Source organism: Clostridioides sp. LIBA-7678 (assembly GCF_056716065.1).
Genome location: NZ_CP196989.1, coordinates 1 through 115,343, shown reverse-complemented (window position 1 = coordinate 115,343; position 115,343 = coordinate 1). Strand labels below are relative to the sequence as shown.

113 protein-coding genes (1 of these 113 running past the window's edge) are annotated in these 115,343 nt (G+C 25.3%); 91 read left to right on the top strand and 22 right to left on the bottom strand.

Translation table 11 applies throughout. From position 1 onward, the window contains the following. From ACTG46_RS21040 to ACTG46_RS20950, 19 genes are all read left to right on the top strand, one after another. Window positions 1–143: the final stretch of a VirB4 family type IV secretion system protein gene (locus ACTG46_RS21040; RefSeq protein WP_102822241.1), read on the top strand. Its footprint begins 2,473 nt before the window's first position; only the last 143 of its 2,616 coding nucleotides appear in the window; its start codon lies beyond the left edge, outside the window; it ends in the stop codon at window positions 141–143. Window positions 144–168: 25 nt separating this feature from the next. After that, window positions 169–2,163, top strand: coding sequence for a hypothetical protein (locus ACTG46_RS21035; RefSeq protein WP_102822240.1), 1,995 nt, complete (start codon window positions 169–171; stop codon window positions 2,161–2,163). 44 nt (window positions 2,164–2,207) lie between these two features. Next, window positions 2,208–4,007: a C40 family peptidase gene (locus tag ACTG46_RS21030; RefSeq protein ID WP_479924301.1), complete on the top strand. Its 1,800-nt coding sequence runs from the start codon at window positions 2,208–2,210 to the stop codon at window positions 4,005–4,007. Between the two features lie 226 nt (window positions 4,008–4,233). After that, window positions 4,234–5,211: an ATPase AAA gene (locus tag ACTG46_RS21025; protein ID WP_021382311.1), complete on the top strand. Its 978-nt coding sequence runs from the start codon at window positions 4,234–4,236 to the stop codon at window positions 5,209–5,211. Between the two features lie 39 nt (window positions 5,212–5,250). Next, window positions 5,251–6,021, top strand: a complete 771-nt coding sequence (locus ACTG46_RS21020) for a hypothetical protein (RefSeq protein ID WP_102822237.1) — start codon at window positions 5,251–5,253, stop codon at window positions 6,019–6,021. Between the two features lie 10 nt (window positions 6,022–6,031). Then, the gene (locus ACTG46_RS21015) at window positions 6,032–6,220 is read left to right on the top strand and encodes a hypothetical protein (RefSeq protein ID WP_479924300.1); all 189 of its coding nucleotides are present in this window, start codon (window positions 6,032–6,034) and stop codon (window positions 6,218–6,220) included. Window positions 6,221–6,655: 435 nt separating this feature from the next. Beyond that, window positions 6,656–6,859: a hypothetical protein gene (locus ACTG46_RS21010; protein ID WP_021382315.1), complete on the top strand. Its 204-nt coding sequence runs from the start codon at window positions 6,656–6,658 to the stop codon at window positions 6,857–6,859. A gap of 305 nt (window positions 6,860–7,164) precedes the next feature. Further along, on the top strand, window positions 7,165–7,560 hold the full coding sequence (locus tag ACTG46_RS21005) for a hypothetical protein (RefSeq protein WP_154106800.1): 396 nt from the start codon (window positions 7,165–7,167) through the stop codon (window positions 7,558–7,560). A gap of 16 nt (window positions 7,561–7,576) precedes the next feature. Then, the gene (locus ACTG46_RS21000) at window positions 7,577–7,774 is read left to right on the top strand and encodes a hypothetical protein (protein WP_021382317.1); all 198 of its coding nucleotides are present in this window, start codon (window positions 7,577–7,579) and stop codon (window positions 7,772–7,774) included. Window positions 7,775–7,896: 122 nt separating this feature from the next. Then, a complete protein-coding gene (locus ACTG46_RS20995) occupies window positions 7,897–8,163 on the top strand; it encodes a hypothetical protein (protein WP_021382318.1) in 267 nt (88 codons plus the stop codon). An 11-nt stretch (window positions 8,164–8,174) separates the two neighbouring features. Further along, window positions 8,175–8,732, top strand: coding sequence for a prepilin peptidase (locus ACTG46_RS20990; RefSeq protein WP_021382319.1), 558 nt, complete (start codon window positions 8,175–8,177; stop codon window positions 8,730–8,732). A gap of 10 nt (window positions 8,733–8,742) precedes the next feature. Further along, window positions 8,743–9,501 carry a Flp pilus assembly protein CpaB gene (gene cpaB / locus ACTG46_RS20985; RefSeq protein ID WP_021382320.1) on the top strand — a complete coding sequence of 253 codons (759 nt, stop codon included), beginning with the start codon at window positions 8,743–8,745 and terminating at the stop codon, window positions 9,499–9,501. A 10-nt stretch (window positions 9,502–9,511) separates the two neighbouring features. Next, entirely contained in the window at window positions 9,512–10,279 is a 768-nt protein-coding gene (locus ACTG46_RS20980; protein ID WP_102822233.1) for a CpaE/TadZ family protein, read from the top strand. Beyond that, window positions 10,279–11,661 (top strand): ATPase, T2SS/T4P/T4SS family, encoded by a 1,383-nt coding sequence (locus ACTG46_RS20975; protein WP_021382322.1) that lies wholly within the window; start codon window positions 10,279–10,281, stop codon window positions 11,659–11,661. Before ACTG46_RS20980 ends, ACTG46_RS20975 begins: the two co-directional genes overlap by 1 nt. Window positions 11,662–11,675: 14 nt before the next feature. Further along, window positions 11,676–12,617, top strand: coding sequence for a type II secretion system F family protein (locus ACTG46_RS20970; protein ID WP_102822232.1), 942 nt, complete (start codon window positions 11,676–11,678; stop codon window positions 12,615–12,617). Between the two features lie 13 nt (window positions 12,618–12,630). After that, window positions 12,631–13,494, top strand: coding sequence for a hypothetical protein (locus ACTG46_RS20965; RefSeq protein ID WP_021382324.1), 864 nt, complete (start codon window positions 12,631–12,633; stop codon window positions 13,492–13,494). 11 nt (window positions 13,495–13,505) lie between these two features. Continuing rightward, a complete protein-coding gene (locus tag ACTG46_RS20960; RefSeq protein ID WP_021382325.1) occupies window positions 13,506–13,949 on the top strand; it encodes a DUF4320 family protein in 444 nt (147 codons plus the stop codon). Then, a complete protein-coding gene (locus ACTG46_RS20955; protein WP_479924299.1) occupies window positions 13,940–14,488 on the top strand; it encodes a hypothetical protein in 549 nt (182 codons plus the stop codon). Before ACTG46_RS20960 ends, ACTG46_RS20955 begins: the two co-directional genes overlap by 10 nt. A gap of 155 nt (window positions 14,489–14,643) precedes the next feature. Continuing rightward, window positions 14,644–14,796 carry a type I toxin-antitoxin system toxin gene (locus ACTG46_RS20950; RefSeq protein ID WP_044211832.1) on the top strand — a complete coding sequence of 51 codons (153 nt, stop codon included), beginning with the start codon at window positions 14,644–14,646 and terminating at the stop codon, window positions 14,794–14,796. A 317-nt stretch (window positions 14,797–15,113) separates the two neighbouring features. Here ACTG46_RS20950 and ACTG46_RS20945 read toward each other — a convergent pair whose 3' ends face one another. Then, a complete protein-coding gene (locus ACTG46_RS20945) occupies window positions 15,114–15,323 on the bottom strand; it encodes a helix-turn-helix domain-containing protein (protein ID WP_021382327.1) in 210 nt (69 codons plus the stop codon). Between the two features lie 233 nt (window positions 15,324–15,556). Between ACTG46_RS20945 and ACTG46_RS20940 the strand changes: the two genes are divergently transcribed. From ACTG46_RS20940 to ACTG46_RS20930, 3 genes are all read left to right on the top strand, one after another. After that, window positions 15,557–16,162 (top strand): hypothetical protein, encoded by a 606-nt coding sequence (locus ACTG46_RS20940; RefSeq protein ID WP_479921716.1) that lies wholly within the window; start codon window positions 15,557–15,559, stop codon window positions 16,160–16,162. Window positions 16,163–16,185: 23 nt separating this feature from the next. Continuing rightward, window positions 16,186–17,235: a cell wall-binding repeat-containing protein gene (locus ACTG46_RS20935; protein WP_479924298.1), complete on the top strand. Its 1,050-nt coding sequence runs from the start codon at window positions 16,186–16,188 to the stop codon at window positions 17,233–17,235. A gap of 86 nt (window positions 17,236–17,321) precedes the next feature. Further along, window positions 17,322–19,100 (top strand): DUF8193 domain-containing protein, encoded by a 1,779-nt coding sequence (locus ACTG46_RS20930; RefSeq protein WP_479924297.1) that lies wholly within the window; start codon window positions 17,322–17,324, stop codon window positions 19,098–19,100. Between the two features lie 124 nt (window positions 19,101–19,224). Here ACTG46_RS20930 and ACTG46_RS20925 read toward each other — a convergent pair whose 3' ends face one another. After that, window positions 19,225–19,407 (bottom strand): hypothetical protein, encoded by a 183-nt coding sequence (locus tag ACTG46_RS20925; protein ID WP_021382331.1) that lies wholly within the window; start codon window positions 19,405–19,407, stop codon window positions 19,225–19,227. Window positions 19,408–19,789: 382 nt separating this feature from the next. Between ACTG46_RS20925 and ACTG46_RS20920 the strand changes: the two genes are divergently transcribed. From ACTG46_RS20920 to ACTG46_RS20835, 18 genes are all read left to right on the top strand, one after another. Then, a complete protein-coding gene (locus tag ACTG46_RS20920; protein ID WP_479924296.1) occupies window positions 19,790–21,109 on the top strand; it encodes a hypothetical protein in 1,320 nt (439 codons plus the stop codon). Between the two features lie 88 nt (window positions 21,110–21,197). Further along, complete coding sequence (locus ACTG46_RS20915) at window positions 21,198–21,854, top strand: anthrax toxin lethal factor-related metalloendopeptidase (protein WP_479924295.1); 657 nt, start codon at window positions 21,198–21,200, stop codon at window positions 21,852–21,854. 17 nt (window positions 21,855–21,871) lie between these two features. Continuing rightward, window positions 21,872–22,471, top strand: a complete 600-nt coding sequence (locus tag ACTG46_RS20910) for a hypothetical protein (protein ID WP_479924294.1) — start codon at window positions 21,872–21,874, stop codon at window positions 22,469–22,471. A gap of 87 nt (window positions 22,472–22,558) precedes the next feature. Further along, window positions 22,559–24,085, top strand: coding sequence for a hypothetical protein (locus ACTG46_RS20905; RefSeq protein WP_479921711.1), 1,527 nt, complete (start codon window positions 22,559–22,561; stop codon window positions 24,083–24,085). A gap of 13 nt (window positions 24,086–24,098) precedes the next feature. Continuing rightward, the gene (locus ACTG46_RS20900; RefSeq protein ID WP_102822229.1) at window positions 24,099–24,491 is read left to right on the top strand and encodes a hypothetical protein; all 393 of its coding nucleotides are present in this window, start codon (window positions 24,099–24,101) and stop codon (window positions 24,489–24,491) included. A gap of 19 nt (window positions 24,492–24,510) precedes the next feature. Beyond that, window positions 24,511–24,732 carry a hypothetical protein gene (locus ACTG46_RS20895; RefSeq protein ID WP_479924293.1) on the top strand — a complete coding sequence of 74 codons (222 nt, stop codon included), beginning with the start codon at window positions 24,511–24,513 and terminating at the stop codon, window positions 24,730–24,732. Between the two features lie 119 nt (window positions 24,733–24,851). Then, on the top strand, window positions 24,852–35,159 hold the full coding sequence (locus tag ACTG46_RS20890; protein ID WP_479924292.1) for an immunoglobulin-like domain-containing protein: 10,308 nt from the start codon (window positions 24,852–24,854) through the stop codon (window positions 35,157–35,159). Window positions 35,160–35,404: 245 nt separating this feature from the next. Next, window positions 35,405–35,740 carry a helix-turn-helix domain-containing protein gene (locus ACTG46_RS20885; protein WP_021383376.1) on the top strand — a complete coding sequence of 112 codons (336 nt, stop codon included), beginning with the start codon at window positions 35,405–35,407 and terminating at the stop codon, window positions 35,738–35,740. Window positions 35,741–35,855: 115 nt separating this feature from the next. Beyond that, the gene (locus ACTG46_RS20880; RefSeq protein ID WP_172693312.1) at window positions 35,856–36,242 is read left to right on the top strand and encodes a hypothetical protein; all 387 of its coding nucleotides are present in this window, start codon (window positions 35,856–35,858) and stop codon (window positions 36,240–36,242) included. A gap of 15 nt (window positions 36,243–36,257) precedes the next feature. Further along, window positions 36,258–36,695, top strand: a complete 438-nt coding sequence (locus tag ACTG46_RS20875; RefSeq protein WP_021383343.1) for a hypothetical protein — start codon at window positions 36,258–36,260, stop codon at window positions 36,693–36,695. Between the two features lie 10 nt (window positions 36,696–36,705). After that, complete coding sequence (locus tag ACTG46_RS20870) at window positions 36,706–37,167, top strand: YopX family protein (protein WP_228846503.1); 462 nt, start codon at window positions 36,706–36,708, stop codon at window positions 37,165–37,167. Continuing rightward, window positions 37,160–37,756 (top strand): RusA family crossover junction endodeoxyribonuclease, encoded by a 597-nt coding sequence (locus ACTG46_RS20865; protein WP_172693310.1) that lies wholly within the window; start codon window positions 37,160–37,162, stop codon window positions 37,754–37,756. Before ACTG46_RS20870 ends, ACTG46_RS20865 begins: the two co-directional genes overlap by 8 nt. 378 nt (window positions 37,757–38,134) lie before the next feature. Then, window positions 38,135–38,998, top strand: a complete 864-nt coding sequence (locus ACTG46_RS20860; RefSeq protein WP_131793141.1) for a hypothetical protein — start codon at window positions 38,135–38,137, stop codon at window positions 38,996–38,998. A gap of 139 nt (window positions 38,999–39,137) precedes the next feature. Continuing rightward, window positions 39,138–41,411, top strand: coding sequence for a VirD4-like conjugal transfer protein, CD1115 family (locus ACTG46_RS20855; protein WP_172693308.1), 2,274 nt, complete (start codon window positions 39,138–39,140; stop codon window positions 41,409–41,411). Window positions 41,412–41,431: 20 nt separating this feature from the next. After that, window positions 41,432–42,445 carry a S1 RNA-binding domain-containing protein gene (locus tag ACTG46_RS20850; RefSeq protein ID WP_102822225.1) on the top strand — a complete coding sequence of 338 codons (1,014 nt, stop codon included), beginning with the start codon at window positions 41,432–41,434 and terminating at the stop codon, window positions 42,443–42,445. 66 nt (window positions 42,446–42,511) lie between these two features. Further along, window positions 42,512–43,147, top strand: coding sequence for a hypothetical protein (locus ACTG46_RS20845; RefSeq protein ID WP_102822224.1), 636 nt, complete (start codon window positions 42,512–42,514; stop codon window positions 43,145–43,147). 55 nt (window positions 43,148–43,202) lie between these two features. Continuing rightward, a complete protein-coding gene (locus tag ACTG46_RS20840; RefSeq protein ID WP_479924291.1) occupies window positions 43,203–43,877 on the top strand; it encodes a CPBP family intramembrane glutamic endopeptidase in 675 nt (224 codons plus the stop codon). Window positions 43,878–44,098: 221 nt separating this feature from the next. Further along, complete coding sequence (locus ACTG46_RS20835) at window positions 44,099–44,476, top strand: BlaI/MecI/CopY family transcriptional regulator (protein ID WP_021383393.1); 378 nt, start codon at window positions 44,099–44,101, stop codon at window positions 44,474–44,476. Window positions 44,477–44,596: 120 nt separating this feature from the next. Here the strand turns inward: ACTG46_RS20835 and ACTG46_RS20830 are convergent, their stop codons facing one another. Further along, window positions 44,597–45,067, bottom strand: coding sequence for a helix-turn-helix domain-containing protein (locus tag ACTG46_RS20830; protein WP_479924290.1), 471 nt, complete (start codon window positions 45,065–45,067; stop codon window positions 44,597–44,599). Between the two features lie 307 nt (window positions 45,068–45,374). On the opposite strand from ACTG46_RS20830, the gene ACTG46_RS20825 reads away from it, so the two are divergent. The 5 genes from ACTG46_RS20825 to ACTG46_RS20805 all read left to right on the top strand — a co-directional run bounded on the left by ACTG46_RS20825 (window position 45,375) and on the right by ACTG46_RS20805 (window position 48,699). After that, window positions 45,375–45,578 carry a hypothetical protein gene (locus ACTG46_RS20825; RefSeq protein ID WP_172693305.1) on the top strand — a complete coding sequence of 68 codons (204 nt, stop codon included), beginning with the start codon at window positions 45,375–45,377 and terminating at the stop codon, window positions 45,576–45,578. A gap of 18 nt (window positions 45,579–45,596) precedes the next feature. Further along, window positions 45,597–45,899: a hypothetical protein gene (locus ACTG46_RS20820; RefSeq protein ID WP_172693304.1), complete on the top strand. Its 303-nt coding sequence runs from the start codon at window positions 45,597–45,599 to the stop codon at window positions 45,897–45,899. Window positions 45,900–45,920: 21 nt separating this feature from the next. Further along, window positions 45,921–47,180, top strand: a complete 1,260-nt coding sequence (locus ACTG46_RS20815; RefSeq protein ID WP_021383369.1) for a hypothetical protein — start codon at window positions 45,921–45,923, stop codon at window positions 47,178–47,180. A gap of 82 nt (window positions 47,181–47,262) precedes the next feature. Further along, entirely contained in the window at window positions 47,263–47,577 is a 315-nt protein-coding gene (locus ACTG46_RS20810) for a hypothetical protein (RefSeq protein WP_172693301.1), read from the top strand. Window positions 47,578–47,670: 93 nt separating this feature from the next. After that, entirely contained in the window at window positions 47,671–48,699 is a 1,029-nt protein-coding gene (locus ACTG46_RS20805) for a hypothetical protein (RefSeq protein WP_172693300.1), read from the top strand. Window positions 48,700–49,137: 438 nt separating this feature from the next. On the opposite strand, the gene ACTG46_RS20800 is transcribed toward ACTG46_RS20805, so the two are convergent. Continuing rightward, entirely contained in the window at window positions 49,138–49,347 is a 210-nt protein-coding gene (locus ACTG46_RS20800; protein WP_479918814.1) for a hypothetical protein, read from the bottom strand. A gap of 240 nt (window positions 49,348–49,587) precedes the next feature. Here ACTG46_RS20800 and ACTG46_RS20795 point away from each other — a divergent pair, with 240 nt between their 5' ends. Continuing rightward, window positions 49,588–49,809, top strand: a complete 222-nt coding sequence (locus ACTG46_RS20795; protein WP_021383424.1) for a hypothetical protein — start codon at window positions 49,588–49,590, stop codon at window positions 49,807–49,809. A 59-nt stretch (window positions 49,810–49,868) separates the two neighbouring features. Further along, window positions 49,869–50,090: a LexA family protein gene (locus tag ACTG46_RS20790; protein ID WP_021383390.1), complete on the top strand. Its 222-nt coding sequence runs from the start codon at window positions 49,869–49,871 to the stop codon at window positions 50,088–50,090. A gap of 173 nt (window positions 50,091–50,263) precedes the next feature. Here ACTG46_RS20790 and ACTG46_RS20785 read toward each other — a convergent pair whose 3' ends face one another. Together ACTG46_RS20785 and ACTG46_RS20780 are read right to left on the bottom strand one after the other, a co-directional pair. Further along, entirely contained in the window at window positions 50,264–50,611 is a 348-nt protein-coding gene (locus tag ACTG46_RS20785) for a hypothetical protein (RefSeq protein ID WP_102822218.1), read from the bottom strand. A gap of 47 nt (window positions 50,612–50,658) precedes the next feature. Continuing rightward, a complete protein-coding gene (locus tag ACTG46_RS20780) occupies window positions 50,659–51,111 on the bottom strand; it encodes a hypothetical protein (protein WP_021383436.1) in 453 nt (150 codons plus the stop codon). A 456-nt stretch (window positions 51,112–51,567) separates the two neighbouring features. Between ACTG46_RS20780 and ACTG46_RS20775 the strand changes: the two genes are divergently transcribed. After that, window positions 51,568–51,813 (top strand): helix-turn-helix transcriptional regulator, encoded by a 246-nt coding sequence (locus ACTG46_RS20775; protein WP_021383410.1) that lies wholly within the window; start codon window positions 51,568–51,570, stop codon window positions 51,811–51,813. Window positions 51,814–51,835: 22 nt separating this feature from the next. On the opposite strand, the gene ACTG46_RS20770 is transcribed toward ACTG46_RS20775, so the two are convergent. Next, entirely contained in the window at window positions 51,836–52,045 is a 210-nt protein-coding gene (locus ACTG46_RS20770) for a hypothetical protein (protein WP_021383397.1), read from the bottom strand. 111 nt (window positions 52,046–52,156) lie between these two features. On the opposite strand from ACTG46_RS20770, the gene ACTG46_RS20765 reads away from it, so the two are divergent. Continuing rightward, entirely contained in the window at window positions 52,157–52,402 is a 246-nt protein-coding gene (locus ACTG46_RS20765) for a helix-turn-helix transcriptional regulator (protein WP_021383412.1), read from the top strand. A gap of 154 nt (window positions 52,403–52,556) precedes the next feature. On the opposite strand, the gene ACTG46_RS20760 is transcribed toward ACTG46_RS20765, so the two are convergent. Together ACTG46_RS20760 and ACTG46_RS20755 are read right to left on the bottom strand one after the other, a co-directional pair. Next, window positions 52,557–53,684, bottom strand: coding sequence for a M56 family metallopeptidase (locus ACTG46_RS20760; RefSeq protein WP_102822216.1), 1,128 nt, complete (start codon window positions 53,682–53,684; stop codon window positions 52,557–52,559). Next, complete coding sequence (locus ACTG46_RS20755; RefSeq protein ID WP_479924289.1) at window positions 53,685–54,053, bottom strand: BlaI/MecI/CopY family transcriptional regulator; 369 nt, start codon at window positions 54,051–54,053, stop codon at window positions 53,685–53,687. It lies immediately after the preceding gene. 431 nt (window positions 54,054–54,484) lie between these two features. On the opposite strand from ACTG46_RS20755, the gene ACTG46_RS20750 reads away from it, so the two are divergent. Beyond that, window positions 54,485–55,600 (top strand): tyrosine-type recombinase/integrase, encoded by a 1,116-nt coding sequence (locus tag ACTG46_RS20750; protein ID WP_102822214.1) that lies wholly within the window; start codon window positions 54,485–54,487, stop codon window positions 55,598–55,600. A 299-nt stretch (window positions 55,601–55,899) separates the two neighbouring features. Here the strand turns inward: ACTG46_RS20750 and ACTG46_RS20745 are convergent, their stop codons facing one another. From ACTG46_RS20745 to ACTG46_RS20735, 3 genes are all read right to left on the bottom strand, one after another. Further along, entirely contained in the window at window positions 55,900–58,545 is a 2,646-nt protein-coding gene (locus tag ACTG46_RS20745) for a binary toxin-like calcium binding domain-containing protein (protein ID WP_479924288.1), read from the bottom strand. Between the two features lie 41 nt (window positions 58,546–58,586). Next, window positions 58,587–59,969: an ADP-ribosyltransferase gene (locus ACTG46_RS20740; RefSeq protein WP_102822212.1), complete on the bottom strand. Its 1,383-nt coding sequence runs from the start codon at window positions 59,967–59,969 to the stop codon at window positions 58,587–58,589. A gap of 259 nt (window positions 59,970–60,228) precedes the next feature. Further along, window positions 60,229–60,990 (bottom strand): response regulator transcription factor, encoded by a 762-nt coding sequence (locus ACTG46_RS20735; protein ID WP_054269367.1) that lies wholly within the window; start codon window positions 60,988–60,990, stop codon window positions 60,229–60,231. 308 nt (window positions 60,991–61,298) lie between these two features. Here ACTG46_RS20735 and ACTG46_RS20730 point away from each other — a divergent pair, with 308 nt between their 5' ends. From ACTG46_RS20730 to ACTG46_RS20710, 5 genes are all read left to right on the top strand, one after another. After that, window positions 61,299–61,853, top strand: coding sequence for an RNA polymerase sigma factor (locus tag ACTG46_RS20730; protein ID WP_102822211.1), 555 nt, complete (start codon window positions 61,299–61,301; stop codon window positions 61,851–61,853). Window positions 61,854–62,184: 331 nt separating this feature from the next. Next, window positions 62,185–69,288, top strand: coding sequence for a glycosylating toxin TcdB (tcdB, locus tag ACTG46_RS20725; RefSeq protein ID WP_479924287.1), 7,104 nt, complete (start codon window positions 62,185–62,187; stop codon window positions 69,286–69,288). Window positions 69,289–69,469: 181 nt separating this feature from the next. Then, window positions 69,470–69,892 (top strand): phage holin family protein, encoded by a 423-nt coding sequence (locus ACTG46_RS20720; RefSeq protein ID WP_330400438.1) that lies wholly within the window; start codon window positions 69,470–69,472, stop codon window positions 69,890–69,892. 3 nt (window positions 69,893–69,895) lie between these two features. Further along, the gene (locus ACTG46_RS20715) at window positions 69,896–70,654 is read left to right on the top strand and encodes a peptidoglycan recognition protein family protein (RefSeq protein WP_102822265.1); all 759 of its coding nucleotides are present in this window, start codon (window positions 69,896–69,898) and stop codon (window positions 70,652–70,654) included. A 111-nt stretch (window positions 70,655–70,765) separates the two neighbouring features. Continuing rightward, a complete protein-coding gene (locus ACTG46_RS20710; RefSeq protein WP_102822264.1) occupies window positions 70,766–71,287 on the top strand; it encodes a hypothetical protein in 522 nt (173 codons plus the stop codon). 284 nt (window positions 71,288–71,571) lie between these two features. Here ACTG46_RS20710 and ACTG46_RS20705 read toward each other — a convergent pair whose 3' ends face one another. Then, window positions 71,572–71,862 carry a hypothetical protein gene (locus ACTG46_RS20705; RefSeq protein ID WP_102822263.1) on the bottom strand — a complete coding sequence of 97 codons (291 nt, stop codon included), beginning with the start codon at window positions 71,860–71,862 and terminating at the stop codon, window positions 71,572–71,574. 1,221 nt (window positions 71,863–73,083) lie between these two features. Between ACTG46_RS20705 and ACTG46_RS20700 the strand changes: the two genes are divergently transcribed. From ACTG46_RS20700 to ACTG46_RS20685, 4 genes are all read left to right on the top strand, one after another. Beyond that, entirely contained in the window at window positions 73,084–74,169 is a 1,086-nt protein-coding gene (locus ACTG46_RS20700) for an Rpn family recombination-promoting nuclease/putative transposase (protein WP_479924286.1), read from the top strand. A 137-nt stretch (window positions 74,170–74,306) separates the two neighbouring features. Further along, complete coding sequence (locus ACTG46_RS20695; protein ID WP_158245590.1) at window positions 74,307–74,450, top strand: hypothetical protein; 144 nt, start codon at window positions 74,307–74,309, stop codon at window positions 74,448–74,450. Between the two features lie 179 nt (window positions 74,451–74,629). Further along, entirely contained in the window at window positions 74,630–77,020 is a 2,391-nt protein-coding gene (gene cas3, locus ACTG46_RS20690; protein ID WP_235684379.1) for a CRISPR-associated helicase Cas3', read from the top strand. A gap of 140 nt (window positions 77,021–77,160) precedes the next feature. Continuing rightward, the gene (locus ACTG46_RS20685; RefSeq protein ID WP_235684378.1) at window positions 77,161–77,373 is read left to right on the top strand and encodes a hypothetical protein; all 213 of its coding nucleotides are present in this window, start codon (window positions 77,161–77,163) and stop codon (window positions 77,371–77,373) included. A 178-nt stretch (window positions 77,374–77,551) separates the two neighbouring features. Here the strand turns inward: ACTG46_RS20685 and ACTG46_RS20680 are convergent, their stop codons facing one another. Then, the gene (locus ACTG46_RS20680; RefSeq protein ID WP_102822259.1) at window positions 77,552–78,130 is read right to left on the bottom strand and encodes a DUF1989 domain-containing protein; all 579 of its coding nucleotides are present in this window, start codon (window positions 78,128–78,130) and stop codon (window positions 77,552–77,554) included. 441 nt (window positions 78,131–78,571) lie between these two features. Here ACTG46_RS20680 and ACTG46_RS20675 point away from each other — a divergent pair, with 441 nt between their 5' ends. Next, window positions 78,572–79,372 (top strand): ATP synthase subunit B family protein, encoded by an 801-nt coding sequence (locus tag ACTG46_RS20675; protein WP_021383398.1) that lies wholly within the window; start codon window positions 78,572–78,574, stop codon window positions 79,370–79,372. 383 nt (window positions 79,373–79,755) lie between these two features. On the opposite strand, the gene ACTG46_RS20670 is transcribed toward ACTG46_RS20675, so the two are convergent. Further along, window positions 79,756–80,433 carry a hypothetical protein gene (locus ACTG46_RS20670; RefSeq protein WP_021383362.1) on the bottom strand — a complete coding sequence of 226 codons (678 nt, stop codon included), beginning with the start codon at window positions 80,431–80,433 and terminating at the stop codon, window positions 79,756–79,758. A gap of 303 nt (window positions 80,434–80,736) precedes the next feature. Here ACTG46_RS20670 and ACTG46_RS20665 point away from each other — a divergent pair, with 303 nt between their 5' ends. The 4 genes from ACTG46_RS20665 (at window position 80,737) to ACTG46_RS20650 (ending at window position 83,591) form a co-directional block, all read left to right on the top strand. After that, window positions 80,737–81,468 (top strand): LytR/AlgR family response regulator transcription factor, encoded by a 732-nt coding sequence (locus ACTG46_RS20665; protein WP_021383399.1) that lies wholly within the window; start codon window positions 80,737–80,739, stop codon window positions 81,466–81,468. Next, a complete protein-coding gene (locus ACTG46_RS20660; RefSeq protein WP_021383438.1) occupies window positions 81,465–82,775 on the top strand; it encodes a sensor histidine kinase in 1,311 nt (436 codons plus the stop codon). The genes ACTG46_RS20665 and ACTG46_RS20660 overlap by 4 nt, the downstream gene beginning before the upstream one ends. 86 nt (window positions 82,776–82,861) lie before the next feature. Further along, window positions 82,862–83,470, top strand: a complete 609-nt coding sequence (locus ACTG46_RS20655) for an accessory gene regulator ArgB-like protein (RefSeq protein WP_021383425.1) — start codon at window positions 82,862–82,864, stop codon at window positions 83,468–83,470. Continuing rightward, window positions 83,442–83,591 (top strand): cyclic lactone autoinducer peptide, encoded by a 150-nt coding sequence (locus ACTG46_RS20650; protein WP_021383344.1) that lies wholly within the window; start codon window positions 83,442–83,444, stop codon window positions 83,589–83,591. Before ACTG46_RS20655 ends, ACTG46_RS20650 begins: the two co-directional genes overlap by 29 nt. Window positions 83,592–83,625: 34 nt before the next feature. Here ACTG46_RS20650 and ACTG46_RS20645 read toward each other — a convergent pair whose 3' ends face one another. After that, window positions 83,626–84,213 carry a hypothetical protein gene (locus ACTG46_RS20645; protein WP_102822258.1) on the bottom strand — a complete coding sequence of 196 codons (588 nt, stop codon included), beginning with the start codon at window positions 84,211–84,213 and terminating at the stop codon, window positions 83,626–83,628. A 165-nt stretch (window positions 84,214–84,378) separates the two neighbouring features. Between ACTG46_RS20645 and ACTG46_RS20640 the strand changes: the two genes are divergently transcribed. The 7 genes from ACTG46_RS20640 to ACTG46_RS20610 all read left to right on the top strand — a co-directional run bounded on the left by ACTG46_RS20640 (window position 84,379) and on the right by ACTG46_RS20610 (window position 88,542). Next, window positions 84,379–84,726: a helix-turn-helix domain-containing protein gene (locus tag ACTG46_RS20640; protein WP_021383388.1), complete on the top strand. Its 348-nt coding sequence runs from the start codon at window positions 84,379–84,381 to the stop codon at window positions 84,724–84,726. A 237-nt stretch (window positions 84,727–84,963) separates the two neighbouring features. Next, a complete protein-coding gene (locus ACTG46_RS20635; protein WP_021383402.1) occupies window positions 84,964–85,311 on the top strand; it encodes a helix-turn-helix domain-containing protein in 348 nt (115 codons plus the stop codon). A 2-nt stretch (window positions 85,312–85,313) separates the two neighbouring features. After that, window positions 85,314–85,661 (top strand): helix-turn-helix domain-containing protein, encoded by a 348-nt coding sequence (locus tag ACTG46_RS20630; RefSeq protein ID WP_021383385.1) that lies wholly within the window; start codon window positions 85,314–85,316, stop codon window positions 85,659–85,661. Between the two features lie 177 nt (window positions 85,662–85,838). Continuing rightward, window positions 85,839–86,420, top strand: a complete 582-nt coding sequence (locus tag ACTG46_RS20625; RefSeq protein ID WP_021383407.1) for a hypothetical protein — start codon at window positions 85,839–85,841, stop codon at window positions 86,418–86,420. A 77-nt stretch (window positions 86,421–86,497) separates the two neighbouring features. Beyond that, window positions 86,498–86,836, top strand: coding sequence for a BlaI/MecI/CopY family transcriptional regulator (locus tag ACTG46_RS20620; protein ID WP_021383411.1), 339 nt, complete (start codon window positions 86,498–86,500; stop codon window positions 86,834–86,836). Between the two features lie 227 nt (window positions 86,837–87,063). Beyond that, the gene (locus ACTG46_RS20615; RefSeq protein WP_021383387.1) at window positions 87,064–87,930 is read left to right on the top strand and encodes a class I SAM-dependent methyltransferase; all 867 of its coding nucleotides are present in this window, start codon (window positions 87,064–87,066) and stop codon (window positions 87,928–87,930) included. A 33-nt stretch (window positions 87,931–87,963) separates the two neighbouring features. Next, a complete protein-coding gene (locus ACTG46_RS20610; protein WP_021383346.1) occupies window positions 87,964–88,542 on the top strand; it encodes a hypothetical protein in 579 nt (192 codons plus the stop codon). 96 nt (window positions 88,543–88,638) lie between these two features. Here ACTG46_RS20610 and ACTG46_RS20605 read toward each other — a convergent pair whose 3' ends face one another. Together ACTG46_RS20605 and ACTG46_RS20600 are read right to left on the bottom strand one after the other, a co-directional pair. Continuing rightward, window positions 88,639–89,091: a BlaI/MecI/CopY family transcriptional regulator gene (locus tag ACTG46_RS20605; protein WP_021383353.1), complete on the bottom strand. Its 453-nt coding sequence runs from the start codon at window positions 89,089–89,091 to the stop codon at window positions 88,639–88,641. Further along, entirely contained in the window at window positions 89,057–89,416 is a 360-nt protein-coding gene (locus tag ACTG46_RS20600) for a hypothetical protein (RefSeq protein ID WP_021383381.1), read from the bottom strand. Before ACTG46_RS20600 ends, ACTG46_RS20605 begins: the two co-directional genes overlap by 35 nt. Before the next feature lie 338 nt (window positions 89,417–89,754). Between ACTG46_RS20600 and ACTG46_RS20595 the strand changes: the two genes are divergently transcribed. The 12 genes from ACTG46_RS20595 to ACTG46_RS20540 all read left to right on the top strand — a co-directional run bounded on the left by ACTG46_RS20595 (window position 89,755) and on the right by ACTG46_RS20540 (window position 98,680). Beyond that, window positions 89,755–90,789: a YncE family protein gene (locus ACTG46_RS20595; RefSeq protein WP_021383355.1), complete on the top strand. Its 1,035-nt coding sequence runs from the start codon at window positions 89,755–89,757 to the stop codon at window positions 90,787–90,789. 48 nt (window positions 90,790–90,837) lie between these two features. Continuing rightward, a complete protein-coding gene (locus tag ACTG46_RS20590) occupies window positions 90,838–91,488 on the top strand; it encodes a YiiX/YebB-like N1pC/P60 family cysteine hydrolase (protein ID WP_021383440.1) in 651 nt (216 codons plus the stop codon). Window positions 91,489–91,729: 241 nt separating this feature from the next. Further along, window positions 91,730–92,263 carry a hypothetical protein gene (locus ACTG46_RS20585; RefSeq protein ID WP_021383391.1) on the top strand — a complete coding sequence of 178 codons (534 nt, stop codon included), beginning with the start codon at window positions 91,730–91,732 and terminating at the stop codon, window positions 92,261–92,263. Between the two features lie 340 nt (window positions 92,264–92,603). Further along, window positions 92,604–93,278: a hypothetical protein gene (locus ACTG46_RS20580; protein ID WP_021383394.1), complete on the top strand. Its 675-nt coding sequence runs from the start codon at window positions 92,604–92,606 to the stop codon at window positions 93,276–93,278. An 11-nt stretch (window positions 93,279–93,289) separates the two neighbouring features. Further along, the gene (locus ACTG46_RS20575) at window positions 93,290–93,577 is read left to right on the top strand and encodes a hypothetical protein (protein ID WP_021383382.1); all 288 of its coding nucleotides are present in this window, start codon (window positions 93,290–93,292) and stop codon (window positions 93,575–93,577) included. Beyond that, a complete protein-coding gene (locus tag ACTG46_RS20570; RefSeq protein ID WP_021383367.1) occupies window positions 93,577–94,362 on the top strand; it encodes a hypothetical protein in 786 nt (261 codons plus the stop codon). Before ACTG46_RS20575 ends, ACTG46_RS20570 begins: the two co-directional genes overlap by 1 nt. Continuing rightward, on the top strand, window positions 94,343–95,032 hold the full coding sequence (locus tag ACTG46_RS20565) for a prokaryotic E2 D family protein (RefSeq protein ID WP_021383400.1): 690 nt from the start codon (window positions 94,343–94,345) through the stop codon (window positions 95,030–95,032). The genes ACTG46_RS20570 and ACTG46_RS20565 overlap by 20 nt, the downstream gene beginning before the upstream one ends. A gap of 14 nt (window positions 95,033–95,046) precedes the next feature. After that, window positions 95,047–95,658 carry a hypothetical protein gene (locus ACTG46_RS20560; protein ID WP_021383417.1) on the top strand — a complete coding sequence of 204 codons (612 nt, stop codon included), beginning with the start codon at window positions 95,047–95,049 and terminating at the stop codon, window positions 95,656–95,658. Between the two features lie 23 nt (window positions 95,659–95,681). Beyond that, complete coding sequence (locus ACTG46_RS20555; protein ID WP_021383437.1) at window positions 95,682–96,053, top strand: hypothetical protein; 372 nt, start codon at window positions 95,682–95,684, stop codon at window positions 96,051–96,053. A gap of 4 nt (window positions 96,054–96,057) precedes the next feature. Further along, window positions 96,058–96,741, top strand: a complete 684-nt coding sequence (locus ACTG46_RS20550) for a ThiF family adenylyltransferase (RefSeq protein ID WP_021383416.1) — start codon at window positions 96,058–96,060, stop codon at window positions 96,739–96,741. 80 nt (window positions 96,742–96,821) lie between these two features. Next, window positions 96,822–97,619 carry a hypothetical protein gene (locus ACTG46_RS20545; RefSeq protein WP_021383349.1) on the top strand — a complete coding sequence of 266 codons (798 nt, stop codon included), beginning with the start codon at window positions 96,822–96,824 and terminating at the stop codon, window positions 97,617–97,619. A gap of 305 nt (window positions 97,620–97,924) precedes the next feature. Next, on the top strand, window positions 97,925–98,680 hold the full coding sequence (locus ACTG46_RS20540; protein ID WP_021383434.1) for a hypothetical protein: 756 nt from the start codon (window positions 97,925–97,927) through the stop codon (window positions 98,678–98,680). Window positions 98,681–98,726: 46 nt separating this feature from the next. Here the strand turns inward: ACTG46_RS20540 and ACTG46_RS20535 are convergent, their stop codons facing one another. Beyond that, on the bottom strand, window positions 98,727–99,968 hold the full coding sequence (locus ACTG46_RS20535) for a M56 family metallopeptidase (RefSeq protein WP_021383427.1): 1,242 nt from the start codon (window positions 99,966–99,968) through the stop codon (window positions 98,727–98,729). 12 nt (window positions 99,969–99,980) lie between these two features. Further along, a complete protein-coding gene (locus ACTG46_RS20530) occupies window positions 99,981–100,349 on the bottom strand; it encodes a BlaI/MecI/CopY family transcriptional regulator (protein ID WP_021383418.1) in 369 nt (122 codons plus the stop codon). A 380-nt stretch (window positions 100,350–100,729) separates the two neighbouring features. Here ACTG46_RS20530 and ACTG46_RS20525 point away from each other — a divergent pair, with 380 nt between their 5' ends. Next, window positions 100,730–101,692, top strand: coding sequence for a hypothetical protein (locus ACTG46_RS20525; protein WP_054269390.1), 963 nt, complete (start codon window positions 100,730–100,732; stop codon window positions 101,690–101,692). A gap of 27 nt (window positions 101,693–101,719) precedes the next feature. Then, a complete protein-coding gene (locus ACTG46_RS20520; protein WP_479924285.1) occupies window positions 101,720–107,074 on the top strand; it encodes a DUF960 family protein in 5,355 nt (1,784 codons plus the stop codon). A 36-nt stretch (window positions 107,075–107,110) separates the two neighbouring features. Here the strand turns inward: ACTG46_RS20520 and ACTG46_RS20515 are convergent, their stop codons facing one another. Further along, on the bottom strand, window positions 107,111–107,641 hold the full coding sequence (locus ACTG46_RS20515) for a helix-turn-helix domain-containing protein (RefSeq protein WP_021383392.1): 531 nt from the start codon (window positions 107,639–107,641) through the stop codon (window positions 107,111–107,113). 198 nt (window positions 107,642–107,839) lie between these two features. Here ACTG46_RS20515 and ACTG46_RS20510 point away from each other — a divergent pair, with 198 nt between their 5' ends. The 6 genes from ACTG46_RS20510 to ACTG46_RS20485 all read left to right on the top strand — a co-directional run bounded on the left by ACTG46_RS20510 (window position 107,840) and on the right by ACTG46_RS20485 (window position 112,869). Continuing rightward, entirely contained in the window at window positions 107,840–109,831 is a 1,992-nt protein-coding gene (locus ACTG46_RS20510; RefSeq protein WP_021383351.1) for an AAA family ATPase, read from the top strand. Window positions 109,832–109,927: 96 nt separating this feature from the next. Then, a complete protein-coding gene (locus ACTG46_RS20505) occupies window positions 109,928–110,476 on the top strand; it encodes an RNA polymerase sigma factor (RefSeq protein ID WP_021383439.1) in 549 nt (182 codons plus the stop codon). Next, window positions 110,469–111,173, top strand: a complete 705-nt coding sequence (locus tag ACTG46_RS20500; RefSeq protein WP_021383420.1) for a DUF4367 domain-containing protein — start codon at window positions 110,469–110,471, stop codon at window positions 111,171–111,173. Before ACTG46_RS20505 ends, ACTG46_RS20500 begins: the two co-directional genes overlap by 8 nt. A gap of 78 nt (window positions 111,174–111,251) precedes the next feature. Continuing rightward, window positions 111,252–111,671, top strand: a complete 420-nt coding sequence (locus tag ACTG46_RS20495) for a hypothetical protein (RefSeq protein ID WP_102822253.1) — start codon at window positions 111,252–111,254, stop codon at window positions 111,669–111,671. 87 nt (window positions 111,672–111,758) lie between these two features. Then, window positions 111,759–112,463, top strand: coding sequence for a geobacillin-26 family protein (locus ACTG46_RS20490; RefSeq protein WP_021383423.1), 705 nt, complete (start codon window positions 111,759–111,761; stop codon window positions 112,461–112,463). A gap of 19 nt (window positions 112,464–112,482) precedes the next feature. After that, window positions 112,483–112,869, top strand: coding sequence for a hypothetical protein (locus ACTG46_RS20485; protein ID WP_021383350.1), 387 nt, complete (start codon window positions 112,483–112,485; stop codon window positions 112,867–112,869). A gap of 1,289 nt (window positions 112,870–114,158) precedes the next feature. On the opposite strand, the gene ACTG46_RS20480 is transcribed toward ACTG46_RS20485, so the two are convergent. Beyond that, on the bottom strand, window positions 114,159–115,343 hold a 1,185-nt coding region (locus ACTG46_RS20480; RefSeq protein WP_021383359.1), incomplete at its 5' end, for a replication initiator protein A.

Sequence of the window (115,343 nt, the reverse complement as noted above, 5' to 3'; positions counted from 1 at the left end):
CCAAGTTTTTTGGACTTCCAGAACAAGCTCGGAAAAGAATACCTTCATTTTCAAAAGGGCAATGTATACTTGTTACAGAAGTTGGAAACATCTTAGCTCAGATTGATTTATTCAACTTTGAAAAAGAGTTTGCAGAGACTTAAAATATGAAAATGGAGGGTTATTAAAATGAGTGAACAAATTCAAGCTTTAGTTGATATACTGCAATATGCAGGAGTGATACTGATTACAATTAGTTTAGCTATACTCATATATAAGCTAATAATATATAAAAATGACTATGATAAAAGGACTATCTTAATGCAAGGAACAACAAAACTGGTATTAGGGGCTTTAATGCTAGGTCTTATGCTAAGTTTAGCAGGTTTCTTACAAGATATAATTGTAAATATGGGTACAACAGGAGGCTCTGAATTCAAATCATCAGAGCTTAATTTTATTAAAGATCTAGAAGATGAAGATAGTTTCCTTGCAAATGGAATAGCTTTCTTATTAGATTCTATAACTAAATTTATTTTTTCTGGTGATGGATTTATACAAGAAAAATTACTAGGGACAAAGACATTAGAAGAATTAATATTTGCAAAAGATTTAAATATATTTACAAAAGAACAATGGTCACATCTAGTTTTTGGATACGGAATAGTTCAAAAAGTAGCTTATGTCTTACTTATATTAATGGTATTCTTTACAGCTGTAAGAGTTATAAAAGGTTCAGTTGATGAAAGACAAGAGATAGACACAAAGGAAAGTTTACAAAGATGGGTTTTTGTTTGCCTAATAATAGCAGGAGGTCCAGTTTTAGTTAATGGGATAATAGTCTTTTCAAATTTTTTAACATCAATTTTAAATGAGTCTTTTAGCCATGTAACAATGTCTAATTCTATATTAGATGAACTTAAAACTGGAAATGTTTTAACTACAGCGATAATAAAAGTTTATTTCGCTTATTTAACATTGAGAGTAAATATTGTTTTTATGGTTAGAACATGGGTTTTAGGTATTATGTTTGTTTTTACACCTGTTGCTTCTGCCTTATGGGGAATTAACAAGAACATAAATGCATTTGAAATTTGGTTTGGAGAGATATTAAGTAATGCAATAACAGGACTATGTTACTCTATAGTATTTGTAGTATTTTCATTGTTTTTCTCAGCAACTTCATCACTACTATTTATTTTAATAGGTCTTACTTTAACTATAAAATTATCTGATGTCTTAAGAAATTCTGTACAGGGATATTTTGCTAAGTTATCTGGAATAGATGAATATGGAGAAGCTAGGCGATTTACAAAAGGGACTCTAGGAGCAATATCAGGTATGGTAACAGCATTCAAAGCTTCTACAGCAGGAACAGCAGGAACATTGGAAGCTTTAGAAGGTCTTATGGGACATGGTGATAAAGAAGGTAATTTTAATAAAATGGCAAAAATGGCTGATAGAGCAGTAGATGGTGGAATAGGAAATAAATTTAATAGAGGAAATGATCCTGCGGAAGAGCAAAATAGATATGATGCAGATATGGAATCAAGCTATGGTGATATAGGCTTAGATGATAATATAAACTCTCTTGATGATAATAATATAAAACCTTTAGATAATATGGAAAATGAAATACCGAAAGATGATGATTCATTAGAAAAAAATAGTGGTACTAGTGATGATGAGTATAACTTTGGAATGGATAAACTAGATAGCTCAAAAAATGGAGATGAATTGAAGAAGAATATAGAAACTATTCCAGAAAAAGAACCAGATATTGCGTTCAAAAACCCTAGTAACGCTGAAAGAGCTATTCAAGGTATGTTCTTCAATAACTTATCTAAGAAAGACAGTTATGGTAATAAAGATGATGGATTTATATTCTCTGCAATAAATGATAAAAGAAATATGGGGCAAGTAGAGTCAGCTAGAATTGATACAATAAATTCAATAGCTGGAAATATAATGGAGAAACCAGGTAATAATTTAGATATAATACAAGCAACTGGAAAAGCTGAACAAATTTTTGATACAGCTATGTTTAACAGCAGTGTAACTGAACCTGACAAAGAACATTTTTATGAAAATATTTCAAAAGGTGATATAGACAGTGCATCTAAATTTTTAGCAAGTAGCAAGAAGGACAATAGCCTAGATTCTTTACTTAAGGATAGTTTATAGAGTTAATATAGTTAACTTTTTTATTTAAGGGGAGGATGAAAGCTTTGTTTGAAAAGGGATTAGAGTTAGTAAAAGGTATTGCTAAAAATAAATTTAAAAAGCTAATGTTTAAAATAATGGTTCCTTATGGTGCTTTTGTTGTATTAATACTAATATTATTATCTGCAACATTTGAATTATTTACAGGTGATAAAATAACTCCTAATTTATCCTCTGAAGAAACTAAAGAAGTTCAAACTTATATAGATGAAAAAGTAGCACAATACACATCTAAAGACTATTATTTTTTAGATAGCCAACATTTATTAAGAGCTGAACACGTAGAGAAATATTTGCGATTTTTAGTAAGTAATAGTCAGGTATCTTCAAAAAGTAGTGTTGAACAATTAAAGAAAAAAGTTGATGAAATAGTAGACAAAACATTAAAACCTGATTTAAAATATTCAGAAGCTCAAATAATAACAAGACGTTTTTATAAGGAAAAAGTTGGTGAAGGTAATGATGAAAGATATGTAGAAAGGGTTGAGGAAACTGTTGATACAGTATATTTATTAGACTATGCAAATTCAATTTACAATACTAATAAATATACATATGAAATAAAAATAGAAACTACAACAATAGATTCTGATGAAAGAATAGAAATAACAAAGCCAGTTTTAGCTTCACAGGAAGCTGAAGGAGAACCATATGACCATTTTAGAGAAATATTAATTAAAGAAAATCATGTTGGGAAAAATGATGTTGATATGGTTATTGGTATGATTATAAATTCTGGTTCAGATAAAAAATGGAACTGGTTATTTGGAAATACACTTGCACCATATTATGGAGGAGGTCAATGGGGACAGCTTGTAGGGGTTCCAGAAGAATTAGCATCATTCTTTGATGAAGCATCTCAATTAACAGGTCTTCCAAATTGGATATTAGCTGGATTTGCAAAACAAGAGAGTAATTTTAACCCTAATTGTCAGTATGGAGGAGCATATGGAATAATGCAATTTCAAAAATATGATACTGATGGAAGTGATATATGGGCTGAACATATGAGAAAAGGCATGGGTGATTTATTTAAACAAGCAGGATATTCTTTTTCTAGTTCAGAGCAAATGTGGGGTATTTTTTTAAAAGATGCAAGAGCTCAGATAATTGCAGGTGCATTTGAGGCAAGGTTCTATTTTAACTATGCTTTATTTAGATTAGAAAGTATGACAGGAATAGCTTGTCCAAATAAAAAGAATTATAATACCAACGAATATGTCAATCAAATAAAGTGGGATAGTGATGAAAATGATCCTAAATTTAAAGACCTTTTGAGAAGAGCATTTGTATTATATAATGTTGGACAAGGAAGGGGTATGTCTGTAAATTTAGATAAAGCTCCTCATGACTATCCAAATAAAGTTTACCATTATGCTATAGAATTTAGAAATACAAGTATATCAGGTGGTTCTAGTTCAGAAAAGGTTAATAGGATTATTTCAATTATGAGAAAGCAACTTGGTAAACCGTATTTGTGGGCAGCGGAAGGACCTAATTCTTTTGACTGTAGTGGTCTTATGCTATATTGTTTCAATCAAGCAGGAGTTAAAGGATTGCCTAGAACTTCTAAAGCACAATGTGCAGCATCAACACCTATATCATTTGAACAACTACAACCAGGTGACTTTGTATTTGTACATGAAAAAGGCCAATCTTTAACAAATCCTTGGAATGTGCATCATGTTCAAATGTATATTGGAGGAGGAAAAGTTATAGAAGCTCCAGAATCAGGAAAAGATGTTAGAATAACAGACATGAGAAAAGGGCCTGTGAGTTATGGTAGATTTCCTGGTTTAAAATAAATTATTGTTTAAAAGGTATTCCAATTATGGGATACCTTTTTTTTATTATAAAAAACTGAGGTGATTAATTTATGTTTGTTGCTTTAACAATAGCTATAGCTTTTTTAGGAGTGCTTATTTATGCTTCTGTTTTAAGTACTGAAGTATCTTTGATTCTTGATGAATTGGAAGAAGGAGATATATAAGTAAAGTGAGTAAAATTAATTATAATTTTGGGGGGATTTTAATGAATTTAGCATATAAAATGAATAGTGAAATAAAAAATGAAAACAAAATATCTGGAAAAGATATTATTTATGAACAAATAAAATTAGGCAAAAAAATAATACTAGTAAATACAGAATCTGCGAAATTTAATGATATAAAAGATGTTAGAGTAGTACAAGTTGATAAGAATAAAGAAATAATAAATCCATTGCAAATTTATTCAACAATAAAAGATTTTGATATATTTTCATTTGGCACTCATTTAAAAAAGATACAAAGAATGTATTGTATTTTAGTAAGTGAATACACAGAAGAAGAATTAACTAGTTTAGATATATTACTAACTAACTTTTATGAATATTTTGGAATAGATATAAAAAAGTGTACAAAATATAAAGAAAATGAATACCCTATTTTATCTGATTTTCTAAATTATTTAAAATATATAGAAGGAACACATAGAATGATAAACTGTATGCAATCTCCAAATAAAGAAAAGGTATTTGAAGTATTTAAAGAGTTAAATAGTATTAAAGACATATTAAACATAAGAATAAATGTTATAGACACAATTATTTCGAAACTTAATAAAATAATAGATAATTATGGGTATTTACTAAATATACATTCTAATATAAATCATGTACACAATAATAAATTTATTGCTTTTAATAAATTAAATTTAGTTGATGATGAAAAAATATTAGGTGTTCTATTACTAAATATTCTTACTTTTATTAATGAAAATTATTTGTTTGGAGAAAAAAATGCTGAATACTTAATTGTCTTTGATAATTCAAATGAAATATTTTCTTTTATAAAAACAAGTATAGGAGATATAATAACATCTTATGTTGGAGAAATATTAAATACAGCTGATCCAAATTTCATAAGTTTTTTATTTATAAAGACTAAGATGTCAGCTTTTTTTAACTTTAAAAATAAATTTTCTCTTATTAGGACACAAAATATAGAAGATTTTTTAGAGCAAAGCTAAACAAGTATTATAAGTAAGCACTTGAAAGGGGATGTTATTTTGCTTGAACCAGAATATGGGAAATATACTTTGCTCAGTTTTATTATGGGCTGTGCTCTAATTTTTGTTACAAAATTTACATTTACTCCAGAAAAATTTAAAATAGTATATTCAATAATAGGAGCTTTACTGTTTTTTTATTCTTTAGCTTCAATTTTATTAGGATTATTACTGGTCAAAATAGATGAAAAAAAGATAAAAGCTATAGAACAAATAAAATGGAAAGTAAATATTGTATTGCACAAAAAAGGCTTAAAAATGACAGATGATATCTATATGTATAATATAAAATATGTGGGCTCAAACTATATATTTTTAAAATTAAATTACTTGCAGAAAGTTAAATTATTTTCAAATATAGATATAGAAAAAGAAGTAAATTATATATTAGAAAAAGTTGAATATCATTTTAAACACAATGTTGTAGAATTAGACTATAGAAGATTATGTGAATACTCACTTGAAGAAATTTACGAAAATAGTATTGAATTTTTTTGTGATGAAGAGGGAGCTTATGAGGCATTAATAAATATATATAATGAGACAATTTTATCATTGAAGGATTCTAAAAGCTTTGGAAACAGCACTATCTTAAATGAAAATGACTTACTTGATAAAGAGGATTTGATTACTTTTTTGATAGATAATAAAAATATAAAAATTATTATTTCTAAATTGTATTGTGCAGAAACTATGAATGCATTGTATTTTAAGATAATAGAAAAAATATTATCAGAAGAGTTTTCTAAAGTACGAAATATTTATTTATAAGGAGTCTAATATGAAAAATTGTATTATAGCAGTTGCTTCAATTATATTTGGTATTACCTTATATTTGATAGATTCAAAAACATTTCATGAAGCAGGAGATTTATTAGTTGTGGCTATATCTGAAATAGATATAAAAAGAATAGTAATGCCTTTTATGATCATTATTCTTTTACATATTCAAATAAAAAATTTAAATTAAAAATAAAGTAATAAAAACATAGATAAGGTATTTTTCAATACTGAAACCCAATAATAGAGATAGTGTTTAGCAAAGGCAACATCAATTACACTTGATTTGTTTTAGATTTATGTTTTTTCAATCTAAAATAAGTTTAATTATCAAGCATCCATTTGGGGTGTTTTTTAATTTTGATACATTTACATTTATATTGAAGGGAGAATAATTATGAACCTTAAAAAAAGAATTCTATAAATTTTGTATCTAAAGAAATGGATAGTATTATATATAAATCAAAGGGATATATTTCAGAGAATATTAAAGACATAAAGAAAGGTAGCTCCTATAAGTGGTTTAAGAAAGTTTTTATTTTTATATCAAACAGATAGCTGACTTATAGTTATATTATCATTTTATTAAAAAATAAAATGATAAATTATTGGAGGAATATAAATCATGAATGATGATGAAAAAACAGTTAAAGAAAATACATCTAAGAAGCATAGTATAATTGATTATATAAAAGTTGCTATTCTATTAATCTTTCTTATGATTTTACCAGTACTAACAGATCCTAAATCATTTGCTAACATTGTTGGGGTGCAAATTTTTGTGATATTAGTTTTAATAATAAATATAGTGATGAAGAATGATAGATAAAATATAAGTTATAAAAACACATATGCAAATATACATGAATATGAAAGTGAGACTATATATGACATCTAGTAATAGATGTCATATACAGGTTCATTTTTTGGTTTTTCATAACAAATTGAGGTGGCTTAAAGCCATCTCACCCCTATATTTTACACATTGAAAAAGTATCTATATTAAGAGCTTTTTTATTTGAATAAAAAAACTTAGCTAAATATTAATGAAGGAAGATAGAATACCTATCTTCCTTTTTACTTTATAGATAAGAATTTGTATATACAAGATATTAGTATGTAGGGGGGATCATGGTGGAAATAAAAAAAGACGAGTCTGATTATAAAACTATTAAAGAAAAAGTTGTTTGTGAACAAAAGAGTATATTTCAAATACTGAGTAGTATAGGTACAAGGATCAAGGAACGTATAGAATATTTTTGGATAGATTTTTTGGATTTTATTAAACCTGTTTTTTTTTCAGCATTGGCTGTGTTTCTATGTTTAGTACTTCTTTGCATAAATAAAATTATGGATAAACGAGCGACTTTTCTTAGGGATGATAGAGACATCATAAACAATATGGTAGTAAACTTAGCACATACTGCTTGTTCGTTTTTTGAGGGAATATTAGGGTTTTTATTATGTTTGGCAGCTGTACTTACATTTATAACATTAATTTTGTGTATAGTTAAGAAAATTTTAGATTGAAAAAGGTGAGATTTATATGAAAGAAAAAAAGAAAAATATTGATTTAAGTAAGGACAAAAAGAAGAGGTGTTTGTCAGAACGTCAGAGAGCAATTATTGGATGTATAATAATTTTATTTTTAATTTTACTAGGGCCTTTACTGGGTAGAAAAGCAATAGAATACATATCTCCCCTTATGCAAGAAAAAATAATAGAAATGATTGAAAAATCTTAAAGGTACTTAGCTAATTCATGATTTATATGAAATAAATTTCTTTACAACAAGTATATGTGTTAATAAAAGCATTTTCTAGAGATGCTTTTTTATATATATTTTAAAACTTAAGGAGGATATACATGGAGAATTTATTATTTCAAAAAGAAAAAAGAAAACAAAGAAATACTTTTTTAGAATCCTATATAGGACAAAAAATAATGTGTATAGAAAGACATCTAAGAGAAGTATTAAATAATGAATCTGGTATGGATGAAAATGTATCTAAGGCTATTTGGGTAGTTATTGCAGTATTTTTAGGTGGACTGATGTTAGCTTGGGCAACTGGAGCATTACAAGATGTTATTTTACCAAAAGCACAATCTACAATTGTAAATATGTTTGGATAGGATTTTATATTATGTCTTTCAATAATATTAGTTCTAATAGCATATTCAGTTATTTCTATGATTTAAAATTTCTGCCAACAGGTGAAAAAATTGTATTAAGCAAAGAACAAAAAATGATATTGCTTTTAATAGAATATTTATTAATCATAAGCCTATTTAAACATATTAATAATATAGCATTAATAATAAAAGGTTTTTTATATGCTCAAATATTAATCTATGCTAGTTATGTAGATTATAGAACAAAATTAATACCTAATAAAATACAGGTATTGATATTATTTGTATCCTTTATAAAAATGAATTTATATTTATCTATAATAAATTTATTTTTATTTGCGTTACCTCTTTATTTATCAGCAATATTGAAAAATGGAAGTATTGGAGGAGGGGATATAAAGCTTATGGGAAGTAGTGGATTTTTAATTGGGTTTAAAGGTATAGAAGTTTTAATTTTTATTCTAATTAGCTTAATCTTGGCATTTGCAATCAATCGTGATACATATAAAAATGGTATTGCTTTAGCACCTTACATTTCTGTAGGGTGTTTTTTATCATATTTATTATAGGAGGAAAAATATGAAATTAGCGACAAAAAGAATAATAATTGGTTGTTCTGCATTACTAATAGGTGTATACATTTGTTTTGTTTCTCCATATTTACAGAAAATGAAATCACAAACAACCTTTGTTAGAGCAACACAAGAAATAAAAAAAGGAGAAAAAATAAGCTCCACAAAAGTTAGGGAAATTAAAACAACAGATTCTGAGAGTTTACCTCAGACAAGTATTAAAACAAAAGATAGTGTTGTTGGGAAGTATGCAATAACAGATATTAACAAAGATGATAATGTGTTGACTACAAAGATTTCAAAAAATCGTGTGGCTGAAAATGAATATTTATATGGATTAGATGGTAAGAATCAAGCCATATCTTTTACAATAAAAAATTTTGCGGCTGGACTATCAGGAAAGCTAGAAACAGGAGATATTATATCAATTTTAGCTGCTGATTATGGAGAAGATAAAGAAACTCTAAAACCTGCTGAGTTGCAATATGTAAGAGTATTAGCTGTTACTAATGCAAAAGGTTCTGATAAGAATGATGAAAAAGTACAAAAAGGAAATGAAGAAGAAAATGAGCTTCCGACAACTATTACAGTGCAAGTAAATGATATCCAAGCTAAGTTACTAGCTACGCTAGAAGAAAATAGCAAAATGCATGTAACACTAGTGTATCGTGGTACAACTAATAATGCTGAAAAATTTATAAAAAAACAAGAAGAAACAATAAATTTATTGGCATCAAGAAACATGACTACACCAATAAAAGAATAGGGGAATAGAAATGAAAGGTAAAACAATTGCTATTTGGGGAAGCCCAAGTTCAGGTAAAACTACTTTTAGTATAAAGTTAGCAAAAAAACTAGCAGAGGAAAAGAGAGATGTAATTTTAGTTTTTTCTGATTTAATCTGTCCTTCAATAAATACTATTTTACCGAATGAAAAAATTAAAGACAAGTCATTAGGAAATGTGTTGTCAGCTCCAATTTTATCAGAAGAAGTAATTTTAACAAATTTAATAAATGGGAAAAACAAATATATAAATATATTGGGATACAAACAGAGAGAAAATGTATCAACCTATGCACAATATAATATAGAAAGGGTATTAGAACTGTTTAGAACATTGGAAAACATGGCTTATTATATTATTGTGGATTGTACAAGTTATTTTTTTACAGACTTATTGACATCTACAGTTCTAGAATACTCTGATACTATTTTTAGGCTTGTAGAACCTAGTTTAAAAGCTATATCTTATTTTGATTCTAATTTACAATTATTGATGTTACAGAAATTTAAAATAAATAAACATATAAATGTGCTATCAAATTTCAAGGAAGATGAATCAGTAAGGGAAGTAAAAGAAATATATAGAATAAAATACGAATTACCTTATCTTGAAGAAATAAGAGAGCAAACTCTATCTGGAGATTTATTTCAGGAACTTAGTAAGAAAAAGAGTCAATACAACAAAACTGTTGATGAATTAGCCAGTACCTTAAAAAATGAGGATGATATAAAAAAATGTAAATCATGGAGAAATAAATAATGGCTTTTGGTGATAGACAAATTCTTAAAAATTTCTTGAATGAAGATAAGGAAGAAAAAGAATTTTCAGATGTATTAAAGGAAACTCAAAGTTATATTTTAGATAAGTGCTTTTCAATTATGGCAGGAAAAAATATATTGGAGCAAAGAGAATCAGTAAGACCATTTGTTGAAAAATTTGTTACTGATTATTCTTATAAGGTAAAAGGATTATCTGAGAAAGAATTAATTGATAAACTACTATCTGGAATGTTAGGATTCGATTTTTTAGATAACTATCTTTATAGAAATGATGTTGAAGAAATAAATATAAATGAATGGGATTCAACTAGAATTACGTTCAAAGATGGGCATAAGGAATTTACAAAAGAATCATTTAATAATCCAAAACATGCAATAGATGTTATTAAAAGAATGTTACAAATGTCTCATATGGTATTTGACAATGCTCAACCTGGTGTAAGAGGACATTTATCAGAGAGAATAAGGATAACAGCTCTAGGGTACGGTTTAATTGATGAGAGTAAGGGTCTTGCTGTATCTATTCGTATTATAAACCCTCAGAAGCTAAAAATAGATGATTTTATAAAGTTTGGTACAGGAACAGCAGAAATATTTTATATCATGCAGAGACTCTTTAAATATGGAGCAAGTATGTGTATAGTAGGACCAACTAATTCTGGAAAAACAACTCTTCTAGATTCATTAGTCAAAGAATCTGTAGATAATGATGATAGAGTAATAACAATAGAAGAAGATGTTAGAGAGTTTGATATGGTCAAGAGAGATGAAAATGGTAAGGTAATAAATGAAGTAATACACCTAAGGACAAGACATAGTGATGACCCTAAGCAGGATATAGACCAAGAAAAATTATTAGAGTTTTCTCTTACAATGAACCCAGATTACTTGGTGATTTCTGAGATGAAAGGTAGAGAAGCATTTGAAGTACAAAAAGCCGCTAATACAGGTAATCCTTTTATTACATCTATACATGCAAACTCTTGTATTGATGTTTATTCAAGAATGTTAGATTTGTGTAAGACGAAGTCAAATATGGATGATGATACTCTAATGAAAAATGTAACTAAAGCTTTTCCTATTGCATGTTTTGTAAAACAATTGAAAGATAAATCAAGAAAAATAATGGAAATAACAGAGTGCATTGTTCATGAAGATGGAAAACGTGAGTTTAAAACATTATTTCATTTTGTTAGAACTGGTATAAAACTTGAAGGAAATAAGAAAGTAATCACAGGATATTTTGAAAAGGTAAATAATATTTCTGAGAATATTCAAAAACGTTTACTTGAAAATGGGATTACAGAAAAAGAATTAAATAAAATGTTAAATTATTATGAAGTATCTGATTTATGTAATTGAAAGGAGGTTTTTTAATGGGATTCTCAAATATATTTTTATTTTTAGTGATTATGGGAGGAATATTTACATTATTGAATATATCTCCTATTGAATTTTTAAGAGAAATAGTATCCATATTTGAAAGAAAGCAAAAATCACCTTCTATTAGTGATAAAGTAGAAATTCTAACAGGCAAAAAGAAAGAGAAGGGAATAAAGCGCTTAATAAAAGATACTAGTAATATCTTAGAACGGACTCAAAGTAAGGGAAAATTCTCAAATATATGTATCATTGCTATTGTATTAATGATAGTAGGGATATTTCTAGCACTTAGCATAGGCAATATATTTTTAATACCAATATTAGCATTTGGATTTGGGATGTTGCCATTTTTATATATAAAAATAACCGCTAATTCATATGAGAGGCAATTAAATGATGAGTTAGAAAGTGGTTTATCTATGATTACAAATTCTTATTTAAGAAATGAGGATATAATACTAGCTATAGAGGAGAATATTGACTGTTTTAATCCTCTTTTAGAAAATATATTTAGAAAATGTTTATATAAAATTAAACTATCTCCTGATATAAAAGAAGCATTAGAAGAATTAAGAGATAGTATTGATAATGACATATTTGTAGAATGGGTAAATAGAGTTATACAATGTCAAACTAATAGAACACTAAAGTCTCCACTTAGAGCAACTGTAAGTAAGTTTTCAAATGTAAAGATACTAAATGAAAAAGTAAATAGTAAATTAATGGGGCCAGCAAAAAGTTTTTTAACTATGACATTTATATTATATGGCTCAATTTTTATGTTGAAATTTTTAAATATAAATTGGTTTAAAAATTTAATGTACACATTACCAGGACAAATTTCTATTTGTATTACTGTTTCATTAACGTTTTTCTCCATTATACAAATTAGTAAACTGATAAAACCAATTGATTATAAATCAATAAATGAATAAGGGGGGTGATTAATTGATACTATTAATTTGTTTCTCTTTATTTGTATTTAGTATTTATATGATTTTAGCTGGAATACTAAATATGCCAGGAGCAAGATATTCAAAAACTGTATCATCAGTTATAAATTCAAACAAAAAAAAGAAAACATTAGATGATTTAACTACGAAAGTAGCAATGAGAGTATCAAAATTTGTAAAGATTAATGAGTATAAAAGAAAAAAACTATTATTGACCTTGAAATCAGCTAATATAAACTTAACTCCAGAAACTTATATTGCAAATGCTTTTGTAAGTTCTTGTGTTGTTCTTTCTCTTACAATTCCAACTTATATAATTTATCCAAAAGGATGTATTATTTGGATAGCTCTTTCTATTTATTCTATTTTTCAAGAGCTGAAAAGAGCAGATAGAATTGTTGCAGATAAAATAAAAAGAATTGATTATGAACTTGCAGAATTCGCATCAACATTAGCAATAGAATTAAGCGGAACTAGAGATCTTTTATATATAATTTCTGAGTATATAAAAACAGCAAATGAAACATTAGCTGAAGAACTTAAATTTACGTTAGCTGATATGAAATCTAGCTCTCAGAAAGAAGCTTTAATTAGATTTGAAAGTAGAGTTAATAGTTCAAATTTATCAGAAATAATAGTAGGGCTAGTGGGTGTATTAAATGGTAATGATGAGATTATGTATTTTCAAAAATTGGCTGCTAAGTTAAATGATTTAAAATTACAAAGAGTGGAAGCTATTGCGAGTAAAAGACCAGGTAAAATTGGAAAGTACACAATGCTTATGCTTGGTTGTCTAATAATGAATATGTTTGTTGCTTTAGGCATTGAAGTTTATAAATCCTTAAACAATTTCTTTTAAGGAGGATTGGGATGAAAAAAATATTAAAAAGCAAAAAAGATTTATATCAGCCTATAAGAAATGAAAAAGGAGCTATAGACGAATCTATTTGGATTATAATAATAATATTTATTGTAGCACTTTTAGTTGGACTTGTAATTAATGTGTTACCAGTTATCATTGCAAAGAGTCAATTAAACCACTATGCAAATGAGATTGTTAGAATTGCAGAAATAAGTGGGGAGGTTGGTCAGGATGTTGATAATGAAATAGAAAAATTAAATAAGAGTATAGTTGAGCCAGATAGAATTGAATGGTCAACAAAGTATATAAATGGAACAAACAAAGTCCAGCTCAATGAAGAAATAAAGGTGACTGTAAAAAAAACAATGGATTTAAGTTTCTTTGATTTCGCTTCTTTCCCAGTACCTTTGGTTTCAAATGCGACTGGAAGGAGTGAGGCATATTGGAAATAAAGAACATCTTAAAAAAAGAAGATGGTAATGCGACTTCTATAGTAATATGTATAATTGTTGTGGTTATTATGATATTCTTTTGTATTTGTGCTGAATATTTAAGATTAGCACTAATAACTAAAGGTGTTAGAGATGCTTTTGAAAAGTCTCTTATTGCTGTAGCTACAGAAAATTATGATGAAACATATCCCTGTCTGAGAGAAGGATATGGTGCTGCATATCAATTAAATAAAACTGATGAATGGAAAGAGAATGTTGATAGAGGAGAGGTTGAGAATAAACTGAAAGAAGCATTAAAATTAACTGAAGAAGAAGGACATTACATAAAATATAATGATTCAAATGTTGAGTATACACTTTCAGACTTAAAAGTAGAAGTAACAAATAGACAACTAGCTCCAAATAATAGCAGTAAAGTTAAAAAGTATGAAGTAAGAGGTTCAGTTATTTTAAAAATACCTCCTTCATTTGGATTTACAAGAGCAGAGACTACAAAGATAAATTTAGATTCTGTGTCAGGATATACTCCTTTATTTTAAGGTTAAATTATTTAAAAATATAAAATAATTTAGTAATTAGATATTTATGGTAAAGAGTGGTATAATATTTTTAGCAAGAAGAAAAATATATAATCTATTAGAGTGGAGTTCATACAAACAAAAGAAATAACCTCCGAAAGAAAGGAGGTGTAGGTATGAACGAATTTTTACTTAATATTTTCGCTGGTGTTATTGCCAGTTTAATATTTTGCTTGATTGGCAAAATATTTACAAAAGTAAAAGGCCACTCTGTGCGAAAGAGTGACCTGAGAGTTGAGTTTAAATTTATGTTTAAACTCAAAAAATAATCATTTTTAAAGAACTCCACTCTAAAGCAAAATAGATTGTAATTCTTCTTGCTTTTATTATATCACAAAAAGTCAAATTTGATACGATTTTATATCATATCTTTTTTATTTAATTCTAAAAACGAAAAAGTAGATAGTAATTATATTTCTAGTTAAATATATTTTTTTTATTAGATTTTATATAAATTTCAATAGTGTCATTGAAGCCATTATTTAATAAAAGACATACGAAAAAATGCACCTTTCTATTTAAGAAAGATGCTAAAACCATTATAATATGTATATTTGAATATAGTTTCTTAATTATTATTATAACATTAATCGACATCTTTTACATGTTCAATTATGTCTTCTATATTGCAATCAAATACATCACAAAGTTTATCTAACATATCAATATCAATTCTTTTAATCGTTTCATTGTAGAGAGCAGTAATTGTGCTAGGTCTAATACCAGTTTTTTCACTTAGTTCTATTCTAGACATTTTACATTTACCAAGCAATTCTGATATTTTTATTCTGATCATTTAAAATCCCCCCCAATAATTAATAATAAATTAATTATACTTATTCTAAAGAAAAATATCAATAGGAGTGAATTATTAACGCTAGGAGTTAAAAAATAACGCTAGGAGTGAATTATTAACGTTAGGAGTGAATTTTTATATTAGGAATTATTGACTTATGGTAAAAAATGGATTATCATCTAGATATAATAAGTAATCACTCCTATGAACTAAATCAAAAGGAGTGAAATAATATGAAATTTTTAAAGATAATAAAAAAAAATAAACTATCTATTTTAGTTGTAGCTTGTATCGTAATTGGATGTGCTGGAATTTTTAGTATAAGTACACTAGGCAAGAAGGTATCTAAGGTCTCACAATTAAGTTCTAATAAGATAGAAAATAATGAAAATTCTAATAATGATAACTTAGAAAATAGAAGTGTAAACGTTCCAACTATTGATTTAAGGGATAATGTAAATACTATACAAGAAGAAAAAGATAGAAAGGATTCTGAGAAAAAGAATAAAGTTCAGAATATAGATAATATAACTAACAATAATACAATTAAAAACAATAGACCTACCAAAGGAGAAGTTCAGAAAAAAAGTGAACCAAAACCAAAAATTTCAAATAATAACAAGTTAGTTAATCCAGAAGTTACTAAGGATTCTGAAGACAATAAACTAAACAAGCCTAATAAGCCTGAAGATAATTCAAATAATCAAGAAAAACCATTAGACAAAGATGATGGGTTGATTGATGTACCAGGATTTGGACCTAGTAAGCCAACAGAAAGTCAAGGCGATAATGGCTATGCATCAGAAGAAGATTGGAATCATGTATCTGGAAGTATGTAGTAATTATAAGAGGGGGAGTAATTATGAAATTTAGTAAGAAATTGTTAGCATTAGGAATATCAATTATGATATTTATGACTAATTCATCTAGTATATTTGCTTTGTCATCTATAAACAAAATACAGGGTAAAGATAAATATGAAACAGCAGCTCTTATTGCAGACAAACAAAGTTATACAACAGCAATTATTATAAATTCAGATGATACATTAGCAGATGGTTTATCTGCAAGTGGGTTGGCAGGTGTGGAAAATGCTCCAATATTATTAACTAAAAAAAATAGTATTCCAAGCTCAACGCTAGAAAGATTAAATAAAGTTAAAAAAATCTATATAGTTGGTGGGGAAAGTTCAGTAGGTAAAGAGATAGAAAGTATTCTTGAATCTAGAAATATAGAGATACATAGAATAAGTGGAGAAGATAGAATAAAAACAAGTTACAAAGTAGCTAAAGAGATAAATAGTAAAACTAAAGTAGAAAAAGTTATGATAACAAATGGATATAAAGGAGAACCAGATGCAATGAGTGTTTCTCAAGTTGCTGTTAAAGAAAAATCTCCTATAATATTAACTGATGGGAAAAATATACCTTTTGACATGAATGGTACAAAATGTTTTGCTATAGGAGGGCGTTCAAGTATAAGTGAAGAATTAAGGAAAGCTACTAAAGCTATAAGAATAGGCGGAATTGATAGATATGATACTAATGCAGAAGTTGTAACTTATTTCTATAATAGTACTAAAGAATTTTATGTAGCTAGTGGCACAGATTTAATATACTCACTTGTTGGTTCAACAATATCAAAAAATATTCCTATCATTTTAGTTGATAAGGGTAGTAAAAAAGAAATCTTGTATGATGCTAAGAAGATTACAGCAATTGGTAGTTTGGATGATAAAGTACTAAAAGAGGTTTTAAATGCAGTGAATGGAGAACAAGAAACAAATAAACCTGATTCAGATAAAGAAATAGTAGATGTTCCAGGATTTGGGCCACAAAACCCAACTGATAGTGAAGGGGAAGATGGGTATGCACCAAAAGAAGATTGGGAAACACCTTCAGGAAATATGTAAAATGTACAAATAATATAAATTAACAAGAAATGACCTAATTAATGGGTCATTTTTTATTTAAAAATATTATAGGGAGATGAATAAACATGAAAAGAAAATTTATGATTGTATTTATTTGTGTAAGTTTGATATTTATTTCTATAATAGTTTCTTTTGCTGATGGCGGTGGAAATATGGATGGAAGTGGTGGAGGAGGAACAGGTGGTGGAGGAACATCACAAAATAAATGGTCTTCAGGTGATGAAGGTGTAAGAGTAACAATAATTGATGTAGAAAATCAAAAAAGGGTTGGCAAAACGGTAGACTTGACTAATAGAACTCCAAAAGTAAAGTTTCATTTTGGGAAGAATAGTAAGATAGAATATAGAAATGGAAAACAATTAACTCTTTCTTCTGCAAAATATGAATATACAAATCCAAATCAAAAGTTGCCTGTTATTATTTCAAGTAATAAATATGGAAAAAGTGATATAAATAAAATAAAGAAATATTTTTGTAATAGTGGAGTACAAAAAATAATTGCTGAGAAAGCGGATATAGATTTTGAGGATATGACAAGTGGTGAATATAAATTGCTTCTAGAACCTATAGCATATTTTACATTTGGTGGAAATAAAATGGCTATGACAGCCACAGAGACTGCCCTTTATAATAAAAAACTTGGTGGTAATAAACTAAGAAATAAACTAGCAAGTATATCACATAAAAACTTACCTCTTTCTATGTTTTTAGAAAACGATGATTTAGGTTTCAAAGCTTGGAAAGGCATTTCAGATACAGATAAAGCAAAGGCAAAGGATGATGATACAATAATTAAAATGCTAGGTTTAGGTATAGTATACTTTAATAATGAGCCAAAAGAAGATGATGAAGTTGTAATTCCTCCAGTAAAACCACCTAATCCAGAAGAACCATCTAAACCAGATGAAGGTGGTCAAAGTGATTATGAGTATAGGACAGATACAGATGTTATAACTTCAATAAAGATAAAAGGATCTAATCGAACACCTAAAAATCCAGTTAAAGTGATTTTTAATATTAAGGGAAAAGACTATTCTATGAATAACATATATCTTCCCAAAAATGGGGGAGAGCAATATGCTTGGGTTAAATGGCATACTCCAAAAACTCCTGAGAAAATAACTATTAAAGTAAGTTCAAATGCTACTACAGATAAAGCAACCATAATTGCAAATGTAGTTGATTTAAAAGAAAAAGTTCCGCCAGATCCTAAAGCAAAAGACAGGAATGATAATTTTAAAACTCCAAATTTACCTAATCCATATGTAAAAACTAATGCTACCTATGGGGAATGGGATTGTTATTGGGTTCCACATTGGGTATATTATTCAGATGGTGATGGAGGCGGAGAATGGGTAGATGAAGGATGGTATGAATGGAAATGGCTAAGTTACAATGTTTCTTTAACAGCTAATATGCAAATTAAAGCTGATTCAAAAGTACCTACATCTAAATCTGATAGAAAAGAAATGAAATCAGGATATGGGTTTAATATAAATGTAGATTCAAAAATGAATTATGATGCTCCTGAAACAAGTTTTACTGGTGCTCAGAACGTAAATACTTTATATCCTGAATTTAAATATGAAACATATAACAGAGTTTTACAAAGGATTCAAAATGGTTTAAGTTCTAAATTTGAACTAAAAAATAATAAGTACTCTACATATAATCAAAAAGCTCATTTTACACCTATTTGGTATAAAGATGGAGCATACAATGTTTATGGGCAAGTGATGGATGTGTGGACACCTGTTGGTGAGTTAAGAACAAATGTTAATAATGCCATGACAATAAAAGGAAATCTATTTCAAGATTGGCATATAGGACCACTTAAAGATTAATTTTTAAAAAATAGAATTAAATATATTTAAAAAACAAAAAAGAGAACTTTATGTATTAGAGTTCTCTACTTTTGTCTATATATTATTTATATAATTAAAGCTATCTTTTTAAAATATTTATGTTTTATGCTAGTCCACAGTTACATAACAAAAGCATTACTCTGTGCAAGCAAAACTCTACCACTTGTTCACCATATTTTTTTATGAAACTTTCCATCTGAGTATCAATAAATAGATAGTATTCTTTTATACTTGCTATATATGCAGTCATTATATGAATACATTCATCTGCTTTATTTCCAAACACAGTATATCCCCCCAATAAATAAAAGTAATAATAATACCAGCCATTAAATTTAATTATTTAAATATGCTTATATGTTCCTATATAATATGAATTCACAATATTATGATACTTTGGATTAATAATTTTTACAAGTGGATATGTAAAACTGGATATTACAAATGTAAAACTGGTTATATAGTAAGCCGGAGGAAATTTCAATCAAATAAAAACAGATGCACAAAAATCTCATGGAAAAGTATTTGAGGTTGTAGATGGAGAAGTTGTTGTATGGGACTATATAAAAGAAATCCTTATGGAGTATAAGAGTTATTTTATCCAATCCAAATTATGATAATATAATATTAAGCAGATATTATATTTTAGTAAGAGAGGGATGAATTAATTGAAACTTCAGTTTGAAAGATGGTGTGAAGCAAATAATGTTAAAGGGGAGACTTTGAAGTTATTTAATGAAGGAGTTATATGTTATAAGATTGGAGCATATAGAGCTTCATTTATAATGACCTATCTAGGTTTTCAACATGAGTTAAGAAATAGAATTGTTACATCTCATAATAAGCCAGATAATACAAAAGATAGTTATTGGAAGCAAATAATAGAAAAAGTTCAAGATGATAATAGTTGGGATACAGAAGTATTTAATATAGTTAATAGAACAAAACCTGATAACATATTTTTAATAGATGATGATATTAGAAAAAAATATGATTACTGGAGAAGTATAAGAAATGATTGTGCTCATGCAAAGGGAGAAATTATAAGCAATCCTCATATAGAGTCATTTTGGCTATTTATAGAATCAAATTATAATAAGTTTGTTATTAATGGAGGAAAAGCAGGGATTTTAGATAAAATAAAGACTCATTATGATAGAAGGTATACTGCACCAGGTACAAATGTAGATTATATAGTTGATAGTATATTACCTTCAATTAAAATAGAAGAACTTCAAATCCTTTTATATGATATATATAATATGTTTAAAAAAGAATCTACATATGATGTGTTTTGTCCCCAAAATACTAGACATGATTTCTGGCAAGGTATTATCTATTCAGAAAATAATATTTTAAGAGAATCTATGATAGATTTTGTTAAGAAGGATAGGAGATTATTTGTTGATTTTATAAAATATTATCCTGAACAATTATCTATTTGTTTATCAGATAAGAACTTTGCTAGATTAATTTGGACAGGCTGGATAAGCGATATGCTTGAAAAAGTCTGGATAGACTTGGAGTATTTTTTAGAAACTGGAGACAAACATATTGGCTGGATATGTGTTAGAAAACTTCTTGAGGAAAAAATAATACCTGAAAAAGAAATTAATTATTTTTTATTGTTGGTTTGGTCATCAACTTATCGTTGTGCTGTACCTTATAATATGGTAGAGTTTATGAACAATTATGGTTATTTTAAAATAATCAGAGATACATTATTTAATAAAGATACATATAGAGTAGCCAATTTTATGAATAAAATAAATTTTCAATGGCCTGTTATGAAGTGTATCATAGTTAAATTAGGTATAAATGAGGAAGAATTATTATTATTAGATGAATTATACAAAAAAATACCATATGGGGAATTCCATGATGGGATAAGTGACTTACTAACTAATAAAAAAGAATTTAGAGAACAATACATAAAAATATTGAAAAAAAATAGTGTAGAGATACCTGGCGAATTAATCAATCATTAATACAAATTATTTAAAATGCTTATATAAGTAGGATAAACCTACTTATTTTTTTTGTCTATTTTAATTTATATAATATGGAGGTGAGATATTGATAAAAAGGATAAACAAGAAATTGATTGTAAGATTTATAACTTGTATTTTGATAATCAATATTTTTAGTGATAATGCACAAGCATATAGGGATCAAGATGTGTTACAAATAAAAATTGATGATGAAAGAGAATATGATTATAAGAGCATCATAGAATCGAATAAGAGTGACTGTGAAAAAGTTTCAAAGCTATATAAATACTTAGATTTAATACCTAGTAATATTATAGATGAGTTTATCTACAAAAGCTGTAAGATTGTGTTAACATCAGAATCATTAGAAGATAGATTTCTCAGCAAATATGTATTAGCAGGTGTTTTTTTTGATAATAAAATTTATCTAAGTAATAAATTCGACTGGTCTGAGCAATCAATAATACATGAGATGGGTCATTTTGTTGATTACAATATGAGTGGAGCGTATATTCCATATGCTAATGCAAGAGCAAGTGATGCAGAAGAATTTTTAAAAATATATGAAGAAGAAAAGAATGTCATGAAGTTAAACTCAGATAAGGATAAAGCCTACTATATAAATAGCTCTCAAGAGTATTTTGCACAAGCTTTTGAGGAATATATATTAAATCCTAATAGATTAAAGTTAAATAGCTTAGAAACGTATAAATATATGAATACTTGTACTAAGATTTTATAGTATTTGTGGAGGATAATATGATAACTAAAGATAAGGGAATGATGATTTCAGTTGAAGGTAATATTTGTTGTGGAAATAAGAAGCTTATTTTATCTATAATAAAAAATCTTCCAACTGATAAGCAAGTTTTATTTTTAACTAAAGATAATATAGAAGTATCAGGAGACAATATAGCCATTAATTATAAGTTTGATGGAGAATATAATGAGTTTCAACTTAAGATTAATGATGATACATTATCTTTTTATTCATTAGAGAATTTATTGAAAGCAATAATTAATGATAAAGAAGATGAAATTATATGTATAGATGCTACAGAATTTCAAGATAGTATTGATTATAAAAAATTAAAAATTTTAGCAGAAGAATATTCCATTTTAATGTTTGTAATTACTAGAAGAAGTGAACAAGAGTTATTAAAGTTAATACAACAAAAAGAAAAGGCAAGAGACATATACCTAAGTTTAATTTTATATATTGATGAGTATAGTTATTCCTCAAAGAAATTTCTATATACAAGGACTAGAAACACCTTTAAATGTGAACAAATTGAATTTGATAGTGATGAATGGATGTATGAAATAACAACTATTATAAAAGAAATAATAGGTTGGTAGAATACAAAGAAGTAAAAGGATATGTATGTTAAATGTAAATATCTTATATCAAAAGAGGATTAGACAACATCTAAGGAGGGAAAGTTTATGATAGGTTCTAAAGGAAAATTAGTTGCATTAGGTATAAGTGCGACAATTGCCACTAGTGCTTTATTAGTAACATGGAATGGTAGTGGAATAATAGAACAAGCTAAAACAAAGCTAACAGAAATGAAAGAAGGAGTATCTTTATTAAAAGAAGGAGAGAAAAACTTAGTAGCAAAAGCAAAAGAAATAAAAGGTCAGATAAGTACTTTAGAATCAGAAATAGCTAAGTTAGAAAATAATGGTAGGACAAGTTCTATGGCATATAGAAAGGCTACAAGTGAATTAGCGAAGGCAAAGGAAGAACTAAATAAAGCTAATAGTGATGCAAATAGGATACAAGAAGCTTTATCTAAATATACTCCAATTAAAGGACATATTGCAGGTTATGCTGAAGCTATGAATGATGATTATGTTCTACCAGAGTTTGGAAGCGAAAATTATGCAAGAAAATTAAAAGGAATAGATGATATAAATGCAGTAAAAGGAAGCTGTTTACTGAAAGATAACAACATGTTATTAGTATTAAATAAATTTAATAATAGTACAAAGGCTGGAAAGACTATATTTCAAAAGGTGAATCTTAATGGAACAGAGGTTTGGCATAAGGAATTAAATAATACTAGTGTAAGTAATATAAATCTATGCAAAGCAACAAAAGATGGTGGAGCTTTAATACTTGTTACTTCTCAAGATAAAAGCTTAACAAGTTCGCTAGGAAAATTAACAACAAATACAATACACATAATAAAATTAGATTCCCAAGGTGAAATAGAGTTCACAACACAATTTGATAGTGGAGATACAATGGCTGAGACAATTGAAAATGTTATAGAACTTAAAAATGGGAACTATCTATGTGTTGGTAGTATGTCAGCTGGTGCTTATTCAAGGGTTCTATGTATTGATAATACAGGGAATAAACAATGGGAATCTAAAATAAATGGTAATGGTGGGAATGTTAATATTGGAAATGCAATAGAAATGTCAAACGGAGATATAATTGTGGTAGGTTATGCAAATAAAACCTACGATAGTATAACTTCTAGTACAGCTTTCCCTTTTGCTACAAAGTATACAAAAGATGGGACAAAGTCATGGACAATTAAAATAAGTGATGATTACACTTATTATAATGGAAATAGTTCAAGACCAACATGTGTAGTTGAAGAAAAAGATGGGAAATGTGTAATTTATGCAGTAAAAACAATCAGTACAATAACGACAGATGGAACAATAGAAAGTACAATCCCAACTGAAGATTTAATAGGAAATAAGTATGACATTGCATTAAACAATGGTGATATATTAGTATCTAATTATTTTAGTAGCATAATGGTAATATCTTCAGATGGTACTTTAAAGAAAACCATAAAACCTCAAGATGATTTAAAAATAACAAATATGTCTTTATTAGCTGGGAATAAAGTGGCTTTTACTGGAATGACAGGCACTAATGATGATAGTTATACTGGATATATGGGAATATTTGATTTGGATGATGATAATTTCCCTGCATTAACAGATTAGGAGGAAAAGTATTATGAAAAATCTTAAAAAGCTAGCTGCATTAGGCATAGCAACAGCATCTGTTTCTGTAATCGCAATGACTTACACAGGTGGCGATACAGCCAATAATATTATAAATACATTACTAGGATTGGATAATGATGCAAAGCTATTATCAGAAGGGGAAACAAAGCTAATAGCAGAAGTAAATAGATTAAAAGAAGAAAGAGCTAAGTTAACTGAACAATATAATGAGCTAAAAGGAAATTCTGGTGGTGAAGATGATTCCACAGACATTACGGTTATAAATAATGAAATAAGTAAAGCTAATGATGACTTGGCATCGGTACAAGACATACTAGATGGAATAACAACAGGAGTTACACATGTTGATGGATATTCTGATGTGATAAATGATACAAAATAAAATAATGAGGATATTATGTATGATGGATAAATCTAATGTAAAAGAAATAGTAATAAAAATAGTGTTTCAAGATGAAAAAATGAAACATGAAAAATTGATACAAGAGTTACAAAACACTTATGAACTAAAAAAATTACAAAAAATAAAAGTAATTGATAAAAATAAAGACGACTTTGTAAGTCGTTTTTTTAATGGGGAAAAAAGTAAAGCAAAAGATTATAAGATTGATTGTTTTGTATAGTGATAGAAATCTATAGTATTAAATTTGGAAAATTCAATATTACTAAGTATTGATTAAAGATCCTATCAAGAATAAAGCAATTAAAATTAATTAACAAATATAAAGAAAGGGTGTTGTGTATGTACAACAAAAAAGTAATTTCAGTTTTATTATCTACTATAATTGCAAGTTCAACTAGTTTAGGCATTACACCTAGTATTAATGTTTTTGCTGATAATAAGAATTATGAAAATAATTTAGAAAATGAAAAATTTTTACTTGATATGGGTGAATATGAAAATGACGATGGAATTCTAAGTTTTCCTGATGCAAAGGGAGTTATAAAAGAACAAGCTAATCTATTTTTTAATTTTGATGGTGAAAGTAATGTGAAAATTAGTTATATAAAAAATGGAAATAAAATGGAAGGAATAACATATGAACCTTCTCTTAAAAGTCGAGTTATAAATATAAGAATAGAAAATCAACAAGAGTTAGAAGAAGTATTAAAATCATTAGAAATAAAATGTGATGGGAATGTAAATTTCTCAATAAAATTGACTAGTATTCCAAAAGGAACTATAAGCTCAAATGGTGATGGAGAAAAAGAAGCAATAGATGGGAATTTAGGAAGCCATTTTAAAGCTGATGGAACAGGTTGGTGGCAGTTATTATTTGATAAAGAAACAGAATTAGATAAAATAAATTTGACATTTGGAAGAAAAAATGGTGCAGAAATACAAGCACTTAAAGATGGAAATTGGACAAAGATAGGTGAAGCCAATGACTACGCTATAGACCTCTATTCTAGAGAGACTCAAACTATTAAAGTAGATAAAGGTATCTATAAAGGAGTAAAAGTAATCCCTAATTTATCTGACGATAATATGAGTAGACTTTGCGAGATTTCATTTGATGAAACTGAAGCACAGCATTTTAATTATACTGATTCTCCAAGTTTAAACTTAGGCGAGCCATCTATTAATGACTCTTTTGTTACTTTTCCAAGTGCAGTTGTAAATGGATTTGATAAATTGAGTCTAAAGCTTGAATATTCGACACCTATAGGAACTGAATATGAAGTTAATGGAAATAAGATAAATAGTGATGAAAAAGTGGTAATTACAGAGGCATATGATAGAAAAACAATAAATGAAATACTAAAAACATTGAAGTTAAATACAAAAAACCAAAAAGTTAAAATTGATGTAAGCCTTGTAGATATGGAACTAAAGAAAACTTTTCCTGATGGAACGGTTGCAACAGGAACTTATTATGGTGCAGGTTATCCAGCGAATGTGATTGATTGTAATGTAAACACGTATTGGAATGCTCCTAGTGAATCTGGAAATATCAATTTCAAATTTCCAAGTCAAACTAAAGTTGATACTATAAAATTAAAAGTATCTCCATCGACAACAATAAAAAATCAATACACTATAACTGGTAAGAAAGGAGGGTCATCAGAGGTAATTGGTCAAACAGTTGAAATAGTGAAAGGGAATGAGATGAATACAGTTGATATCCCTATTATAAAAAAAGGTGATTATGATGAAATTAATGTAAGTTCGTCTTGGATAGCTACTGGAGGATTAGGAAGTGCTTGGGCTACTATACATGAAGTTATATTAAACTCTAATTTAGAAGAAGAACTTGCTTCAGATTCTGTAACAGTAGATAAAATTGAAAGTATGTTAAATTTAGAGCTTGGAGAAAAGAAAGTAATAAATAATAAAATCACATTTCCTGATGCTAAGGGAAATACAGTCGGATTTGGTTCTAGTATAGTCTTTGAGCTCAATGATGTAGAAAATCAGGATACGTCTATAAAGTATCAATTAAATGGAGAGGAAATAATAAAAAAAGATAAGACTGTTAAAATAGAAATAAATTCTCAAAAGGAACTAGATGAGATATTAAAAAGCTTAGAAATTACTTTTGATGAACTTGAAGGATGTTCTTTAAAGATATTTTCAGTTTCTTCAGATGCAGATATGGAAAATTTATCTTGGCAGATTCCTAAAAATTTTGTAGCTTCAGGAATAGGTTATGGAAATAATCAACCTAGCAATGTTTTTAAAGGTAGTGTAGGATGGAACGCAGGAACTTATAATACATCAATGTATTTAAAAAATATAAATAATGTATATCTATCTGCAATAAGATATAATTCTAAAAACGCTTTAATTGTTAGGGGGAAAAATAATGGAACTTGGAAAGATATTGGCTCATTTGGGGCAAATCAATCAAATGCAAAATTCGATGTCGTTCCTAATAATTATGAAGAGCTAGAATTCTATTCATATGGAAGAGATTGGGCTCATATCTATGATTTAGAGTTTTTTATGTCTGATAAAAAAAAGGAATGTTTAAACATATCTATAGATAAAGCTAATTTTGAAATAGGTGATTTTAACAGCGATGGAAAAGGGAATATAACATTTCCAAGTGCAGCTGGCAAAATAAATACAAATACTAGTTTAAATATATCATTTAAAAATGGATATAATAGAAATTTAGTAACAACTTATAGTGTAGATGGCGAAGAAAAAAAAGAAAACAATGAAAATATAGTTATTAATATAGAAAATAATGAGCAACTAAAAGAAGTATTAAGTAGTCTTAAAATATCACATGATAACACATCTAATTTAGATATGTCTTTTTCTCTAAATTTCAACTCTGGGAAAAAGATTACAAAAGATATTAAAATTGAAATGGATGATAGCTTGGATATGGGTGAAATACAACATTCTAATGGAATAATAACATTCAAAAATGCTGCTGGAAAAATAAGAGATAAGGCAGATTTAAATTTTGTTTCAAAAACTGAGTTAGAAATAAGATATAGTATAAATGGCGAAGAGATAACTAAAAAGGGAAAAGATATAGTTATCGAAGGATTAACACAAGATACTTTAAATGAGCTTCTAAGAAGTTTTTCTATAAGTTATGATGAATATGAAGGTTGTGAATTTTCTATTAGCCTATTAGGTAAGACAGTTACAATAACAAAAAATTATAGCATACCACAAGTTCAAGGTAATTTAGAACTAGATTTAGGTGACTATGAGAATGATGGAAACGGAAATGTATTATTTCCAAATGCTAAAGGCTTACTATATAGAAAAGGTAACTTAAATATAAACTTTGAGAAGGGTTTTAGTAACGATATAGAAATAAAATATAAATTAAATGACATTGAATATACTAAAAAACAAAATAGCTTATCTATAGCACTTTCTAATCAAGAACAGTTGGATGAAGTATTAAAGACACTAAAAATTAAATGTGATAGCAGCTTAGAATATAATTTAAATATTACTTTAGCAGAAGAAAGATATATTCCTTTGGGAACTACATCAGATAAACCAGAAGCTTTAACAGGAGGCTGGTATTCTGGAAAAGGTGGAAATACTGCAATAATAACATTTAATTCACCATTAAAAATTAGTACTGTAAGTATATCAAAAACTTCTGGAGTAGATAATCGCTTTTATATTAAGGGGTTAAAAAATAACATATGGAAAGATATAGGTAATTTTACAATATTCTATCCAAATTACGATTATACTAAATTAAGAGAAATTGATGTACAAAGAGATAGTTATGATGCAATTTCTATATATTATGTCGTAAATAACGGATGGGGGAGTGCAAATGTTAGCAAACTTGGATTTTTAGATAAAGTCTCTACTAATATTAAAATTAAACCAGATATAAATTTAAAAGTTACTTTAGTAGATAATTTAGAAAAAGCAAAATTAAAATGGAATAGTGATTTAGAAGCATATGCATACAATATTTATGTTAAGAAAAAAGATGATAAGAGTTGGACCTTATCTAAAAGTGTGACATCAGATATTAATGAAATAGATGATTATAGTATAAAAGATTCAGTAGCCCCTTTAGTTCCAGAATATAAAATACAAGATGAATTGAAAAAAGGAATACAATTAAATTCAGACGATTTAGGAAGTGAATATTCATATTATATAAATGCAATTGACAGAAATGGAAATAAAATAGGAACATCAAATGTTGAAAATATAAATGTACAAAGTGATTTTAAAGAATTTGTTTATGAGGTAAGCAATAGTTCTACAATACCACTTGAATTAAAAAATAAAAGTAATGGTTTTATACAATTTAGAGATTTAGTAGATAAAAATTATTTATATGTAGCATCAGTTGATAATGCAGGAAATATTAGTGCTATAAAAACAATTCCAATTTTAGGTCTGTTTGTAGATGAACCTCCTGTTATAAATGTACCTGGAGATAGTTCTTTAAAAGCAAATAGTAAAATAGATGTAAATGAGGGAGTGTCTGCTACTGATGAAATAGATGGAGACTTAACAAGTAAAATTAATACTAAAATTATATCTCCTAAAGGGGAAGTTGTATCTGATATAGATACAAATATTCTAGGGAACTGGATTATAGAATATAAGGTAACTGATAGCAAGGGTCAAACTACAGAATATATCAGAAAAATAAATGTAATAAAGAATATAAACTTAAAACTTAATGTTGGAGAACTATTAACAACAAGTAAGTTTACACAATTTCCAAATGCTAAAATAGAATCTAAAGAGCAAAATGAAAAAGTAAATGGAATTAAGATGTATTTTAGCAATGAGTTTAATGATTCTATGAAAGTTCATTATACACTAAATGGAATTGAAAAAATAACAACTAATAGAAGTATAGTTATAGATGATGAATTAACCATTAAAGATGCTGAAAATTTAATTAAATCAGTAAAAATTGAACATGATAATAGTAAGAAATTTAACTTTAATATAGTTTTAAGTAGTAATGATGCTGAAAGTATAATTTATAATTATGAAAATAATCATTATTATAAATTTATTTATTCGAAGGGAATTAGCTTAGAAGATGCTAAAAAAGAAGCAAGTAAACAAGAGTTTTTAGGTAATAAAGGTTATTTAGTAAAAATAGATTCAGAAAGCGAAAAAGAAGTTTTAAGTATGTTAACAGAACAATCATTTTGGAATGAAGCATCAACAGATAATAAAGAAAGGAATGGTTTTGTAGTAGAATTTGGGATGGAAGATAAACTTCCTTCTCCAGATACAATAAATATTTTTGACTATGAAAGCATTATAAATATTGAACCTTTTAAGTCTAAACAAGATATAGTACTTAATACATTAGTAGATAAAAAAGAAAATAAAGTAATACTAGATTGGAACGATGTTAAAGATATAAGTTATTATAAAGTATTTCAAAAGAAAAATGATATAGGGGATTTTCAAGTAATTTCATCAGATAAAAATGAAAGTTATTTTGAAGATATTGAAGGAAAAGATATAAATGAACCAACAACTCCTATATATAAATTATACGATACAGGAATAAAACAGGGTTTAAAATTCGATTCTGAGGATGTTGCTTCTAAATTTGAATATTATGTGGAAGGTGTATCAGAATTTGGAGATGTAACGCATACTTCAAATAAAAAAATGGTTGAAATAAAATCTGGTCTTGAAGGTTTTAGCTATGAAGTTACTGATAACGCTACTCCATCATCAAATTTGGGGGATGTAATAAATAGTTCAGATGGATTTATTTCTGCAAAAGAATTAGCAAGTAAAAAATATATCCATATAATCTCTATAGATAAAGCAGGAAATAAGAGTCAGATAGTTACATTACCAATAACAGGATTATTTATAGACAACCCACCAGTTTTAAGAATTGGTGGAAACATATCAGTCTCACAAAATGAAGAGTATGATGTTATGAAAAATATCTCAGCAGAAGATGATTATGATGGAGATTTAACTAAAGATATAAAAGTGAGTATTAAAAATCCAAATGGTAAAATAACTGATAAATTTGATACAAATATCTTAGGAAAATGGACAATAGAATATAGTGTGAAAGATAGTAAAGAACAAGAGAGTAAGGCTATAAAATACATTACAGTAAAGGAAGATTTTGATTATTTAAATCTTGATTTAGGTGAAGCAAATAAGAAAAGATTCCTAGTTAATTTTCCTGATGCAAAAATTACAAATAATAGCAATGAATTAATAAATGGTATTAAACTTTATATAAATGAAGGATTTAATAATAGCATACTTATTAAATACAATGACAAAGGTGTAAAGAAATCTGTAAAAGGGCAACAGGTAATATTAAAAGATAAATATACTACAGAAGAAGCAGAAGAATTAATTAAATCAATTGAGATAGAACATGATAATAGTACAAGTTTTACATTTAATGTAAGATTACAAAATAATAATGTAGATGATATGGTATATAATCCTCAAAATGGTAATTATTATCAATTTGTAGAAGCGAAAAGAATAAGTTGGAAAAATGCTAAATTAGAAGCTGAAAAAATGGAATATAAGGGTCTAAAAGGACACTTAGCAACAATTAAATCAAAACATGAGTTAGACCTGTTTAACTCTTTAACAACGAAAACTACTTGGCTTGGAGCAACAGATGAGGAAAAAGAAGGTCAATGGAAGTGGGTTACAGGAGAGCTTGTTAAATTTACAAATTGGTGTTCTGGAGAACCGAATAATTTTGGAGGAACTGAACATTATATGGTGTCTATTAAAAATTCAAAAGGTTTATGGAATGACACAAACAACTCACCTGACCCATATTGGACAGACATAGAGGGGTTTGTTGTTGAATTTGAAAATGATAAAAATAATGATAGTAGCATTATATATAAATATGAAGATACTGCACATATACAAAAAATAGTATCAAATCAAGATATTGTTTTGAATTCTACAAATGATAATAAAAGTAATTGTGTTAATTTGAGTTGGAATAAATATAAAGATTCAGAATATTATAAAGTTTTTAGAAGAGAGTTGAATAGTAATTCAGATGAATTTAAAACTATCTCAGAGAGTACAAAAGAAAATTATCTTAAAGATGTAGATGGAAAAGATATAACACCTCCAGTATACGATTTTTCTTTAATATTTGATAAGGAAATGAGTTCGAGATTAGAATTTCATGCAGAAGAAGTTGGAACGACATATGAATATAAAATAGAAAGTTATGATAAAGACGATTATCAAACTGCATATTCAAATGTTTCTAAAGCTACAGTCACATCTAAGTTTAAAGGATATAGCTACATTGTTGATGAAAATCCAGATACAGAGCTTGATGATAATATTATAAATAATACAGATGGAAAATTTTCTTTTGAAAATATAACTTATAATACATATCTTCATATAAAAGCAATAGATGAGCAAGGTAATGCTACAAAAACAAAACATATTAAACTTGCTGATGAAACACATAATAATGAGCCACGAATAACTGTAAAAGGAAAAAATAGAGTTATTAAAATAGGAGAAGAATTTAATAAACTGGATGGTGTAAAAGCATATGACCTAGAAGATGGAGATTTAACAGATAAGTTAGTTGTTGAAGGAGAAGTCAATAATCAAATAAAAGGTGTATATGAAATTAAATACAGTGTTGAAGATAGTAAAGGCTTAAAATCAGAAGTAATTGTAAAAGTAAATGTTACAGGTGATATGAAGTTAAATATAGAAGAACCAAAAAAAGATGAATTGGTAATCAATTGGAATGAGGTAAAAAATGCTGTTAAGTATAAATTATATAGAACAAATATAAATGGGTATGATTTTGAAGAAAAAGGAGTTTTCAATGATACCACATTTATAGATAATTCAGCCAATGATGTAAGTTCCCCGATAATAACTTATTTAAATGAAGTAATTATCGGAGAAGAAACGAGTAAAATTGGTAGACTTACTATTTTAACTAAAAATATAATAAAATTAGCAGATAAAGGAATCAATAAAGATTCAGAACAAAATACTGAATTAAAATTATTAGCAAGAGATTTAGCATCAACATATAGATACTTCGTTGAAGCAATAGACATAAATGGTAATGTTATAAACTCTAGTGAAATTAAAAATGGTTCTGTTTCAGTTGGATTAGCAGGGTTCAATTATATAATAGACGATAAGGAAGATACAGAAGCAGCCAATTTTGTAAATGCAAAAAATGTGAGCGATATAGATATATCTAATAGTAAGTTCAAATTTCTACATGTGAGAGCTATTGACCTAAATGGAAATGTAAGCCAAACTGCACATCATTTAATAAGTAGCAAATATGATACTAATCATGTTCCCGTTATAAGGGGTGTGAACACTATAAGGGTTAAAGAAGGGGATAAATTTGACCCATTTAAAGGAATAAGTGCATATGACACAGAAGATGGAGATTTAACGTCTAAAATAGAAATTGAGGGAAAAGTAAATTCAGATGTAAATGGAAAATACCTATTAACATATAAAGTTGAAGATTCTCAAGGGAATAAAAGAGAAGTGAAAAGAAATATAATTGTATATGCTGATATGGAAATTAAAGTAACGCCAGACTTTGAAGAAAATAATTTAGTCATATCCTGGGAAGAGAACCCTTTAAAAGAAAAAGTATTTTATGAAGTTAGAAAATATGATTATGAAATTGGAAACTATAAAACTGTTGGATATACAGAAGATTTAAATTTTGTAGATAAAAATGCAAAAGATATTTATGGTCCAAAAGTAAATAATATACATGGTAGTGATATGGATACAGATGAATTAAAGGATAAAATTACACTTAATATAAATGCTAGAGATGTAGGAGCTTCTGAAAAGTATCAAGTTAGAACTAGATTAAAGGAAGATAACTTAATTCTTAGGGATATGACAAGTGAAGAAGGAAATGAATGGGGAGTTACAGGAAGTATAAGTGGAGTTGTTAAATCTTTTAAATGGAAATTAAGCAATAAAAGAGAAGATAATTTAAAAAGTGGTATGATAACCACATCTATATCTACTAATAAAATAGAATTTGAACATAAAGGATATAAATATATTCATGTTGTGCCAATTGATTCTTATGACAATGAAGGAGATATTGTACATTATGAAATTGGTAAACCACCTGCTGAGGAAGTAATTGAGCCACCTATTATAAATATAACTGGAGTTCCAATTATAAATGGAGTGAGTACTGCAACCATAATGATTGGTGATGAATTTAAAATAATGAAAGGTGTTACTGCAAAAGATTACAAAGGTCAAGATTTAACCAATTTTATCAAAGTCAAAGGATTTGTAAACAGATATGAAAAAGGTGAATATGAGTTAGTATATTCAGTAACAGATTTTAAAGGTCAAGAAACTTCAAGAGTATGTAAGATAAGAGTTATAGACTATAGTGAGCAATTACCAGATTCCAAACCAAATGAAATAAATAGTCCTCCAGAAGTCAATTTTTGGGATGAAGATTACATTTATGTAGGCGAAAAATATGGAGAAGATAGAATTTTAAATGGTATAAGAGTTATTGATGCTGAAGATGGAGACATAACAAATAAAATAACTTATGAAACTAACTTAGATATTAATGCAGTTGGGACATATGTAATACTTTATAGTGTAAGTGATAGTGATGGTAATAAAGTAAAATTTACTAGAGTTGTGTATGTCATAGAAAAAGGAGCAGATAAACCAAATTTAGGTAATAATAATGAAAATTGGCAAAATGGAAGATGGGCGAGAATAAAAACTTATAATAAATACCTAAATGTAGGAGATACATTTAATATAAAAAGTGGAGTATATGCTTATGATGATGTAGATGGAGACATAACAGCACAAATAAAAGCGTCTGGTATTGTAAATACAATTAAACCTGGTGCATACAATGTGACTTACAAAGTAAAAAATTCAGATAATAATACAACTGTAGCAGGAGCGACAATATTTGTAAAAGATGGTGGATGGGACAATAATAATGGTGAGGAACCTAATCCAAATCCAGATTGGGGTGATAATGATAATGATGATTCACATAATAATCACATTCCAACTAGACCAGACCAACCAAATCAAGATGAAGATAACGTAAATGGTGATAAGCTTCCTAATATAGATGATGATGCAGGTAAAGATGATAATAAAGATATATTCATTGACAAAGACGAAAACAAGGTATTTCCAGATGGAACAATTGAAAAACCAGATGGAACAGAAATTAAACCAAATGAAGAAGGTGAAAAACCAACTATTGATGATAATGGAAATATAATTGTACCACCAGGAGGGATAATTATATTTCCAGATGGGACAATTCAAATACCAGAAGGTGGAGCAATACTTAAACCAGATGGAGTAATAATATATCCTAAAAAAGATGAAGAAGTAAAAGACAAAGATAATAATTCTAAAGAAGAATCCTCAAATAGTATAAGTTCTCTTATAAATGATGAGAAGATAGAAAAGGAAATTGATAATAATAATATAGAGAAAAATAATCCTCCTACAGGTGATACGGGGATAGGTATATTTTGGGGTATAGGAATATTATCTACAATAGGTTTAATTTTTAATAGAAGAAAAAAATAATTAAACTATTTTATATCATAATAGTATTTAGAAGAGTTATCTTTTCAAGTAATTATCATTTTAAAACATAAGATGGTTGTGAAGTTATAGTGTTTATTCTGTATCAAGCATAATTTTTAGAAAAAAGCATAAGATATTTAATAGTAATTAAACCTAGAAGAACGTAATGCGTTCTTCTAGGGTGTTACAAAATAAAATTCAAAAATATATACTATGAATAAAATTATGTAAAGAGAGAGATCATCATGGAATTTTTAGGTACTAGAATAAGAGAACGAAGAAAAGAATTAGGACTCACAATAGAACAACTATCTGAAAAAATTGATATAGGGTATAACCATCTCAGTAATATTGAAAGAGGTAGAAAAATACCAAGTTTGAGTACATTTTTAGAACTTATAAATGCTTTAGACATATCAGCAGATATAATTCTTAAAGATTCAGTTGAGCATGTTAAACCAAATGTTTTAAATGAAATAACAAATAAATTGGAAGATTTGAATCCTGATCAATTGAGAACTGTAGAAGAAGTTTTAACTGTATTAATTAAAAATCTAAAATATTTAGAAAATAAGGATTAAAAAAGAGTTATTTTAATAAGATAACTCTTTTTTTATGTTCATCAGTTATATTGTAGTTGCTTTATATAGCCTACAATATAACTTTTTTTATGAATATTTTTAAGAGGTGATAAAAATGTTTTTCGATAAAAATGAAAGAAAGAACTTTAAAAAACAATTAGAAAGTCAACTAAATTATAATGTGATTTTAGCTAATTGCAGAATAGATGGGATAGAGTATCCTTCTATTCTATTTAAATGTAATAGACAAACAAATTGGGGTGTTGTATATGTTGATGAAAAATCAAATGAATATTTAAATAAAAAATTATATTATTGGGGAAGGTTGTGTAAATATGAAGAAGAATCAAAAGAGCTATTAATTGATACAGTTATAATAAGTGAATTTCTATCTATAGAAAAGGCAAAAGAGATATTAACTAATGGCGAGCTATATCCTAAGGAATACAGAAATAATATAGATAATGAATCATCTATACTAACAACATCAAATAATGAATAATATTGTGGAGGAAATATGTTAAATAAATTTGGAAAATACAAAATAGAATTTGTAGCTAATATTGAGGAGATATTTATTCATATAACAATTTATAAAAAACTTGTGATAGAAGAAGTATCAGAGATATCACTTTTTCAGCTAGGAAATTATAGTGAAATAAAGCTTTTGTCAGATTGTATTTATATAAACAGTAATCTGTTAGGAACTACAGTTATACAGAATAGTTTTAGACATAAGTATGAGATTAAAAAATTAATAAAGAAAAATACAATAGCTGAAGATTATATAACAAGTTTAAATGAAAGCGAGTTGTATAAATCAGTTATAGGAAATGAAGAATTTGAAATTATAAATGAGGATATAAGTTTTGTTTTTAATACTCTTAAGAAGAAATATAGTGATTCAGATTGTTTTGAATTAAATAATATTACTTATAAAATTACAGAACTTTAAAGGTGAGCAGATGAAAATAAAAACATTTAGAGGAAAATCTATAAAAAATAATCACTGGATATATGGACATTATTATTCAACAGGAGTTAATGATACTAAAATACATAAGATAGTATATAACACAGGAAAACCAGATTTAATAGATCATCATATACCAATAAAAAGAAATACGCTAGGAGAAATTACATTTAAAAAGGATTCTGATGGAACTAATATATATTCTGATGATATAGTTCATTCAATAGTATATATAGCTAAAAATGATATGAAAGACTTGTATTTTGATAAAAAATCAATAATAGGGGTAGTGAAATTTCATAATGGAAGTTGGAAAATATATGATGGTGATAGTTACTATTTATTATTTAATGAGTCAAATGAGATAACCATTATAGGAAATAAATATGATAATGAAGATTTGATAAAAAAGTATAATTTATGTACCAAGAATAGAGGTGATTTATTTGAGTGAAGAAAGTTATATTATAGACCATTCGCTAAAAGACATAAGAGATAAAATAAATTTAAATAATGGAAATATCTTTAAGGCTTTAGAAACATTAGAGAATACAAAGTATCATTTAGTACAACAAATAATGAAAAATGAACAGGTAGCTGAAAGATTAGAATTAGATGATGTGAGTAATTATTCTGATAAGTTAATCGAAGTAAATGAATATGTAGAAAACAAAAAAATAAAAATATGGACAGATATGTTGCCACCAAATTTATTTTCAGTAGAATCTTCAAGATATTATTCTGATTATAAAGAATTGATTCAACAGTTAATAATTTATAAATTAAGTGGATTTAACGAACATTTCAACAAAATTATCATAAAATATAAGTTGTATTTAGATTATCTAAAGTATGATGTTGATAACTATTTTTTTAAAACATATACAGATGCAATTATGAAATCTAATTTAATCAAGGATGATAATTTTGAGCAAGTAAAAATACTAATGACTGGTGAAAGTAGTGAAAATATAGGTCTAGAAATAACAATTTATAATCAAGATTTTTCCTTAGAATATGTAAATGAGATTTGTATATTATAATGAGTTTTTTAATATACAAAATGATAATTTTTCAATATTGAAAAATCGCATTTTTCAATATTGAAATACTTATTCTAAAAAAGTATTGAATTTCAATACAAAAAAAAGGAGTTAAATGTAGTATTTGCAATGGTTTCATGAAAAAATTTCCTGACAAAATAGGTACAGATTTAGGTATGCTAACAAAAAAAGCTGAGATTTGTGTACCGATAAAATCTCAAATAACTTTAAAAAAATTTGCTAGGAAATTGAAATAAAAAAGAGTTATATTTCAGATAAAAAAATTTGAATAAAGAAAGGAAAATTATACAATTGGGTGATATAACAATTAAAGAACGAGATCTAGAATGCTTAAAATTATTAAATGAGTATGGATCTGTGAAAAGAAAGTATTTACATAAATTTTATGAGTTAAAAGACCCAAAGAATAAATATTCTAATCAGTATAAGTATGCAAGAATAAATAGACTTAAAGAAGAACAATATATTGAGGAAAATAATAAAATGTTCACATTAGGTAATGAAGGTCGTATCTATTTAAAATTGCTTGGGGAAAAAATTCATTATAAAAATTATTTGAGAATGGAAAAAAGAAGATTTTTAGCAGAGATTCATGAGTTATTGTATAGTTTTAAAAATTTCAAAAAAAGATTAGGACGTTCACAAATACAGAATGGTAAATATATAAAAGATGGAACAGAGTTTATAAAATTATTTTATGGGAAAGTTATTGGTAATAATGACAAAGAATATTTTGTATATAAAATAAAAAGAAATTCAAACAATTTTTATATTAAAAAAGTTATAAATGAGATTAATGATCTAATGATAGAAAATGTAATTATATTCTTCGAAAATGAAGATAATTTAAGATATTATAAATCAATAGACATTCAAAAAAAATTTATCAAAAAAGAAATATTAATGAGTTTGAAAGAGGATTCATTTAAAGTATTAAATTTAATTTCTGATGATATGCTCAATAATGAAAATATATTTGATTTGCTAAAGAGCAATATCAATATAAAGTTTATAAATAACTATCTCTATATAAATAATATAATAACATTTAATTTTTTAGAAAATGATTTTGTAAAAGAGGAACTAGTTAATTATTTTATACAGGAGCAGACAATTGATAGTTGTTATATCCTATGCTTTGAACATCAAAGAGATAAAGTAAAGAATGAATTTAAGAATGCAAAGATAGTTAGTCTAGATATTAATTCTATATACAAATAAGGCATTAAATACCCATTTAAAGCTATTTTATAAATGTTTCTAATCTTTTACATGATGAATAGCTAATTAACTAAATAAATCCAATTTATTAAATACAATATTCAGATTCTATAACTGAATATTGTATTTTTTTTAGGAGGTGATTAAATTATCAAAGATTTATCTAATTTTAAGTAATATATTAAAAAAGATACCAAGAAGTAGTCAAAAAAAGTATTTAGCACTTATAGCTACAATAATATACATGGAAGCTCCTATTGTAATTATGATTAGAGAAGGATTCTTTAATGTAAATTTATTAGAGCTATATTTTTCTCCTATTAAAGTTTTGTTTAAGTTATTTAATTTCCAAATAATATTTACACTTATAAATCTTAATATAACTTTCTTAATATTTGGATTCATAATAAGAGCCATATTCATTGTAAATAAATCCGGTTCTTTTAATTTTGAGGAGAAAGAGAAAAAAATAGATTGTGCAAAAAATTTAGGGACATATGGAACTGCTGAATGGATGGGAAGAGGCGAAATTAACAAATTACAGGATTATATTTCAATTAATACAAATGAAGGTATAATATTTGGATATTTTAGGGGTACAAAGGATATAATCACCTTGCCTAAAAATACATTCAATAATCGAAATGTAGCTGTATTTGGAAGTTCAGGTTCAATGAAGTCTCGTAGTTTTGTTATTCCAAATATTTTAAATCTCATTCGCTCAGAAGAAAGTATGTTTATAACAGATCCAAAAGGAGAGCTTCTTAGAAAATGTTCTAGTATATTAGAAAAGTTTGGTTACATAGTAAAGGCATTAAACTTAAACAATATTGAATGCTCAAATCAATGGAACATATTATCAACTGTAGAAGATGATATGAGTGCTATAACATTTGCACAATCAATTATGCTTAATACAAAAGAAAATAAAAAAGCTGGAGGTGATTTTTGGGAAAAAGGACAAGAAAATTTATTAAAGGCATTAGTTTTATACATAATAAAAGAACTTCCAGAAAATGAAAGAAATATGACTTCACTATATAGTTTTCTAACTGCAAAAGATGCAGCTAAAAAACTAGAAATGAGATTTAAATTTCTTAGAGAAGACCATATTGCGATTCAGCCATATAATATATTTTTAGAAAGCTCTGAAAATACTAAAATAAGATCTGGAATGATCTCTGGATTAGCAACTAGATTACAATTGTTCCAGTCTAAAAAATTTAAAATGCTTACCTCAGAAAATGAGATAGACTTAGGGCTTCCAGGAAGAAAAAAATGTGCTTATTTTGCTGTTTTACCAGATTCACATGCTTCATTTGATTTTATGGCCTGTTTATTTTTTTCTATGGCTTTTATAAAATTGATATCAATAGCAGATAGAAAACCAACAGGAAAATTAGATAAACAAGTAAATTTCATATTAGATGAGTTTCCTAATATAGCTCAGATTCCTGACTTTGAAAAGAAAATGGCTACAATACGTTCAAGGGGTATAAATGCGTTTGTAATATTTCAAAATATAACACAACTTCAAAATAGATATCCAGAAGGAAAATGGGAAGATATTTTAGGAAATTGTGATAATCATATATTTTTGGGATGTAATGAAAATACAACTGCTAAATTTATCTCAGACACTTTAGGTTCTATGACTATTAAAGATTTTTCAGAAAGTAAAGATAAATATAGTTTTAATCCATTAGAAAAGAAAATATCCGAAAAATATGTAAAAAGAAATATTTTAAATATGGATGAGGTTAGAAGGATAAATCCGTTTCATTCTATATTAATGCTAAAAGGGCAAAATCCTATAAAAATGAGCAAGATGGATTACACAAACCATGAACTTAGTGATGAAATGGAAGAAATACCAATATATTATATGCTCAAAGAATGGTCCAAAGAATTCCATAAAGATTGGCTATATTCTTTTAGAGATGAAATAACAATTGATGAACATATGGAAGAAGATATGAAAGAAAGAAATATAAAAGCTCTTCAAGAGTTAGATATGTTGATAGCAGAATGTGAAAATAAATCTTTTGAACAGAGTAATTTTAATACCAATGAATTAAGTAATCAGATATTTAATATAAAATCTATTAGTAATGAAACTAATCCTGAAAAAGATATAAAAATAAACTTAGAAAAAAGTAATCTCATACAGGATGAGTATAATTTAGAATTTTATGAGTATGAAGCACAACAAATAATATTAGAAGAAGAATATTATAATGAATTAGAAATACATGAAGATAAAGGGATTTCTAATGAAAGAGATTTAGTTGTAGAAGATGTTGGAGGAGATATACATATAAATATAGCTCTAAACAATGAAGAAGATGAAAATGATGATATAGATATAGAAAATAAAAAAGAATTGATGTCTTTATCTATGTTCAACAAATAAAAAACTTGGAGGATAAAAAAATGGAAGAAATAAGAATAAATGAGGAAACAGTAAAAATAGAGGAAAGTAATGAAGTTAGAAGTATCGAGCTTCCAGATTCAGAGTTGATACAATTTATGGAGAAAGACAAAATAAATGAAATTGAAGAAGTAAATGTTGATAGTACAAATGTAACTACTAAAGAAGAAAATACATTAATTGAACAACCTAAAAGAAGAAATAATTATACTGGAGAAAGACAAAAAATATCTGAATATAGAGATTTAATGTATCAAAGATATATTGATACTTGTGTAATACAATCTGTAGAAAGAGAAAACAAAAATGGTGATATATATGCTTGTGCTTACAAAGATGAATTAAAGATAAAAATACATGTAGAAGAAATGGATTTATATTTACCTTTATCTGTTAGAAAATTGGAAGGGAGTCAACTTATAGCTGCTAAAGTAAGAGGTTTAAGAAGAATGGTTGGTTCTACTGTATCATATTTGGTAACATCTATAGATGAAGAAAATGAGGTTGTTTATGCTTCTAGAAAAAGAGCATTAGAAATATTAAGAAAAGCTAGACCTCATAATGTAAATGATATTGTATTAGCTAAAGTTATAGATGTAAATGATTATTATGCTGTGACAGAATTTGATGGCCAAATAGGTACTATTGGAAAAAGAGATATATCTAACTCTAGAGTTTATAGAATACAAGATTACTTTGAAATAGGCGATGAAGTAAATTTAAAGATATTAAAATTAGATGAAGAAGGATGCTTTTTAAGTAGAAAAGAACTTGAAGAAGACATATTTGATAAATATATTATTGATAAAAAATATTATTCAGAAAGAGGTGTATATATAGCAAAGATAAAGGAGCTTTCAGAAAAACTAATATATCTTGAACTTAGAAGAGGATTAACTATAGCATGTAATTATCCTGTAAAAAGAAATGTTAATTTAGAAATAGGAAAAGAAATAACTGTATTATTAAGAAAAATAGATAAAGAAAAGAAACAATTATCTGGTCGTATATTTTAGATAGTTCTACTTAGAGCTATCTCTTTTTAATTAAAACAATGTATATAGAAGGTGGGAATATAATCAATGTTAAAAAGCTATTCAGTGGATGAATATATTAAAATACTTAGATTTTGTACATCAGAACAGCTTATAAGACTAGATCCAAAAGATATAGAAAATGTAACTCCCAAAAGTAAAATCAAAAAGATTAATAATATAAAAAAATTTGCATTAAAAAGAGGGCAAAGAATTATAAATCCAGGATATAGTTTTTATTATGATAATGAGAATGATATTTTTATAGATGTATTAGCAGACCAGGATAAAATTAATCAAGACGAGTTAATATTAACTAATGTATATATAGAGTTTAAAAATATGATGAATATATGTTATTTCAATAAAGATAATGGTGTTATTCCAAGGATATATTTTTACCAACTCTATAAAAACAATGATGAGGAAGACTTGAAAAGATTTGATATTATTTATTGCAATCCTTCAGAGCAAAATCTAGTAGAAATATTAATTCAGACAGAAGAAGATATAAAAAATATATTAATAGTTTTAAATGAAAATAGTCTTACCAGCTATCGAGAATTTAAATTATTTAAAAATAAAATGATTGCATTTGTCTTAGTAAAGGATAGAAGATTACTATTAAGTGATAAGCTATCTGATATAGTACAAAAATATAATAATTATAATAAATGCAAATGATATAAATTATTGGTCAATAAGTTTTATTGGCCAATAATTATGAATAGGAGCTTTTATGAGAAAGTATAGAGACATTTTTTTGATAACAATCATACATACAATATTAATTTTGACATCTACGTCGTTAGTAACTATAATAACAAATAGAGTTACTAATGTGTATGTGTATTCGGTTTTAAATATAGTACTATTAGTACTAATATATTACAATATGTATGTTTTAATATATAAGTTCCCAGTAGATATCATTAAGATTAAATATAAAAATAATAAAAAGAAAATTACACACTACATAACAATACTACTTTTTATAATGGTTACAAATTCAATACTACTAAGTAAACTTGAAAATACTTTTTTAAATTTAAGTCTATATTCTGTACTCCCGAAATTAAACTTAATACTTGATACTTCATCTAAACTTATCATTTATTTATTATCTTTATTTATTCAGACTTGTTTAATTGCTCCTATCGCAGAAGAATTAATTTATAGGAAATTTATATTAAATAATCTACTTGATAATTGTAATGCTTTCAAGTCTATAATATTATCTTCTTTTTTATTTAGTATATATCATTTAAATCTATTACAAGGCATCAATGCAATGATAATAGGTGTCTTTCTAGGCTATTTATACCATAGGACTTGTTCAATTAATATATGTATCTTATTACATTTTATTAATAATTTTATTAACTTCATTATTTTGACAATCTATATTACATAAAAAATCTTTAGTTTTTCTAAAACATTTTAAAATATGACATTTATGCTATAGAACAAGTTAATAATATGCATGAAGTTATTGATTTAGTTGACATTAAGAATAAAGACTCAGAAGATATAGCCATTCAATGCACAGTAAATATATGGTAATAATTGGATTTGATTATATAAAATTATTGCTGTAACATTTAATTAAATAAACAAATGATTGGGGCGATAATTATGTATTTGAGAAGATTATCAAAATCAGAATTAATTATAATGAAATTTATTTGGAGTTTAGATACAGGGGTAAAATCATATGATGTTGTTAATTATATGAAAGAAAAATATAGCTGGTCAGAAAAAACAACACTAAAGACTTTGTCTAAGTTATCAAATAAAAGATTCTTATATATTCAAGAAACAAGTCAATGTACATACTATACAATTTCAATTAAAGAAGATAAGTATTCTGAATTTATATCGCAAAAAATACATAAGCTCTTAGGGTGCAACTCTATAAAAAGCCTTTTAGTGTCATTATTTCAAGAAGAATTAACAGATGAAAAGTTAACCTCATTAGAAGAGTGGGTAAAAAACTGGGAAGAAGATGACTAAAAATTTCACCTATACTATTCTCTAAACACCAATTTAAATATATCTAGTAAAAAAGCCCTCATAATCTAAATAAATGGATTGTAAGGACTTTAATTCTATTATAAATAATAATCAATATATCTAGCCATTTGATGAATTTTTATTAGTTCTATACTTATGTTTTAAATTAATAGCAATTGCTATTGCAGTTGCTATTGCAAATTCACTTAATATTATACTTGGATTCCATATTTCAAAGTAGAAGTGGCCAATAATATAGATAGAGAATGCAATTAAATATATTGCGAGACAACTTAATACAATAAATCTAACCCTATCATTTTTTCTTTCCTTTTCGACTAACTGTTGTTGTTGCTTCTCTAAAATTTCTGTTCTAATTGATATTTCATCTATTTCAGATGGTTTCAAAAGATAATCTATTGTAACATTAAATATTTCACCTAAAACTATTAATTTTTCTGTTTCTGGTATTGATTGACCTGTTTCCCATTTTGATACACTTTGTCTTGACACACTAAGCTGCTCTGCTAAATGTTCCTGAGATAAATTATGTGCTTTTCTTAATTTTAAGATTTTTTCAGATATATCCATTTTTCTCCTCCTCAACCTTTATACTAAAATCTTAACAAATACGCAGGTTGCATACTATCAATTTGACTATATTTTTTGTCAACCTTGAGTTGCATCCCTGTAAAATAAGTATTTTTCTTAACTTACAGTATTCATAAAGTAAATCAAGTGCTATTTTAAAACTCTATAATGTGAATTCCTACAATAATATTATTTTCAAAAAAAAATTATATTTGCCCCATATTATATATGAGGTGAAATAATGTATTTTTTTAATACAAATAAAAATAAGCTGCTTGTCAGCAAAATTAAAAGGAGAGATAAAATAATGGAGTATTTTGATGAATTATTAAAAATGAGTGATTGGAAAAGGTATTTACCACCTTATGTGTATTTAGAGGATTATAGAGATGCATTTAAAGAATATTTTATATCTAATTATCCAGGAGATGTATCAGAAAAAGTTTTTGTAGCAGAAATATTAGAGTGTGAGATACGTCATAAAGAACCATTTGAGTTTAATAGATATTAGCCAATTGGAGGAAGAGGTATGAATATACAAAATGTAGATAAAGATGCGTTTGATCGTATTGTAAAAAATAATATTATAGGTTTATATCTGTATAAGGATGATAAATACTATATCTGTATAGACAACTCATTAGGCAAACTTTGGATGGAAAAAAAGAAAACTGAGAAAGAAGCTTTAGACTGGCTTAATGATGAAGATAATAGTAAATATCAAATTTTAGGTGAAGAACCTATTACAATCCGAGATCCTCGTTTACCCAAACTTACAGCTAAACAATCAAAGATTATATTAAGTATATTTGAGGAATATTTTAAACAATAGAATAATTAGGAGGAATATATAATGATACTAGGAGTATATTATTCAAAACCTAGACATTGTTTATATGTTAATATAGACAATAATAAAACCAATTGCTTTTATGACATAAAATTGAATCACTGGAGCTCAAAAAGAATAGAAAAAGATAAGGTCCTTTTAAGAAAAATATTTGATTTTTGTGGGGTAGAAAGTTTAAAAGAATTTAAGTGTATAAGAAAAAATATCTATAGTAAGCAATATAAAAATCAAGTGTTTATAGATAAATTTCATGAGATTAAACAATATGATATGGATAAATCTACATACAATTATGCTCTAACATTTGCTATAGAACTTGTAATGAAGGGTATAATTAGAGATGATGAGATTAAAGACCTAGAAAAACTTAGGGTAGATTATTTAATAAACTCTTGTAATAGACTGTTTGATATGATTAATTATAATAATCTAGAATCATACCAGAAATTAATATCTATATATATTAGTAATCTTGAGGAATTAGGATTTAATACTAATGAGTTTAAAAAAAAGTTAAAAAATATAATTAAAGATTGTAGAATAAAATATCTTTTAAATTCAATTACTAAATATTGGGCTAAAATAAGCAATTTAGATTTTATTAATCTAAAAGATGCTAAGGAATATGATATCATAATAGAAGAACTCTCTTTCTTAGGCTATGACACTAAAGAACTTGAAAAAAGATGTGAAAGAATTTTAGAACATAAAAAAAATGAAAAATATGAATTTATGAAAGACAAGGTTGTATATTCAATAAATATAAATTCTTTTATACTTGAAAGTAAAGTAAATACACTAAATAAAATAGAAAATTTTATAATCAACTCAGGTATAGATAAACACATAAGAGAAATTAGTGACAGTGAATATGATATAAAAGTATACTTAAAGGGATTAGATTTATATAACAGAAATTATGAACTTCTTGAAACTGGGATTACAAAAAATCTAATCAAACTGGATAACATGCCTATAATTTTAGATTTACTAAATAATACTGTTCTAACACTACAAAAAAAACCTTCTGAGTTTTATATAGCAAAATGTAATGAATATGGACAAATAGAATCATTTCTTTTAAAAACAATTCCAATAAATGATAAAAATTATACATATGATTTTGGGACATATGACTTTATACCTGGGTATTATATCATAAAATATGGAGATAAAGAATCTATATATAAATATGATAGTACAGAATGGTTTAAAGTAAAATATATACAAACATATGTTTTGGATTTCAACTATATACCTTAAATAAACATGCATTATAGTGTAGCTAGATTAATAGCAATTAAAAATAAGCTGCTTGTCAACAAAGTTAATAGGAGATAATAATATGAATGAAAATAAGATAAATACAATAGCTGAATTAGTAAAAAAAGCAATGTTAGAAGATGATTATATAAATGTGAATGAATATCTTTACTTGCAAAAAACATGGAATGGAAAAACAAGTAATAGCGTTTGCATTACTTTATATGATGATACAAATATATATCTAAGAATGACAGAAAAAATTAAATATATTAGTATTGATAGCTGCAAGTATGGAGATTGGGAAGATTACAATATAGAAACTATTTATGAATATGAAGATACCATAATTAAATGTTTAATAGGTTATATGAGTCAAAATAATTTAGAAGTGTAAAAAGTTAATTTATTTAACTTTTTATACCTATTACAATAACAATTTTACTAATAAGAGTTATAATTAAAATATAAAAAATAGGAGTTGTTTTAAATGGATAAGACAAGAACTTTAAATGACTTAAAAAAAAGAATCTTAAATGAAATGTTAGATAGGCACTATTATATGGTAAAGTCTATGTTAAAATTCATTTCAATGGATAATTCGATTGATAAAGGATATGCAGATAGTCTTTTTAAATATGCAAGCATAAAAAGAATGAAGTTTCTATTAGCTTCATGTATTGAAAAATTAAAAAATATTAATGAGAAAGACGAAGAAGCTAAGCATATTATTCTTATTGCAATCGAAACTAGTCTAGATGAACTAGGTGACCTTATATTGATTAATTATGATATTGAGAAAATTAAAAATGATTTAAAAGATGATATTGATTCTAATAATATTATTTCAATATCAGATATTGAGAAATATGAAAAAATCTTTGAAAAAGAATTTAATAATGTGTGTAGCGAATATGTAGGAAAAATAGAAAATGTTATCAAAAGAAATAGAGAATTTTTAGATAATAATATTGTATATGTTAATTATTTTAATAAAAATTCATTTTGTTTAGATAGAGACAAGCATAAATCTATAAATGAAGATGACTACCATACTTTATTTGGTGTATTGATGGATACTAAAATATGTAAACTATCAGAATCATCAACGAATGAAAATAAATTTGAATATAAAATAAATTTGAATAAATTGAAGAAATACAATATAAAATATGAGATATTAAATAAGGAGTTTGTTAAAGCTATTGAACTAAAAGAGTTCAATGATATTCCATATGAATTAAAAAAATTAAATGGACAGACTTTTAAATCAATGCCTGGCTATTATGTTGCTAAATGTGATGAAAATGGTGAAATAATTTCTTTTCTAACAACAATAATAGATAGATCAAGAAGTGGTGCAACAGTAACATATGAATTTGAAAAATATGAATTTGAAGATGGCTATTATGCAGTGAAATATAGTGATGGAAGGTATGCTAATAAAGAAATTTATAAATATTGTGATGGAAAATGGTATAGTGTAATTTACAATCAAAATATAGTTTATGAAAACTAATTTGTTAAATTAAAAAATATTGTAACAAAAAAGAGTTGTAAATATAATATATTTACAACTCTTTACATAAAACTAATTTAGTATAATTTAAACAACTTGCAATATAACTATAGTTTAAGCATAGAATTTTATAACTAACATAGTATAATTTAAACAAATATTATGCAATTTAAGCATAAGGTTTTATAACTAACATAGTATAATTTAAACAAAATATTATGCAATTTAAGCATAGTCTTTTATAACTAACATAGTACAATTTAAACAAAATTCCATATAATTTAAGCATGGCATTTTATAACTAACATAGTACAATTTAAACATGTATATCGCAAGTATAAACATTGAATGTTTATGCTTTAATTATATAAAAAATAATCTGGTATGTCAAAATAAATTTGAATTATAGCAGAAATAATTCATCAATAGCTGCTATAATTAAATGTAGGTAAATTCTATAAATATAGAGTTCAGTATAAGGTTAAATATAACAAATCCAATGGTCAAACCTAGTTCATTTATTGGTATATATTTTATGTTGTTAAAGCTATTCAGAGCAGATAAACTTGAAACTATAGTCATATAAAAGATAACTGTTAAAATTGGTATGGAGATACTTACATCCAGCTCTAATTCATGCTCTTTCATAATATTACTCCTTTCAACATTAATTTATTTAGCTTTATTATAGCATTTAATCTAAGTTTGTTTTAGTATTTTGTCTTAGAATAGGTTCACACTCTTATTTTGTATGTTGAAATAAAATATTTTTATAGCAATATATTATTATTAAGGCAACTTATAATCTTCTTAAAATACACAATAACAGGACAATTATATGTTATAATATAGTAAAATATATTATTTTATTAATGAGAGGTGAACTTTATGACAAAATATTATATAACTGATTATATAACAGATGATGGGATACATATTGAAATTCTTCAAGCTTGGGAGTATGAAAATGATTGCTATATTAAACTACTTAATAAAAAGATTTTAAATAATGCTATATGTAATGAAGAAATATTATGCTATCAAGATCCATATTCTGAAGGTTATTCTGGATGTGAGATAGATTATGAGGAATATATAAAATTAGCATAACACTTATTTTTACCTTATAATCGAACGTACGTTTTACAACAGTAAAGGGATGTGTATATATGAGTAAAGATTTATCAGACAATCAGCTTCTAATTTTAGATGTGATAAAAAAAGAAATATCAATAAAAGGATATCCTCCTTCTATCAGAGATATTTGCCATGCTGTTGGTCTTAGTTCAACTTCATCTGTATATGAGAACTTAAATAAGCTAGAAGCTAAAGGATATATTAAAAGAGAATCAAACAAACCAAGAGCAATTCAAATTTTAAAAAATAGATAATGATGAATTGAAAAAATATCTAAAAATTAAGTAGACTATTTGAAAGGCAGTAAATTTATATTACCCTTCAAATAGCCTACTATTAATAATGTTCTAATTTTACTTTTTCAAGATTTTCTAGATGGATTTCATCTAATATTTTTAATTTGCCAAATGCCATTAATTCATATTTTCTATATTTTGACTTTATTATCTTTAATCTTAAATACGATATATATACAAGTGATTATACTTATGATGAATAAAATCCTTATTAATGAATTAAAAGTATTATATGCTAAAAAGCTTGAAATACTAATAAAGAGAATCGCTATAACAGCAATTTTAATATAGGAACCAAACTCAATATTCTTATTATATTCAAGTAACATACCTATGTTTAGTTTATCTTCTTCTATTTTTTCTATAGATTCATGTAGTTCTAAATTACAATAATCAGCTTTATAATCCGCTCTATAATTTTTATAGAAATCATTCATCATTTGCTCTTCAGCATTACCAAATTTATAAATATATGACATATATATAGCCTTCCTTTATTATGTATTATTGAGTACATGTTATTTATTTAAAGATCTTCAAAGAACTCTTTTTTTATTTCTGTACACCTGGTATTTTTTATATCCTCTAATACATTTAATGCACTAAAATCAATTAAATCATAATGTTTATATTTTATATTTATTTCCCTTATCTTTAAGTATAGTAAACAAGTAAATAACACTATACCAAAAACAAATAAATATTGTAATGGTGAATTAGAAGCATGATAGACATTAATACTTAAAAATAAATACATCAGAATACTTATAATTGTTATAATTATAAAAACTATTTTTCGCTTTAAGTTTCTTTCCCTCATACAAATTCGTATAAATACATCTTCACTTGTTATATCTCTATATAATTGAGAAACATCAAAATTTCTGTATTTATCCTCATATTTTCTCTTATTTAATTTATCATATTCTTTTAGTATTTTCTTTTCATAATCATCTCTTGGTTCATATATGTAAGACATTCTTTGTCCTCCAGTTCACTTTAAATTAATTTTATCTATTACATACTTTTTGTAATTCTGTATTTATACATGAAGCAGTATAAACATAAATAATAGATATAAGGATAAAGCTTATAAGTACTTTATATTCTTCATGTTATAAAGGCTCTTCTATAAGTAACAATATCAGTTTTTCAGCATTGGATCTTCAGATTACCAACTCATCTAAACGCATGTAACTTTCCTCTTAATTTATATTTTATATTAATAACATAAATTTTTCTATATAGGTCAAAATATATTTGAATTAAATTCTTCATTATAGATAAATCAACAAATTCTTAAATAAAACATATCTTAAAAAATTATTTATATATATATATAATTGTAATTCTACAATTACAATTATAATCTGTTTTTCTGTTAAACTCAAAAAGAGTAACTCTACAATTACAAAATTAAAAAGGAGGATAGACTATGCATCAATGGTTTTATCAAGACGACAATTATAATATAGGAAGTGCATTAAAAAGATTGCGTAAAAGAATGGGTTTATCACAAGAACAGGTGTCCTCAAAATTACAAACAATGGGGTACAATGTTTCTAGAGCAGCATATGCTCAGATGGAAAAAGGTACATATGGTATTCGGATAAGTGTGTTAGTTGCACTTAAACAGATATTTGATGCAGAATATGGGGATTTTTTTTCAGACTTGCCTTAAGTTAAGTAAGCCTAAGTAATATTTATTCTATGTCTATTTTATTCTCATCATTAAGAAGGCAATTTAGTCTACACGAAATCATGTAACTTAACTCTTGAAAACCAGCTTTTTCAAGTAGTAACATAATTTTGTAATTATTTTGAGGTCCTGTTTCTCTAGTGCCACATACAATTTCCCATTCATGTGGATATTCTATTGACCATTGTGATAACTCTATATTTTTTTTATTCAAGTATATACACCTCCTATTGTAATTCTACAATTACAATTATAGCTAATATTTATGCTAATATCAAGTAAAATATGTAATTCTACGGTTACAAATACTTAAGGAGGATAGACCATGTCACAGTGGCTTTATCAAGAAAATAATTATACTATAGGAAATGCATTAAAAAGGTTACGTAAAAAAACAGGCTTGTCACAAGAGCAAGTATCTTCAAAGTTACAAATAATGGGGTGCAATGTTTCTAGAGCAGCATATGCTCAAATGGAGACAGGTACATATGGCATTCGGCTAAGTGTGTTAATTGCACTTAAATATATATTCAATGCAGAGTATAAAGATTTCTTTTCAGACTTGCCTTAAAATTAAATTTAATATGTATTATATCCCTTAATAATAAAAAGGTATGTATAGCACATACCTTTACTCAGTCAGTGTGAAATTTTTATAAATATATCTGATTATATCATAGTAATAATTAAAAATAAAACATTAATAAAAACGTTTATATAGAATATTATTCTATTGTATTGTCTGTATTATATATCTCTATTTTATCAGTATCTCTAGGAACTTCACCTATTTTTTTACATTTTTCTTCATAAAGTTTTCTTACATGTTCTGGAGCTGTCGCATATGTATAATCTGTAGTTTCAAAACTAAATCCAGTACTTGGTACAACAGTTTTATTTTCAGATAAACTTTTCTTTTTTAGTGGTGCTTGTGCATTCACATCAATAAAAGAAAAACATGAACCTATAAATATTAGAATAGCAAGGATTATTCCACGTTTACCTCTTCTTTTTCCAATACTTTTTATTCTTATCTCTAAATTTGTTTTTGTAAACTCTGTTGCCAACATACCCATTTTATTGAGATTATTTAGCTCAATTGCACGTAAAATAGTTAGTGCATATTCTTTTTTCTGTTTAGATGAACATTCATTAATAACACTTTCATCACAACATAGTTCACAATCAGAATCAATTTTCTTGCTCATAATATAAACAAAAGGATTGAACCAATAAATAGCTTTTACAAAGACTACTATAAATTTTATCAAGATATCTCTATGTTTAAAATGTGTTAACTCATGTTTTAAAATCCAATAAATATTTTCTCCATCATATGGAAGGTCCAATAAAAATATATATGGTTTAAATAATCCTACACCTGCTGGACTGGCTAATTCATCTGTATACCTTAGAGGAATATTGTTTTTTATATTTAATTCAGATAATAACTCTCTGTAAGTACTATTTATATTTTCATCTTCAACCTCGAAAGAAGTATCAACAATAAGATTCTTAAATTTTACATATTTAATTAATAGACGAGCTAAATAAAATATAACTCCAATTATCCATATACATATAAATAAAAGTGTAAGGTTTTTGTTTGGATGATTATTATTAAAATTAGTTATATTATCAATTAGAGTATAACTTTCTTTTGTTTTTGTTTTAAATTCAATTGAACAAGAAACAGGAAAAAGTAACATTCTAAAAAGAATAATTAGCCAAATATAATAATTAAACTTTTTACTAAATATTTTAAATATACATGTTTTGAGAATTATCAATATACAAATACCTAAACTACTTATTAATGTTGTCTTTAATAAATTTTCAAATAAAACATTCATTTATTTCTCCAAATCATTCGCTATTTCTATAAGATGCTCAAATTCTTCTTTTTTTAAGATATTATCTTCATATAATGAAAGAAATAGACTTCCTACTGAATTATTATGCAAGTTACTTACAAAATCTTTTGTTACATAGTTTAAGTATTCTCTATATTCAATTATAATTTTATAATGTGTATATCTATCAATTTTTTCAGCTGATAAAAATTTTCTTTTAACAAGCTTTGATAGAAGTGTTAGCGTAGTTGTCTGCTTCCAATCATATTCATTTTGCATTGCTTCAATAACCTCTTTAGAAATCACATTATCATTTTTCTTCCAAATAAATTTCATTACTTTTAATTCTGCATCTGGTATTTTCTGCATAATAAATCCCCCTAAAGTATATTGCATTTTAATACTGTAAAATAAAAATAATTATATTAATAAAAATCTTATCTATTAAGATAATAGTACACGAATAATTAAGAATATTCTATACAAAATTTAATATTAGTCACTATAAAAAATAATGACCTTCTAATAGCCATTTAGAAACGAATATTTTTTATCGCTTTATAATTTATCCTATGGCAAATTATAATGCCTTAAAATCGAAATTTATATTTAATTATTAAAATAATAACTAATATCATAGAATTATTAATTCTATGATATTTTTTTATAACTATTTATATTACAAGGATATATAATTAATATTCTTATAATTTTCAGTTATAATTCAGCAAAATCACACTTTTATTTATTTTTTAATGGTATAATTAACATATAAAGCTTTTTAAGAAAGGTGGTTTTCTATGACTGGGTTCATAAGAATTGTAAATAAAAAGTACATAGTCTACTTAGAATATAAAGATGAACTTACTGGTAAGAAAAAACAAAAGAACATGGGTTCTTTTACTAAAAAAAGAGAAGCTAATAAAAGATTGGCCGAAGTAAAAGATAGTATGTATAAAAATAACATACTAATCCCAAATAATATTTTATTTGAGAATTTTTTAAAAACATTTATAGAAGAATATAAATCTAAATGGTCCATAACTACCTATAGTAAATATATCAATATATGTAATAAATATATAATAAAATATCTTGGTAAAATGAGAGTTCAAGATATTGATACAATACATATACAAAATTATATAAACACCTTGTCAGATACTCTAAGTTCTAAAACCTTAAAAATACACATTAATATAATGAAACTTGCATTTGAAAATGCTTTTGACTTAAGAATAATTGATAAAAATCCAACTAAAGGAATAGATATAGTTAAATCAAAGAAATTTAAAAATGAAATTTATGATGAAGAACAAATAATAAGATTATTAGAAGCCTGTAAAAATACCGCTTTAGAGCTTCATATAAATTTAGGTGTTGGTCTTGGTATGAGGATATCTGAAATATTAGGTCTTTCATGGGAAAATATAGACTTTGAGAGAAAAATAATTTCAATAGAGAAAATCACTGCAAAAGTTAATGGAGAAGTCATACTGAAGGATACCAAAACTGAGAGTTCAATCAGAAAGATATCGGCTCCAGATGAAATAATGAATCTCATATTAAAACATAAATTGGAGCAAGAAAGAGAGCTACTGAATATTGATATAGAAAATAAATATAATCTATTATTTATTAATAAGAAGGGTTCTCCTATAGATGAAAGTGTTATAAGTCATAGATTTAGAAGATTCCTGGAATATGAGCAACTTCCTCATATTAGGTTTCATGATTTAAGACATTCACATGTTACGTTACTTATGAACTCACATATACCTATAAAAGTTATTTCAGAAAGAGTTGGCCATTCAAATGTTAATACCACTCTGAATATATATTCTCATGTACTTGATGAAATGGATAGAGAAGCTTCAGATAAAATTGCAAGCAAATTATATAAGGATGAATCATAAGGGGAAGATTTACAAAGAGCTATAAATGGAAGATAGAGAGTCATTTTCATAAAATTAATTTTAAAATTTACTAATATTTAAAATTAATAAAAAAATACCATAAGAAAATCGTTGAAAAATATAATTTTCTTATGGTATAAATTATATATTGTATTTTAGGGAGTTTGAAGTGGCTTTATTTTATACTAGTTAATACTAAGTACTAGTATCTCTCTATTATCTAAAGTAACTTCATATATTTTAAATTTTTTATATCTTATAACCTTATTTAAATTAGTTTAATAGGTTGAGAATTATATTTATTTATGATATTCATAAACGAGTACTTCTCTATTATCAGGTGTAACAGCATATATTTTCATTGGCTTATATGTTAATACATTTGCTAAATCTGTATCATAAGTTTTAAAGTTTATATAATTAGTTTTAGGTTGATTTTCATCTCCTCCATAATTACGCATTTCTTTTTCTCTAGTACCTATGTCTTTGTACACTCCATTTCCTGTAGAATCTTCAAGAGTCGCATATACATGGTATTTATTAATATAATTAAGTACATCTTTATTAGTATCAGTAGGCTTAAAGTAATATCCTTTAAAATAAGATTGACCAGTACTCATATTCCATTCAAAGTCTGCATAGTATGTTTTATGTGCATCTATTATTTCTTGATCAGTTGGGACTTTAATCTCTGGCTCTTTAAGTACTTCAGGTGTACTATTTAATTCTGTAATAGATAAATTATCTAAAAATATTGCTCCACTACCATTTAAAGTTATTTCTATATCAGAAGAATCTTTTCCAGTTGTTTCAAATTCATAACTAAACTTTGTATAATTCTTTTCTGGTACTAAATAATCTGTTTTATCTTCCTTTGCTTTTATATTTACAGATATTGAATTAGATACTGAAGGATCTTTTGAATATCCACTAAAAACATAACGCTTATAAGGTTTTAATTTAGACATTGGTATTGTAATCTTAGTCTGTCCATTGAGTTTATTTGCTGCCCCTCGTAAGCCTTCTTTATTTATAGTATTAATATTACTCCATTCACTAGGATAATTGTTATAACCATCAAAATTAGTAAAGTATGTTGGTGTTTTTATAAGTATATTCATACCTCTCTCAAGTTTAACATTATATATTTTTTTATCATCTAAAGATTTTAATCTCTCTTTAATTGTATCAGCTGTATAATTATCAAATACAAGTTCAACACAACTTTCATCTATTGGTGTCCCATTAAAATATAATAAACCATCTTTTTGAGTAGCACCAAATGCTTTTTCAATTGCTTGACCAATTGTAAGTTCTGGAGTTTTATCTTCTGGCTCATATGAATCTTTAGCAGCAACACGTCTCTCATAAGTTTCATTTCCTATATCTAGTATAAAAGATGCAGATATGCTATCAACTTGACTTATATAGTCTGACCAACTATTTCCTTCTGTTACTATTTGTCCTTGACTGTTTTTTGTACCAAAGTTTCCACTTACTTGCGTTGTTTCTAGTTTAATTTGTTTCCCAGAATCTAATTTTTTCATTTGTTCATAATTTAATGGTATTAATCTAGAACTGAACTGGTCCATTGTATTAAGTGCTAAAGGAGATACCCCTTTTTTAGGATATGTGTCATTAGGAGATAAATTGTTACCAATTTGATTTTCTTGTGCTTTAATAGTTGATAGTGTATCTCCATCTAACACTAAGTTTGTTGTTGGTGTTACTTTATACATAGGTGCAGTACCTGTGTTATAGTATCTAACATTAGCATTTATATATGCTGATTCACTTTTGCTTATTTGTAAACCTGTATTCCAAGATTCCCCATTACTATCTTGTACAGCTGTTGAATTATCTGTTGTATGAGAATAGTTTGCTGTTACACTTCCTGTGAAACCATTTTGATATCCAGCAGTAACAGATACGCCTACTGTATTTGCATCAGTTTTACTGTTTGTAGTAGCTCTAGAAACTGTTTTACCAACATCAGAAGATGCATGCTCATTTGTAGACAATATTAATTTTTCCATACCAACTCCAACTACTGGATAAGCTGCAACTAGTGGATCTCTTGCTTCTTTACTTATCGCTTTATCAAATGTGCCAGATGCCTTTTCATAATCTGTATATGGGTCTCCAGCAGTATTTGGCTCTAAGTAGTTTGATACATATTTTTTATATCCTTGTTCTGCAAAACTATCTTCCCATTTTACTGCAATTAAGTCTTTTATAGTATATCCATTTCTTTCATATGCATCTGGTATATTATCATTATCTGTATCTAAGTCTTCATCTTCCCAATCAGACATCAAATTTGGATCAAAGAAATTATTATTTGGAATAAATGGATCATTTTTCTCTATTTTTGAGTAATCTCTTAAAAATAAATTTTCTTCTGGTATAATTGTTTTGTTACCATTTGATTCCCAATAAAGTTTAGGTGACGATAGATTATCTATAGTTCCTAGATTGTTGTCTTGCAATTCTATTCTAATTTTATATTCCTTACCCTTTTCCATTTTAGCTTTAATTGTGTTTGCAACATCACCTTTAGCATCTATCTGCATCAAGATATCTTCTCTATCAGTAGACAGTGTATATTCTCCATCCATTGATGGAATTATTCTTCCTGTCCAGCGTATAGATTTTACATCTGATACATCTTTATCTAAAAGCTTATCTACCTTCTTTTCTTCAAATTTCAAATTACCATCTTTTATTGGAGCCATTAATTCTAGATCTTTAAAATGTTCATCTGTGAAATAATATCCCATTAATCCATTACTTGGGAGTGTATCTTCACTTACAACTTCTCTTTTCTTAGTAGAGTGATAATTATTATTAGTTTGTGCATATACAGGATATGCTAGAGCTTGACTAACGATAGCTGTAAGTGTTAAAAAACTCAGTAATTTTTTATTTTTCATTTGTACCTTCATTTTTTCTCCCCCTTATATTAGAAATATTATTAAATTAATTGTTAATTTAATAATGTTGCATCAACAATTAATTTTGTTGTAGTTTTATCTTTATAAGTATCAACTTTATTAATCTTAAACTTACTACCATGGTTTAACAAAACCTCATATTCTCCACCATAGCCAGGTATAGCTGATAAGTAAGCACCAGGAGAACCTTTAGGTATACTTATACGTAGTACTATTTTTCTAGGAGCAAATGCACTCATGTTTGCACTGCCTATACTAGTACTTACAAAATTTTGATATGTTAATGTTTGTCCTTCCCATTTTTCCTTAAATGCATTTACATTTGCTTCTATATTAAAATTGTATCCTGGTGATGAAATTTCTAAACCGAATTCAGGAGCTCCAGCTCTTCTATATACAGTTAAATTTGATGGAATAGGCTTACTTTTTAATGCATTTTCTATATTATTTATTTGAGAATCTAATTTTGGGTCAGGATTATTTGTTGGTCCATTTTCTAACAGATATTTATTGATAGCGACATAGTCTCCACGCATATAACCATTTATATCAGCAAGTTGTTCAGGAGTCAATTTATTACTCCAGTCATTATAATTTTCTTTTCCCCAAGAATCTCCTTTGGCTACATCTTCTTTAAAATCAAGACTACTTACTAAAGATGCCTCAACTTTTATATATTGTTTTCCGCCTATAACTATACGAACTGTTTTATCAACTTTAACACTATATCCTTGTTCTATTAGTGTACTTACAGATTCATTACTTTGTTGATATGGTAACATCCCAGTTCCTTTAGGTAATTTTAAATGTACAAGTAATGGTGTAGGTTTACTGTCTTGATTGCCTGGTTCATATAAAGATATATCTTTAAATCCGTCTTGTTTAAATAATCTGTCTTGAACAGTATCTTTAAATTCATTAAATTTCTCTAAACTGATTTCATTTTCTGTATTTCCTCTAATTTCGCCCTTAAAAGCAAATCTATCAGCAGATTCAAAATAGTAAACATACATAGGTTTATCTAACTTGTTTTTTGATATCGCACTTTTAAGATCCTTATAATCTTTTTCAAAAGGATTCTCTTTTATTTCATAGTCATAAAAATAATTTCTTTCTCTAGAATACTTACTTATTTCTGATGCATTTTTCTTATATTCTGCTAAAGCTTCTTTCTCTACTTTTTCAAGACCCTTTTCAACCCTTTCAGCTTCTTTTCTTTCCCATTCTTTAGCTTTTTCCTTATCTTTAAAAAAATCTTCTGGTCTTTCTATTCCTGCCTTATAAGCAGTGGTAGTTATTTTTTGAGGTGAATATTCTACTAAATTTTCAGCATAAGTTCCTCCACTGAATAAGAGACTTGTTAAAATAAGACTTAGTACTAATATTTTAGAAATATAACTTCTAATCTTTTTCATTTAAAATACCTCCTCACATTATTTTAAATATTTATTAATTTAATTATATAATCTAAATATAAAAATATTAGTTAGATTTCAAAATCAATATTTTAGTGGTCATTAAATAGTTTATTCGACACAAAGAAATTGTTTAAAATATAAAAAAATAATTTTTCTGCTTTGAAAACGGGTTTTTAGGAAATAATATAATAATTTATGTAAAATAGCATATTAAAAAAGGTATAAAATAACGTATTATTTTACACCTTTTTATATCTTAAACTGATACTTCTTTCATTCTAAGTTGTTTTTTTACAGATTGTAGAGATCTATCAGATATAGGACATTTATCTCCATTACTCATTTTTACAAATTTTCCTTTTACATTTAGAGAAATTATATGCTCTCTATTAACTATAAATGATTTATGTATACGAAATAGACATTCATCTAAATCTACTATAGATTTTAAACTTCTGTATAATTCGATTTCTTGTTCTTCAGTTACTAATTTTATTTTATGAGGGGCAGTACATGTTTCAAAATAAATTATATCGCTAAATGGGATTCTCCAAAGCTCAAATTTTCTATAAATAACAAAAAAATTTTCTGGATAATTTATTTCCTTTAAATATCTTTCATGAGAGGTTTTAATACAAGCTCTTATTCTGCCTTCAGCAATATCCATATCGTATTTAGATATAAAATCCATAGCTTCAAGCCTATAATAAAAAATACTCATACTTATTTCAACATAATTTGAAATAAATATAATAGGACTTAAATAGTCATTTCTTCTAATTTCTTGGGCCAACCATAGTCCATCACACATATATTTATTTAAGTTATATTCAAAATCAACTCCAATAAAAAATATCCTTACTTTATTTTTTGCATCAATATCCTTTAACAATAAATCTACATTATGATATAGTTTTACAATATCATTATCAAATCCCTCTTTAATTAGTATGTTATTTATACAGTCTTTTAACTTTCTTCCAAAATTTACATCGTTATCAAACAATAATATATCCATTCATATTCCTCCTATTACAATAAAATTTTCGAATATTCAAAAAAAAGAAAAATATATAAATATATATATATAATATAACGTTTTGCAAACTACATCAATAAAATATTTTGTTTTTGTAGTTTACAAATAAAATATTTTTTTTCTTTATTCACTTAATTTATTAAAATACATTTCTAAATTTGTTAATTAAGTCAATTTTTAAATTATATATATTCTAGAAACTATTGCAACTATATAATTTATTTATGCATAAATGTTGTCAAATCCCAAAAAAAAATATCATTATACATATAAAAGGGGATGATTTTATGCAAAAGTCTTTTTATGAATTAATTATTTTATCAAGAAGTAATTCAGCAGAAAATTTACAAGAACTTCTAATTACATTTAAACCATTAATAAAAAAACTTAGTAAATTTTTATATTATGAAGAGGGAGAAACAGACTTAATAATATTTTTTATTGAGTTAATAAAAAGTATTAATTTAAATAACTTCACAAAACAAAATGATGCTATTATAGTTAAATATATTCATAAATCTTTATTAAATAAGATGTTTCAGTTGTCTAAAAAACAATCTAGATCAAAACTTCAGTTCTTAGAACTTAATGAAAATATGCTGAATTTAAGAAATAATTATCCAAATGAGTATATATTTGAAGAAGATATTTGTTTTCAGGAATATATTTTTAACGAACTATCTGGTATTCAGAGAAAAGTTATTTTTTATAAATATTTAGAAGGATATTCTGACATAGAAATATCAATAAAATTAAAAATATCAAGGCAAGCTGTCAATAAAGCTAAAAATAGAGCCTTTAAAAAAATAAAAAAGGACTATGAAGATTATTTTAATTTATAACTAATGTATTTAAAATAATGCTTGCTCATTGAAATAAGATTTTAAAATTAAAATTAATTTAAAACTGATAATTTAATTCAAGAATATCTTAATTTTTTATATTATACTTACAAAAATGTTTACACATTTGTCTAAAATAATATCCTTATTCAATAGAAGATCAAATTAATCAATTTAATATCTTCAATTTAAAATGTTAGGAAGTGAATATATATGAAAACTTAAATTAAGATTAATCTATTCTTCAATTAGAAAGGAGGATATATAATAAAATTTTATAGTTTATAGGTAGAATAATCCAATAAAAATAAATAGTAAAGGAGAAGTTTTTATGAGCTTAGTTAACAGAAAGCAATTAGAAAAAATGGCAAATGTGAGATTTCGTGTTCAGGAAGATGAATATGTAGCAATATTAGATGCATTAGAAGAATATCATAATATGTCAGAAAATACTATAGTTGAAAAGTATCTAAAATTAAAAGATATAAACAGTTTAACAGATACCTATATAGATACATATAAAAAATCTGGTCGAAATAAAGCCTTAAAAAAATTTAAAGAGTACTTAGTTACAGAGATATTAGAATTAAAAAATAGCAATTTAACTCCAGTCGAGAAAAATTTACATTTTATATGGATTGGAGGGCAAATAAATGATACTGCTATTAATTATATAAACCAGTGGAAAGATGTAAATAGTGACTATAATGTTAATGTATTTTATGATAGTAATGCATTTTTGATAAATACATTGAAAAAAACTATAATAGAATCCGCATCAAATGACACTCTTGAATCATTTAGAGAAAATTTAAATGATCCTGAATTTAACCACACTGCATTTTTCAGAAAGCGTATGCAAATAATCTATGATAAACAGCAAAATTTCATAAATTACTATAAGGCTCAGAAAGAAGAAAATCCTGACCTTATAATTGATGATATTGTGAAATCATATCTTTCAGATGAGTATTCAAAAGATATAGATGAACTTAATGCTTATATTGAAGAGTCATTAAACAAAGTCACAGAAAATAGTGGAAATGATGTTAGAGACTTTGAAGAATTTAAAACTGGAGAAGTATTCAATTTATATGAACAAGAGCTAGTAGAAAGATGGAATCTTGCTGGTGCATCTGATATATTAAGAGTCGCTATATTGAAAAATATTGGTGGAGTCTATCTAGATGTTGATATGTTACCAGGAATACACCCCGATTTATTTAAAGATATAAACAAGCCTGATTCAGTAAAGACAGCTGTAGATTGGGAAGAAATACAATTAGAAGCCATAATGAAATATAAAGAATATATACCAGAATATACTTCAAAACATTTTGATACATTGAATGAAGAAGTTCAAAGTAGCTTTGAATCTGTTCTAGCTTCTAAGTCTGATAAGTCAGAAATATTTTTACCACTAGGAGATATAGAGGTATCACCTTTAGAAGTAAAAATTGCATTTGCCAAAGGTTCTATTATAAATCAAGCTCTAATTTCTGCAAAAGACTCATATTGTAGTGACTTACTAATAAAACAAATCCAAAACAGATATAAGATACTGAATGATACTTTAGGTCCAATTATTAGTCAAGGTAATGATTTTAATACTACAATGAACAATTTTGGTGAAAGTTTGGGAGCTATAGCTAATGAAGAGAATATAAGTTTTATAGCAAAAATCGGAAGTTATTTAAGGGTTGGATTTTATCCTGAAGCTAATACTACAATTACTTTAAGTGGTCCTACAATATATGCAGGAGCTTATAAAGATTTATTAACATTTAAAGAGATGAGCATAGATTCTTCTATATTGTCATCTGAGTTAAGAAATTTTGAATTTCCTAAGGTTAATATATCTCAAGCAACAGAACAAGAGAAAAGTAGTTTATGGCAATTTAATGAAGAAAGAGCTAAAATTCAATTTGAAGAATACAAGAAAAATTATTTTGAAGGTGCGCTTGGAGAAGATGATAATCTTGATTTTTCTCAAAATACAGTAACTGACAAAGAATATCTTTTAGAAAAGATCTCTTCATCAACGAAGAGTTCAGAAAGAGGATATGTTCATTATATTGTTCAATTACAAGGAGATAAAATTAGCTATGAAGCAGCATGTAACTTATTTGCAAAAAATCCTTATGACAGTATACTATTTCAAAAAAATATAGAAGATTCAGAAGTAGCATATTACTATAATCCTACAGATAGTGAAATACAAGAAATTGATAAGTATAGAATTCCTGATAGAATTTCTGATAGACCTAAGATTAAATTGACACTTATTGGTCATGGCAAAGCTGAGTTTAATACTGATATATTTGCAGGTCTTGATGTGGATTCATTATCTTCAGAAATAGAAACAATAATAGATTTAGCTAAAGCAGATATTTCTCCTAAATCTATAGAAATAAACTTACTGGGATGTAACATGTTTAGCTATTCTGTAAATGTAGAAGAGACTTATCCTGGAAAATTATTACTTAGAGTTAAAGATAAAGTATCAGAATTAATGCCATCTATAAGACAAGACTCTATTATAGTAAGTGCAAATCAATATGAAGTTAGAATAAATAGTGAAGGAAGAAGAGAATTATTGGATCATTCTGGTGAATGGATAAATAAAGAAGAAAGTATTATAAAGGATATTTCATCAAAAGAATATATATCATTTAATCCTAAAGAAAATAAAATTATAGTAAAATCTAAAAATTTACCTGAATTATCTACATTATTACAAGAAATTAGAAACAAGTCTAATTCAAGTGATATTGAACTAGAAGAAAAAGTAATGTTAGCAGAATGTGAGATAAATGTTATTTCAAATATAGAGACACAAGTGGTAGAAGAAAGGATTGAAGAAGCTAAAAGCTTAACTTCTGACTCTATTAATTATATAAAGAATGAATTTAAACTAATAGAATCTATTTCTGATGCACTATACGACTTAAAACAACAGAATGAATTAGAAGATTCTCATTTTATATCTTTTGAGGATATATCGGAGACTGATGAAGGCTTTAGTATAAGATTTATTGATAAAGAAACTGGAGAATCTATATTTGTAGAAACTGAAAAGGCAATATTCTCTGAATATGCTAATCATATAACTGAAGAGATTTCTAAGATAAAAGGTACTATATTTGATACTGTAAATGGTAAGTTAGTAAAAAAAGTAAATTTAGATGCTACACATGAAGTGAATACTTTAAATGCTGCATTTTTTATACAATCATTAATAGAATATAATAGTTCTAAAGAATCTCTTAGTAATTTAAGTGTAGCAATGAAAGTTCAAGTTTATGCTCAATTATTTAGTACTGGTTTGAATACCATTACAGATGCAGCCAAAGTTGTTGAATTAGTATCAACTGCATTAGATGAAACTATAGATTTACTTCCTACATTATCTGAAGGATTACCTGTAATTGCAACTATCATAGATGGTGTAAGTTTAGGTGCAGCAATCAAAGAGCTAAGTGAAACAAGTGACCCATTATTAAGACAAGAAATAGAAGCTAAGATAGGTATAATGGCAGTAAATTTAACAGCAGCTACAACTGCAATAATTACTTCATCTTTAGGAATAGCTAGTGGATTTAGTATACTTTTAGTTCCTTTAGCAGGAATTTCAGCAGGTATACCAAGTTTAGTAAACAATGAGCTTATCCTAAGAGATAAAGCAACAAAAGTTGTAGATTATTTTAGTCATATATCATTAGCTGAGTCTGAAGGAGCATTTACTTCATTAGATGATAAAATAATGATGCCACAAGATGATTTAGTAATATCTGAGATAGACTTTAATAACAATTCAATAACTTTAGGTAAATGTGAAATATGGAGAATGGAAGGTGGTTCAGGTCATACTGTAACTAATGATATAGATCACTTCTTTTCATCACCATCAATAACATATAGAGAACCACATTTATCTATATATGATGTATTAGAAGTTAAAAAAGAAGAACTTGATTTGTCAAAAGATTTAATGGTATTACCTAATGCTCCAAATAGAGTGTTTGGCTGGGAAACAGGATGGACACCAGGTTTAAGAGGCTTAGAAAATGATGGTACAAAACTGTTAGACCGTATAAGAGACCAGTATGAAGGCCAGTTTTATTGGAGATTTTTCGCTTTTATAGCTGATGCTTTAATAACAACATTAAAACCAAGATATGAAGATACTAATGTAAGAATAAGTTTAGACAATAATACTAGAAGCTTTATAGTCCCAGTGATAACTACAGAATATATAAGAGAGAAATTATCATATTCTTTTTATGGTTCGGGAGGAACTTATGCATTATCTCTTTCTCAATATAATATGAATATAAACATAGAATTAAATGAAAATGATACTTGGGTTATAGATGTCGACAATGTTGTAAGAGATGTCACTATAGAATCTGATAAAATTAAAAAAGGAGATTTAATAGAAAATATTTTATCTAAATTAAGTATTGAAGACAATAAAATTATTTTAGATAATCATGAAATTAATTTCTCTGGAACATTAAATGGAGGTAATGGATTTGTATCTTTAACATTCTCAATCTTAGAAGGAATAAATGCAGTTATAGAAGTTGATTTATTATCTAAATCATATAAAGTTCTTATTTCTGGTGAACTAAAAACATTGATGGCAAATTCAAATTCTGTTCAACAGAAAATAGATTATATAGGATTGAACAGCGAATTACAAAAAAATATACCTTATAGTTTTATGGATGATAAAGGAAAAGAAAATGGATTTATTAATTGTTCTACAAAAGAAGGTTTATTTGTATCTGAATTATCTGATGTAGTTCTCATAATTAAAGTTTATATGGACAATAGTAAACCTCCATTTGGATATTATAGTAATGATTTGAAAGATGTTAAAGCTATAACTAAAGATGATGTTATTATATTAACAGGATATTATTTAAAAGATGATATAAAAATCGCTCTTTCTTTTACTATACAAGATAAAAATACTATAAAATTAAATGGAGTATATTTAGATGAAAATGGAGTAGCTGAAATATTGAAATTTATGAATAAAAAAGGTAGTACAAATACTTCAGATTCTTTAATGAGCTTTTTAGAAAGTATGAATATAAAAAGTATTTTCATAAAATCCTTAAAATCTAATGCTAAGCTTATATTAGATACTAATTTTATAATAAGTGCTACTACTTCTATTGGTCAATTTGAGTTTATTTGTGATAAAGATAATAATATACAACCATATTTCATTAAGTTTAATACGTTAGAAACTAAATATACTCTATATGTAGGTAATAGACAAAATATGATAGTAGAACCAAATTACGATTTAGATGATTCTGGAGATATCTCTTCAACTGTCATTAATTTTTCTCAGAAATACCTTTATGGAATAGACAGTTGTGTTAATAAAGTTATAATTTCGCCAAATATATATACAGATGAAATAAACATAACACCTATATATGAAGCAAATAATACTTATCCAGAAGTGATTGTATTAGATACAAATTATATAAGTGAAAAAATCAATATTAATATCAATGATTTATCTATACGATATGTATGGAGTAATGATGGAAGTGATTTTATTCTTATGTCAACTGATGAAGAGAACAAGGTATCACAAGTTAAAATAAGATTCACTAATGTTTTTAAAGGTAATACTATATCAGATAAGATATCTTTTAATTTTAGTGATAAGCAAGATGTATCTATAAATAAAATTATTTCAACATTTACCCCTTCATATTATGTGGAAGGATTACTTAATTATGATTTAGGTCTGATTTCTTTATACAATGAGAAATTTTATATTAATAACTTTGGAATGATGGTGTCTGGATTAGTATATATTAATGATTCATTATATTATTTCAAGCCACCAATAAAGAACTTGATAACTGGATTTACAACTATAGGTGATGATAAATACTACTTTAATCCAGATAATGGAGGAGCTGCTTCAGTTGGAGAAACAATAATTGATGGCAAAAACTACTATTTCAGCCAAAATGGAGTGTTACAAACAGGTGTATTTAGTACAGAAGATGGATTTAAATATTTTGCTCCAGCAGATACACTTGATGAAAATCTAGAAGGTGAAGCAATTAATTTTACTGGCAAACTAATTATTGATGAAAATATTTATTATTTTGGAGATAATTATAGAGCAGCTGAAGAATGGCAAACATTAGATGATGAAGTGTACTATTTTAGCACAGATACAGGTAGAGCTTTTAAAGGGCTAAATCAAATAGGTGATGATAAATTCTATTTCAACTCTGATGGTATTATGCAAAAAGGATTTGTTAATATAAATGATAAGACATTCTATTTTGATGATTCTGGTGTGATGAAGTCAGGATATACTGAAATAGATGGAAAATATTTTTACTTTGCTGAGAATGGAGAAATGCAAATAGGAGTATTTAATACAGCAGATGGATTTAAGTATTTTGCTCATCATGATGAAGATTTAGGAAATGAAGAAGGTGAAGCACTTTCATATTCTGGTATGCTTAATTTCAACAATAAGATTTATTATTTTGATGATTCATTTACAGCAATAGTTGGATGGAAAGATTTAGAAGATGGTTCAAAATATTACTTTGATGAGAATACAGCAGAGGCATCTATAGGTATATCAATAATCAATGATGGTAAATATTATTTTAATGATTCTGGAATTATGCAAATTGGATTTGTCACTATCAATGATAAAGTATTTTATTTCTCTGATTCTGGAATAGTAGAATCTGGAATGCAAAATATAGATGATAATTATTTCTATATAAGTGAAAATGGTCTAGTTCAAATAGGAGTGTTTGACACTTCAGATGGATATAAATACTTTGCTCCAGCTAATACTGTAAATGATAATATTTATGGACAAGCAGTTGAATATAGTGGCTTAGTTAGAGTTGGTGAAGATGTATATTATTTTGGAGAAACATATACAATTGAGACTGGATGGATATATGATATGGAAAATGAAAGTGATAAATATTATTTCGATCCAGAAACTAAAAAAGCATATAAAGGTATTAATGTAATTGATGATATAAAATACTATTTTGATGAGAATGCCATAATGAGAACAGGTCTTATAACATTTGAAGATAATCATTACTATTTTAATGAAGATGGTGTTATGCAATATGGTTATCTAAATATAGAAGATAAGATGTTCTACTTTAGTGAAGATGGTATTATGCAGATTGGAGTATTTAATACGCCAGATGGATTTAAATATTTTGCACATCAAAATACTTTAGATGAGAATTTTGAAGGAGAATCAATAAACTATACTGGTTGGTTAGATCTGGATGGTAAAAAATACTATTTCACAGAGGAATATATTGCAACAACTGGTTCAGTTACAATTGATGATGAGGAGTATTATTTTGATCCTGACACAGCTGAATTAGTAGTTAGTGAATAAATCAACTATATGATTTTATACTTGAATATAGAAAAAATGATTAATCAAATAAAGTTTTCTATCTAAAATAGAGATTTGAGAATAAAAAGGTGAACTATAGTTAATATATAGTAGTTCACCTTTTATATCCATAATAGTAGGAAAAATTTATCTTACTATAAAACCAGGAGGAATCATTAACATGACAGTATTTTCTTTGGTAGATAATATATTTATAAAATTAGTTATTTTAACCATTTCATTTGATACGTTATTGGGATGCTTAAATGCAATAAAAAATCATAAGTTTAATTCAAGTCTTGGAATAGATGGAGGAATTAGAAAAGTAGCAATGATAGCATGTGTATTTTTTTTGTCAGTGCTTGATGTTCTTACAAATTTCAACTTCTTATTTATGCTACCACAGGACTGGATCAACTTTCTAAAATTAAATCGCCTTGGAATATCTGAATTTTTCTCTATTTTATTCATTTTATATGAAAGTGTAAGTATATTAAAAAATATGTATTTATGTGGATTACCAGTACCTAAGAGATTAAAGGAAAAAATAGTAGTTTTACTAGATACAATAACAGATGAATTGAATGTTAAGGATGGGAAGTAAGCAATGGTAGATATAATAAAGATGTTAACAAATAAAAAGTGTTATCCAAACAAAAATAGCCCCAAATTTATAGTTATACATGAGACTGACAATGAGGACAAGGGAGCAGATGCTAAGAGACATGCACAAGCACTTAATAATGGTAACTTAGAAGCAAGTGTTCATTATTATGTTGATGATAAAGTAATATATCAAACACTAGACCACAAAAATGGAGCTTGGGCAGTTGGTAAAAGCTATGGTACTGCACTAATTCAAGGAGTAACAAACTACAATAGCATAAACATAGAAATATGTGTAAATAAAGATGGAAATTATACAAAAGCAAGACAAAATGCAATAGATTTAACTAAAAAGTTAATGAAAGATTTAAATATAAGTTCAGACAAAGTGATTAGGCATTATGATGCTAAGAAAAAATATTGTCCTCGTAATATACTTGATAATCCTTCTCTATGGATAGATTTTAAAAATCAAATAAAAAATAGTAAAAAGGATGATAAAATAATAAGATACACAATTGTTTATGATGGAGAAGTGGATAAAATATCAGCTGAAGTCATTAGTTGGAATTATAAAGAAGAAGAATATTTAGTATGTGATATAAGAGATTACAAACCAGGCATGACACAAAATTTATATGTTGTAGGTGGAAGAGCATGTGAGAAGATAAATTCTATAACTAAAGAAAAATATACTATGATAAAAGGCGAAGATAAATTTGATACACTTTACAAGGCATTAAAGTTCATTAATAGATAGAGTTGGCAGCTTTAACATATATTCAGTAAATTTGTCTAAAGTAATGAAAAATGACATTAAGTAAGCTATACTTATAATGTAGAATATAAATAATTGGAGGGATAGACCAATATGTTTCAAATAGAAGTTGGTAAAAAATTAGAAGCAGAAGTACCAGATGGTTTAAGTATTACTTTTAGTGAAACTGGATTTAGAGCTATATTTAAATTAGACAATTTATCAGAAAAAGAAATAATGGAATTTCGAAAAGGTAATTTAAGAATAGATGTATCTTTTTTAGACAAAATTATTTTCTTCGTATTTACAAATACAATGGGTATAGGAGATGCAGATATACCATTTACAATTCATTTATCTAAATGTAAAGAATTTCAAGAACTTGAAGAAAATGAAGGATATGCAATGGATCTAATGTTAGTAGAAGCTAATAATAATATTGTAAAAGGTTTCAGACGTGTTGGTCTTAATGTAAATACATCTAAATATTTAAAAAAATGTGCAATGGAACAATTATCACATGATTTTAATAAGGATGAACATGTGAGAAAGATCAAGGAAATACAAAGAAAATACAACTCAAGAGAAATAAAAAAATTAGCAGGAGCATATTCTAAGTTTGAAAGAAAACAGTAATTATAATATAAGTATTAATAAATCATTGCAAAAAAAATTAATTATGTTTTATTCAAAGAAGATGTGAAAATAAATGACAATGTAGCTTTAAAAAATACATTGACACTGATAATATTATAGAGTTAGATATATGATTTGTACATATAAAGAGAAATAAAATATCTTAATTTAGTATTGTATAGAGAGTTACTTGATTAAAATTAAAATAAAAGCTACAGGATAAGAAAATCTGTAGCTTTTTAAGTTATTATTTATTTGATTAGTTTTAGCTTTGTTATATTTATCTAATTTATAAATTTAATTATAATATATGCTAATATTTTTGCTACAAACCATTTAAATTCAGGCTCGATTCCTAAATCCATTAATATATGGGAGATAAGAATTTCAATCACTTTACCTAAGAAAATATTTATAAACCTCGGAAATTTATAAGGTATTTTATGATTCATTATTAATATTTTGTTTACTTTTAAATTAAAGTTAATACAATTTTGTTTTCCATCGCAATATTTTAAAACTAATTTTAATTTACGTTTACCCATCCCATTAGTTTTAATCTTTCTTTTTTTCATATTTTTTTCCTCCGTTATTTGTAGTCAACATAAATTCGTAATAATTAATCGAAATAATCACAGAAATTTACATTGCTATATATATCAAGAAAATATGAAAAAAAAATTGCTGATTTTTTTGCTTTTTTATTTTTAAAGTTTTTTAATAAATCTGATTCGAATTAGGTTTTTTAATGTATAATTTAATAAGAAATTGATAAAGGAGAATTTTATGCTATTATTAAATATAATTTTTATCTGCATAGTATTTTTTATTTTATGTTTTTTTTTAAAAAACAAATTTACTTTTATGTGTACACTAATCACATTAACTTTTTACACATTTTTAATTTCATTTATAAGTTTATTCATTTTAATAAATTATAAATTTATGAAATCATCAATATTAGTATACTTTATACCTACATTTTCATTAATTGCATACTTATATTTTGGTGTCTTTATTAATAAAATAATGCTTATCTTTTTTAGTAGAAAATTTTATGCATTAAAAAATATTGAATATAATTTCAATATTTTAAGATACCATTTAATTTTAATTTTTGTAATACTCTTTATCTATTTAAATATTAATGGCTTTTTTTATAAAAAAGATTTAAATGACACAGTTTTTTTAGTGAGAAATGTTTTTTTTACAATCATTCCATTAGCTATGATAAATATAACTCCTATATTTGATATAGATTCTTTGTCAAATATATGGATTAAGAGATTTGAGCCTACAAAATAATATACTTAAAACAAATGATAGTTTATCAATATAAGGAAATGAGTCCTGCTTTAAGAATTCATTTCTTTATTCAGCTTTTCTTACCTTTACTCCTTCTTTTTCGTTACTTAACCTTTTAAACTCCAATATATTAATAAATATATTCCCAATTACTCGTCTTTTAATCTATTAGTAATATAGAGCTTATTGTTTAAAGTGTTTAGTCATATATGCTGACTAATTGCTTTCCTGCATTTTTCAATTTTAAATAATTCAATTACTTTTATACCTCAAAAACATTTATATTAAAGTGCAGTAGGTCCTAATATATTAAAAGATTTTTCAAAAAAAAAATAAATCTGCCCCATATTATTTATGTAAATAAAAAATAAGCTATTTTAAGCAAACAAAGAATTAAATTGCATTAGTCAATTAAATAATGAGGGGGGTAATTATATTAAAAAGAGATTAATTAAGAAAAAATTGGTATAATAAAAAAAAGAGGTGTTAAAATGAAACAGATATTAGAAGAAAAGTCTAAAATTACTAAAATATCAAAGGAATATAAGCGAACTAGAATTGAAGAAAAAAACAGAGAATGGACTCAAAAACTAAATGATATACTCAGTAAGGGTGATTTTTCTAATGAGGAATTACATAAAATCAAAAATTTAATTCCAGAAGAGATATTGACTAGTGAAAATGTTGGCGAAGTTGTGACAGAAGATGGTTACGCTAAGCCTGAATATGACGAAGTATTTAAATCATTATTTACTTTAAATAATGATTACGATTTACTCATTAACTTTATCAATGATATTCTCAAAGATGCTCCACATGCTAATAGAAATATTAAACCTTTTACTCAAATAAAAAAAATAATCCGAGTTGAAACTGATCCAACGATTAATTATGTTGGTGAGAAAAGACCTAGACTTGATATTTTGGCTGAAGATGAAGAAAATAATCACATTAATATTGAGATGCAAAGAGCTTTTGAGGACGATTACTTAGAAAGAGCTGAATATTATCTTAGTCGTGTGCATGGTAGAAAATTAGAAGAAGGTAAAGAATACAAAGAAATTGGAAAAACTATTGGAATACACATATTAAATCATGTAAAATATAATCAAATAGATGATTATATAAATTGTATGAGACTAACTATGGATGGTCATCCAAATATTTATTCAGAAAAAACGGCATTGTACTTTGTAGAGCTTCCTAAAATTAACAGACATAACAATATAGTAAATAGAATCATGTTGTGGGGAAAATTAATTAGTAATCCTTCTAATTTAGATGTTAGGTTTATAGCTAAGAATGATTCTGTTGTTAAGAAAGCTTTAGATAGGCTAAAAGAGCTAGGAAGCAATGAAGAATATTTATTAAATCTGAAAAGAGGTGCATATATTATGAATAAAAGTAGAAACTTCAAGGAAGAAATTTTTAATGAGGGTATCGAAAAAGGGAAAAGAGAAGAGAAATTTAATTTTATCATAAAGTTAAAAAATAAAGGTTATAATTTAAATGAAATATGTGACATTATAGATGATTTAAATAAATCAGAGGTCGAAAAAGTATATAATCAAAACTAATAAAAATAAAACATTAACTAAATAGTTAATGTTTTATTTCTTTAAATCTAAATGTAATAGTTTCGCAGTTATATTTTACTCCATAAAATAATAGTTCACCAAGAAATGTTAAACTTGAATAAAGGTGGTATATTTATATGAGTAAAATAGAAAATGTAATTAAAATTATATTACTTCTAAGAAAAAATGAAAATTTAAACTCTAGTGAAATATACAAAACTAGGTATACTGGAGAGAAAAGTAAAGGAATATATATGTCAACTAAGAAAGGCTGGAGTTGACATCAAAAGTAAACCAGGTATTAAGGGAGGATATTGTATAGAAGAGTGTTCATTTTGTATTAGATAAATGAAGATATTAAAATATAAGAAGAAATTTTAAAGAAGGTACGAAAGATAGATGACTATTAGAGTTGCAAAAGAAAAAAATTATAAACTACTTTAAAGGATAGGTGTTTAACATGAAAAAGGAACTATTAGCTGGACCATGTAATTTAAATGTCAATAAAAAAGAGCAAACATTAGTTGAACATATTAAAGATTTATTTGAAGTATTAGAATCTATATTAGACCCAGATTTGTATTCATATAAAGATATAGAAATACTAAAGATATGCTGTGCTTTGCATGATCTAGGAAAAATTAATTTAATTGTTCAACAAAAAATAGAGATTAATAATAAAATATCATCTAGTTTTTCAAAAGAAGAAATAGAAAAATTAGAATATAAAAAAAAATCTTTAGAAAAGATAGCAAGACACAATGTATTTTCTGGAGCATTTTTGCAATCAATATTGGAAAAAATGAATTTATCAGAAGAAGATAAGTTATACATATATAAAACTATAATGTTACATCATGGAAACTATATAGATTATATGAAATTAACTACTACTAAAGTGCAAGAAGAAATTTATAAGTATATTGAGAGTGGAATTTTAGAAAATAAAGATTCTTTCAATCTAGAAGATATAGAAAATTATATAAAATACATTTTAGATATAGAATTTAAATTCAATGAAGATATGTTAGATTATGATTATCTAGACAAAGTAAGCGAGAATATGGTTATAGAAAGTGATTATAACAATGGTCAAATAGATGACTCGGTTTTAAATGATAGAAGGTCTAAACATATTTTTTATAAAGGAATGTTAAATTTAATAGACCATAGAGCTCAAAGTATAAATAAAGATATAAAATTCTATAATGATTTTACAGATAAAGAAATTGATGAGATGATTTTAATTGATATCTGTAAGAATCATTCTGATTTAGAAAAAAGTAATGTAGAATTTAATATTATACAAAAAAGACTGAGAGAGCTATCTGGAAAAAATGTATTGACTGTTGACTTTACAAACTCAGTAAAAATGTATGCTGATGATAGAAAACGATTTAAAAGAAAATTATTTTTGGTTTCAAATCAATTATCATTAGAAAGTCTTTACATAAAAAATATATTTAAGAATAAAAATAATTTAGATAGAAGAAATGATGATTGTATTGGGTTAATTGATGGTGATATAAACTTATATTCATATACTGAAAACAATAAAGAACTAGATTTTGTAGTAACATCAAAGGATATAGATTTAAGTGTAAACTTTTGTAAACCATATATAATTGCAACAATTGACCAGTTATTACTTAGTATGTTTAAATTTCCAGGATATGAAATGACATTTGCAGCTATTAAAAATTCATCTATAACTGTTGATGAGGTACATTTGTTGCATCCAAAGATATTTTTGATTTTAATATATTTTATGCAATTTGCATGTAAATATTTAAACGTTGACTTTCACTTAATGACAACTATACTTCCAAAACCGTATAAAGATCAAATGATAAGTAAGGGCATTATTTTTCAAGAAGAATGTAATGAAAACATTACTGCTAAAGGAGAAATAGTTTTTATTGAGAGCAACAAGGAAGAAGAACTTTGTGAAGGTAAAAATGTAAAGGTCTCTTTTATAAAGGAAGAAGAAATTAAGTTAATAGTTGAAGAAGCTTTAGAAAAGAAACAAAGGATTCTAATAATAAAAAATACTATTGATTCAGCTAATAGTTCATATGAGTTTTTAAAAGAAAACTTATCAGATAAATATAATGGTATAGATATAAATGTTTTGCATAATAGATTTAAATTCAAAGATAAAAAAGATAAATATAGTAAAATATTAAATGGAAAAGGGGATATTTTGATATCTACTCAAGAAATATCATTAGACTTAGATTTCAATATAGTAATAAGTGATTTAGCACATATGGATTGTTTAATACAAAGGATGGGTAAATGTAATATAAATAATAAATATGAATATGGAAATTTTTATATTCTACCTAGTGAAGATAACTTTTATGATAATAAACTTAAGAATACAACTAAAGATATCTTAAATAATACCTTAAAGACTAATTCTATTTTTACAATGAGTCTTAGAAAAAATATTTTGGATTATTATTATGATAATGGTATAGTTAAAAAATATTTTGAAGACAGTTTTAGCAATTGTGATAAAGAAATTAAGAATATTTTTGGTATATATAAAACTCATTTTGATGGTTTAGACCTAATATTTAATTTTGAACCTTATAAAAATATTATTGATAATGAGAAAGAAGCATCTAAGCTTTTCAAATCTACTGAAATAAGCTGTAAAATAATTCTAGAAGAAGATTTTTATAAGGAAGATAGAGACTTGCGAAATGATTCAATTCAAGTATCAGGATTTATATTTAATAGATTTTATTATCTAGGATTAATAACTCCATTAGAAGGATATATGATACTAAAATCTAGCAATAAGTTTGAATATAATAGTACTGTAGGTCTAATCTTACAATAAATGTATATCAAATATATAAATAAAGACAATATACTATAATTTAGTGTATTGTCTTTATTATTAAGAAAGCTTTAGATAGGTTAAAAGATCTAGGAAGAAATGAAGAATATTTATTAAATCTGAAAAGAGGTGCATATATTATGAATAAAAGTAGAAACTTCAAGGAAGAAATTTTTAATGAGGGTATCGAAAAAGGTATTGAAAAAGGTAAAAGAGAAGAAGCTAGAAGAAAAGATCATAAGTTAATTGTAATGCTAAAGAAAAATGGTTTTAAATTAGATGATATATTAAGCAAATTTGACGATTTTGATTTAAGTGAAGATGAAATTAAAGAGATCTATAATAACAATTAATCTAAAAACATTAGCTAGATAGCTAATGTTTTTTCATAAAATTAATGTCTAATACGCTTTCCTTTGTTTTTGTAAAATGATATAATTCCTCCTTTCATGGCATAAGAAAAACAGTCAATCATATAGACTAACTGCTTATGGTATTTAATATGAAGTTATAGACAAGCTGGGATTTACTTTAGTCAATAATCATTTTAATAGACGAACATTTCCCGCTGTTACATTTGCTTTCAGATACGCTACAAGCGGCAACTCCCAATGTAATGTCCAACAATGCTTTTATTATGATTTTATCCCCGGCTTTAGAAATAGGCGTTTCCACTGAAATACTACCATTAGTATTGATTTTCGTGTGCATAAATAAATTGACAGGTGTAATAATGGCTCGCTGTTCTTCAAGGGCGTTATTGATATTGTCGAAACAGTTTGGGTGTCCTTCGCCATTATGGTAGAAGAAATCATACATTTCTAGTCGGCAACATGGGTGGAATAAATCATGTTCTCCAACATCATCAGAAAGGACTTTCATCATAGGTTGGTATAGATTGGTGTAAATAATATCTCCAATTTTTAATTTCAAAGACTCGTTACAATCAATCGTCACTCCAGTTGAAAGAAATTCATTTGGACTACCTGTCACTTCTGCAAAAAAATCAACCACTTGACCGCCTTCAATATCAATCACTGTAATATTTTGTCCTTGCTTAACATCAATTTTTATTCCTGAACATGCTGGTATTATATATTCTTTACTCATTCTCCTTCCCCCCCACAAATTCTAATTTATGAGGATATTATACAGCTATTCAATACTATTAGCAACTCAAAACAATAGTTACCTATTTTTTACCCTGTTTTTAAATAATTATTATATATTTTAAAAAAATATTTTACTTGGTACAGATATAGTTCACAAGCATTGTTATAATTAAGTTAAGATAACTTAGAAAAATTAATTTACTTAATTATAAAAATATTTTCTCAAAAAAAATATGAAAATGCCCCATATTATTTATAAGAAAAAATAAGCTAATTTTAGCAAATAAAAAACTAAGTTGCATTAGACAGCTAAATAAAAAAAGAGGTGTAAATATGATAAAATAAGTAAAGGAATTAAGTTTAAGAAGAACCTAAACTTAAAATTATATAAAAATAATCTAATTCGTAAAAATAAAAAATAATTGTATGAGGTGAAAAAATGAATGAAGAAATGAGATATGAATTTGAAACATCGAGAGGAATTTGCGAACTTGTAATATCAAAAAACTTAAAGGGAAAAAAATTTGAAATCGAAACATTGGTGATAGATGGGAATTTATTAAAAGATAGAGGAGAAAGGTGGGCTGAGTTTACTTATTACTGCATGGAATTTGTAATTGAACTTGGGCATGAGGTTGCTAAACAAGCAGGAAAATTATTTAATATGAAAAAAAAGAAATTTTATATTAAAGCTCCACCTGAACTTGAAAAAATGAGAGAAGCATTTTTAAAAGAAGCTTATAAAATAGAAAGAGACTATTATAACAATGTTTGGGAAAATTTAGGCGAAGATGAAACTATTGAATTAGTAATTGGAACATCTCGTTTTTACATTAACAACAAAGAAATAAATCAAAGCACTAATTTAAAAGAATTAATGGATGAAATAGATAAAGTTGCATATGAGGTAGGAGGAATATTTAAAAAAAGGAAAACTTTCGAGTTTGCAGATACTTGCCAAATTACTAAAAAAACTTTATTGGAAGCAGCAGAAAAAGCAAAACAAATTTTAGCTGAAAAGCAAGAAAAAATTGAGAAACAAAAAGAAGATAGAAAGCAAAAAGAACAGGAAGAAATAGCAAGATTAATTGAAGAGGCAAAAAGAACAGGACAAAAGCAAGTAGTAAAAAGTTGGGCTGTATCTTGCAACGACCCAAATGAAGCTTGCGACTTAGATATAATGACGGAAATGATAGACGAAAATGGAAAAATAGAGATAATTAGAAGCCACACATATTAAGCAATAAGTGTTAGAAGATATCTACATAGAGGTTGTATGTTAAAATTAAGTGTACAGCCTTTTTTAAATTAATATAAGAATATAGTTTAACAGTTATTATTATAAAAACAGAAGTGGAAAATAGAGACTTACAAAATGATTAGATTCAAGTATCAGTATTTATATTTAATAGATTTTATTACCTAGGATTAATAAGCATATTAGAAAGATATATGATACTAAAATCTAGAAATAAGAAAGATATAAATAAAGACAAGATACTATAATTTATTATCTTGTCTTTATAATTTAGTGTTCAAAAACTATAATTAAGTTTTTTAAAATTTATTATAATTAATATTATATCTACTAGGAATGTTTATATTAATATCACATAAAATATATTACTCCTGTTCTTTTACCTCTTCTATAATTTTAAAAAAGTTTTTGCGATAAATAACATCTACTTCAGTTATTGTATATAAAAATTCTTCTTCTCCTCCTTTTTCTAAAACTTTAATAGATAAATATATATTATTTAAAAATTCTTCAAATTTGTTTTGTAGATTATATTCAAGAACATCATATTCATCAATTTCATCAATTTCATTTTCATAATCACATTCAAAATTTCTCCAATAAGCCTCTTTAACTAAATCATCTATTTCTAATTTGTATAGAGTCTTACCTTGATAATTTTTTAGTTCTTTTATAAAATTATCTTTATAACCTTTAATTTTCACATATCTTTTAAGCATTTGATATATTTCAGTACAAATATCATTCTTTATTTTTTCTCTTGCTGAAAATTCACTTACTTCTTCTTGTTCTATAACATCTTCGATAATATCATCAAAAATAATAATAACATCATATAATAATTCATTTAGATTTATATAATTGTGTGGATTCATTTTATAATAATAAAAGAAAAACATTTTTTCATTTTTTATAAAAAATCCTCCTGTTATTTCTCCCAAATCTTCATAATCAACACGTTCTAACATACTATTTAATTTGTTTTCTATGTCTACTCCAAACATATCAAAATAATCATACTCTTTCATTTTTTTACTTTCCATTTTATCAACCTCTCATAATTAATTATTTTTTATTACTTAAGACACAATAGTTCTCATTTTTTATCTTTTTCATAATTATTCATATCTAAACATCTCCTTCTTATTGCTGACATATACAGCTTACTTATAATTACTAGAAAATCAGCTTATTTTTTCTTATAAGTAATATGGGGCATTTCTTGATTTTTTTTGAAAATATATTTGATTTCAGATATTTGTATAAAAATCATGTTATAATATATATGCTATAAGCATACTTTTTTATCTTTTAGATAACTTTTTGAATAGGGGGAAGTATTATTTATGTTTTTATCAATAGCCATTTGTGAAGATGAAGAATCTTGCATGGATATAATAAAAAAATATCTTGATAAAATTATCAATGGTATTGAAATAGATTATAATATAAATCTATTTTATTCAGCTGAAGAGCTTATTAAAAATTATCCTAATGAATTAGATTTACTTATTTTAGACATAAAAATGGAAGGTATTAATGGCATGGAAGCAGCAAAGACAATTAGAGCTTTTGACAAGATAGTAGATATTATTTTTATTACTTCAATGACAAATCATATTTTAGATGCTTTTGATGTGAGAGCTTATAGGTATTTATTAAAACCTATTGATTATAGAATCTTTAAAAACTATATAGATTCATTTATAAATGATTTCATATTTAGAAATAATAATATACATATTGAATCAAAACATGTAGGACACAATTCAAGTTTATTTCTTAAAACAAGTGAAATTATCTATATAGAAGTAATGAAAAAAACAGTAATTATACATACAGAAAAAAGAAATCATGTATTATCAACTAGTTTAAGCAGTTTAGAAGATAAGCTTAAAGATTATGGATTTTTTAGATGCCATAATAGTTTTTTAGTAAATCTAAGAAAAGTAGTAAAAATCGAAAAAAATACAGCATTTATGGAATATGACAATAGATTAATAGAAATACCAGTAAGTAAATATAAAGTCAAAGATTTTAAAAATAAAATAACTTTATTTTTAGGAGGATTATTATGATAAAAAACAACTTTTTCTGGACAGTTTTTATATTTATATCTTTTTGCATAGAGTGGTTTATGTGTAAAAAAACATTAGATTACAATAGTGAGAGTAAAAGTAATTCCAGGATAACATTTATGTTCATTCTGGTAATTTTTTTTGCAAATACACTATACATCTTAGATATATTTCCAAATACTAGAGTTATAATATCTATATTTACGACCATAATAATAGCTAAACTTGGATATAATATAAAACTAATAAAGGCAATTTGTATCTCAATCATATATTGGATGTTATTGATTTGTATAGATGCCTTAAGTATGAGCTTTACAATCTGGATAAATCTAATAAATGATATGAGTATTCTACTAACAAATAATATTTATAGAATTGAGTCAATTATAATTGGTAAAGTTCTTTTAATTACTGTTTTATATTTATACAAATCATACTTTTTTGAAATTGACTCAGATGTGAACAGAAAAATATTAACTTATATGTCAATTCCTATTTTCACAAATATAGTTTTATTTTTCATAATTTTTAAATATATCTTTAAGTATTCAGAAGGAACTTTAATAGACAAAAACCAGCTTTTTACAATTGCTACAGTATTATTCTTATCTAGTATTTCATTGATTTCTCTCATAAAGAAAATACAAACAGATAATAAATTACTCATGGAAAATAATATGATTGAGAAAATATCTAGCATGAAAAATGAATATTACAAAAACATTGAATCAAAACAACTTAAAATAGAGTTGTTAAGCCATGATATGAAAAATCATATTTCATGTATAGAAGGTATGTATGAAAACAACATTGATATAAGACCTTATTTAAATAATATAAAAAAAACAATTAGAAATAATAATATATATCATACAGGGAATGTTACATTGGATATTATACTAAACGATAAGAAAGATCTTTGTGATAAATATAATATAAACTTTATAGCATTAATAGATTTTAGCAAATGTAAATTTATTAAAGATATAGATATATGCGATATATTTTCTAACATATTAGATAATGCAATAGAGGCTTGCAATAAAATCACTTTAGATCCTAAAGAAATTATTTTAAAGGGGAATGTAATAAACGATTTTTATATAATTAAAGCAGAAAATACTAAAATAAATGACATCTTAATTAAAGGCAATGACATTTTAACCGACAAAACTGATACATTAAAACATGGTTTTGGAATAAAAAGTATAAAAAATTCAATTAATAAATATGATGGAACATGCTTAATTGAACATAATAAAAGTAGATTTACTATGATAATTTCTATACCTATGCCCAGTTAAGCCTTATATTGTCCAGTTGTGCTAAATTATTGAAACTACAGTTATAAAATGATATTGTTTATATATCAAAAAAGTAGGTGAAAATAATGTTCAAAAAAATGGCTATAAAGATTACAACTGCATTAGTTGAAAACAAACTAATTACTATTAAAGAATACAATATTTATAGTTATGGTTTCGAGGTAATAATTGCTTCATTCATAAATATAATATTAGCATTAACTTTAGCACTTATACTTCATAAATTTATTCATATATTGCTATTTTTAATATGTTATTGCTCAGTAAGGCAATTTTCTGGTGGATATCATGCTAATAATCACAAAAACTGTATATTTATTTTTTTATCAATTGTATTAATTACTATATATGCTTCAAATTATATAAGCACAGTAAATCACATTCCAATTATTATATTTTCACTATTAAATTACTTTGGTATATTTTTTTTAGCTCCTCTTGAACATAAAAATAATCCTTTAAACTTGGATGAAAAAAGAAGATATAGTAAAATATCAAAGTTATTAGCAACAATAATTTTATTTATTGTAGTTGCAAGCTTCATTTCAAGAACTAAAACTGACTATACTTTATTTTGTTTATCAGCTTTATTTTGGATAAATATAATGCTAATTTTAGGAAATATACAAATAAGGAGGGATAAAAATGAACAAATATTCATTAAAGATACTTAAATGTCTAAGTTTATTATCTTTAGTAACAGCTCTTATGTCAGTTAATACAACATGCACCTGGTTTAATCATCAACCAAATTTACCTGATGATTTAAGAAAATTTAAAAGTTATGGTAAGTAGATGAAAATATAATATAAGGTAGAGTATAAAAACACTAATACTCTATCTTAAGTAAAAAATACTTTATATACTCATTATTTTTATCAATAGGTACATCTAACATTATAGCTAAATTCATACAATCTATATGACCTTTTAAAAATAAATCTTTTATTATTAAGTTATTTAATTCATCATCTAATCTAATATACTCATTTAATATATCTCTATCTATATGTGATAGAAAATCATTTATATCTATCTTTGAAATAACTTCAGCAGCCTCTAAGTATTCAGAATTTTTTTCTCGAAAATTTTTAATTGCTATATTTGAGAATTTATTTAAATCTTCAAGGCTTTCAAATTTAGATAGCATATACAATTTAATAAAATTTTTATATCCTTTTTTATATTGGAAATCAAATTCTATGCCATTAATGATATTTTTTTGATCTCTATAAAAATCAAATTTTTCTCTTTCAGTTAATGATAGTTTATTATATATGGAATTAAAAAGCTCAAAATATGAATTAAAAAGTGCTTTATTTTTTCTTTTTAATTCTATTAAATTATTGTTTTGACACTCGCTTAAGAAATTATCAAATTCTTCACTGATACTAAATTTATAAACTATATCTTCCACTTTTTCATGCACCCCATCCACGCATTAATAGTATATATATTAATATTAAAAATACTGTTAGTATATTTTTTTGACACGTATAGTATATCATTAAAATAAATCATCTTCAATGAAGAATATAAAATTTTATAAACAATTATTAAAATTTAATCAGGAAGGATGTAAATGTTAGAATTGGATAAAATAGAAGTTATACTCGGTAAAAGAATAAGAAATTATAGAAAAAAACTAGGATATAGCCAAGAAGTGTTGGCACAAAAATCAGATTTAGTTACTACATACATTGGACAAATTGAAAGAGGCGAAAAAAGAGCCTCTCTTCAAACTATGTTAAAAATAGCAAGTGCATTAGAGGTGCCTTTTGAAATATTATTTGAAAATATTGTATTAAATGACAACTATGTTGATACTATATCTTCTCAATGCTATGAGTTAATTGATAGTCTGACATTAAAAGAACAAAAAGCTATTCTTAAACTTCTAAAAGATGTTATCGAATATAGAAATTTATAAAACATGAATTGTCAGTTTTTTCTAAACTACTGCCATTCATTCTATAATAGTAGTTTATTTTATACATTTATATAAGATTTATTAATTAGGAATATTTTTTAATTCAGCCTAAATAGTATATATATTTTTATAATAACACGCTACTAGCACATTGCAATGACACTTATAGTATATTATTTAGATATAATATTTTAAAATATTATAAACTACTTATATAATTAATTAGGAAGGGTGCAGATGTTAGAATTAGATAAAATAGAATCTATAATTGGAAAAAGAATAAGAAATCAAAGGAGAAGATTAGGATATAGTCAAGATGCATTAGCTAAAAAAATTGATTTATTTCCTACATACATTGGGCAAATTGAAAGAGGTGAGAGAAAGGCATCACTTCGCACAATATTAAAAATTGCAAATGCACTAGAAATGCCTCTTGAAGTTTTATTTGAAAATATCATACAAAATGAAGATCATATTGATACTATCTCCTCTCAATGTTATGAATTAGTTGACAGTTTGGAACTAAAAGAACAAAAGTCTATTCTTAAATTGTTGCAAGAAATCATTGAATATAGGAAACTATAAATATGGATACTGAAAGTAAAATTTTAATTGAAATTGGCAATAGGCTCAAAAAACAGAGAAAAAAACTAGATTTAACTCTTGAAGATATTGCTAACTTAACAGGTCTATCAAAAGGATATATTTCAAATATTGAAAAGGGAATAAAATCTCCTAGCCTTTTTACTTTTATAAAGCTTATTGATGTGTTAAATGTCTCATCTGATTACATTTTAAAAGAGAAAAATGAACTTAATAAATTCCAAATCAGCACTGATAACATAGATGAGAGTATAAATGATTTAGATGGTAAAGAATTAAACCTTCTAATTGATATTATAAGGTCAATTAAAAAAAATAGAAATTTAAAATAATAAAAATTTAGTCATAAAAAGATGTCTTAGTAAACTTAGACATCTTTTTTATTTTCAATTATTCTTAATTTTATTTACTAATATACACATGACTTTTTTACTCATTTTGTGTTAATATATACTTACAGTATATATTTTATATTTTTTGTGTCTTTACATGCTTAAAAGGAGTTCAATATGATAAAAATCGAAGGAAAAGATGGTAAAAAAATTATAAAAAAGAAAATTGAAATTGAGTATATAGATTTTAATATGAACAATGTTGGGGAATTAGTAAATGAAAATGTATGTGCTTCTAAGCTTAAAGAAGTATCACTTGATAATAATATAGAAGCTTTACATTTTATAGGTCCAGGAGGAGGCAATTTTGAAATTTTTATAGAAAAAATTATTACTTTGTCAACTAGAGATTCTACAGTGTATATTTCTGCATTTTGCCCAGATTTGTTTTTTTCTTGTAAAAAAGAATCTCTATTAAAACAAATCAATAGGACTAATATAAAGGTTTCTCCTATCTTAACTATTTTTGAAGATACAAAAAATATGGTAAGAATTAAAAGATTTATATTTCCTAGATTTTGGACAAAATACATGAAAATGATTTGGTTGAAAAATAATAATTATCCATCACATTCAAATAAATTTACTGGAACTTCTACTTTTTACAAGGTTCTATACATCAAAAACATAGTTATACTCAAATATTATATTAGAAAATGTCATAAGAACTATATTCATTTTACTAAAAAGAAAATATAAAAGTTCCTATATCAAAGTTTATAAAATTAGATAACTTCAATTTATATGTAGTTTATATGAAAGGAATATGGTTTTATATGTCTATAACAATAATAAAGATACCACAATCAGAATTAAAAATAATGAAATTTATTTGGGATACAGATTATGAAATATCTTCTAAAAATATAACAAGTGCAATGGAAAATGAATACAACTGGAATGCCTCTACAACACTTTCATTATTATCAAAGTTAGTTAATAGGGGGTTTTTAGAAGCTAAAAAGATAAAGAGACTTACATACTACAATATACTTATCAAAAAAAAGGCTTACTTGAGATTTGAAACTAAATATTTCCTTTGTACTATACATTCTAATTCAATCGAAAGTTTAATCAAGTCTTTAAAAGATTGTGATTTCATCAATGATATTTAAATAGAAATATTGAAGAAGAAAAATAAACAAGTATTCAGTTTTTCTTCTTCAATATTTTTATAAAATACATTAACTCATTTCAAATGTGACTTCAGAATATAATAACCTCCTAAAATAATTTTTTTCAAAAAATACTTCTAAATGCCCCATATTAGTTAAAAAATAAAGCTGATTTACAGTAAATAAAATATAAGCTGCATATGTCAGTTATAAGGAGGTATTTAGATATGAGAAGTTTAGTAAGCTATAAAGAAAGAGGAGATTATGGAAATGCTAGTTATCGTGGAAATACATCAGGTAAACTTATAGTTGATTTACTTAATGTTTATAATTCTGATTGTATTAGTGATTATATGTGTGGAAGTAATACAACTAAAGATGTAGCAGATACATTAGGAATTCAGTCTAATTGTTATGATTTAAACATGGGATTTGATTTAATGACAGATGAGATAAAGGAGCGAAATAAACTTATATTTTGGCATCCACCATATTGGGATATTATTAAATATAGTGGATATGTTTATGGAAATACTCCATTAAAAAATGATTTATCTCACATTAAAGACTATTCTCTATTTATGAAAAAAATAAATTATTGTTTATCAAAGCAATTTGCATCATTAGAAAAAGGTGGTAGACTCATAATTCTTACAGCTGATATAAAAAAACAAGGAAAACTATATTCTATGTTACTAGATATGGATAAAATAGGAACTTTGGAACAAATAATTGTAAAAGAACAAAATAATTGTCTTAGTGATACAAAATCTTATAAAAAAGAAAATTTCATAAGGATAGCTCATGAAACAGCAATAGTTCTTAGAAGGGATTATTCATATACATTAGATTTTTCAATAGTACAAAAAGGTACTTGTGACTTAAGAAATAGTATGAGCATAACTTGGAAAGACTTGGTTGCTACAGTAATAGAGAAGTTAGGAAAAGTAGCAAAGTTAGAAGATATCTATAAAGAAATCGAAGGTCATAAAAAATGTAATTCAAATAAATATTGGAGAGAAAAAGTTAGACAAACACTTCAAATAAATCATATTTTTATTAGGCAAGAAAAAGGTGTCTGGGCAATGTCATAAATTTTGATTTTTAAATTTATAGGAGGTACTTTTATGGCTGAAAGTTTAAAAATAAATATAAAATATTACAACAAAATCATAGATAGATACATAGAAACTTGCACATTAAACGAAGAAATTTTTAAATTTGGGGCTTTTATAGATAATAAAAAGCTATATCTTTCTCCTACTGATAGAGATCTTGATACAAGCATGTATAATGATTTCGAGCTATTTCACAATTTATTTAATAAGTATAAAACTCATCAAATATCATTATGTGAACTAAAAAATGCTATTAAAAAGCGTCTTCATTCATTACTTTATTACTATAATACAAGACAATATAATGTATCAAGTATAATATCTAGCTTAAAACATATGGTTGGTAAGATATATACATATGATATATTTATTGAGGAGGTAAGAGAAACTATTGATTTTTGTATTGGGATTTTTGAATGGTCAGAAGAAACCCCTAATTCAATTTTATCTGAATTAGAAAATGGTTTTTGTATTCGTGATCTTTATAATAACCAAGAAAATCTACAGATCAGTTTTATTCCAAAGATAATACATCCTGATTTTCCTTCAGAATCTTTAATAGAAGTTACTGAAGTTTCCTTATACTAAATTAATTATTTTATAAAATTGATATTATAAACTTTAAATAAAAAAGCTATATTCTATGAGAGTAATATTTTCTAGTAATATAGCTTTTTTGATTTTTTATTTTAAATTGTCCATACAAATTTTCAGGTACTTTCTTTCCTCATCTGTTAATTGCTCACAGGTCATTAATGAATCTAATAGACTTTCCAAAGAACCATTATGGACATTATCAATGAATTCTTTAGTTTCAAATTTTGCATATTCACTCTTTATAACTGTAGGTTTATAATATGTATACCTTTCAATTTTTTCTGAGCTTAAAAAACCTTTTTTAATTAATCTTGATAGTAGTGTTAATGTTGTAGTTTGTTTCCATCCATATTTTTCATACATAGCATTAGTAGCATTAATTGATGCTATTTTAGTATTTGAATCCCAGATAAACTTCATTACTTTTAGTTCTGCTGGTGCTATTTTTCTTGTTATCATACTATCCATTCCTCTCATACCTTCTTGGAAATATATTTTTTCTTCTTTATTTTTTACTAAACTTAGTAAATGAATAATCATTTGCTAAATCTCTAAAAGCCTTTTTTCTAAGTATATTTAGTTGCATATAGTCAGGGTTATTTAAAATAAACTCTTTATCTGATTCTATGTCTATATTCAAGGTATTTTTTTCATTTCTAGATTTAATTAGATTTCCATTTCCATCACAATCAATTAAAAATAAAAATTTACCAACTTGTACTATCTTAAAAAGCTCATATAGTCCACATTCTTCCTTATCTACAGATAAAAGCATATCCCCTATTTCTAAAGTATCCAACTTAACACCTGTTTCATTTTCTATGCTTTCTTTTAATAACTTTAAGCTCTCTTTGTTATTTTTCATAATATCACCCTTTATATTATTTTTACTAAATCTCTAACTGTTCAACCATACTTTTTCTCCTTTCTCTTTATTGACAATTACAACTTGTGTTTTTTTACTAATAAATAGCTATTTTTTTATCTCTTAACAAATATGGTTCATTTTAAAGATTTTTTTGAAAATAAATTAATTGATATGTTCCTTTTATGTTTTATATTAATAATTTAGTATATTATCTTGCATATTCTCCCATTTTAACCTTTTAAACGACCAGTTATGCGAAAATATTGACTTTTCAGAAAATTATTGTTAACATCTAAGTACAATTATTTTTATATATACAAATGTTAGGAGGATATATGAAAAAATTAATATTACTATTTTTATTAATTATAATAATCACTGCTTGTTCAAAATCTGATGATGAGGAATATAAGTATGCTACTATTAATACCTCTATGGAAAATAGCTCTGTAATTTCTTTATATGATTCAGAAGGCAATTATAAAGGTAATAAAAAAATAAAATATGGAGGAATAATATTAACAGGATTCAAAACAACAGGTGATGATACCAAAGAAAACATTTACTATACAGCACCTGCAACTAACAATAAATCAAATGACTTTGTTCTCCAAATAAACAAAGATACATTAAAACCTAAAACTATAATCTCATCCAAAGGTAATAATCCAACTTTTTTTGTATCTGATCAAAAAAATATCTACTCAGGATCATCTAGTCCAGACGAAGTTTTTCTTTCTAAAACAAATTTAAAGTCCAATGAAATATTAAAATCAACAATATTTAAAAATCTAGGTGTAGGAATAGTATTAGTTGAAAAAAATGAAAAAGTATATTTAATATCTTTTAAAGAAGTTTCCAGCACCTATAAATTAATTTTATCAGTTATAAATAAAGAAAATTTAAGTATCGAGAAAACTATTGATATATCAGATGGAAGTTATGCAACAAGTGCAAAAATTATAAATAACAACCTATATATATTAAAAAATAGAGATGGTAATGATATGCTTTCAAATAAAATTATAAGAGTTAATCTAGATGACTATTCATCTAAAATCATTGAATTACCCTTTGATAACTTATCTCAGATACTGGCTGATGAAAATTATCTTTACATAACTGAAAGCAGTTCTTTAGGTGAAACAACTCAACATAGAGTAGCTAGGTTAAATATAGATAGTTTAGAAATAAATCAATATGATACTGAAAATGAGCATATTTCAAGCTGTATAAATAAAGATGAATTTTTATCTTCTAATGGAGAAGAAATCTATATTTATAATTTAGGTGATTTTAAATTGAAGAAATCTATTAAATTAAAAAAATATGAGAATAAGACTTTTGTATCTTTTTTTATTAATAATTAACTGTTCTTTTGAATGGTTAAAATATATAAATACAAGGAGATGTGAACTATGAAAATTAAAAATTACGTTTCAGGTGTTTTAGTATTAGGCTTAATTCTTATCAATTCTAGCATGTTATTATTCGCAAATGAAGTCCAACATAATGAAAGTCAAAGTGATGAAGCTATAATTCAGAAACAATTAGATGGATTTAAAGAAATAGACCAAGAATTGCATAAAAATGGAATACAAAGTACAGATAAAGATCCAAATCTTACTAAAGCAACATCAGGTACATATCCAACAAGAATAGGTGCTATACTTGTTACTAAAGATGGATCATCAGGAAAACTTATAGGTCATGCAGGAATAGTTCATACAGCTAAAACTACAGTTGAATCTTTCTCTGATGGTGGAGTAAAAGTATATAATAATAATTGGCGTGATAGATATAATACTATTTATGGTTTAGGAGTAGGAAGTACTACAGCAAATCAAGATAAGACTGCTGCAACATGGGCATATAATAAGAGAAATTCTCCATATAACTGGATATTTGAGCAACCAGAACTTACAAATGCGTTTTATTGTTCTCAATTAGTTTATAAAGCATATAAATCAACAACAGGTGTTAATTTAAATTATGGAGGAGGAGCTGTATTTCCATATGATTTAGTAAGATCAGGAGAAACATATACTTCTTATACTAAAGGTGTTTAATTCATTACAATTTTATCTTAATATATAAAAATAAATAATTAGTCAGATAATATGTTCCTTTTATGGTAGATAGCTTAAACAAAACTACTATCATTAAGGGAACATATTTTTTATTAGAGAATTTAAATTTATTTCAAAAATAGTTAAATTTTATACCATATTATATGTAATAAAAAATTTAAGCATAGTTAATGCATATAAAAAATAAGCTATACATGTTAGCGATAAAGGGGGAATTTTCTTGATTAAAGCAAAAAAATTAAATAAATATAATATACTTTACATTGTAAATATTCTTAAAAAATTACGTATAAGCACTTACCTATTAATACCATTATTATTTTTTTTATTAGTTTTACCAAAACAACTAATTTACATTTCTATATTAACTTTATTATTTTATTCAATTAGCAAATTATATGAAAACAAGCCTTATAAATCTATTGAAGTTGATACTGAACCATTCAATAATGTTGAAACTACCAATGAATCTCATGAATCTAAATTTAAAGATACCTTATTCATCAATCAGATAATTGATAAAAAAGAACATTGTATATTACATAATTTTAAAGTGCATTGGAAAATCTATCTTGAGGAAATGGTTATAGATATAACTACTGTAAAATTATTTTATTATGATAATGGAACTATAGCAAAAATATGTGTATTTGATAATAACATAGACATATATTTTAATGATAAAATAACACTTGAAACGCTTTATTATAAGCTACAAGAATGCAGTTCTTTTTCAGATCTTACATCAATTTAAATCTATTTAGATAAAGTAATGTAAAGTCAATAAATTTTGATGGTATTAACTTTATAAATATACTTCAAGAGAGGAAATAGTTATTCAAGAATATAGACTAGATGTTCATTCTATATTAAAAGAATTTAAATTATGATATTAAAAAATAATTTTCAAAATTAAAACTGTTATTAAGTGATTATAAATCATTTTAATAACAGTTTTTTTATTTCTTATAAAAATTTTCAAAAAAGACTTCTAAATGCCCCATATTATATATGAATTAAATCAAAGCTATCTTCTAGCACTAAAAAAATAAGCTGTCACTATCAGCATAACAAATAAAAAGGAGGTTTTTTTAATGAAATCAAAATCTTTATTATTATCTTCACTCTATCGAAAAGATTTAGGTGAGATATTTAAAAACTTTAATGAGATTAACAGACAAAATATTTTTAAGACAAAAAAAATTTTATTCAATTTAGGATTCCCAGTAAGATATCCAGCTAAAGCAAACACTATATTAAAAAAATTAAAAATTAAAGAGAATAATATAGAAAAAGAAATTGCTTTATTTTATTCAAAACCAGACAATTCAAATGATATTATTACCATTACTAAAGAAAATACCATAAAAATACTTATGGAAGATGGTAATATCTTTGGGGTAAAAAAAATTCTATTCTATTTAGGATTTAAAGTAAATCACTCTAATAATACAGACATTAAATTTAGAAAAACTATATTTAAAAAAAATGCTGAAAAAAAATCAGCTGTACTACTTTATTTAAAATCTAGTAGAACAAATGGAAATATCATAATTTCTAAAGAAAATGCTTTAGGACTTTTGGACGAAGAAATCCATCTTGTAAAATGTATAAATTGTGGTCATTATGATGATTCACTGTATGAGCTATTAGGATTCAATATGCCTTGCTGTGATTTTATTAATAAAACAATTAATAATTGTATGAATTTTCATAAATGTAATTATTATTATGAAAATAAACTAAAAAAATCAAATTATAAAAATTAGGAGTGATTTATATGATTAATTTTGATGAACTACAAAAAAATTTGGACTCCCAAATAGAATTATCAGGAGATGATATATTAATAAGAAATTTATTAGAAATGTGCTCATCCCTTCCAAAAATTAATGAGAAAGTATTAAAAAAGATACCATCAAGAATTTTTGTTAAAGTATCTTCTATGCTATCTATAGATAATGTTGAAGAGAACCATATTATAAATGACATGATTGAATTTGAATATTTAAAAGAAAACTTATCATCAATTCCTCAATCTACTGATGAAGAGGAGGAAATATACTAATGTTTAAACATATTGGCCAATCTGAGAAAAATATATTGATGTATAATCTAAAAGAACTTTCAAAAATAAAGATCTCTTTCAAAGAAAATTATATCAATACAAAACAATTTATTAATATGAAATTATCATTTAATGATGCTTTAGATTTTTATATTAGTTTATTAAAATCTAATAATTGTTATTGTTGTGTAAATAGAAATAAAATCATCTTACAATATCTAAAAAACTTTAATATGATAAATACAAATATTATCAACATTATTCTTAAAAGCACTAGTGATATGATTTCAGAAGTTACTCAAGATGAAAATGCATTTGAGTTAGTTGAAGAATTATTTAATACACTTGAAAGCTTCTGTAATATTAATCATATTTTTACTAGTTATTATGATCTAATCACTTCTCGTTATGAAAAAACTCTTATGTACAATGATACTAATATGTATAAAATATTTGAAGATATTATTTTGTATATAGAAGATTGTTTAGAAATTAGTTCCAAAAAAATCGAAGATACTTATACATTTCATGATGAATTTTATTCTTATTTTACTAATGATATCATGGTTATAGCTATTAATATTGCTATAAAAAATAATATAATATCACTAATAAAAAACCTGTTTATAGATGATTATGGTGATGATTGCTATTGTTCAAGCGGATATACTTTTTTACGTATTTCTACAAATACTCTGAGTAAATCAGGAATTAGAACTGATGTTTTTATATTGATTTTATTAAGTATCTTGGAGGAGAGATATAATGAAAACTATATTATTTGAATTAATAGAGAATAGTAACACAGTTAACCTTATAGAAAATAATAATGGAAGAAAAAGAGTTAAAACATTGCTTGTCTCAGATTTTATAAGTAGTATACTCTCATCTTCTGAATTAAAAAACCTGTCAGATATACCTTTCTTCAGTCCTATATATCAAGAAAAAGATAACATGAAACTTATTCAGACAATTCAATTAAATAAAACAACAAAGATCTATATTATACTTCGAGAGGAACTATCTGCTCCTATGAGTTTTGGTAAAGATTTTTATAGTGATATAGGTATGCCAAATTTATTGTTTGCAATAAAAATTGTTAATAATATCTTTAGTAAATTATATGTATCAGTATCCAAGACAAAAAATATAAATGAAAATACTCAATTATTTATTTATCCATTTTCAAATGTATATAACAATGGAAATGTTTGTTTAGGTTCTAATCAAATTAATTTAGATTTCAACAAAATAGAAAATATTTTTCTAGTACCAAATATCTTTTTTAGCATGGCAAATACTATTGACTACTTTTCTGTAGAAAATAACACACAAAATCTAGATTATTTAGAATTACTAGAATATCTAAATCATAAACAATTTGACAGTAATCTATTAATTAAAAATTATACTTATAACGAATGGACCAAAAAACTTATTCAAAATAAATTATAAATTGGAGGTAAAATGTGATTTTAATATGTGGAAAAAATAATTTCAAAATAAAACGTAATTCATTAAATATAAAATACACTAATGATAAAGGAAAAATTATAGAAGAAGCTGTCAATGCAAATAGACTCTTTGACTTATATGTTTCTTGTGAGAAGGCTATGTTATTTGAATTATTAGATAATCAAGGTAATTATTTAGAATTTATCATTGAAGACATAGAGAATCTCTCAGAATATTTAATTAATGAAAATTCTAGTCTAAATTTATATCTATATTGTGCAGATTTAGAAAAAACACCTATAATATCAACAAAGAAAGAGCTAAAAGAAATAGATAAAAGAAATGTATGTGTTATAAAAGAAGAAATTACTGAAAATACCAAACTTAAAATTATTTCTTTTCCTAAAAATTGGACTAGAAAAATGCAACAATTTTGGTTAAGAAAAAACAAGTATCCTATAGTAACAGAATATTATAATTTTACTTATGATTGTTTCTTAACTCAATATTTAGCATGTTTTGTTAAATATAAAAAAAATATTGTAAGCCTATATTGGTATTCTCCTGAAGATTTATTTAATCCTCAGCTTTTTAATAAAAAATTTGCAATGAAGATAATTAATTAATACATTTATGGAGGTAAATAAAAATGAATTTTACAGAATTATTTAGTAAACAATTAAAAAATTTAAATGAAAAACCTAAAGAGGACAAAAACAATACACCTAGTATAAATGATAATAAAAATAATACAGGTAATGTAAATAAATACTTAAAGCTTGAATCAGAATGTAAAGAATACACAAAGATTATAGTAAAAGTGTTTGGTAAAGTTATAAAAGAAATAGACAATGAAGAAGATATAGAAAATATAAAGATAAAAGGTCTTACAGAAGAAGTACTTTATACTTTTGGATACGAGGAATTGGGTAAATCCCCTGATTGGAGATTGGAACCTAGTCATGATAAAATAGTTGCTTATTTATCTGCTACATATAGCAACTTTAAAAATAAGGGGTAGTACTATGATTTCAATAATAATAGTTGGATGTGGAGCAACAGGAAGTCATTTAATTACATTGCTATCTCAACTGGCCATTTCTGAAAAAAAAATTGATGAAATTATACTCATTGATGGTGATATAGTTGAATCTAAAAATTATCGTAATCAAAAGTTTACTTCTAAAGATTTAGGTATAAATAAAGCAGAGGTCCTTTCAAATAGATATAATAAATTAGGTATAAAAGTATCTTTTATTGATGAGTATTTAGTTGATAAAAAACTTGTTGTAAATTTAATTAAAAATTCTTTAAATGATTTTATACTTATTGGATGTGTTGATAACAATAAAGCACGTATCGTTTTAAATGATGTATTTTATGATAGTTGTATTAATTCTCTAGTTTACATTGATACTGGTAATGGAGAAGGAGATGAAAGAACTGGACAAACTGTAATTGGTGTTAAATGTGAAAATAACATAATACATCCACCTGTTTGCAATTATTTCCCAGAGATTTTGACTTCAAAAGAAGAGGTTAAAAATGAAACATATTCCTGTTCTGAAATACAAAAACATCCCCAAAATTTTGCAACTAATATTCTAAGTGCTACAACTGCTTTCATAATAACAAATAATATCATTTGCTTAAATAAATTTAATAAAAATTTATTTGTATTTAATTCAGATACAGTTTCTATTTTATAAAATAACAAATAAAAATAGCACAAACAAAGAAGCTCTTAAAGGCTTCTTTGTTTATATTATTATACTAGGAGGTAAAGCAATTGCTTAAACATATTGGATATACTGAAAAAATTGCTTTTAGAGAATTTTTTAAATTTCTTTTAAAATATAAAAAAATATGTATGAATTTAGACTTAGATATTATTAATCATACTTTCCAATTAGATGAACTTATAAAATATTATTCAAAAAAATTTTCAATAAATTATATGTTCCATGAAATATATAGTTTAGAATATTTATATATCTGCAAAACAGTATTAGAATATTTTATAAAAAATAATGTAGTTCTAAAAAAAGATATAGACTTTGTTATTCAAGGTGAAATACAAAATCATTTAGAAGATTATTTTGACTTTTGCGATGATTATTGTTCATCAAATTATGATTTAGATATCATTGTTAATTTATTTAAAAATTTCGAGAAGTTTTTTAAGATAAAGTTTTGTTATGAATCACTTAGTCATTTAGGTGTTGAACACATGCCATCTAGTCATGAAGATTATGAGATATTTAAATCTTTCATTATTGCTTTAGAGGATGATATAGGCGAGAATGCTACACATGATGATTTTTTTTCAAATTATAAGAATGATTCTTATGTAATTGCTATTAATACAACATTTAGTAAACATATAATAAATTTAATCAATTGTTCTTTTCCTATTTTAGATGATGATTATAATAGTTGTTATATAAAAGATGGATACACATACTTCATTCTTAGTGAAATCGGATTTCAATCATATTCAATTAACATAAATAGTATTATACTTATAATTTTAGGGTATTTAGAAATTTATTTAAATAAAAGTTATAAGTCTTATTTTAACTTATAGAACTAAAAAAAGTCAGAAATGATTTTATATCATTTTTGACTTTTTTGTTAGCTATTTATTACTAAATGGTTGAATGCTTTGCTTATTCTTTTGACTAAACACCATAATATTTGAATAATTCTCTTTTATTTCTTCCATTAGCTTACCTATTTGTCTGATGTTCTTTTTAGGTTATTCTCATTTAATAAACACTTTGATAAATTGTAATATTATGGAAAAAGTAGTTGACTTTTAGACATTAGTCTAATATTATATTAATTAAGGAAGACAATTGTCTAAAAATACTATAAAAGGGGTTTTATTTTATGAATATGAAAAATATTAAAAAAACATTCGCTTTTTCTTTAGCTGTTATGTCATTATTTTCTACTAGCGTTTTTGCTGATACAATTAACATTAATACACATTCTAAACAGCCTAGTTCTTATTCAATTGATTCAAAAGCAATTAGTGGTACTACTTCATTTACAGCTAATGGTAAAAACTATACTAATCATACAGGTTGTGCAAAATTAGTTGCAGGTGTTACAGGTGCTACCACAATAACTTGCAAATCTGGATCTGTTGATAGTGGAATAATGGGTGCACATGCTAATCTATATAATACAAATGGAACTGTTGTTAAAACTACTGGTTGGAAATATAATACAAATAAAACTAGTGGATTTACAGCTACAACAGGATCAACTACTTCAAAAGGAACATATTATACAAAAGGCACTACTAAAGCTTATAATGGAAGTGGATATAAAACAGTTGGAGCAAAACAAAGCCCAATTGCAACTATGAAGAGTTTAGATATAGAGATCTCAAATGAAGAACTAAAAGAACGTCAATATTTATATGAAACTAAGAATATGATATCAGCACTTGGCGTAGGTGATATTGAAGGTTATGTATCTCTTGATGATTTATATTCTGAAGACAGTCAACCAAATACACCAGAAGAAGCTGTTGCTTATATGAATAAAATAGCAAAATCTAATGAAAAATATAAAAGTATACCTCTTTATGATAAAGATGGAGAAACTATTATAGGAGAATATCATATAGACTTATAATATACATAAAAAAACTGATAGAATTATTTTCTATCAGTTTTTTATTTTAATCAACTTTAAATCTTCCTATAATCTTCACACCTTCTTTATCATAAAGAGGTATACTTTTTTTAAATATATTAAAACTTCTTTTTCTTGTATATAAAACGGCTTCTTCTGGTGTTCTCGGTTGATTATCACAATCGTACAAATCTCTTTGTCTTACATACCCTACTTTCTTTCCTATACCTAGAGCTTGTATAAGTTCTGGCTCAATTAGATTTCCATTTGAATCTGTTACAGATGGACCATATGTCTCTCCATTTTTATTATAGCTAATCTTACCATCAGTATCTCCTAATATATTTTCATTTGGCTCAGAATTAGCATTAATAGAAAACATAGACCCAACTATTATAAAAGTTAATAAAAACTTAAAACCTAGATTAATTTTCCTTTTATCTTCATTAAACATACGATTCAACCTCTTTTTTAAAATAATATTTTTTTCATTTCGAAACTGAGATACACATGTTGAATATTTTAATGTTTTTTTATATTTTATTGTATCTAATATTAGATATGCATATTCTTCGATTTCACTTGAAGTATATTCATCAATTACAATTTCATCACAGGATAATTCACATAATTCATTAAATTGTTTCTTTAGTAAATGACAAATTGGATTAAACCAGTGTATTGTACATACAATACTAACCATAGCTTTAAATAAGTTATCTTTCCTTTTATAATGAACTAATTCATGTCTAAATATAAAGTTTAACTCTCTACTACTATATTCTTTTTCTGGAATTATTATTTTATAATCTCTTAATCCTATAATAGCAGGAGAATAAATCCCTTTAACTCTATATACTTTAAATCTTCTATTTATATTTAATTTTTTTACTTGGGCATCTAATACATTAATAATATCTGCATCCAAAACTTCTTCTTGTAAATTTTCTACATAGTTATAAAATTTATAATTAGCTTTTAGATGGCAAAAAGATATTAATATAATACCTAGTATCCAAATATACATAAATATGTCTAGATTAATACTATAACCATATGATATATAGCTATCAATACTATGTTTATAACTCTTAATTATGTTATTGTTGATAGCCAATATATTTAAATTTATTTTAGATATAAATAACATTCTAAATATTATTAAAATACACATTAAATAATAAAACTTATAACCATATCTATTTACTTTTTTAGTAAATAAAATAAACAAAAGAATTGGTACACTTATATAAATGTTTAATTTCAAAATCTCGATAAAAAGTTCCATAAGATAATTCTCCTACTTTCTTTTTTTTATCCATTTTTCAAGCTCTTTTATATCATCATCTGATATTTCATTTTCACAACCTAGTGATGAAATAAAGCTATGCATAGAATTCTTATGCATAAATTTAAAGAAATCTTTTGTTTCAAACTTCAAATACTCTTCACGTTTAACCTTAACAGTATACACAGTATTTCTACCATCTTTTTCAAACTCTAGAAATCCTTTGTCGCTTAATCGAGAAAGAACTTTTCCTGTAGTCCCTTTTGTCCATTCATGATAATCTTCCATAAAATGAGCTACTTCTCTTGCAGGTATTTTATCCATATCTTTATCCCAGATAAAATTCATAACTAACAATTCAGATTTTGGTATTTTTTTCAATTTAATCACACACCTTTAAATTTATTTTATTAGACATATGTCTAAAAGTCAATATATAAATATCATGTTATATAAATATTATATTAATACAAAGAGATGAAGTAAAAAAGTTCTATTTTTTACACTCCATATTTAATTTCTATTGTTGCGATATTGATATATAACACCATATCATTACAATTCCAGAATTTCTAGTATCTCAAAATCTTTTCGTTACTTTATAAAATCTGTTAAATGAAATGTCATAGTATATAATCAAATTTTTATTCAAAAAACTTTAAAAATTGAACCATATTGTATGTAATAAAAAAATTAGCTATTAATTAGCAACTTAAATTTAAGCTGTATAAATCAGCTACATAAAATGGGGGGAATACATTATGAAAAAAATAAATATTTCATTAAAATTATCTGAAGAGTTAGAACAAATTGTATTTGATAAAGATGAAAGAGTAAGTCTTACTTTAAAAGGTGTATTTTATGTAAATAAACTAGTAGGAGCAAGTATTTTTGAACCAGATAAAATTTATTTTGATGGAGATTATAGAGAAAATCCATATATTATTAATAATGATGATGGTTCAATTTTTAAAGTAATTTCTACCTCACTAGCAGTTTCAAATTATAATAACAATCAAATAGTAACTAAAGCAACAGTAAGTTTTAATGTAGATTCATATCTTTTAGATTCATTTGGCCATATTATTTCTGAAGATTATACAGCTGGTGAAATTTTTAAAAAAGGTACTTCAAAACTTACTGATGACAATTATGTATTGCCTATTAACTCAACATTAGAAATATGTGTAAGTTTAAAAAATACAGAAATTCAAAGAGCTTTAGGACAATATTTATTTAATAAAAATCTTGCTGATAGAAAAGCTCAATCTTTAAGCCAACGAAATGCTTTAAAAAAATTACCTCAATTTAATTGTCCAATTACTAATATAACTGGTTCATCTGGATATAGGATGGCAATTATGACAATTCCTTATTTTTATGATGATGATAAAGAAATTAAAGAAATCATCAATTGTGCAAGAACATTAAATGCTAATGTTTTAAACTGTAAACTTATAAGCATTGATAATGATGAAATCATAGATGCAGTTGATTTAGAGTATCTTAAATCTATTCAAAATTATGATGAAGAAATAAATAAAAAAGAATATTCAAATGAAAGATTAGTATTGTCAACTAAATATGCAGAGTGTAAAAAGAAGATTCCAGAAAAAATAACAAAAGCAATAAATATATTGTTCCCTGACCTCGATTTAGAAGAAGTAAAAAGCTTAAATAATAAAGAAATAAAACTTCTAATACAGTATGCAGAAACATTATAAAATAATTTAACTTATAAGGAGAAAACAATGAGTAATTTAATAAATTTTTTTAAAACTAAATTTAATGAAATAAATCAAAATGGGAATCATAATAAAACCAAAAAAAAGTCAAATAAAAAGAAAAAACTTATCAAAAACCAAATTTCCTTATTTGATTTATACTTTGATAGAACAAATGATATAAAAAATTCTAATGATAATAATAAATCAAAAGAAATTATTAAAAAAGATATAAAAAAATCCTATAGGAACGATTTAAACAACTGTTTTCAAAATAATTTTACTAAACAAATTACAAATCTCAAATCAAAAATTAGTGAGAAGAAATCAGATATATCTGATTTCTTTTTATCAAGAGAAAATCTATCAACTAATAACTCAGACCGTTATCAAAATAATTTAAATGCTATAACTGTATTAAATAAATTAAATAACTCACAAAAGGATATTACTCTTAATGATAAAACTATTTTATCTAAGTATGTTGGGTGGGGTGGTCTTTCAAAAAAGTTTACTGAAGGTTCTAAAAGTGATGAAGAATTAAAAAAGCTTTTAGGTGATTACTATGACAGTGCAAAAGCTTCATGTTTAACTAGTTTCTATACTCCTGCAATAGTTATAAAGTTTATCTATAGAGTATTGAATAAATTAGGTTTTGAAAAAGGCCGTATACTTGATCCAGCTTGTGGAACAGGTAGATTTTTAGGATTCATGCCTGAAGATATGTATTATAATTCTAAAATATTAGGTATTGAAATGGATAAATTAAGTTCTGATATTGCTACACACTTATATCCATCTTCTAAAATAATAAATATTAAATATGAAGATAGCAAAATAAAAAATGAAAGTATTGATTTATGTATAACAAATGTTCCATTTAGTAATATTCATCCATATGATACAGAGGATAAATATCTAAATAAATATAATTTAAACATTCATGATTATTACTTTGTAAAATCAATTGAAAAAGTCAGAGATATGGGATTAATTATATTTATAACAACATCTGGGACATTAGATAAAACAGATACTACCATTAGAAAAATTATCAATGAAAAATGTGATTTTATAGGTTCTATAAGATTACCAATTGAAGTTTTTTGTGATACAGATACAACTACAGATATAATATTTTTAAGAAAGAACAAAAATAAATTATCTTCTGAGAACTGGATAGATGTTGTCAACTATGAAGATTTCTATATAAATAATTATTACAAAAATAATCCTCATATGATGTTAGGTGAAATGGAGATAGTTTCTTCTCAATTTGGTCCAAAACAAGTTCTTAAAAGTACAAAAAGTTTATCTATTAGTGATTATGATAAATTATTGAAATACTTTCCTTCAGATATCTATGAAACACCTCTAAATGATGCATATATGTATGAAGAAGAAGAATTAACGCTTTGTACTGATGATGAACTAAAAGAAGGTGAGTTCATATTAGAGAATGAATTGATTTATCAAAAGCAAGGAAAATATCTTATTCCTTCTTCTTTAATTGGTAAAAGAAAAGAAAAGTTGAAACAGTTTATAATAATTAAAGATACTATAAAAAATATAATACAAGCTCAACTTAATAACTGTACAGATAACGAATTAAATGACCTTCAGAGAAACTTAAATGCTAAATATGATAAATACATTAATGAATATGGTTTCATAAGTTCTAGAGGAAATAAGAAGCTTTTATCTGAGGATACTTTATACTATCTTGTAGCATCTTTGGAAATATATGATAAGCAAAATGATACATATAAAAAAGCTGACATGTTCTCAAAAAGAACTATAGGTAAATCAAAACCTGAAAAAAATCCTGAAAAAATAGAAGATGCTATTATGATTGCTTTCAATAATTATGGATATTTAAATATGGATTATATCTGTAGCATAATGAATAAATCATATCATAATATCAAAGATGAATTATTATCTAAACAACTTGCTTATATTGACCCTTTGACAGGAGATTTAGTGGATAGAAATAGTTATTTATGTGGATATGTTAAAGAAAAATTAAAAGTAGCCAAAGAAGCATCAATAAAAAATAATGCTTTCTTAGTAAATGTTAAAGCACTAGAAGCTAATCAGCCTAAATATGAGACAGATGTATTTTTTAATATTTCATCTACTTGGATACCTTCAAATATAAAATCTGATTTTATTGAAAAAACATTAGAGCTTAGAAAAAATTCAATTCAACTATTATATTCAACACACCTTGGTTATTCAATAAATTGTTCTGCTTATATACCTATAAATAAAAATGAGTTCATATGGGGTACAAAAAGAAGAAAATCTCTATCTATTGTTGAAGCAGCATTAAACATGAAAACTATAACTATCACTGATAAAGAAACAAAAAATGGTAAAGAAGTTTCTGTCAAAAACTTAGAAGAAACTCAACTTGCTATGAATATATTAGATAAATGGCTTATAGCTTTTCATAGCTATGTAACAAGCAATAGCTATATTCATAAAGAATTACTTGATATATACAATGAAAAGTTTATAGATTATAAAGAAAAAGAATACAAAAACATACTAAATGATGTTAGAATAAATCCTAATATAAAATTGCGAGAACATCAATTAAAAGCGGCTAGTAGAATAGTTACATCTGATTGTAACACCCTTCTATGTCATAGTGTTGGTTCAGGAAAAACTTATACAATGGTTACAGCTGCACAAGAATTAAATAGGATATCTAAAATAGATTCAAAAAGAGGTAATAAGAATCTATTTGTTATACCAAATTCGCTTTGTGAGTCTGGACAATTTGCCAAAGAATATTTTAATTTATATCCTCAAGCAAATATTTTAGCTACTACTTCAAAGGATTTCTCTAAAGCCAATAGAAGAAAAATTATAGCTAAAATCGTTACATGTAACTGGGATAGTATAATAATTCCACATTCTGTTTTAGGATTAATACCTTTAGAAGCTGAAACAGAACTAAAGTTAGTAGAATCAGACCTAAAAGAATTAAATAAAACACTTAAGTATTATAAAGATGAGTGTTCTGACTTTTCTATAAAAAAACTTGAAACAATAAAAGAAAGTTATTTAAATAGAATTAAGGAATTAAATGACATGCACAAAGATGAAGCTCTTCTTTCATTTGAAAAACTTGGTATAACAAACTTATTTATAGATGAAGCTCATAATTTTAAAAATTTATATTTTAATACTACTATGCAAGTACCTGGAATATCTTCTTTAAAAACAAAGAAAACTCAGGATTTATACAATAAACTAAGATATTTTAAATCTGTGAATGGAAATAAAGGTGTTACATTTGCTACAGCAACTCCTATCTCTAATAGTATTTGTGAAATGTATACTTTACTTACTTATTTAAATAAACCTTCTCTAGAACATTATGGAGTAGATACTTTTGATGCTTGGGCGAGTACCTTTGGTTCAATCATTTCTTCAATGGAAGTAGATCCAACTGGACAAGGTTTTAGATTTCAACAGAGGTTTGCTAAATTTTGTAATGTTCCAGAATTAGTTAATATATTTAGACAAGTTGCTGATGTGGTTAATATCTGTGATATAGAAAACTTAGATATTCCTAAAGTGACAGAAGGAAAACCTATAGTAGAAATTATAAAACCTACAAGCCAAATGAGAGAATATATAAATTCTCTTGTAGAGCGTGCAGAAAAAATTCATAAAGGCTCATATAATCCAAGAATAGATAATATGTTAAATGTAACTACAGATGGTCGATTAATGGCTGTGAGCCCTGCATTAGTTGGAATTAGTGGTATATCACCAAAAATAATAAAGGTTGGTGAAAATATAGCTTCTTTATATCATGAAGATAAAATAAGTACACATTTAGTATTTTGTGATCTAGGAACACCTACTGGTAATTCACATAATGTTTATGATGATATAAAAAATGAACTCCTAAAAAATAATGTTTTAGAAAAAGACATAGCATACATACATGATGCAAATACACCAGAAAAAAGAAAGAAGCTTATTGATGATTTTAATAATGGTATTATTAGAATATTAATTGGTTCTACTTCTAAAATGGGAGAGGGAACTAATTTTCAAAAACATTTAAAATCACTTCATCATGTAGATGTGCCTTGGAAACCTTCTTCAATTTCACAAAGAGAAGGTAGAATATTAAGACAAGGAAATTTAAATAAAGAAGTATCTATTTTTAGATATGTAGTTGAGGGTTCTTTTGATGCATATTCGTGGCAGACAATAGAAATAAAAGCAAAATATGTAGCTCAGATTCTTAATAATTCTTCATCTTCTAGAACTGCTGAAGATATAGGTAATCAGCTTATGAGTTATGCCGAAACAAAAGCATGTGCTTGTTCTGATGATAGAATTTTAAAATTATGTGAAATAAATAGAGAAATTCAGATAATTGAATTAAACAAAAAAGCATTTTTAAATCAAAATTTACTTACTTTACAAGATATAAAGTCAATAGAAAACTCTATAGAAGCTTTAAATATATCAATATCTAAATTAGAAGAAGATATTAAGGTATATGCTTCTAATTCTAATGATTTTAAAATAACATTAGATGGAAAAACTTATTTTGATAATAAAACAGCTATAGAAACTCTTGGAGAAATTATGGATAGTGGAAAAGTTGGTTTTTTAGGTGAAATTTATGGCCTAAATATAGTTTATGAGAAGGAGTTTACATTTGATAATAAAGTTAGGGAATTTATTTCACTTGGTAATAACTATAAATTTGAATTTTCTGCTTTGAAAACTCCTAAGACTTTAATTAAATATTTTATGGAGTATAGTAAAACTAGCACAGATAAATTAAAGAGCTTAAAAGGAATATATTTTTGTAAGAAAGATGAACTTGTATCTCTTAAGGAAGTTTTAAAAAATAAGTTTACAGAAGATGATAAATTAGAAACTCTTATGATTTCAAAAGCTAAACTTGAAAATGAGTTAAGAATTGGAAATACTGTAATAAAAGAAAACAACTTAGAGCATAATGCAGTAGAAAAAAGTGAATTAATAACTAACCCTGACAATATGCCTATAAAAGATAAAACAGATAGTAATTATCTATTTACAGGCAAAAGGTTCCTTACTAAAGGAGTAGATTGTGAGATTCCAATTAAATTACAAATATTTATGTGGAATTTAATAGATGAGTTAAAGATAAAAAAAGATTATCTTCAAGTATTTGATATAACTCCTATTAATTCTAGTTATGTGTCTGTTACACATAAACAAGAAATACCTAAGTATACATCTACTTATAAAGTAGAACAAAGTACGGATGTGAATTTTGAAATAGATGCTAAAAAAACAATCTTTGTAATAGATGATATTGATCATGTTACAATGCTATTAAGTAGTGAATATTAAATAAAATAATGTATAAAACTTAAAAAATAGATAGATTTATAATCTATCTATTTTTTTCAGTGTTATTTTATCATTATAAATACTTATAGTAAAAATATCTTCCTCTTTTATTTCTAATATTCTTCTCCATTTTAATGGTATCAATATTCGTGGACTTACTCTTCCTTCAGAATTAGGGTGAAAGTATATTAATTTTTCTACTTCATCTATTAAATTATTTTCTGGACCTTCATTGTCTATACTTTTTTCTATTGTAATTTTATCACTATAAAGTCTTAATCTAAATTTATCTTTTTCTTTAACATTTAGATATATTATCCAGGCTAATGGAATGCTTATTAATGATGTAATCCTTAATTTACTCTTTACAAAGATGAGTTTTTTATCTTTTTCATCTTCTAATGGCCATGCCAAGATTTTACAAATACTAACTAAAGTTGTTGTAGATATCTTATTTTTTAGTATCCTTGTGTATGTACTACTATGTATTCCTAGATATTTACAGAATTGTCCTTTTGTAAACTCAAAGTCTTTTCTCTTCAATTCTATTTTTTCAGCAATATTCATTATTTATTTTTACCTCTTTCAACAAATATTTATATTAACTACAGTAACATACTTTATGTTACTGTAGTTAATATAAAAAGTTTCAAATTTTTTTTTAAATAGCCCCATATTATAAGAAGAAATAAAAGTATAAGCTATGTATTTTAGCAAATAAAAATTAGCTGTATTTATCAGCTTAACAAAATAGGGGGTATTAAAATGTTTCAAAAACTAAACTTAACAAATGTAAAATGTTATGATGATAAAACAATAGATTTATCAAAGCCAATAGTCATAACAGGTAAAAATGGAGTAGGAAAATCATCTATCTTAGAAAGTCTTATATTTGCAATATTAGGATATATACCTGGTTGCGATAAAAAAACATCTGATATGATGAAAATATCAAAATATCAAAATGGATTTTCTGTAAAATTATATACAGACAATGGAATTATACAAAGATCCTTGAATTCAAAAAAATCAAGTGGTAGTGAAGAGCTGTATTTTTCAGAATCTAAAGAGAGTAAACTTAGTGGTAAAAACAAAGATATAATAGATAAACTTGGAATAAATACAACTTTTTTTGATATTAATAATTTTCTTTCTTTAAACTCAAATGATAAATCTAAACTAATTTATTCTTTAATATCGACTGGTAAGTATGATAAACATTATCTAAGTTCAAAATTAGATAGTATTATCCCAGAAAACATATTAAATGAGTTGATGTATGCATATCAAGATAAATATTCATTTGAAGAAAATCTTAATAAATTATTAGATTATGTTTCAAATAATAAAAAGATTATATCCAATGATATAAAAGAAATTAAAGCAATTATCTTTCAGTTAACATCATTAAAATGTGATACAAAAATTGATATAAACAATAACATAGATAATGAAATTGAAAAAAAGCAGTCAGAAATTTATAAATTAAGAAATGATATAGATAATATAAAAAAAGAAACTCTAAAAAAATCTGAGATATTAAACAAATATAATAATCTCAAAAATAAAATTGAAGTAAATAAAGATAAAAAGAAAGACCTATATAGTGAAAAGGAAAAGTTGCAAAAAAATATTTTTAAACTACAAGATTTTAAATTTGATAATGAAATTAATACAAAGCTAACAGAGTTAAATAATACTTTAAAATCTCTAGAGCTTACTGGTATTGAAATTAAAAATAAAAAAACTAATATAGAAAATAAAATTAAAACTAATAATGATTTAATAAAAACAATAAATGAGAGAAATAAATTGAAAAAATGTATTATTGATGAAAATATATACTGTAACAACATGGAAGGCTTTAATTCATCAATAAATGCCTTAAACGATGAATTAAAATCCTTCTCCAATATTTATAATGATATATTAAATAAGTATAATTTAGCTAGAAAAGATTATCATGAAATTGGTAAAACTAAAAATAGTCTTTTAGAAACAATTAGTGAACAAGAAAATAAGATAAAAGAAAATAACATTGAATTATCAAATATAAAAGAAAGAATTAATAATATTGACAAAGAAATTCTGAATATAGATAATCTAACAGCTGAGTTGGAAGCATATGAGCATGCACTTAAATTATTTAATAACTCTGGTAATATAGATTTACTTGAAAAAATGTTATCTTTATCTCAAAAAGATTTAATTGATTTAAAAGATAAATGGAAACAACAATTAGATATAAAACAAAATATGATATTGTTAGAAAAAAATGAATCTATTAGAGAAGATAAAGAAATAAAATTAGAACATTACAAATCATTAGAGAAGCTTTTAAAACAAGAAAAATCCAATTTAATCAATAATGGTATAAAACCTTTTATACATTTGATGAACCAGGTTTTATTAGAAATTGGGATTAATAATAAAACTGTTTTTATTAAAAATGAAAAGAATAAGGTTGATTTTGGATTTATAATGAACTCTAAAGAGATATCTTTTGAAGCTCTATCAACTGGTGAAAGCTTGATATTTTTAATTGCTCTGATGGCTGCTATCTATCAAAGCAATGATTCATACTTTAAATTACTTGCTCTAGATAATTTAGAATTACTTGACCATGACAATTTAACATTTATTTTTAAGAACATTGATAAGTTAAATAAATACTTTGATAATATAATACTAATAGGAGTGTTAGATCACTTTAATTTAGAAGAATTCTCCAATAGTATAAATATTCATAGAATATAACATTAAAAGGGAGAGGTATTATAATACCTCTCCCTTTTAATGTTATAATGTAATGGTGTACCATTGTAGAGTTAAAATTTAAAGGAGACATATTCTATGCTAATATATTTATCATTAATTGATTCAGAAGATGACAAATTAAAGTTTGAAGAAATCTACATACAATATAAACAAATAATGTTTTATACTGCTAATAATATATTAAAAGATGAGCATCTATCAGAAGATGTTGTACATAATTCTTTTATAAAAATAATAAAAAACCTATCAAAAATTAATCAAGTTAATTGTCCCAAAACAAAAGCTTTTATCGTTATAATAGTTGAGAGAACAGCAATAGATTTATATAGAAAGAGAAAAAAACAAAATATAGTATCAATAGAAGATGATTTCTATAATACTGAAATATCAAAATCACTAATTGAAAATAATAATGAAGATTATGATGAAATTGATACAGCCATAGCAAATCTCCCACCAAATTATCGCCAAGTTATTCTCTTAAAATTTAGTCATGATTATTCTGATGCTGAAATATCAAAATTACTAAATATATCACAGGATAATGTACGTAAAAGAATACAAAGAGGAAAAAAGAAACTGAAAGAAATCTTAATTGAATTGGAGGTGCAAAGCGTTGAGTAAAATTAATATTACAGATGAGATGCTTTATAGACATGCTTCAAATGCTGAAAAAATTATTCTAGATCAATTACCACCAGACGAAGAATTAAATCATGTTTTTTCTAAAAGATTTGAAAGGAAGATGAAAAAACTAATTCGTCAAGAAAAAAGAAATCCTTTCATTAAATATACTGTTATCTATTTAAAACGAGTTGTAGTTGTATTTTTAATAGTTGTAACTGGATTATTCACAATAACTATGAGTGTTGATGCTCTTCGAAATCAATTTATCAAAATTGTAATAGAAATTTATGAAGATTTGACAGAATTTATTTTTTCTAAAGATATTCAAACTGATAAGGAACTTGATTTTATATTAAAAGAACCTAAATATATACCAAAGGGTTTCAAAGAAGTTGAAAGAGAAAGTTCTAAAGAAAGTATTTTTATTGGATATGAAAATACCAAAGGTGATGAAATAAGATACCGTTCAAATCAAATTAATTCAAGTTCTGTAATAATAGACACAGAAAACGCAGAAGTAAGTAATATAACTATAAACAAAAATAAAGCTAAGTATGTTGTCAAAGACGATACTATAATCTTATTTTGGAATGATGAAAAAGATACATATACTATATATCTAGATTCTATCAACAAAGAACACTTGAAAAATTATAAAGAAGAATTACTGAAAATTGCAGAAAACATAAAATAAAAAAATTTTTACAGAAAGTGTCACAAACCACCTTTTTATTTCGTTATCTAAGTGTAAAGAAAATAAGGGGGTGGTTTTTTGTACTATAAAAAAATCTTTTTTACAGGAGCTTGTGCCTTAACACTTATTTCATCATTTGGAATACAAGCACTGGCATATGAGCCTTTAGAAACTAGTGAATATCTAGAAGATGGAACTGTTTTTATGGTAAATATTAAAGGAGCTGGTTGTGATTTGAAAATTACTTCTGGAAAAGCTCATATCTCATGTTATGTAGATGGTAAATTAGGAACTTCAACATCTATTACAGCAAAATTACAACAAAAAAATAAATCTGGAACATGGACCAATATTTCTACCTGGTCAAATTCTAAAAAAAGTTCTTGTAGTTTATCTAAAGATGTTAGTGTATCAAAAGGACATTCTTATAGATTATCGGTAACTGTAAAAGCAGGAAATGAGAGCAAAACAATATTCAGTCCTATTAGAGTTTATTAGTTATAAATTCCATAAAATCTTGGATATTTATAAATTTAATAAAAATATTAAAATAAAAATTTGTTTTACATTAGAGGAGGAGTAAATATGAGTTTAAAAAACAGAAAAATGCGTACAATATCATTGGTTTTGATAAGTAGTTTTATGATTTCTAGTTTCCCAGTTAGTACATTCGCTTTAAGTAATAATGACAGTAACATAATATTAAGTCAAGATAAAAATATTTCTGTAAATATTCTTGAAGATAATAGTGAAAAAAGAGTTGTTGAAGTAATTAGTAATGATACAAAAACTGTAGTTACATATGATAAAATTAATAATATAATTACAGGAGATGAAGTTAATTTAAATACTGCTGAAAAGAATTATATAAATATTGATCTTAACGATACATCTTCATATGATAATGATAATAGTATATCTTCAAGAAAAGCTCAAATTACAAATTCTTCAAGATTTTCTAAAATCTATTATGCTGCTAATGGAAAGAAATGGTCAATAAAAAATACAAAAGGTTCACTTAAAGGTCGCACAGAAACAAGTAAGAACTCAGTTAATCTATACAGATTTAAAGATGCAGTAGATTCTTGCAGAAAACTAGAAAATGCATCTTCTCGTGGTATGGATACTACTAAACTTGGGTTAGCTATTGCTGGAGTTACAGCTGAAACAGGTGTTGGAGCTGTTATTGGTATTTTTACAGCTATAGGTGGAGCTTCAAGTGCTGCTTATAAGTTTTATGATTCTCTTCAGTATAGAAAAGAAGCAGACAGACTATTTAGTATGTTATAAATTATAGGAGTGGTTTTCAATGTTGATAAATTATTATGATAGGGGTTATTTCAAACAAATATATATTACAAGTATTCTTGTGATAATATTTTCGATAATATGTGCATTCAAAGTAACTTTTCTATTCTTGTTACTTGCAGGGTTTTATTTTGAACAAACATATAAGTTTTTAATAAAGTATAAAAATAAACTTTATATTTCAATTACAGATGATGATATTTTAATTGATAACAAATATATTTTCAGAGGTAAAAATACTAAAAACCATATAAAATTTGAAGATATAATAAGTGTTAATAAACAAGATAATATTATCGAAATTTTCACAAATGAAAACTCTTATTGTATATATCTAAAAGCTTTAAGCATTGAAAGCGAAGAATATCTAATAAGTAGACTAAAATAATTTTGTTGATTTTACATGTTCTAAATAAAAAGGAATATCTTTTTAGATATTTCTTTTTATTTAAGTTTTTTTAATGTTAATTTAGCACTTTTTTTTGCTTTTTTAATATAATATTTACTTTTTAAATCTTCAAAGAAACAAAGCCCATTTTGAAATAAAGAATCAAAAACTACGAAAGTAACAAGTGCTTCAGTAAAAGAATCTTCTGATATAATTTTAAAAGCTTTATTTAAAATATCTGTATGAAAAAACTCCAATTTCATAAGAATATAAGATAAAAAAAGTATTAAGTAAATTAAGAGTTTTGTTAGTTCAAAAAATTTAAACTTAAATAAATCAGAAAATGCATATAGTAATATATATATATATATTGCTATAATTAGAGTAAAAGCATAACAAAAAAGTTTAGTATCATCTTGTAATGAATTAGATTTTATTTGTAACAGTATAATTAGAAAAAGAATCAATATAAAAAATACAATAATTATCATTAAAAAAATTAAAATAGATAAAATAGCTTCAAAACCTGTATTTGTTCTATTAAGAGATCTCTTTTTTAAGCTCTTAAATGTTACAATACTTGAAATGAAAATCAATAAGAGGTATAAATAAGTAATAAAATTACCAGGATAAAGACCTCTTAATTTTAATTCTAATATAATCATAATGCCTAAAATAATAGGAAAGCACTCTTCAAGTCTCAATAAATAATTAGTTACAACATTTCTAGCATCTTTTTTAAGAAAATTATATGATATAATAATAAAATATGCTAAAAGAAAAAATAGAAATTCTATAAAAAATCCAATTTTTAAAGACCAAAATTCTAAATCATAATTTATAAAAAGGAAAAAATACATAATTTCAAAAATTTGAATATTAAAACATATTCGAAAAATCCTAAATTCTTTTGAAAATTCAGTGTTAAGGCTAATTTTTTCTCGTTTTATTAACCCAAATAAAATTGTAAATAAAAAACATTCACTTAATACTAAAGATACAGACAATATAAAAGATATCTCTATATTCATATCTCTATCAAGAGATTTCAAATAATAACTCATTAAAAATGTGAGCGTTATCTGAAAGGCAATTATAAATATTATGTAATATGTATATTTGTCTTTTTCTTTGTAATACATAAAAGTCTATTCCCCCATTTCAAATTGAACACTAATTAATCTAATTTTACTATATGAGATAGAATATAAACTTTTGAAGAATCTTTCTATACATAAGTAAGTTGTATTTGACATAATACAAGTAAAGTAACTTAATAAAATATAAATTTATTCTTTGGGATATGGTAAATTATATTTTATTGCATATTCTATTGCAATTTTTTTAATTGGTGCTCCACAATTCCATTTATCTTCTACTGCCTTTTCATAAACTTTTTTATTAATATTATCATCCTCTTCTAAAATATCTTCTTTTTCTCCATACTTTACATCTTGAGAGGCTTTTATTTTTTCATTAATATAATTTTCATTTTTATTTTTTAAACTTCCATTAAAATTATCAAATTTATTTTTTGAATATTTTCTCTTAGATTTTTGTTCATTATATAATCTATTATCATTTTCAAATTCTTTAATTGTTTTAATATTTTTCTCTTTTAAATTTTCTAATATTTTCTTTATGTAGCTGTATTTTTTCTTAATATCATTTTCAGAAACATTTATAAAAATTTGTTCCCAAATTTCTATATCTAAATTATCAATGTTTTTTTCTATCAATTTTTTCATTCCTGGTTTTACTTCTTTATCAACTTTTAATTTAACATATAGATTTTCAATTTTATTGATTTTATTTTCTTCATCAACAACAACCTTAAAATCAGTATCACTAGAATCAGTATTACTATACGGTAAATTTTCCCGTTCTTGTACGGTAGTTTTTACTGTTCTTGAACGGTAGTTTTTACCGTTCAAGATTTTTTTTAGTTTTTTCTCTGAACGGTAAAAACTACCGTTCAAAGTATTTTTAAGCTTTATGGACTTATTTTTTTCTTCTTTTTCTCTATATTTTAAAATTCTTTCTCTTTCAAGTATGCGTTTTTCTTCAACATTATCTTTAAATTTATCTATATACAATGATAGTTTATTTATTTTAACATCAACCTGTTTAAGATATAAAAGATTAGATTTGCCTTGTCCTGTTTTATCTTCTTCTAATAATCCAAAATTTATAAGTTCATTTTTATAACCACGTGCAGTTTTCTCACTTACTCCTAAAAATTCACTCATGGAGATCTGATCACATTTAATAAATAATCTATTTTTATCATCATACCATTGATTTGAAAGGGACAATTTAGTTCTATCTAATAAAAATCCATACAATATTTTAGCCTGAACTGAAAGAGGTTTCTTGTCAGATGGTTTAATATATTTATCCTCATAAAACAAAGCTTTTGGAATTTGTATATGTAATTGTTTTAAATCTTCTTCTACTGTAAAATAATCTCCCAT

What these genes read in the sequence shown, in the direction of transcription:
- ACTG46_RS20945 (WP_021382327.1), bottom strand. Translation starts at nt 15,323, where the DNA reads ATGATCAGAATAAAAATATCAGAATTGCTTGGTAAATGTAAAATGTCT.
- ACTG46_RS20810 (WP_172693301.1), top strand. Translation starts at nt 47,263, where the DNA reads ATGAATGAAAATAAGATAAATACAATAGCTGAATTAGTAAAAAAAGCA.
- ACTG46_RS20595 (WP_021383355.1), top strand. Translation starts at nt 89,755, where the DNA reads ATGAAAAAATTAATATTACTATTTTTATTAATTATAATAATCACTGCT.
- ACTG46_RS20760 (WP_102822216.1), bottom strand. Translation starts at nt 53,684, where the DNA reads ATGAATGTTTTATTTGAAAATTTATTAAAGACAACATTAATAAGTAGT.
- ACTG46_RS20635 (WP_021383402.1), top strand. Translation starts at nt 84,964, where the DNA reads ATGTTAGAATTAGATAAAATAGAATCTATAATTGGAAAAAGAATAAGA.
- ACTG46_RS20600 (WP_021383381.1), bottom strand. Translation starts at nt 89,416, where the DNA reads ATGAAAAATAACAAAGAGAGCTTAAAGTTATTAAAAGAAAGCATAGAA.
- ACTG46_RS20970 (WP_102822232.1), top strand. Translation starts at nt 11,676, where the DNA reads ATGGGATTCTCAAATATATTTTTATTTTTAGTGATTATGGGAGGAATA.
- ACTG46_RS20740 (WP_102822212.1), bottom strand. Translation starts at nt 59,969, where the DNA reads ATGAAAAAGATTAGAAGTTATATTTCTAAAATATTAGTACTAAGTCTT.
- ACTG46_RS20700 (WP_479924286.1), top strand. Translation starts at nt 73,084, where the DNA reads ATGAAACAGATATTAGAAGAAAAGTCTAAAATTACTAAAATATCAAAG.
- ACTG46_RS20930 (WP_479924297.1), top strand. Translation starts at nt 17,322, where the DNA reads ATGAAAAGAAAATTTATGATTGTATTTATTTGTGTAAGTTTGATATTT.
- ACTG46_RS20995 (WP_021382318.1), top strand. Translation starts at nt 7,897, where the DNA reads ATGGAGAATTTATTATTTCAAAAAGAAAAAAGAAAACAAAGAAATACT.
- ACTG46_RS20910 (WP_479924294.1), top strand. Translation starts at nt 21,872, where the DNA reads ATGATAACTAAAGATAAGGGAATGATGATTTCAGTTGAAGGTAATATT.
- ACTG46_RS20640 (WP_021383388.1), top strand. Translation starts at nt 84,379, where the DNA reads ATGTTAGAATTGGATAAAATAGAAGTTATACTCGGTAAAAGAATAAGA.
- ACTG46_RS21035 (WP_102822240.1), top strand. Translation starts at nt 169, where the DNA reads ATGAGTGAACAAATTCAAGCTTTAGTTGATATACTGCAATATGCAGGA.
- ACTG46_RS20555 (WP_021383437.1), top strand. Translation starts at nt 95,682, where the DNA reads ATGAATTTTACAGAATTATTTAGTAAACAATTAAAAAATTTAAATGAA.
- ACTG46_RS20620 (WP_021383411.1), top strand. Translation starts at nt 86,498, where the DNA reads ATGTCTATAACAATAATAAAGATACCACAATCAGAATTAAAAATAATG.
- ACTG46_RS21010 (WP_021382315.1), top strand. Translation starts at nt 6,656, where the DNA reads ATGAATGATGATGAAAAAACAGTTAAAGAAAATACATCTAAGAAGCAT.
- ACTG46_RS20885 (WP_021383376.1), top strand. Translation starts at nt 35,405, where the DNA reads ATGGAATTTTTAGGTACTAGAATAAGAGAACGAAGAAAAGAATTAGGA.
- ACTG46_RS20695 (WP_158245590.1), top strand. Translation starts at nt 74,307, where the DNA reads ATGAGTAAAATAGAAAATGTAATTAAAATTATATTACTTCTAAGAAAA.
- ACTG46_RS20975 (WP_021382322.1), top strand. Translation starts at nt 10,279, where the DNA reads ATGGCTTTTGGTGATAGACAAATTCTTAAAAATTTCTTGAATGAAGAT.
- cpaB (WP_021382320.1), top strand. Translation starts at nt 8,743, where the DNA reads ATGAAATTAGCGACAAAAAGAATAATAATTGGTTGTTCTGCATTACTA.
- ACTG46_RS21015 (WP_479924300.1), top strand. Translation starts at nt 6,032, where the DNA reads ATGAAAAATTGTATTATAGCAGTTGCTTCAATTATATTTGGTATTACC.
- ACTG46_RS20870 (WP_228846503.1), top strand. Translation starts at nt 36,706, where the DNA reads ATGAAAATAAAAACATTTAGAGGAAAATCTATAAAAAATAATCACTGG.
- ACTG46_RS21025 (WP_021382311.1), top strand. Translation starts at nt 4,234, where the DNA reads ATGAATTTAGCATATAAAATGAATAGTGAAATAAAAAATGAAAACAAA.
- ACTG46_RS20485 (WP_021383350.1), top strand. Translation starts at nt 112,483, where the DNA reads ATGTTGATAAATTATTATGATAGGGGTTATTTCAAACAAATATATATT.
- ACTG46_RS20580 (WP_021383394.1), top strand. Translation starts at nt 92,604, where the DNA reads ATGAAATCAAAATCTTTATTATTATCTTCACTCTATCGAAAAGATTTA.
- ACTG46_RS20535 (WP_021383427.1), bottom strand. Translation starts at nt 99,968, where the DNA reads ATGGAACTTTTTATCGAGATTTTGAAATTAAACATTTATATAAGTGTA.
- ACTG46_RS20790 (WP_021383390.1), top strand. Translation starts at nt 49,869, where the DNA reads ATGAGTAAAGATTTATCAGACAATCAGCTTCTAATTTTAGATGTGATA.
- ACTG46_RS20710 (WP_102822264.1), top strand. Translation starts at nt 70,766, where the DNA reads ATGTTTCAAATAGAAGTTGGTAAAAAATTAGAAGCAGAAGTACCAGAT.
- ACTG46_RS20670 (WP_021383362.1), bottom strand. Translation starts at nt 80,433, where the DNA reads ATGGAAAGTAAAAAAATGAAAGAGTATGATTATTTTGATATGTTTGGA.
- ACTG46_RS20800 (WP_479918814.1), bottom strand. Translation starts at nt 49,347, where the DNA reads ATGAAAGAGCATGAATTAGAGCTGGATGTAAGTATCTCCATACCAATT.
- ACTG46_RS20675 (WP_021383398.1), top strand. Translation starts at nt 78,572, where the DNA reads ATGAATGAAGAAATGAGATATGAATTTGAAACATCGAGAGGAATTTGC.
- ACTG46_RS20940 (WP_479921716.1), top strand. Translation starts at nt 15,557, where the DNA reads ATGAAATTTTTAAAGATAATAAAAAAAAATAAACTATCTATTTTAGTT.
- ACTG46_RS20510 (WP_021383351.1), top strand. Translation starts at nt 107,840, where the DNA reads ATGTTTCAAAAACTAAACTTAACAAATGTAAAATGTTATGATGATAAA.
- ACTG46_RS20745 (WP_479924288.1), bottom strand. Translation starts at nt 58,545, where the DNA reads ATGAAGGTACAAATGAAAAATAAAAAATTACTGAGTTTTTTAACACTT.
- ACTG46_RS20490 (WP_021383423.1), top strand. Translation starts at nt 111,759, where the DNA reads ATGAGTTTAAAAAACAGAAAAATGCGTACAATATCATTGGTTTTGATA.
- ACTG46_RS20605 (WP_021383353.1), bottom strand. Translation starts at nt 89,091, where the DNA reads ATGATTATTCATTTACTAAGTTTAGTAAAAAATAAAGAAGAAAAAATA.
- ACTG46_RS20610 (WP_021383346.1), top strand. Translation starts at nt 87,964, where the DNA reads ATGGCTGAAAGTTTAAAAATAAATATAAAATATTACAACAAAATCATA.
- ACTG46_RS20565 (WP_021383400.1), top strand. Translation starts at nt 94,343, where the DNA reads ATGAAAACTATATTATTTGAATTAATAGAGAATAGTAACACAGTTAAC.
- ACTG46_RS20820 (WP_172693304.1), top strand. Translation starts at nt 45,597, where the DNA reads ATGAATATACAAAATGTAGATAAAGATGCGTTTGATCGTATTGTAAAA.
- ACTG46_RS20795 (WP_021383424.1), top strand. Translation starts at nt 49,588, where the DNA reads ATGACAAAATATTATATAACTGATTATATAACAGATGATGGGATACAT.
- ACTG46_RS20730 (WP_102822211.1), top strand. Translation starts at nt 61,299, where the DNA reads ATGCAAAAGTCTTTTTATGAATTAATTATTTTATCAAGAAGTAATTCA.
- ACTG46_RS20680 (WP_102822259.1), bottom strand. Translation starts at nt 78,130, where the DNA reads ATGAGTAAAGAATATATAATACCAGCATGTTCAGGAATAAAAATTGAT.
- ACTG46_RS20660 (WP_021383438.1), top strand. Translation starts at nt 81,465, where the DNA reads ATGATAAAAAACAACTTTTTCTGGACAGTTTTTATATTTATATCTTTT.
- cas3 (WP_235684379.1), top strand. Translation starts at nt 74,630, where the DNA reads ATGAAAAAGGAACTATTAGCTGGACCATGTAATTTAAATGTCAATAAA.
- ACTG46_RS20570 (WP_021383367.1), top strand. Translation starts at nt 93,577, where the DNA reads ATGTTTAAACATATTGGCCAATCTGAGAAAAATATATTGATGTATAAT.
- ACTG46_RS20705 (WP_102822263.1), bottom strand. Translation starts at nt 71,862, where the DNA reads ATGAAAAAAAGAAAGATTAAAACTAATGGGATGGGTAAACGTAAATTA.
- ACTG46_RS20900 (WP_102822229.1), top strand. Translation starts at nt 24,099, where the DNA reads ATGAAAAATCTTAAAAAGCTAGCTGCATTAGGCATAGCAACAGCATCT.
- ACTG46_RS20540 (WP_021383434.1), top strand. Translation starts at nt 97,925, where the DNA reads ATGAATATGAAAAATATTAAAAAAACATTCGCTTTTTCTTTAGCTGTT.
- ACTG46_RS20880 (WP_172693312.1), top strand. Translation starts at nt 35,856, where the DNA reads ATGTTTTTCGATAAAAATGAAAGAAAGAACTTTAAAAAACAATTAGAA.
- ACTG46_RS20935 (WP_479924298.1), top strand. Translation starts at nt 16,186, where the DNA reads ATGAAATTTAGTAAGAAATTGTTAGCATTAGGAATATCAATTATGATA.
- ACTG46_RS20750 (WP_102822214.1), top strand. Translation starts at nt 54,485, where the DNA reads ATGACTGGGTTCATAAGAATTGTAAATAAAAAGTACATAGTCTACTTA.
- ACTG46_RS20825 (WP_172693305.1), top strand. Translation starts at nt 45,375, where the DNA reads ATGGAGTATTTTGATGAATTATTAAAAATGAGTGATTGGAAAAGGTAT.
- ACTG46_RS20875 (WP_021383343.1), top strand. Translation starts at nt 36,258, where the DNA reads ATGTTAAATAAATTTGGAAAATACAAAATAGAATTTGTAGCTAATATT.
- ACTG46_RS20715 (WP_102822265.1), top strand. Translation starts at nt 69,896, where the DNA reads ATGGTAGATATAATAAAGATGTTAACAAATAAAAAGTGTTATCCAAAC.
- ACTG46_RS20525 (WP_054269390.1), top strand. Translation starts at nt 100,730, where the DNA reads ATGAAAAAAATAAATATTTCATTAAAATTATCTGAAGAGTTAGAACAA.
- ACTG46_RS20830 (WP_479924290.1), bottom strand. Translation starts at nt 45,067, where the DNA reads ATGGATATATCTGAAAAAATCTTAAAATTAAGAAAAGCACATAATTTA.
- ACTG46_RS21000 (WP_021382317.1), top strand. Translation starts at nt 7,577, where the DNA reads ATGAAAGAAAAAAAGAAAAATATTGATTTAAGTAAGGACAAAAAGAAG.
- ACTG46_RS20550 (WP_021383416.1), top strand. Translation starts at nt 96,058, where the DNA reads ATGATTTCAATAATAATAGTTGGATGTGGAGCAACAGGAAGTCATTTA.
- ACTG46_RS20785 (WP_102822218.1), bottom strand. Translation starts at nt 50,611, where the DNA reads ATGTCATATATTTATAAATTTGGTAATGCTGAAGAGCAAATGATGAAT.
- ACTG46_RS20735 (WP_054269367.1), bottom strand. Translation starts at nt 60,990, where the DNA reads ATGGATATATTATTGTTTGATAACGATGTAAATTTTGGAAGAAAGTTA.
- ACTG46_RS20805 (WP_172693300.1), top strand. Translation starts at nt 47,671, where the DNA reads ATGGATAAGACAAGAACTTTAAATGACTTAAAAAAAAGAATCTTAAAT.
- ACTG46_RS20650 (WP_021383344.1), top strand. Translation starts at nt 83,442, where the DNA reads ATGAACAAATATTCATTAAAGATACTTAAATGTCTAAGTTTATTATCT.
- ACTG46_RS20630 (WP_021383385.1), top strand. Translation starts at nt 85,314, where the DNA reads ATGGATACTGAAAGTAAAATTTTAATTGAAATTGGCAATAGGCTCAAA.
- ACTG46_RS20755 (WP_479924289.1), bottom strand. Translation starts at nt 54,053, where the DNA reads ATGCAGAAAATACCAGATGCAGAATTAAAAGTAATGAAATTTATTTGG.
- ACTG46_RS20775 (WP_021383410.1), top strand. Translation starts at nt 51,568, where the DNA reads ATGCATCAATGGTTTTATCAAGACGACAATTATAATATAGGAAGTGCA.
- ACTG46_RS20905 (WP_479921711.1), top strand. Translation starts at nt 22,559, where the DNA reads ATGATAGGTTCTAAAGGAAAATTAGTTGCATTAGGTATAAGTGCGACA.
- tcdB (WP_479924287.1), top strand. Translation starts at nt 62,185, where the DNA reads ATGAGCTTAGTTAACAGAAAGCAATTAGAAAAAATGGCAAATGTGAGA.
- ACTG46_RS20625 (WP_021383407.1), top strand. Translation starts at nt 85,839, where the DNA reads ATGATAAAAATCGAAGGAAAAGATGGTAAAAAAATTATAAAAAAGAAA.
- ACTG46_RS20815 (WP_021383369.1), top strand. Translation starts at nt 45,921, where the DNA reads ATGATACTAGGAGTATATTATTCAAAACCTAGACATTGTTTATATGTT.
- ACTG46_RS20840 (WP_479924291.1), top strand. Translation starts at nt 43,203, where the DNA reads ATGAGAAAGTATAGAGACATTTTTTTGATAACAATCATACATACAATA.
- ACTG46_RS20990 (WP_021382319.1), top strand. Translation starts at nt 8,175, where the DNA reads ATGTCTTTCAATAATATTAGTTCTAATAGCATATTCAGTTATTTCTAT.
- ACTG46_RS20520 (WP_479924285.1), top strand. Translation starts at nt 101,720, where the DNA reads ATGAGTAATTTAATAAATTTTTTTAAAACTAAATTTAATGAAATAAAT.
- ACTG46_RS20505 (WP_021383439.1), top strand. Translation starts at nt 109,928, where the DNA reads ATGCTAATATATTTATCATTAATTGATTCAGAAGATGACAAATTAAAG.
- ACTG46_RS20895 (WP_479924293.1), top strand. Translation starts at nt 24,511, where the DNA reads ATGATGGATAAATCTAATGTAAAAGAAATAGTAATAAAAATAGTGTTT.
- ACTG46_RS20890 (WP_479924292.1), top strand. Translation starts at nt 24,852, where the DNA reads ATGTACAACAAAAAAGTAATTTCAGTTTTATTATCTACTATAATTGCA.
- ACTG46_RS20720 (WP_330400438.1), top strand. Translation starts at nt 69,470, where the DNA reads ATGACAGTATTTTCTTTGGTAGATAATATATTTATAAAATTAGTTATT.
- ACTG46_RS20685 (WP_235684378.1), top strand. Translation starts at nt 77,161, where the DNA reads ATGAATAAAAGTAGAAACTTCAAGGAAGAAATTTTTAATGAGGGTATC.
- ACTG46_RS20590 (WP_021383440.1), top strand. Translation starts at nt 90,838, where the DNA reads ATGAAAATTAAAAATTACGTTTCAGGTGTTTTAGTATTAGGCTTAATT.
- ACTG46_RS20850 (WP_102822225.1), top strand. Translation starts at nt 41,432, where the DNA reads ATGGAAGAAATAAGAATAAATGAGGAAACAGTAAAAATAGAGGAAAGT.
- ACTG46_RS20835 (WP_021383393.1), top strand. Translation starts at nt 44,099, where the DNA reads ATGTATTTGAGAAGATTATCAAAATCAGAATTAATTATAATGAAATTT.
- ACTG46_RS20980 (WP_102822233.1), top strand. Translation starts at nt 9,512, where the DNA reads ATGAAAGGTAAAACAATTGCTATTTGGGGAAGCCCAAGTTCAGGTAAA.
- ACTG46_RS20780 (WP_021383436.1), bottom strand. Translation starts at nt 51,111, where the DNA reads ATGTCTTACATATATGAACCAAGAGATGATTATGAAAAGAAAATACTA.
- ACTG46_RS20950 (WP_044211832.1), top strand. Translation starts at nt 14,644, where the DNA reads ATGAACGAATTTTTACTTAATATTTTCGCTGGTGTTATTGCCAGTTTA.
- ACTG46_RS20615 (WP_021383387.1), top strand. Translation starts at nt 87,064, where the DNA reads ATGAGAAGTTTAGTAAGCTATAAAGAAAGAGGAGATTATGGAAATGCT.
- ACTG46_RS20665 (WP_021383399.1), top strand. Translation starts at nt 80,737, where the DNA reads ATGTTTTTATCAATAGCCATTTGTGAAGATGAAGAATCTTGCATGGAT.
- ACTG46_RS20515 (WP_021383392.1), bottom strand. Translation starts at nt 107,641, where the DNA reads ATGAATATTGCTGAAAAAATAGAATTGAAGAGAAAAGACTTTGAGTTT.
- ACTG46_RS20845 (WP_102822224.1), top strand. Translation starts at nt 42,512, where the DNA reads ATGTTAAAAAGCTATTCAGTGGATGAATATATTAAAATACTTAGATTT.
- ACTG46_RS20765 (WP_021383412.1), top strand. Translation starts at nt 52,157, where the DNA reads ATGTCACAGTGGCTTTATCAAGAAAATAATTATACTATAGGAAATGCA.
- ACTG46_RS20655 (WP_021383425.1), top strand. Translation starts at nt 82,862, where the DNA reads ATGTTCAAAAAAATGGCTATAAAGATTACAACTGCATTAGTTGAAAAC.
- ACTG46_RS20575 (WP_021383382.1), top strand. Translation starts at nt 93,290, where the DNA reads ATGATTAATTTTGATGAACTACAAAAAAATTTGGACTCCCAAATAGAA.
- ACTG46_RS20960 (WP_021382325.1), top strand. Translation starts at nt 13,506, where the DNA reads ATGAAAAAAATATTAAAAAGCAAAAAAGATTTATATCAGCCTATAAGA.